This is a genomic window from Pedobacter sp. FW305-3-2-15-E-R2A2 (assembly GCF_038446955.1).
GTDB lineage: Bacteria > Bacteroidota > Bacteroidia > Sphingobacteriales > Sphingobacteriaceae > Pedobacter.
The window spans coordinates 7,092,819-7,208,161 of sequence record NZ_CP151803.1 but is presented as its reverse complement, the minus strand read 5'-3'; the positions used below and the strand labels follow the sequence as shown (position 1 = coordinate 7,208,161).

Sequence of the window (115,343 nt, the reverse complement as noted above, 5' to 3'; positions counted from 1 at the left end):
CTGCAAATTTCAAATCCTGGGGCACGCCTGAGATTACTGATCCAGGGAAAACCCGACAGTTTTTCCCAATTCTGGCGCCATCCATGATGACCACATTCGACCCGATCCAGGTCCCTTCACCAATTTCTACATCCTTGTGTATCACTGCAAAAGGCTCAATTACTACATTATCGGCAATTTTTGCCTGCGGATGTATATACGCTAAGGGTTGTATCATGATACGGTTTCGCTTTCTTTAACTTTTACAATTTGGGCCATCATTTCTGCTTCCACAACAACTTTTCCTCCTACCATTCCCACACCTTTCATTTGTGCAATGCCTCTTCTGATTGGCTCCATCAAGTCACATCTGAAAACGATGGTGTCACCAGGTAATACCTGCGCTCTAAAGCGTACGTTATCTATTTTTAAGAATAAGGTTAGGTAATTTCTCGGATCAGAAACGGTACTTAAAACTAAGATACCACCGGTCTGAGCCATGGCTTCGATCTGAATCACTCCAGGAAAAACCGGGGCACCAGGAAAATGCCCCTTGAAGAATTCCTCATTCATAGTTACATTTTTAACCCCTACAACATGCGTTTTAGACAGTTCCAGGATCTTATCAATGAACAGGAATGGTTGTCGGTGTGGCAGGATATCCATAATCTGTACCACATCATAAAGTGGTTTTACAGATGGGTCATAAACATGCTGCACCTTTTTATTTTTTTCTTTTTTTATCGCTGCTTTAATCTTTTTAGCAAAAGCAACGTTTGCGGCATGTCCCGGACGGGCAGCCATAATATGTCCTTTTAAGTGAACCCCTACCAAGGCAAGGTCACCTATCATATCTAATAATTTATGTCTTGCAGGCTCATTTTGATACCGCAGCTCCATATTATTTAAAATTCCCTGAGGAGCAACTTCCATAGCCGTCCTGTTAAAGATTTTTGCCAGGTGATCTAGTTCTTCCTTAGTTACTTCTTTATCCACGATCACAATGGCGTTATTCAAATCACCACCTTTAATCAGGTTATTTTGAAGCTGGTATTCCAATTCATGAAGGAAACAGAACGTTCTGCAGGAAGCAATTTCCTTTTTAAACTCCGCAATGCTTGAAATTCCCGCATGCTGGCTTCCCAATACCGGTGAGTTATAGTCGATCATACAGGTAAACCTGTAATCATCTAAAGGCATGGCTACAATTTCCACTTTTCTGTCCGGCTCAGTATAGGTGATATTGTGAGGAATCTGAAAATATTCCCTGTCTACCTCCTGCGCCTGAACACCAACGCTTTCAAGTGCCTCCAGAAACAACATGGCACTACCGTCCATAATTGGCGTTTCCGGCCCATCAAGCTTCATCAATACATTGTCCAGATCCATTCCCACCAAGGAAGCCATTACATGCTCCACAGTACTGATACTGGCTCCGTTCTGAGAAATCGTTGTTCCTCTTGCGGTATCTGTAACATTGTCACAATCAGCGTCAACAATCGGACTTCCCGGTAAATCGGTTCTTTGAAATTTAAATCCGTGATTTTCTGGTGCCGGACAAAAAGTAAGCGTCACATTCGCCCCGGTATGAAGGCCTACACCCTGTACTGAAACTTCGCTCTTTATAGTTTTTTGCTTAACATTCATTATTTTGCTATTGTGCTGTTTTGTTCTATTATTGCTTTTAGTTCTGATATCGTCTGCTCTAATGAGGCAATCCGTTTTTCAACAGTTGGCAATTGTTTAAATATTACTGAGGCTCGCATCCAGTCTCTTAAAGGCTGAGCCGGGCTGCCATGCCATTGTTTATTCTCGATCGTTGTATTAAAATTTATTCCTGCCTGAGCACCAATTTGCGTACCTTTTGCAAGACTAAGGTGACCGGCAATACCAACCTGTCCACCTACTACGGAGTTTTCTCCAAGTCTCGTACTACCAGAGATTCCGGTCTGTGCAGCAACAACCGTGTGCGCGCCAACATCCACATTGTGGGCAATCTGAATCAGATTATCCAGCTTAACGCCTTTTCTGATAAAAGTAGAACCCATTGTGGCCCTGTCAATTGTCGTATTCGCTCCGATTTCCACATCATCTTCAATCACCACGTTTCCAATTTGTGCGATTTTTGAATAAGTACCGTCTGGTTGTGGTGCAAAACCAAAGCCATCGCTTCCAATTACGGTATTGGAATGGATGTTTACATTGTCGCCCATCATCGTTCTGTTGTAAATTTTTACACCAGGAAAAACAAGGCAGTTGTTTCCAATCTGACTATCGGCGCCAATAAATACCTGCGACTGGATCTTAGTTCCGTCGCCAATTACCACATTTTCACAAATATAGCTAAAGGCACCTATAAATACATTTTTACCGATTTTTGCCGAAGGATGGATAAAACTGGGTTCCTCCACTCCGGATTGAATATTCATCTGATTCACCACCTCATTGTACTTTTCCAATAAAACGGAAAATGCACTGTACGGATCTGCGACTTTAATTAGGGTGCTTTCAACAGCTTGTGCAGGGAAAAAGTCGTTCCCTACAATAACTATTGAAGCTTTTGTTGAATATAAATAGCTTTCATATTTTCGATTAGACAGAAAACATAAAGACCCAGCAGTACCGTTTTCTATCTTAGAAAGTTCTGTTACTTTAGCGTTTTCATCGCCTTCAATGGTGCCATCTATAAATTCGCTTATCTGCTTGGCAGTAAATTGCATCGTACAAAGTTAAGTGTTAAATTGATATGAACAAATAAACCTATTTAGGTTATCATCCAATCATTAGATCTAAGTAAAATCTAAAAACGGGATTAAAAGTTAATTATTTTGTTAAAAAATGCTAAATTATTCGGGGATAGCATAGTATGTGCTTGGTTACGGTCTTATCTAAGGATTCTAAGTTAGATAAATCTGATGCTTTTGCAATATCAATGATGGTATTGTTTTTCAGTAAAATATTGATATTTCCACTTCCGGCATTGTATGCTCTGTTTTCAATGATATCAGTAAAAACAAAATAAGAGACCTCATGGGCATTTAGTTTCATCATATCAGCGGTATTCTCTTTTATCCTTTGAAGTCTGTCCAAATCGGGTGCTGTTGAGCTGATCTCTACTTTATAAAGACTTCGACGGATAAACATCTGGCAAAGCTGCGCCAATATCCGATCAGAATGATCCGCCCAAACCTTAACTGAGGCAAAAATATCCTGGTCATCGAGCTTGGAAAACTGTGCCAAATGAATTTCGAAACTAAAGAACTCCTCTTCCCTGACTTCATTTCTTAGAAAATGCTGCAATGCCGGGGTCGCAAAAAGAACTTCACCATGTCCGGAAAGTTCTTTCGCACGTTCCAGGATTTTAACCAGCAGGTATTCTCCGGCAACAACCGTTTTATGCAGGTAAACCTGCCAGTACATGAGTCTTCTGGCAATCAGGAAGTTTTCAATAGAATAAATGCCCTTTTCTTCGATCACCAGCTGATCGTCCAGAACGTTAAACATTTTAATAATTCTGTCGAAACTGATCACTCCCTCGCTGACACCGGTAAAGAAACTATCCCTGTTCAGATAGTCCATTCGGTCCAGGTCGAGTTGTCCCGAAACCAATTGCGGAAGGAACTTTTTAGGATAATCTCCCTTAAAAATATTAATTGCTTCGGTTAGCCGTCCGCCAAATTCTACATTGAGCTTCTGCATCATCAGCATAGAAATATCCTCATGCTTGATTCCGTTAACCAACGTATGCTCCAACGCATGCGAAAAAGGACCATGTCCGATGTCATGTAAAAGAATGGCAATAGTGGCAGCCTCTTCTTCCTCTTTGCTGATCGGATGACCTTTACTTCTAAGGACTTCAATGGCCAGACTCATTAAATGCATTGCACCTAAGGCATGATGAAACCTGGTGTGTAACGCCCCCGGATACACCAAATGCGTCATCCCCAATTGCTTTATATACCTTAACCTCTGAAAATAAGGATGTGAAATCAGGTCAAATACTAATTCAGAGGGGATATTAATGAAGCCATATACCGGATCATTTATGATTTTCTTTTTGTTCAATCCTTAAAAATAAATTATACGGTACAAAAATTGCTATTTTTATCCATACTAAGAAAGGGAACTTTCTTTTTTGAAAGATTAATTTATTTTATACAAATAACATAATGCAGGAAACCAAAATTTTATGGGCCGACGATGAGATTAACTTATTAAAACCACATATATTACTACTAAACGAAAAAGGCTACCATGTGACGACCTTCACAAATGGTAATGACGCGCTAGAAGCCTTTGGTAAAGAGCATTTTGACCTGGTATTTCTAGACGAGAACATGCCTGGTTTAACCGGACTGGAAACCCTTACTGCGATCAAAAATATCCGAAATGATGTCCCCGTAGTACTCATCACTAAAAGTGAAGAAGAAAACTTAATGGAGGACGCAATTGGCTCTAAAATTGACGATTATCTGATTAAACCGGTGAACCCAAAACAGGTTTTACTGACCATTAAAAAGATCATTGATAATAAACGTTTAGTCAGCGAAAAGACATCTATGGCCTATCAGCAAGATTTTCGACGCTTAGGAATGACCTTAAATGACAAACTAAGCTATGGGGAATGGGTGGAAGTCTACAAAAAACTTGTTTTCTGGGAGTTAGAACTGGAAAAATTGGATGATCCGCAAATGCACGAGATTCTTACGATGCAGAAATCGGAAGCCAATACACAGTTTTCAAAGTTCATTGAAGACAATTATCTCGGCTGGGTTAATGGGAAAGAAAAAGCCCCGCTCCTTTCTAATGAGCTCCTGAAGACAAAAGCATTTCCGCTTATCAATGGGAACAATACTCCGGTATTCTTTATTCTGATCGATAATTTACGATATGACCAGTGGCGGATCATAAATCCGTTGATCACAGAACATTTCCGTCTGGACGAAGAAGACACCTATTCCAGTATTCTTCCTACAGCTACCCAATATGCAAGAAATGCCATATTTTCAGGCTTAATGCCTTTAGAAATGGAAAAACGCTTCCCGGGACTATGGCAGAATGACGACGATGAGGGCGGAAAAAACATGCATGAAGGAGCATTCCTGGCAGACCAGATTAAAAGAAGTCTGCGTAAGGACTGCAAGTTCAGCTACAATAAGATCCTGACCTATGATGATGGAAAAGCGCTGAATGATCAAATTAACAACTTGCTTCAAAACGATTTTAATGCGATTGTATACAACTTTGTCGACATGCTTTCTCACGCAAGGACAGATATGCAGATGATTCGTGAGCTGGCCAATGACGATGCGGCTTACCGTTCCTTAACGCTTTCCTGGTTTGAACACTCTCCGCTAATGGAATTGCTGAAAAAGATTTCCCAGAAGAAAGTTAAACTTGTGATTACAACAGACCACGGAACGATTAGGGTAAAACATCCAAGCAAAGTGATTGGCGACAGGAATACCAATACCAACCTACGCTATAAACAGGGCAGAAATCTAAATTATAATGCTAAAGAGGTATTCTTAATCAAGAATCCTCATGAAGCGCAATTGCCTAAGATCAATATCAGTTCGAATTATATCTTTGCAAAAGAAGACCGTTATTTTGTGTATCAAAACAACTATAATCAGTTCGTAAATTATTATAATGAGACTTTCCAGCATGGAGGCATCTCCCTGGAAGAAATGATCATTCCTGTAGCGACCTATAGCTCCAGATAAATAGATGACATCAGATGGAATCCAAGTTTGCAAACTCGGATTCCATTTTTTTTAAATAAATTATAAAATAACTATTACTCTCTGATGAAACTTGAGGTTAATCATTTAGCGGACCTGGATCAGGCTGCTATAGAGGTGCTGGCATTTGCCCCGGACGAGCGCATCTTTATCTTTGAAGGTGAGATGGGCGCTGGGAAAACCACCTTCATTAAGGCGCTAGCCAAGGCCCTTGGCGTAAAAGAAGTGGTATCCAGTCCAACCTTTTCTATTGTAAATGAATATGAAGGAAGGGAAAAGAACATTTATCATTTTGACTTTTACAGAATAAAGAATCTTCAGGAAGCCTATGACATTGGCTATGAGGAATACTTTTATTCGGACCATATTTGCCTGATCGAATGGCCGGAAAAAGTTCAGGAACTCCTGCCGGATCATTACCTTAAAATAGAAATTACAGCTTCCGGAGAAAATGAAAGAGTACTGTCAATTTCTAAAATATAAATTCCAAATGCACTTATTTTCAGGTATTTTGCTTAATTTCAATCCAAATATTGATAAATAAAATGGCTACAGGATTACGTGAAGGAATGGCCTCAATTGCTCAAAAAGGGCTGATACAGCCTAAAGAGACTTTGTCTGAAACCAATAAGAAAAACAACAGTCTGTACATTGGCATTCCGAAAGAGATTTCCTTTCAGGAGAATAGAATTGCATTGACCCCTTTATCTGTGGCCTTGTTGATCAACAACGGCCATCGGGTGATTATTGAAAGCGGGGCCGGTGTTGGCGCTAATTTTTCCGATAATGACTACAGCGAGCAGGGAGCAACAATTTCATTCCATAAGAAAGATGTTTTTGAAGCAGACATCCTTGTAAAGATTGCCCCTCCAACATTGGAAGAGATTGCGATGATGCACAAAGGGCAAACACTCATTTCTGCTCTTCAAATGGGAGGCCTCAAAGAAAATTATCTTAAAGCACTCCTGAATAAAAAAATTAATGCACTATGTTTTGAGAACCTTCGTGACGAAGGAGGAATTTTGAGCGTTGTCCGAGCGATGAGTGAAATTGTCGGCGCAACGTCAATTTTTATTGCTGCCGAATATTTAAGCACCGCCACCGGAGGGAAGGGACTGATGCTTGGTGGCTTCACCGGAGTACCTCCAACAGAAATTGTCATTTTAGGGGCCGGAACGGTCGGAGAATACGCCGCGCGTACGGCATTATCTCTGGGTGCGGAAGTAAAAGTGTTCGATAGCTCTATCTATCGCCTTAGAAGGCTTCAAAATAACTTAGGGAGCAGGGTGTTCACTTCGGTGATGCAACCTATCGTTTTAGGCAAGGCAATTACCACCTGCGACGTCGTGATCGGTGCGATTCGTGCAACTCATGGCAGAAGCCCCTGTATTGTCATGGAAGAGACCGTCACCAGAATGAAACCCAACTCGGTGGTCATTGATGTCAGCATTGACCAGGGTGGCTGCTTCGAAACTTCGGAAGTGACCAACCACAGCAACCCCGTTTTCAGAAAACATGAGGTGATCCATTATTGTGTACCAAACATTGCTTCGAGGGTTCCCCGAACAGCGTCTTATGCACTGACCAATATTTTTGCGCCCATCTTACTGGACATCGGAGATATGGGTGGACTAATGGGCGTAGTCTGGAGTAAGCCCGGAATCAGGGAAGCGCTATACATCTATCAGGGACACCTCACGAATAAGGACCTCGCCAACATGTTTAGTCTTCCTTACAAGGATATAGAGTTGCTGGTCGTTTCTAATCAATAATAAGAATGATAAAAGTCCTTTTCCTTCTTTTTTTTGGTCTTCCTTTTTTTACGCTTTCCGCACAGGATAAAAAGAACACTTCGGCTCCAATCAAAGTAATCAGCAATTATGAAACTTACCTGAAGTCTTGTCAGGACAATCCGAAGAACAGGCTGGTAGAACTTAAAAAAGAGATTCCAGATCTTGTTTTGGACATTCGATATGCCGGCACCAATAATTTCATGAAACTGGCGGTTTATAAACAAGCGAGGGCTTTTGCGAGAAAGCCCGTCAGCGATCAGTTAAAACGCATCCAAAAGAAACTTCGCAAAAAGGGCTATGGCCTAAAAATTTACGATAGCTACCGCCCCTATACAGCAACGAAGACCTTATATATTAAAGCTTCGAACAAAAACTTCGTCGCCAACCCCAAACAAGGCTCCAGACACAACAGAGGCTGCGCAGTTGACCTTAGTCTCATTTACCTGAAGACAGGGAAAGATGTACCCATGCCAACTCCATACGATAGTTTTTCAGCGAAAGCTGCTGCTGCCTATACTGACCTGCCTGAGCCTGTTAAGAAAAACAGAGACTTGTTAATCCAGGTCATGGAAGCGCATGGATTTAAGGTCCTCCACAACGAATGGTGGCACTTTGACTTCAAGACCTGGCAAAATTATGCCCTAATGGACATTCCATTCGAGCAACTATAGCTTTCCGTAATGCTTATGCTTCAGTTTCACATGGCCTCCCTTAATTTCCAGGAGAAAGATATGACTATACTCCTGCTCAGTGATCTCCTTTAATGGCGATCTAGCACCGAAAGCGGCAATAATACCCGGTATTCGATTAGAATGACTGCAAATCACCACGTTTTTTCCCTTGTAGTAATTTAAGACCGTATCAACCAGGGTTTTATTGTCCTTTGAATTATAGAATTTTAAACTCAGGTTTCTTTGTGATGCCAGCGGGGTTAGCGTTCCCCTGGTTCTTTTGTAATCTGTGCTGAATAATGCGTCAATTTTCTTTCCTTTAAGGTATTTAACCAGCGTCTCTGCCCTTTCTTTCCCTTCAACACTTAGTTCCGGATCTTTTTCTTTCGGATCTGTAAGGTCCTTTTCCCCATGTCTTACAATCCAGATCCGGGTAGTTTCTTGTGCCTGGAGACCTTGTCCTGCCATTAAAATCAGGAAAACAAATAGAATACGTTTCATAATGCCAAAATTAACTGGTTAATATTTTCTTTAGTATGCCAACTGCTCAACACCACCCGATCGATGGGCTGACTCTGCGAATCCGGATAAGGAAAGGAAGAAATCAGGATCTTCTGCTCCAAAAGCCTTTCAAAGGTCTTTTTTCCGGCATGATAAAAAACCGGAAATCCAGGCACGTGCTGCCAGTCCGAAGTAATCCGGGAGGCAAACCAAGCGGATAATTCCACTAATTTTTCCTGCTCCTGCCGATAGATATTCGCTGCCTGCATAAAAGCATATAACCCAGCTGCCGCAGGAGGTGAGGCCCCTAAAAATTCGTTGCTGGTTTTTAGCTGTCTGATGATCTTGTCTGATCCCAGTATAATCCCAGCGTCCAGGCCAAGTGCCTTTGCCATAGAAGCAACGACAATAACTTCCACTTCAGCAGTTTTCGGAATCTGGTTAAAAATTCCCTTTCCACCATCTAAAATGCCTATGCCGTGAGAATCATCTACGATCAAAATGACTCTTTTCCCCGGAAGAATCTCTTTAACAAATGAAAAGTCATAGCATTCCGGAAAGAGATTATTCAAAGAATTGCTGATCAGCACCCAATCTTTCCGATCGCTGGTATTGATGCTTTCCAGGCTTTTCCTGGCCCACTGAGTGAAGTTACCTTCAGTTAACGGCTTCTGCCCGGCCCAAAGTGCCGGGTGTGTTTGTGGCGCATATAACACCCCTTCTGTGCCAGAAAAGAATTTGACCGTTAGCTGGGCTGCAAGATAGCCACTGGAAGTAACGAGTGCAGCATCCGCCCCAAATTGTGCTGCGGCATAACACTCGGCCTCATTATACAGCCCCAGCTGAATGTTATTGTTCCTGCTCGTCCCATTATTCAACCCAAATTTGGCGATCCCTTCGAGGTAAAGTTCTAAAAATCCAGAATGTTGCGGAATCCCAAGATAAGCCGTCCCTCCAAAATATAAATATTGCTGCTCTTCCAGTATAATACTGGAAGAGAAAGGCATTTTCAGGTTAAAATTTTTCATGCACCTCCGTTATAATCCTTCCTATTTCATTTCTAACCATGCTGACCGGAGCCACAAAATTATTATTCATGAAAGCATAAATATATACTTTACCCTTCTTAGTCATCACATATCCGCTTTGATTATGAACGTTAGACAGCGTGCCTGTCTTGCCAAAAACATAGGGCGTTTCCGTTCTGGGGTAAGCGTTCTTTAAAGTTCCTGATTTTCCACCTGCAGGCAACAAATTAAAAAGCAGATTTTGATCCTTTACCTCTTTATAAATCAAATTCAAAACCATTGCCATATCTCTGGGCGTAACTAAGTTCATCCTTGACAATCCAGAACCATCCACCCATACTGCGGAATCCGGCAAAGCAGCCAGGTAAGTCTTCAATACATGTTTAATGGTTTTTTCCGTGCTGAGTTCATTCCCGAGTTGATTGGAGCAAACGAGTAACAGTTGCTCTGCAATAAAGTTATCACTGGGCTGTAACATCTCTTTTAACAAGGCCTTGGTACTTACATTATAATAGGTTTTAGCATCCTCCGGCATTGTCATATGAACCAGACCGACAGGTTTATGTAAGGTATCAGAGAGTAACGCGAGGGTGGTTGCTGTGCTTAACCGATAAGGAATCTCCTGAGAAAAGCCTTCAGGAGCTTTTCCCATAGGGTGAATAAAGAGGTTCTCTGTCAGGTTTCTTTGGATTTTAAAGGCCTGGTTTAAACTGCTGCTATCTGTGATAACACAGTCCTTAAATCCTTTTGGCTGGATTTGCAGTGTCCCATTACGCATCTTAACACTCAGCAGATTGTCCATGATAGGAAATTCATTGATCTCTGCTTGGTAATAATCGTTATAATCATCCCAGGACCATCCTTTTCCATAAAAAAGTCCGGTATACCTTCCCGGAGCGAAGAAAATCTTCCGGTTTGTTGCTTTCAAAAAATCTAATGCATGGCTGGACTTCAGCCTGCTCTGCAAAAAGGAGGGATCGCCCGTTCCCCAGAAGATCAAAGAATCACTCCGTTCCACATAACGAAGTGAGGGAATGGAGTCTCCAAGCATTTTTAAGACCGCATAAAAAGTAAAAAGTTTTGTATTTGACGCGGGAATGAAATATCTATTCCCGTCTTTTTCAAAGATCTGCTTTCCATTATCCGGATCATATAAAACAAACCCAACAGCATTCCCCTTCAGAATTTTTGACTGCTTAAAATTGCGCTTGAGGTTGGAGGAAAGTCGTTTTTCGGTAGAGCAGGCAGCCAATAAGAGGCCGCTGAGCAGCAAAGAAACAAGAACAGCCCCTTTATTAAAAATATAAATTTTGTTTTTATCCTTAACCATATCCATACTGAGCACTAATTTATTAAATTAGTTCAATGAAACTGCCGACAACCGCTATTAAATTGACCAGCCTAAAGACATTTTTGATCTTAATGGCTTTGATCTTTATGATGGAGGCTGGTTATGCCCAGGTTTTCGAGTTTAGCGGCACCCGTAAAAAAGATGTAATTAACTTTTCGTTGATCAAGAATCTGATCATCATTCCGGTGTACATTAATGAAAAGGGACCATTTAATTTCATTCTGGACACTGGGGTTGGCCCGATGATCATTTCCGATCCGGGACTCGCGGATAGTCTGAAGATTAAAGACCTTCGTACCATAAAAATAGCCGGTCTGGGAAAAGGCAATGAAATTGAAGCTTTTGTTTCCAGATCCATTTCCGCAAGAGTGGGTAAAGCGTTTATTGATCAGATTCCCACGGCCATCCTCAAGGAAGACCTCTTCAGGTTATCGAGCTATGTTGGAATGCCCATTCACGGTTTATTGGGGTATCACTTTTTTAAAAGCTTTATTGTAGATGTAAAATATTCCTCCAAAAGACTGATTTTCTTTACCCCGGGCCTGAACAGAAAAATCAAAGGGGAACGGGTTCCTTTAGAGCTCATCAACGACAAGCCCTATGCCATGATCAATATTGAGTCCTCAGAGTTGGGAAGTCTCCCTATTAAAGTACTCATAGATAATGGCGCCAGTCATGCGATCTCTCTGGAAATTCTGAATGAAAAACCATTTCCGGTGCCTTCTACGTCCATTCCGGCAAACCTGGGAATGGGCCTTGGTGGCCCTATCAGTGGAAATATCGGAAGGATAGCCTCCTTAAAGATCGGAGAATTCAGTCTGAAGAAGGTCCTCAGTTCTTTTCCAAAATATGATGAAGTGGCGGGAAAAATTCTAATGAAGGACAGGAATGGAAATCTTGGGGCAGATGTCCTGAGTCGCTTCGACATTGTCTTTGACTATGCCGACAACGGCATGTACTTAAAGCGCAACAGCAATTTTAAGCGTCCCTTTGAGCATGACATGGCTGGAATGGAAGTTTACGCAGATGGTCCTGGCATTGATCACTATTTTATCAGCAGAATTGAACCAGACTCTCCGGCAGAAAGCAGTGGTTTTGAGCCGGAAGACGAAATTGTTTATATCAATTTTGTTCCCGCAACCAGCTATACCCTTACCGAAATCAACAGAATTTTAAGAGCCGGAGATGGAAAAACGGTCATCGTCACCGTATTGAGAAAGGAGAAACTCTACATTAAACTGTTAAAACTTAAACAAAGAATATAAACTCTTCCGATTCTTATAACTTTGCCTTCCAGTAGCTAATCCGATACCATTATTTTTTTTGCATGCCTAAAAAATTCATTTTTATTCTGGCAATTGCTTTCAGCTTTTGCCTCAGTTGTAATTCCATATCTAGGGAAGAGCAACGAAAAAGCACCCGAACACTGTCTTTTGAGCCCATTAAAGGCATAAAATATTATGAAGTAAAGCGTCGTTTCAGTACCGGCTTGTCCTTTAATGAAATGGGCTTTCAGCAGGAACCATCCTGGATTATCCAATTTCATTCCAGTGACTCCATTCTCGCTTACAGTCCGCAGAAACTAAAAATGCAGGGCTTCCATCTGCATTATGACCATGGGGATGTTTATAATTTCGCCAAAGAATGGTTCCGGATCAAAAAGATCAGCAAAGATAGTCTACTCATGCAGCGCCTCCAGGTTACAAAAAAAGAAATTGCTAAAGACATTCGTTCAGATGTAAACATCACTTACTATTCGAAGGATTACATTGAAAAGACCCTTAAAACTACAGCAGAGCAGTTGCAAAAACCAACCCCTGCAGACAGCATTTATATCCGCCAGCTCTCGGAGCGTTCTAACCGAAACCCTGCCAACCGCGACAGCGCATTTGCCGGCCGCCAGCCAGTCTCTTTGATCTCACTGAGCGATATGATCAGCGTAGAAAAATTAAATATGGTAGATAAGCTAAACGGAAAGACAGAAGCCTATGATTACCTCTTCCCCAGATACAGGATCGATATCACAAAGGCCTACGAGGATTTTGGCTATGATTTTTCCGTGGTCGTTGATGCGAGAGGAAAAATGCACCTGGGAACTTTCCGATCTCCCCTTCCGGAGAACTACGAACCCCGCAAAAAAACACTCGAAGCCATCATCAATGTCTATCTCCAAAATCTTTTAAAAATTAGTCCCGGAAAGACGCTTGGGATACCACATTCCAGTGAAATTAACCTCTCAGTTTCAGGCAGAAAGGCTGCAAAATAACCGCTCAAAAATTTATATTTACCAAAAAATGAAGCATTTGTATATTATTAAAAATATTCCGTATCTTGCACACTTAATTTATTAATAAATAATACAATGCAAGAAGGAACAGTAAAATTTTTTAATGTAACTAAAGGTTTCGGATTCATCATTCCAGCTAACGGAGATAGCGAAATTTTTGTACATTCAACAGGCCTTATCGATGAAATTCGTGAAAACGACAAAGTTGAATACGATGTTGAAAGCGGTAAAAAAGGGTTGAATGCGATTAATGTTAAAGTAATCTAGATTATTAAAAACATAATTGTACAGCATCGCGGACAACCGCGATGCTTTTTTGTTGAAAAAGGTTTTATTTTCTGGATTTAATGGTCTCAAATAACAACTCAGGCTCATTGGTTGTGATAAATTCCACCTGATTGTCCAAGAGCCAGTTCATGTCTTCGACAGTATTTACCGTCCAGGCATTGAGCGTCAGTCCCATTTCTTTTGACTTGACAAACCAATCTCCTTTCTTGTATACCGAAAAATGGTAGTCTGCACCATAAAAACCATCTTGCTTCATTTTTTCAAGAGAAGCATCCCCATTCAGGTAAGCCACATTGGCCTTTGGCTGTAATGCCAGAACCTCTTTCAGGATGTCATAGCTGAAGCTGATATAATCGACCCAACGATCTGCTTTCAATGTTCTCACCAGTTCGACACTGCGTTTTGTCATTTGCAAATCGCGTTCCGCACTGATTTTCGAAGGCTTTAGTTCCAGGATCAATTTGGTATGTTTTTGCTTCATGCCCTCTCTTAAATAGGCCTCCAATGTAGGTATTTGCTCCCCGTTAGTCATCTTTTTTTCGAGTAGCTGACTATAGGTCGAGCCCGCAATGGACATCCCCAGAAAATCCGGATCATGATTGACCACCAAAATGCTATCAGAAGTCATGTGTACATCAAATTCAGATCCGTAACAACCCAATCTTACCGCTTCTTTCAGCGAGGCGATGGAATTCTCAGGCAAGCCCTTCTTCTTCCAGGCTCCCCGGTGTGCGATCACTTTGTTTTTATTCCAGGTTTCCATAGTCTGATTTGTTAATTTGCTGGTAGAAAGTATGGCGATCATTGCAATGGCCAAAATGGAGTTTGTCATGAAGTAATTTTTTAGATTTCGTACAAAAAACGCCATATCAGCGTTAATTTAATGCTATTATATCATTAATTTTATCAAAACCCGTATTCATTCTTTACCTTTAAGATCCAGTTGGCTTTTAAATGAACAACAATTACGAGCTTTTAATTTCAAAAGTGAATGAATTTACGCAAAAGTTTTACCTCAATAAACTCTTGCGTGGAAGCATTTATGCTGCGGCAGTACTGCTGGCCTTGTATCTCTTTATTTTTCTGTTTGTTTATTATACCCACCCAGGAATCACCGTTAAAACGGTTCTTTTCTTTTCCTCTCTGGCCGCCTCACTGTATATCATTGGATTCTGGATCATTATTCCTGCGCTTTCCTACTTTAAGCTTGGAAAGAACCTTAGCATTGAACAAGCGGCGACCCTGATTGGGAATCACTTTTTTAATGTCAAAGATAAGCTATTGAATACCCTTCAGCTAAAGGCGCTTGCAGACAAAAGTCCGGAAAGCAATATGCTTATCATGGCTGGAATAGACCAGAAGATCCAGGAATTAAAACCAATTCCTTTTACCAATGCCATCCGTCTGGATGAAAACAAAAAGTACCTGAAATATTTTCTGGCGCCTTTGTCTGTCATTATCCTTATTGCCATCATTGCCCCTGCCATTTTAAAGGAAGGCACCAATGGCTTTGTGCAGTACAACAAGGAAATTCTCCCAAAGGCCCCCTTCAATTTTGAGCTGTTAAACAACTCTTTACTTCGTTCGCAGGGGGACGACCTGACTTTAAAGCTTAAAATCACCGGAAATGAAATTCCTCAGGAGGTGTATATTTCTGATGGACCGAATACTTACAAATTAGAAAAAGAAAACAACAACCGGTTTCAATATACTTTTAAGAACCTTCAGAAAAATAAAGAAATCCGATTTTCTGCAGGAGGATTTAGTTCTTCTCCCTATTTGATTGAAGTGAAACCGCGTCCATCTGTTATCGGAATGAGTGCCAGTTTACGTTACCCGGCATATCTTGGAAAGAAAACAGAATTGATTGCAAATGCGGGCGACCTCCTGTTACCGCAAGGAACTGTGGTAACCTGGTCCTTAAACACAGAAAACAGTGATCAACTGATCTTCATTTTAGGTCAGCAGTCACACCTCCTCTCTGCTCAAAATAATACTTTTCAATTTAGCAGTACGATCCTTAAAAATACGGATTACAGTGTTACTCCAAAAAACAAATACATCAGCAGCAGGGACTCCCTGATTCATCAGATCGGTGTGATTGCAGACGAATATCCCAATATTTCCCTTACTGAAGCTGCCGACTCCCTGAGCAGCAAAGCACTTTATTTCTCAGGAAACATCTCAGATGACCATGGCTTTACCGCTTTAAAATTCATTTATACTGTTTCTGATAATGGCAAAGTCACGAGTAGGGTTAGTAAATCCATTCCGGTAAAAAAGGCACAACAGGAGAATGCCTTTTTCTTCTTCTGGGACCTTAGTCTGGCTGGCATAAAACCGGGTCAGCAATTGGAGTATTACTTTGAGGTTTCAGATAATGATGGTGTGAATGGTCCAAAAACGACGAAATCTGCCATTAAAACCTATGAACTTCCTTCTCCTCAACAAATAGCAGAGAAGATCAATCAGGGCAGTCAGGCTTTAAAACAAAAAATGGAAAAGGCCATTAAACTGGCCGGCAACGTGGAAAAGGAAAGCAAAAAACTTGGCGAAACCTTACTGGATAAAAAACAGCTGAATTTTGACGATAAGAAACAAATCCAACAGTTGCTGGACAAGCAGAAACAGCTGGAAGATGCCGTTAAAGAGATTAAACAACTGAATGAAAAAAACAGCTTTGAGAAAGAGGAGAATAACACCCTCAAAGAAGAGCTGATGGAAAAGCAGAAAAAAATAGACGAACTGTTTAACAATGTCCTGGACGAAAAAACAAAGGCTTTGCTGGAAAAACTGCAGAACTTAATGGACCAGAATAACAAAGATCAGACACAGAATGAGCTCTCCAAGATGCAGATGGACAACAAATCGCTGAAAAATGAGCTTGACCGCATTCTGGAACTCTATAAACAGCTGGAGTTTGAGCAAAATCTTCAAAACAATATCGACCGCCTAAATGAGCTTTCTAAAGCACAGAAAGACCTTGCAAAACAAAGCAAGGACAAGAACAGTCCCATAAATGAGTTAAAAAAACAACAGGAAGAGCAACGCTCCGCATTTGAAGAGATCAGGAAAGAGCTGGAGAAAATAAAGGAAAAAAACGAGCAACTGGAACGGCCTAATCCTTTCCAAAGCCCGGAAAAGGAAGCTAAAGATATCCAGCAACAGCAAAAAGACAGCAAAGAAAACCTGGATAAGAACAATCGCCAGAAAGCTGCAGAAAACCAGCAAAAAGCAGCCGAGCAGATGGAGGAAATGGCAAAAAAGATGAGCGACATGCAGCAGGAATCAGAGGAAATGGAAAACAACCTTAATGCACAGGAATTGCGTCAATTACTCGAAAACCTTTTAAAAACCTCTTTTGATCAGGAAAAAGTAATGCTAGACCTGAGAAAGATCAACAGCAATGACCCACTTTACACCTCCAATGTGCAGCAACAAAGAAGCATAAAAGACAATATGAAAACCATTGCTGACAGCTTGTTTTCACTCAGCAAAAGAGTGCCACAGATTGAAAGTACGGTAAGTGAAGAGGTTCAGAAAATCAATTTCAATATGGATAAAAGCCTGGAAAACCTTGGAGAAAGGAATACTTCGGCTGCCAATAAGAACCAGCAATACACTATGACTTCCATCAATAACCTATCGCTGATGCTAAATGAAGCACTGGAACAACTGCAGAAGATGAAGAAAAATTCCAGCGGAAGCGGAAAAGGAAAAAAACAAAGCATGAAGCAATTGCAGCAAATGCAGCAGCAATTGAACAACAACATGCAAAAAGCCCGGGATCAAATGCAAAAAAGTGGAAACAAGGGTGCGGTTCCAAAAGGGCAAATGAGTGAAGAATTTGCTAAAATGGCCCAACAGCAGCAAATGATCAGAGAGGCTTTACAGAAAATCAACAGAGAAGAAAATAAAGATGGAAAAGGCGGACTGGGAAACCTCAATCAAATGATAAAAGACATGCAGTCGACAGAGACGGAGTTGGTAAATAAGCGTCTGGAACAGGAGACCATGAACCGGCAAAAAGAGCTGTTAACGAAATTACTGGACGCAGATCAAGCTCAAAGGGAGCAGGATCAGGATTCCAAAAGAGAAAGTAAAGCCGGAAAGGACCTGACTCCATCCTATCAGCAAATGCTGGATAAGTTCAAAAAACTCCAGCAAAACGAGACGGAATGGATCCAGAAATTACCGCCAAGCCTGAACTACTATTACAAAAATAAAATTGCAGAATATTTTAAATTGCTAAATTCGGCCCAATAATTTCAGAAACATGAGTAAACCTGCAATCCACTTTTTCACCGAAGACCTTAGTTATACCCTTAAAAAGAAAACACTTCTTAAGGCCTGGATCAAGTCTGTGATAGAAGAAGAAGGATATGCATTACAGGAGTTGAACTTTATTTTATGCTCAGACGAATATTTACTGCGTATAAACCAACAATACCTGAATCATGACACTTATACCGACGTCATTACTTTTGATAACTCAGAAGCGCTTAAAATGATTGTTGGTGATATTTTCATCAGTCTGGAGCGGATTCAGGAAAATGCCAAAGAATTCAAGCATACCGTTGCCGACGAATTGTGCCGCGTAATGGCGCATGGGACCCTGCACCTGCTGGGCTATAAAGACAAAGGCAAAGCGGCAAAAACACTGATGACGGAGAAAGAAGATTATTATCTGGCAACCTTAAAAATCCAGCAGGGATAGCCGCTCCTCCTGCTGTTACTACTATTGCGCAGAGTCCTCCATCTTTTTTAGGCGTTGATAGAACGATAAGGCCAGTTTGTCTAAATTAAATACCTGATGGTCTAATGAATGAGATAATTTGAAACGTTTTTCTAAAAATGACGTCTTATGGTTAAATCTTTCATCTAAAACCGGATATCATGAAAACTGCGCTAAAAAAATTTATGATTGCCGCTGTAGCGGTGGTCATCCTTACAGGAACAAAATTCGGAAAAAAATCTGCCGAGAGAATAGCGACTATAGTACATGCCATTAAATAATGTGCTTTGTATATCCCCTATTGATCAATTATTTCTCTCCAAATCCTTTGGTAAAAAATCACCGCATATTACCTTAAGTTTCTTCCTTTAATCTTCCTTCGACTACAACAGTTACCTGAAACATCCTAAAGACAGGGCTGAAGCGTACCAGGAACGTCTTTCAGGTCGAAAAGACGTTCCTGGTACGTTCATGGTACGTTCCAGACCCGCTCCAGATAACTGTTGTAGTCGAAGGAGGGTACTGCCGTGGTAGTGTTATGGTTGAGTTGTATCGTTCTATAGGTTCTGGCCAAATATGGTGCGAAGTCTTTGCAGGTCTTCTTCGACTCCGACTCAAAGAAGAGTCGATCAAAACATGAAGAAGAGTCGACCAGCTTCACAACACTACCACAGCAATGCCCCTTTAGTTTCCTCAACAAAATACCTACATGTTCAATAGGCTCAACTATATACCAAAGAATTATTGCTTACTTTTGCAATAATTTCTTATCTAAAATATCGTTAAACACAGACTTTGAGCACACTAATTGCAGCGGAAAACTTAGGCCATGCCTACCATGACGAATGGCTATTTAAAAATTTAACCCTGGGGATTCAACCCGGACAACGCGTAGCGTTGGTTGGTATAAATGGTGCAGGAAAAAGCACCTTATTGAAATTACTTGCAGAAAGGTTTTCTCCATTAGAAGGCAAAATCGTAAAGAACAAATCCGTTAAGATTGGCTTCCTGGATCAGGAGCCTTCATTTCCGGATGGTTATTCGATAAGCGATTTCATCTTTTCTCTTGAAAATAAGCAGCAACAGCTGATCAAAGAGTATGAAGAGCTGATTGAAGATCCGAATCCGGATGAGAAAACATTAAATCGTTTATATGAAGAACTCAGCGAGCACAATGCCTGGGAATATGAGCACGAAATAAAAACGATTTTAAGCCGCATGGGGATCAATCATCTTCAGCAAAAGATCTCTACCCTCTCCGGTGGGCAGAAGAAGCGCCTGGCGCTCGCTAAATTGCTTATAGAGGATCCTGAAATCTATGTATTAGATGAGCCAACCAATCACCTGGACATTGATACCATCGAATGGCTGGAAAAACTCCTTACTTCGGGCAATAAAACTATATTATTAGTTACACACGATCGCTATTTCCTTGACAATGTCTGCAACACCATCGTCGAGCTGGACAGGGGAAAGATTTACAACTATAATGGCAATTATGCTTACTTCCTGGAAAAGAAATCTGAGCGTGAAGCAGCAGATGAAAGTACCTTTCAGAAGAATAAAAATCTCCTGAAAAAGGAATTGGAATGGATGAGAAGAATGCCGGCTGCCCGGACGACGAAATCTCAGTCTAGAATTGATGCTTTCTATGACTTAGAGAGCAAAACAAAACAACGGTCTGACAACCAGAGTGTTACGTTGAATGTTAAAATGTCCCGTCAGGGAAATAAAATATTAGAGCTGGACCATATCGGACAATCTTTTGATGATAAAAATATCATTAATGACTTCTCTTATACTTTTAAACGTGCAGATAGAATAGGACTAGCCGGTAAAAACGGAACAGGAAAGTCTACTTTACTCAATATCATTACCGGTTTCTTAACTCCGGAAAAAGGAAAAGTAAGCACGGGCGAAACGACTGTTTATGGTTATTATAAACAAGGCGGTCTGGCATTCAATGAAAAAGAAAGAGTAATTGATATTGTGAAGTCTGATGCCGAATATATTAAAATGGCAGACGGTCAAACCATTTCTGCATCTCAATTATTAACCTTATTCCTCTTCCCTCCCAAGAAGCAACATGGCATGGTAGAGAAATTAAGTGGAGGCGAAAAAAAGAGATTGCACCTCATGAAAGTTTTGATGCAAAATCCTAATTTTTTAATTCTGGATGAGCCAACAAATGATCTTGATATTGATACGCTAAATGTTCTGGAAGAATTCCTGGAAAACTTCCCGGGTGTATTAATCCTGGTTTCTCACGATAGGTATTTACTCGATAAAATGAGCGAGCAATTATTCATCATGGAAGGAAATGGTGATGTTGCAATTTATAATGGAAACTATTCCGAGTACCGCATTAGCTTAGAAACACAAAAAGAAAAAAGTGCTGTAAAAGCTAAAGAAGTTCCGGTTCAAAATACACAGAGCACGACTAAGAAATTAAGCTTTAAAGAGCAGAAAGAATTAGAAGATTCAGAAGCAAAGATTTCCGAATTAGAATCAGAAATCCAGGATCTGTCTACTTCTTTGTTAACCATTGATAGCGCAAACTATTTAGGCATTCAGGAAGTATCAAAAAAGATCGAGGTACTAAATGAAGAATTAGAAAAGGTAACCGAACGTTGGTTGGAATTATCTGAAAAATAACACCACCTTTTTAAAGCTGCCAGAGCATATAATTCATAAAAAATGAAAGACTCCCTGGCAGCTTTTAATAAAAGAAAATCAATATTCAAAACGCTGGCCTGGTCTCCGCTTTCAAAACTAAAAGCATCCCCCCTCTTCTCTTTTCTAAAGTACAGAAAATAAAAAATTAACGAAGATGAAGGAATGAAATTTAATATCCATCATTCCTGCGCTGATCAATTCAGAAAACAAAACATCTTTAATAAAAGAAAGACAATGGTAAAATGCAAGAACAGGATAAAAGCTGATGTCATTTAAAGCCCAGCAGCCTGGCTGTTCAAAAACAATACTTAATTACAATTCGCTTTCGAGATATGCTATAGCTGAATAAAACGCGCAGAAGAAATTAACTGTGTTAAATAAAAGATTAAAAAGAATTGATGATTTATCCCGATGCAGGAAAGTTTAATTATTCAACGTTTCAGTGATAGAATAGAAAAAGTTAAGCACTCCATTTGCATCCCGCTTAAAGTAGCGGTATTTAAATCAAGGGAAAGAGAAAAACAAAAGATAGTTCAAGGAATTTTGGAACATCATGATCAAAGAATAACAGAACGTTTTTTTAAACGTTCAATTGAAATAAAACAACAAATTAAAAGGGATTGAAATTAGCGCTTCTCCCCTATTAATTGATTAAATTTGACTATTGTTCCACGTGAAACAATCGAGTTTAACAGAGTCGACGTATTGCGTTCCACGTGGAACATAGATGTAAGAGATATAAAAAACACAGGTAATGTTTAAAGAATATGATGTTATAGTTGTAGGTGCAGGGCATGCCGGATGTGAAGCTGCTGCTGCTGCTGCAAATCTGGGATCCTCGGTTTTGTTGATCACCATGAATATGGAAACCATTGCACAGATGAGTTGCAACCCTGCCATGGGCGGTGTAGCAAAAGGTCAGATTGTAAGAGAAATTGACGCGATGGGCGGATACTCCGGAATCATCAGCGACAAAACCACCTTACAATTCAGGATGCTCAACCTGTCTAAGGGTCCGGCGATGTGGAGCCCAAGAGCACAGAACGACAGAAAAAGATTTGCCGAAGAATGGAGACTTGCATTGGAGCGTACTCCAAATGTAGACTTTTGGCAAGATATGGTGAGTAGCCTTGTGATCAAAAACAATACTGTCGTTGGTGTAAAAACCTCCCTGGGAATTGAGATCAAAGGCAAGTCCGTTGTCCTGACCAATGGCACCTTCTTAAACGGTTTGATCCATATCGGAGAGAAGAAGTTTGGAGGAGGCAGAACTGCAGAAAGAGCTGCCACAGGAATTACAGAACAATTAACCGAACTGGGATTTGAAGCCGGCAGAATGAAAACGGGCACCCCACCCCGCGTAGACGGAAGGTCTCTAAATTATTCTTTAATGGAAGAACAATGGGGTGATGAAAATCCTGGCCGTTTCTCTTATACCAATGTAACCCGGCCAACAGAACAACGGTGTTGCTGGATTACCTATACCAATGCAGAAGTTCACGAAACACTGAAGGAAGGATTTGAAAAATCTCCCATGTTCACTGGAAGGATCAAAGGACTGGGACCAAGATATTGCCCTTCTATTGAAGATAAAATCAATCGCTTTGCAGAACGGGAAAGACACCAGATTTTCGTAGAACCTGAAGGATGGAATACCTGTGAGATCTATGTAAATGGTTTCTCTACCTCACTTCCGGAAGATGTTCAATACAGGGCCTTAACTCAGATCCCCGGATTTGAAAATGCAAAAATGTTCCGTCCTGGATATGCCATAGAATACGATTATTTTCCACCTACCCAGCTTGGATTAACCCTGGAAACAAAATTAATCAGCAATCTGTTCTTTGCTGGGCAAATCAATGGAACAACGGGATACGAAGAGGCTGCTAGTCAGGGCTTTATAGCCGGAATCAATGCCCATCAGAAGGTAAATGAACTCCATGAGCTGATTATGAAACGCTCCGAGTCTTATATTGGGGTATTAATAGATGATCTGGTAACTAAAGGAACAGAAGAGCCTTATCGCATGTTTACTTCAAGAGCAGAGCACAGGCTATTGCTCCGTCAGGATAATGCAGACATCCGTCTCTCCCCTATCGGCCACGAGTTAGGTCTGATCAGTGATGAACGCTTAGACATTGTAAAACAAAAGGTAGCCAACTCAGATGCCATTGTGGCCTTTGCAAAGAAACAAGGCATTGAAATGACAGAGGCAAATCAGAAGCTGGAAGAATTGGGTACAAGTACCCTGAATCAAAATGTAAAAATATTCAGCCTGTTAAGCCGCCCTCAGGTGGGTATTGAAGACATCAGAGAAATCAGTCAAAGCTTCAGAGAATACCTCAGCCCTTTTGATCAGGAAACAGTAGAACAGGCAGAGATCAAAATCAAATACGAAAGCTATTTTGAGAAAGAACAAGAGATTGTAAATAAAATGCAGAAGATGGAAGATAAAGACATCAATCCAAATTTTGATTATTCCCAATTGGTATCTTTATCAAAGGAAGCCAGAGAGAAGTTGCTGAAGATCAAGCCAAGAACTTTAGGGCAGGCATCGAGAATTTCAGGTGTTTCTCCTTCTGATATCTCCGTTTTAATGGTTCATATCAGTAAGTAAAGCATAATATATTGAAAATGAGTCAGTTAATTCGTAATCTTTATCGTTTTAACCTGACTCATTTAAATGAGATATAAGAGAGTTTTAAAAAATTTTAATGCTATCCATTAAAAACAGTAATAAATTAAACACAACGCATATAAATGGCCAAAAATAGCAATGTATCCAACTTCCGGCTTTTTGCATCCCTCCTGCTGCTAACTTCGCTGATTTATAGCTGTGCAAGCATCCAACAACCCCAGGGCGGACCTCGTGATACGACTCCACCGAAGGTTTTAAAAATGGAGCCAAAAAATTTAACGACAAATTTTAAGGCGAAAAAAATTACTATAGAATTCGACGAGTACTTTAAGCTTCAGAATGAGTTCAAAGAGTTTTCAATTTCTCCGGAATTGAAAATTGCGCCAACGCTGAAAACCAAAAAGAAAATACTGGAAATATCCTTCACAGACAGTCTGGAAAAAAATACAACTTATACGCTGAACTTTGGTAAAGCCATTGCCGACATCAATGAAAGCAATGTCCTCAAAAATTTCTCCTATGTGTTTTCAACCGGACCTAAATTAGACTCCCTCAGCATCAAAGGTAAAATTACCAATTCCGCCACCGGCGAACCTGAAATTGAAGCGGTCGCATTTATTCTTCCTATAGAAAGAGATACCATCTTCGGAAAAGCTAAACCTTCTATCTATACGCTTACAGATAGTAGTGGTAATTATAGCCTCAATAATTTAAGAGAAGGCACTTACAGAATCTATGCTTTGAAAGAAAAAGGAGGCGATAAAATCTACCAGCAAAGTACAGATGAAATTGGATTTATAAAAGATTCAATCGTATTAAAGCACAATCTAGACACGGTAAATATGCGGGTTTTCAAGGAAGATGCTAAGGTCTTCAGAATCCTTGACCGACGCATAAATGCAGATGGAAGCATCAGTTTTGCACTCAATCAGAAGCTAAAAAAACCAGAAGTAACCATCGTTGAACCGGCGGCATTGGACGCCACAAAGTTTGCAAAATTCAGTAAAAATAATGACTCCCTGAAAATCTGGCTAACGGATCTCTCTTTTGATTCTACTAAAGTCAGCCTCAAATCAGAGGGCAAATTACTCCAGTCATCAACACTGACAAGAGGAAAAAAGGAAACCTATAACAGGGTATTATCTGCTTCCGACAACCTGGAAGATCGGACTTTAAATCCAAACAAATCTTTGAAACTTACTTTTAATTTTCCTGTCCTAAGTGTCGATGCCAGCAAAATAACATTACTGGAAGACTCTGTAGAAAGAACAAATTTTACAGTCGTTAAAGACAGTTTAGACTTTTTATCCTACCATATAAAATATCCATGGCGCATAAAAAAACCTTACCAAATGAAGTTTGGAGCTGGTGCATTTACCGCCATATTTAATACAAAAAACAAGGAATTTTCAAAAGACTTTAAGCTTGGAAGCAAGGATGATTATGGCAGTCTGATCGTAAAGATCATTCCTCCGGAAAAGGACAAAAGCTATATTGTTGAAATCATTGATGGCAATAAAAACCCAGTAAATACAATGGTGATTACCAAAGATACAACTGCAAAATTTGCAAATTATAAAGCAGGAAAATACTTTATAAGGATCACTTATGACAACAACAAAAATGGAAAATGGGATACCGGAAATGTGTCAGAGGGCCGTCAACCGGAGAAAATTTGGAATGAACCAAAGGAACTCTCGATAAGAGCCCTTTGGGAAAGAAACGAAACAATTACTATTCCTAAAGAATAGCAATACTTATCTGAACCAGTCAGCATACATGATATAATTGTCTGGTAATTTATTTAATAAAGCCCGTTGCTCCTCAGTAATGGGCTTTATTTTTTTAGCAGGAGTTCCCGCATAAATATAGCCGCTTTCGCATTCGGTATTCTCCAATACCACTGCACCGGCAGCGATGATACAATACGGCTCTACAACTGCATTATCCATAATAATAGCCCCCATTCCAACTAAAATATGGTCTTTAAGGGTACAGCCATGAACGATCGCATTATGCCCTACAGAGACCCTATTTCCAATCACAGTGGCTGCTTTTAAATAGGTTGCATGAATCACTGCACCATCCTGAATATTGCTGTCGTCACCAATAGTAATGCTATTTACATCACCTCTGATCACAGCATTAAACCAAACGGAGCAATTTTTTCCCATCACAACATCGCCAACAATAGTGGCATTTGGGGCAATAAAACAATTTTCATCCCATTTGGGATGTTTATCTTTAACTGGTAATATAACTGGCATGATTTAAAAAATTGTATCTGTTAACTGTTCTGAATGCTTAGGATAATCGGTAGTGAAATGCAATCCCCTACTCTCTTTTCTCGCTTTGGCCGACTTAATTACGATGTAAGCAACCTGGATTACATTGCGCAATTCACAGAGTTTTACAGAAACTTTATTGGCTTTATAGAAATCTTCTGTCTCTTCATGCAGCAAAAATAAACGTCTCATAGCACGGTCTAATCTAAAATCGGAACGTACAATTCCAACATAATCACTCATCAATTTTTGCGTTTCTCTCAAATTATGTGTCACCAAAATATCCTCATCTGTCTGTGTTACCCCGTTGGCATCCCAGTCCGGAATGTGATCAGGAATGATGCTATTTTTAAAAGCAACGATTGCATCTTCATAAATACGGTGTGCAAAAACAGGAGCTTCAAGCAGAGAATTTGAAGCCAAACGATTGGCGCCATGCAAACCTGTTGAGGAACATTCCCCGCAAGCGTATAAATTTTTTATGGAAGATCTTCCGTATTCATCTACCAAAATTCCACCACACATATAGTGAGCTGCAGGCGTAACCGGTATTAAATCCTTGGTCATGTCTATACCTATAGATAGACACTTGGCATAAATGTTCGGGAAATGGGCTAAAATATCGCTCTTTTTTCGATTGGTAATGTCCAGATAAACGAAGTCTTCACCTGATTTTTTCATCTCAGAATCGATCGCTCTTGCTACAATATCCCGAGGTGCAAGCGAGCCACGCTTGTCATATTCGTACATAAATTCATCTCCGTTTTTCCTTCTCAATACCCCTCCAAAACCTCGGACTGCTTCCGAAATCAGAAAGGCTGGATACTCTCCAGGGTTGTATAAAGCGGTTGGATGAAACTGAATAAATTCCATATTCCTCACTTTTCCTTTGGCGCGATACACCATCGCCATTCCATCGCCTGTTGCAATTATAGGGTTTGTTGTACTACTATATACATGTCCTGCTCCACCCGAGGCCATGATAGTCACATTAGCTAAGATCTTTTCCACATCGTTAAGCTCTGTGTTAAAGGCATATATACCGTAACAGTGGATATCTTCAGAACTCTTATCCACATGCTCCCCCAAATGATGCTGAGTAATCAACTCCAAACAGAAGTAATGTGTTAATATCTCTATGTTTTCATTCTCATGAATCTGCTTCAATAACACACTCTCTATCTCATAACCTGTGACATCTTTATAGTGTAAAACGCGGTGTTCTGAGTGCCCTCCCTCCTTCGCCAGGTCATAAACGCCGGTCTGATCTTTGTCAAAATTAATCCCGTAATCAATGATTTCCTGGATCCTTTGAGGCCCTTCTTTTACCACAATTTCTACTATCTCTCTGTCACACAGCCCATCTCCTGCAATTAATGTATCTTCGATATGTTTTTCAAACGAATCATCTTTATCCACAACGACAGCTACACCGCCTTGCGCATATTTTGTATTTGACTCATCCTCGTTTGATTTTGTAACAATTAATACCTTACCATGCTGAGCTGCTTTTAATGCAAAGCTTAAACCCGCTATACCCGACCCTATTACTAAAAAATCTACTTTTCTCATTGAATTAAAGCTATTTCCGTTACTTTGTTAACAACGTTGATATAATTGTTAATTTCTTGTCTAAACATTTAGAACAAATAATTTTGAATGTTTAAATCTAAGCTAAAAAGGCAATTTGCCACAATATTTTAAGTTATTTTTGAGCAACTTTGCATAGTTTATTAACTTTTTACACACACATTAAGAATAAACATATTCGTATGGATAAGTTTTGGACTGAAAAAATATAATGCTGTAAATCAGTAGCTTTTTATCAAAAAAAAGTCACCTAAATGTGGATAACTTATGAATAACTCAAATAATCGACTAAAAAAAAGTTTTTTACAAACGTTATTAACACACTAATAAACAATAGAAATCTATTTATATTAAATAATTATAATTTATTGAACTGTTGAAAATGGATACCTTAGAGGAATTAAATCGAAAAGGTTTTGTGGATGAAAAGATCGATCCGACACTTGATCTTTTCCTGGAAATCGAAAAATTAAAAAAGGAAAAAAACGCAATTGTACTTGCGCATTACTATCAAGACCCTGATATTCAGGATATTGCAGATTATATTGGGGATAGTTTGGGCCTATCACAAGAAGCTGCAAGAACTGACGCTGAGGTGATTGTGTTTGCTGGAGTACATTTTATGGCAGAGACGGCGAAAATTCTTTCTCCTGATAAAAAAGTGTTGCTTCCGGACTTGAAAGCCGGGTGTTCTCTGGCAGATAGTTGTCCGCCACATTTGTTCAGGAAATTTAAAGAAAAATATCCTGATCATGTAGTGATCACCTATGTGAATTGTACTGCTGAACTGAAGGCTTTGAGCGACATTGTTTGTACCTCTACGAATGCGGTACAGATTGTAGAAAGTCTTCCAAAGGACACCAAGATTATTTTTGGTCCTGATAAAAATTTAGGTGCCTGGGTGGCCAAAAAAACAGGTAGAGATTTGGTGCTTTGGAATGGTGCCTGTATGGTTCACGAGATTTTTTCAAGAGAAAAGATTACAAAATTGAAAGAACGTCATCCAAATGCGAAGTTTATTGCCCATCCGGAATGTGAAGAAGCAGTACTGCAAATGGCAGATTATATTGGATCAACGACTGGATTACTGAAATATAGCATCAATAGCGACGCACAAGAGTTTATTGTGGCTACTGAAAGTGGGATCATTCACCAGATGGAGAAGGCAAATCCTACGAAAACCTTTATTCCAGCACCACCGAATAATAGTTGTGCCTGTAATGAGTGCCCATATATGAAAAGAAATACACTGGAGAAATTGTATTTATGTTTAAAAAATGGTTCTCCTGAAGTGACAGTTCCTGCTGACATTATTGTTCAGGCAAGAAAACCAATTGAAAGAATGCTGGAAATTTCAGCTGCATTGGGTTTGTAATCTTTCTCTATTGATGCCAGCTCCTCCTGGCAGTAAAAATGAGAGAGAAAAATATAAAATAATTAAAAGGTAAGAAGAGACAAGATTATGTTTGAGAATAAAGAGCGTACCGATATTGCGGAACTTGGAGAATTTGGTCTGATAAAACATCTGACAGAGGGTTTCAAAATCAGGCATGAAAGTAGTATAAAAGGGGTTGGAGACGATGCTGCAGTCTTGAATTTTAAAGATAAAGAGGTATTAATTTCTACAGATTTATTATTGGAAGGCATCCATTTTGACTTGGCTTATGTGCCTTTAATGCATTTGGGTTTTAAGGCAGTCCAGGTAAATTTGAGTGACATCTATGCCATGAACGGTATTGCTACTCAAATCACAGTTTCTATAGGTATTTCAAGTAAATTTCCCCTGGAAGCTGTGGAAGAAATTTATAAAGGAATTGATCTGGCCTGCAACAAATTTAATATCGATCTGATTGGAGGAGATACTTCTTCAAGTAAACAGGGATTAGTGATTAGCGTGACCAGTATTGGTTATGCCGAAAAGAAAGATGTTGTTTACAGAAATGGTGCTCAGGAAGGTGATCTTTTATGTGTTTCCGGTGATTTAGGTGGTGCTTATGTGGGATTACAGATTTTAGAAAGAGAAAAACAGATCTTTTTGGAAAACCCTAATATTCAGCCAGATCTGGAAGGTAAGGATTATATTATCGAGCGTCAGCTGAAGCCGGAAGGCAGAAGAGATATCGTTGATTTGCTTGCTCAGATGGAAATTGTTCCGACTTCGATGATTGACGTTTCAGATGGTTTGGCTTCTGAAATTATGCACATTTGTCAGCAGTCAGAAAAAGGATGTACCATTTATGAGGAGAAAATTCCAATTGACCCAATGACTTACGAGACTGCTCGTGAGCTGGGCTTAGATCCGACAGTTTGCGCCTTAAACGGTGGTGAAGATTATGAATTGCTGTTTACCATTAAACAAGACGATTATACTAAATTGAAAAATGATGTGGACATTAGCATTATAGGACACATTACTGATAAGAATTCCGGTTGTAAAATGATTTCAAAATCCAGTGTTGTTCACGAACTGAAAGCACAGGGATGGAATGCTTTTAAACTATAGGTTGTCTTCTTCAGCCAATAAAGGATCTAAAAATTTGGTGTCAATTTGCTTAGTTGCTTTGGCACCTAATTTTTTGATCTTTTCAGAAGTACTGGAAAGATTTCCTGTTCCGGTAGAAAGCTTGTTTAACGCTTTATCATAAGCATCCTGGCTTTGTCTGATGTTTCTTCCAATGCTCTCCATATCGGTTAAAAAGCCAACAAACTTATCATACATACTTCCGCTTAAACGCGCAATTTCCAATACGTTTCTATTTTGTCTTTCCTGTTTCCAGATGCTGGCAATGGTTCTTAAAGTAGCCAGTAAGGTAGAAGGACTTACGATGACTACTTTTCTATCCCAGGCATAATTGAAAAGTTCTGCATCCTGCTGAACAGCAATGCCAAAAGAAGATTCAATAGGAATGAAAAGCAATACAAAATCAGGAGAATTTATTTCGTTCAGCTCGTGATAATTTTTTCCGGAAAGACCTTGAATGTGATTTTTAATAGAGATGATGTGTTGTTTTATATAAGTATCTCTGTCCTCGTCAGTCTCTGCGGCAACAAGTCTTTCGTAAGCAACCAAAGAGACCTTAGCATCAACGATCACATGTTTATCATCCGGAAGGTCAATAATCACATCCGGCTGCATCCTGCCCCCGTCTGAAGAGCTCAGACTAGTTTGTATCCGATACTCCCTGTCTTTAATTAATCCGGAGCGTTCGAGTACACGTTCCAAAATTACTTCGCCCCAGTTTCCTTGTTTTTTTGAATCCCCTTTAAGTGCTTTAGTCAGGTTGTTTGCATCTTCCTGAATCTGCTTGCTTTGGTTCATTAACTGGGAAATTACGCCTTTCAGTACATTTCGTTCGTCTGATTCTGACTTATAAACTTTGTCTACTTTTTCTTCAAAAGCTTTAATATTTTCTTTTAACGGATTTAAGATCATGTCCAGGTTGGTCCGGTTTTGTTCCGTAAACCTTGCCGTTTTTTCATCCAGGACTTTATTGGCAATGTTCTCAAATTCCAGCTTGAAACGTTGTTGTAATTCAGCAATATATTTTTCCTGTTCGGCTTGTTTTTCCCGCTGTGCGGTCAGGGTTTCTTCTGATTTAATGACTTTACTTCTTTCCAGCAGAAAACTATTGCGGAGATCGTTCAGCTCATCTTCCAATCTTAATTTTTCTTCCTTCAGCCAGTTTAAAGATTTCTGGTGTTCTTCCTCTTTTAAATCCAACAGGGCAATGTGGTTGTCATTTGCTACCGGCTTTTTTAAAAATAGAATAATTAGTGTTACTAAAATTATGATCAATAATATGACTATTGCTACTTCCATACTAATATTTTTATCAAAAGTCTAAAAATAAAAATGATCTTGCAAGAAGACATCGTAAATAATCTGGATTTTATAGAAAAGGTAGAATCAGGTTGGCTGCATCTTCACCTGTTTGTGTTCCCATGGCGATGCCCATACCATTGCATCTTACTGCACAAAAAACACCCGGACGAACGGATTTTACGATCGGATAGAGGTCATGACCGAAAGCCATGATGCCGCTCCAGGTTTGTTCAATTTCAAATGGGGTATCCGGTAAAATTACTTCTTTTAGTAATGTTTTTAATGCGTTCTGGATCAATTGAGTACTTCCAAAAACGGCCGTTTCTTCTCCTTTAATATCGAGGTTGCGACCACCACCAAGTAGGATTCTGTGGTCTATATTTCTAAAATAATAGTAACCTTTATCGTAGTGGAAAGTCCCCTTTATTTTTAAATCCGGGATCGGTTGTGTCAGGATGACCTGGCCGCGGCCGGGAACAACATCCAAATCAGGAATGAGGTCTTTTATAAAAGCATTTGTACTTAGCAGCACCTGTCTGGCTTTAAAATTTCCATGGTTGCTGACTAATACCTGGTAATTCTTCTCCTCCTGAAGCTGCCCTACTTCACAGTTGTTGTAGATCATTATACCTTCAGCCGCTGCCTTTTGGATTAATACTTTCATCATTTTTCCGGTATCTATCTGAGCTTCCAATTTGTTTTCGATCAACAGCGCAGTATCACGGAAACCAAAAGCAGCGATTTTTGTACTTGAGGTTTTGAAAGCATCTTCCTGACCAACAATGTCTTTAATGAGTTCATTAAAGTGGCTGATTTTGGCTACACAAAGTTCGGCTAGCTGATGATCTGCTTTCTTAAATAATTCATATCCGCCATAATTATGATAAGAAATTGACTCATCTCCGAGTAATTTTCGAAGTTTTAAAAGTCCTTTCCATCGTCTTTCTATCAGTTGATAAAGTAAGGCTGTACCTCCGCCTTTTTCCTGCTCCATCAATTCCGAGATACTGCCAAAACAAGCAAATCCTGCATTCTTTGTACTGGCACCAGATGGGAGGAATCCCCTTTCAAGGATGGCTACACTTGCTTTTGGATTTTTAGATTTTATTGCAATTGCGGCATTTAAGCCAACAATTCCACTGCCTACTATGATGACATCATAAGTAAAAAAATGCTGTTTTTCCCAATAAGATATAGCTGTTTTCATCATCTAAATTTATCATTATTTTTTTTGGTCAGGCAAATTAGGCGCGCTTTTTGATTTGAATAGTTTGAAAAACATACACTACGGAAATGGGAACTTATTTATTTTTAATAGTCCCGATATTACTTATTAGCATGTTCGTGCAATGGAAGTTTAGAAATAAGTTTTCAAAGTATACTGAAATGCACTTGAGTTCGGGATTTTCAGGGAAAGAAGTGGCGGAAAAAATGCTGCATGATAGCGGTATCTATGATGTGAGGGTGATGAGTACTGATGGTCAACTCTCTGATCATTACAACCCGGAAGATAAAACAGTAAACTTAAGTACAGATGTTTACCATGGGAGAAGTGTTGCCGCTGCTGCTGTGGCTGCACATGAATGTGGACATGCGGTTCAGCAGTCGAAATCTTACCATTGGTTGCAACTGCGAACAAATATGGTTCCTGTGGTTAGCATTTCTTCTACTTTATTACAATGGGTATTGATTATAGGCGTATTGCTGATTGGATTCACAGGAAATCCTGTCGTATTGAGCATTGGCGTAGCTGGTCTGGCCTTACTTACCTTATTTAGTGTAATTGCCTTGCCTGTAGAATTTGATGCCAGCAGAAGGGCGCTAATCTGGTTAAGAAACAATAATGCAGTGATGCATACTGTAGAAGAAAACAAACAGGCCAAGGATGCGCTATGGTGGGCAGCAATGACCTATGTAGTTGCTGCTTTAGGTTCGTTGGCCAATCTGATCTATTATGCTTCGATGTTGTTCGGAAGAAATAAATATTAATTGAGCCTGTAAGGCACAATCAGGTTAAATTCAGGAATATCTACCGTGAAATCAGTACTGTCTATCATACGGTGCATCAGGTAATTTCCGCTCATTGCTCCCATATCTGTACTCAAATGACATCCGGAAACATAAGTATGACTTCCTCCGGGTTCCATTACAGGTTGAAGACCTACCACACCCTCTCCTTCTACTTCTCTCTCTGTACCGTTAGAATCAAAAATAAACCATTGACGTCTCATCAGCTGTATAGAATAGTCTGATAGATTTTCAATCGTAATGCGGTAAGCAAACATAAAATGCTCATTAGCAGGATTGGAATATTCATCCTGATACATGGTTTCTACTGATATTTTGATCCCTTGTGTGATTGCTGTTACCATTTTTAACTTTATTTAGGAAATGTTTTTCAAAAATCAAGCCATTTCCCCATCGGGATAAATGTGCTGATATTTATCTGCCACTTCGTCTAATATACTGTGAATAATTTCAATGTTATCTTCTTTTACTAATAACATTCTATAATGCTTAAAATCAGGAAGTCCTTTAAAGTAATTTGCATAATGACGTCTCATTTCAAATACACCTACTTTAGGTCCTTTCCAGGCAATTGATTTCTCAAAATGTGTCCGGCATACCGTAACACGTTCTTCTACAGTTGGTCCTGCCAGGATTTCACCGGTATTGAAAAAGTGTCTGATCTCCCTAAATATCCATGGATAACCAATGGCAGCTCTTCCGATCATAATTCCATCTACTTCATATTCTAAGCGCCAATCTGCTGCCTTTTGAATGCTGTCGACATCTCCATTTCCGAAAATAGGAATTTTTATCCTTGGATTTCTTTTGATTTCGCGAATCAAAGTCCAGTCCGCTGCTCCTTTATACAATTGTGCCCGGGTTCTGCCATGAATGGTCAATGCCTGAATTCCGATATCCTGTAAACGTTCTGCTACTTCTTCGACATTTTTAGTGGTATCATCCCAGCCCAGGCGGGTTTTAACGGTAACAGGTAAATGTGTTGCTTTAACCACCGCTTCGGTCATTTTTACCATTTTATCGATGTCCTGTAGCAGTGCTGATCCTGCACCCCGACAAGCAACATTCTTAACAGGACAACCGTAATTGATGTCCATGAGGTCAGGACCAGCCATCGTAGCGATTTCTGTCGCTTCGCGCATATGATCAATCTCACTCCCAAAGATCTGAATACCTATCGGGCGTTCATACTCAAAAATATCCAGTTTAGCCCTGCTTTTTGCCGCATCCCGGATTAATCCCTCAGAAGAGATAAACTCAGTATACATCATATCTACCCCGCTTTGTTTACAAACAAAACGGAACGGTGGATCACTTACATCTTCCATCGGTGCAAGCAATAAAGGGAAAGCTCCCAGATCAATATTTCCTATCTTTACAGACATTTTTCTATCTTCAAACCAAAATTCAAAGGACAAAGGTACAAATATTACAAATAATGAATTTGAAAGAAAGCGAAAGCGCCGAAAAAAGTCCTTACTTACAATTACTTAGCCTGTGTATATATGCGATTGCAGGAGTATTTATTACTTTAATACTTAGCTTGCTGGCTTTTTATTTTATGTATGGTGAATTTATGAATTACAATTGGTTGGAGGTTGATAATCCAAACTTTGTAATGGTCAATAGGGTCCTGATCTCCCTACAGCAAATGGGATTATTCCTGGTTCCTGCTCTATTTTTAGCCTTGGGAGAGAGGAAAAAAATGACTGTTTTCTATAATTTCAGATCCCCAAAATTGACATTATTATTGCTAACCATAGCGTTGATGGCAGCCTCTATGCCATTAATGGAGTTTAGTATGCAGTTAAACCAGAAAATGGCATTGCCAGAATTCCTGAAATCTATAGAAGAATGGATGAAAAGCAAGGAAGATGGGGCAATGGCGACTACTGAAGCGCTTTTAAAGATGGATCACATCGGCACCTACCTGCTTAATATCATTTTGATTGGTATTTTGCCTGCTGTCTGTGAAGAGCTGATGTTCAGAGGGGCAATACAAAGATCATTGGGAAGAATATTTAGTAATCCCCATGTTGCCATCTGGCTTTCTGCATTTGTTTTTAGTGCCATACATCTTCAGTTTTATGGATTTTTACCCCGCTTTTTATTGGGTGCGGGCTTTGGATACATTTATTTATGGACCAGAAGCCTTTGGTATTCCATTTTTGCTCATTTTTTAAATAATGCTTATGCTGTAACCGCAGCATGGTATATGCAAAAAAACAATATACCTTTGTCGGAGTCAGATAAAACAGCCCATTTTCAATGGTATGGTTATGTCATTAGTGTGGTTTTAACCGTTCTGCTATTTAAATTTTTAAAAAATAAAACATTAAAAGCCGATGGAGAGCAATTGGATAAAGGTATTTAGCACCGAAGATGCTTATACTGCAGAAATACTGAAACAAGGATTAATTGAGAGTGATATTGCAGCGGTAGTGATGAACCAGCGGGACTCTTCTTACCAAACTTTTGGAATAGTTCATATTTTAGTACATCCTGATAATTTGGAAAAAGCGGAAGCTTATATCAAGGAAAATAATATCGCATAAAAATACCTTACCTCCATGAAGACCAGAGCAATTACCGCTTTCTTTTTTACTATTGTGATGTTAGGCTCTATGTTTCTGGGACCTTATGTCTTTTCTATATTTTATCTGCTGCTGAGCCTGGGTGCTTTGCTGGAGTTCTTTAAACTGATTAAAACGGCAGGAATCCGGCCACACAGAAACATTGCATTGATTGCGGCAACATTGATCTTTCTAATGACTGCAGGATATCATTTTTTGCAGTTTGAAACTAAATTTCTACTGCTTTTAGTGCCGCTGATCTTTTCCGTATTTATCAGTGAATTGTATAAGAAAGAGACGATCCCATTTGCAAATATCTCCTATACTTTTGTAGGGTTTATGTATGTGACAGTGCCCTTTTGTTTCTTTTATTCCCTGGGATTTATAGGACATAGTGCCGAATATAGTTTTCATTTGCCGCTCTCTTTTATGCTGATGCTTTGGGCTAATGATACCGGAGCTTATCTTTTTGGCTCTAAGTTTGGAAAAACACGCTTATTTGAACGCCATTCTCCTAAAAAATCATGGGAAGGCTTTTTTGGAGGGATGTTTACCAGCCTGGTCGTTGCTTATGTATTGTCTTTGTTTTTTACGGAACTTCCTGTATGGGCATGGGGAGGAATGGCCATCTTGATTTCCAGTTTTGGAACATTAGGGGATTTGGTAGAATCTATGCTTAAACGCAGCCTTAATGCAAAAGATTCGGGAAATATATTGCCAGGGCATGGAGGTTTTCTTGACCGATTTGACGGTCTGCTAATTGCTGCACCTGTGGTGTATGCTTATCTGTATCTGATTTTGTACTAAGAATAAAAGCACTAATTTTTATTGAAGAGCAGCTAAAAAACAATAAAAATGGGCAGGGATTTTATGTCTTTAATGAGATTTTTTTCTTAGCGGTTGGAGCAGGTATTCCAGCCCATTTAGCTTAATTTCATATAAAGTAGCGATCATTTCTCCCAATTTGCCTGGAGGAAAGCCTTTATTATGAAACCAAACCAGGTAGGACTCGGGAAGGTCGCAAATGATCCTGCCTTTATACTTGCCAAATGGCATTTGCATGGTGACAAGATCATTTAATATTTGAGGATTCATCATCTTTAATTGTTTATTTTAGCCACCATACCCAACATCTCCACTGCTTCATCTACGGTGTTCAGATTTTCAAAAGCAATACGCAGAGAGTTTTTTACCTCTTTTAAATTGCAGATCCTGGGATGCATTTGCGCAAAGTGCAAAATTTGATTGAACATCGTAGAATCAAAAAATGCGGATTGTTTATCGGCAATAAAGTACCCCCTCAATACCCCTTTCTTGAAGCTTAGTTTTTCAAAAGCTAATTTCCTGGCAACCCATTGTAAGCGAAGGACGTTTAACATGGTTTTTACAGGTTTGGGAACAGGTCCAAAACGGTCTTTTAAAGCACTTTCAAAGGTTTTTAACTGTTCTTCATTTTCCAGCTTGGAGAGTTCTGTATAGAGGTTGTATCGCTCAGTAATGTTCGTGACATAATCATCAGGTATAAACAATTCAAGATCGGTGTCTACCTGAGTGAAAGTAACAAAAGGGCGGATGGGTTCATTTTTGAATAAATCCTTGAATTCATCTTCTTTCAGCTCCTGAATGGCTTCGTCAAGTATTTTATGATACATCTCGAAACCTATTTCGGCAATGAAGCCACTTTGCTCAGCTCCTAAGAGGTTTCCACTCCCCCGGATGTCTAAGTCCCTCATCGCAATGTTAAAGCCGCTCCCAAGGTCTGAAAACTCTTCTATCGCACTAAGCCTTTTTCTGGCCTCAGAAGTAAGGGTGGATAGTGGAGGGCTTAACAGATAACAGAAAGCCTTTTTGTTGGAGCGTCCTACCCTACCACGCATCTGGTGCAGGTCACTCAGTCCAAACATATGGGCATGGTTGATGATGATAGTATTGGCATTGGGAATGTCCAGCCCTGCCTCAATAATGGTTGTGGCTACAAGAACATCTTTTTCTCCATTGATAAAGTCCAGCATGACATCTTCGAGCGCATCTCCATCAAGTTGGCCGTGGGCAATGCCTATGCGTGCTTTGGGAACTAATCGTTGTATCAGTCCGCCGAGCTGCGGTAAATCATTTACCCGGTTGTGGATAAAAAATACCTGTCCACCTCTATCCAGCTCAAATTGTACCGCTTCCTGGATTAGTTTGTCATTAAAGACATGAAGTTCGGTATTTACTGCCTGCCTGTTGGGAGGTGGTGTGCTCATGATGGAAAGATCCCTTGCGCCCATCAGGGAGAAGTGCAACGTTCTTGGAATCGGAGTTGCTGTTAAGGTCAGTGTATCGACATTTGCCCTCAATACCCTCAGCTTCTCTTTGGAGGTTACACCAAATTTTTGTTCTTCATCAATGATCATAATACCAAGATCCTTGAATTTGACATCTTTGCTCAGGAGGCGATGGGTGCCAATGATAATGTCAACCTTTCCTTCTGCAAGTAAAGCGAGCGTATCTTTGATCTGTTTATTGGTTTTGAACCTGTTGATGTAATCGACATTGCAGGGAAACTCTTTTAAACGGCCTGAAAAGGTCTTAAAATGTTGTAGGGCAAGAATGGTGGTGGGAACAAGAATCGCAGCTTGTTTTCCGTTGGCAACAGCTTTAAATGCAGCCCGGATAGCAATCTCTGTTTTTCCAAACCCAACGTCTCCGCAAACGAGTCTGTCCATTGGATGAGGTGCCTCCATGTCCCTTTTAACATCCATGGTTGCTTTTTCCTGATCCGGGGTATCTTCGTAAATGAAGGAGGCTTCCAGTTCTGTTTCCAGGTAACCATCCGGATCAAATGCCGTTCCTACCTGAGTTTTCCGTAAAGCATAGAGCTTAATCAGGTCCCGGGCGATGTCTTTAACTTTTTTTTTAGTGGTTTTCTTTAGCTTATCCCAGGCTTCAGTACCCAGCTTATTCATTTTGGGTGGAGTTCCCTCCTTTCCACTATATTTTGCAATGCGGTTCAGAGAGTTGATATTTACGTATAAAAGGTCATTATCTGCATAAACCAGACGGATCATTTCCTGAGTTTTTCCATTCACTTCTACCTTTTCCAGACCCGCATATTTTCCGATTCCATGGTCAATATGGGTCACAAAATCTCCGGGTTTAAGGTCTCTTAGTTCCTTTAAAGTAATGGCTTGACTTCGTTGGTATCCTCTTTTTAGTTTGTACTTATAAAAACGGTCGAAAATCTGATGATCCGTATAAAAAGCTGCTTGTTGCTGTGCGTCTAGAAAACCTTCTCTCAGCGGAATGTTAACCGGAGTAAATTTTGCTGTTTTATCGATATCTTCCAGAATGGCGTACAGTCGCTCAGTTTGTTTTGCTGAGGAGCTGAAAATATAATTGTGGATGCCCTGTTTCTCGTTTTCTTTTAAATTATGAATGAGCAGGCTGAAATCCTTGTTAAAGGATGGCTGAGGTTTGGTTTCGAAAGAAAAAACATAATCCGTTTTATAGAAAAACTGTTTTCCAAATTCTACAAGTGCAAAATCGTGGACCATATCTGCCAACATTTTCTCATCTGTAAAGGCAAATTTAGGATCTATCCAATCCTGGTTTTCCTGTTTTTCTTTTGCCGGAAGTGCCCTCCAAAGTTCTATCGCTTTTTTATAACCGGCTTTGACGATGTCGAAGCAGGATTCTACATCTTTAAACCAAAGCTGGGTATCTTTTTCAATATAATCCAGCAGATTGATATTGCTTTCTGTCAGGTATTTTGATTGCACATTAGGGATGATGGTCAGGTTTTTTACATCTTCAACAGAAAGCTGGCTTTCAATTTCGAAGGTTCGGATACTTTCTACAATGTCTCCGAAAAACTCTATCCGGTATGGGAGGTCGTGGGAGAAAGAGAAAATGTCGACAATTCCCCCTCTGATAGAAAACTGACCAGGTTCGTAAACAAATTCCGTACGCTCAAAGGCATAATCGATCAGAAATTCATTGATGAAGTCAATTCCTAGTTTTGCATTAATGCCAATTTCCAGGGTGTTTTTTTCCAACATGCTCCTGTTGATGACCTTCTCTGCCAGGGCTTCAGGATAGGTGACCACAATCTTTCCATATTCTGAATTGTGGTTCAGCTCATTTAGTACTTCAGCTCTTGCAAGCACATTAGCCGTGTCTACCTGCGTAAATTCAAAGGCTTTCCGGAAGGAAGAAGGGAAAAGTAAGACCTCTTTATCGAGGATACTTTCCAGATCAGCCATAAAATAGGAGGCCTCTTCCCGATCCGGGAGAATAAATAATTGAGGTTTGTGCAACAGGAAATAAGTAGCTATGGCAATTGTTGCATCAGCAGAACCAACTAAACCTTTTAGTTGAAGTTTGTTACCTTTGCCCGCATTAAGGGCTTTTGCTAATGCGACAATGCGCTCATCTGTTTTGTAGTTGTTAATCAGGTCGCGGATGTTCACTATGCAAAGGTAAGATTTATGATGAGCATAAATGTAACAAAGTACCTATTAATCAATCTAAAATAAAAAAGGATATTGGAACCGGGGTGGTTCAGGATAGAACAAAGCCTATAGATGAAAATGCTAAACCGTATACCTGTTGAATTGATCTTTTGGATCACGGCCCTGGTATTGCTGGCAGCTGCAGCACCGGTAAAACATGGGTATATTCATCACTTTACGCTTTGCCCGTTGGCAAATATGGGTTTTGACTGGTGTCCGGGATGTGGAATTGGAAGAGCGATCACACAGCTGTTTCATGGAAACATCAGAGAAAGCCTGGAACAGCATTGGTTCGGAATTCCGGCGCTGATGATCATTGGTCATCGGATAATAGAACTGGTTAACAGAAGAATAATTAATAATAGAAAATTAAAATATAAGGAGAAAAGATATGTTTGATTCACCATTTATGTCATTGCCGGGTATCACACCCCAGGAATATTCGTACTTGCAGACTGCAACTACTGGATTTAGTGAACAACAGTTGAGAGGATTTTTAATGATTTATGGAAGTAAAAGAAGAAATCCGGATGATATGGTATTGTACTGTATATTAGGTTTTTTCGTTCCTGGATTGCCTCGTTTCCTTGTCAACCAAATTGGAATGGGTGTTTTGTATTTCTTTACTGTAGGTTTATGTTTTATAGGAACGATCATCGATTTGATCAACCACAAAACCCTGGCTTTCGAATACAATCAGCGAATGGTTTTTGAAAGTCTGCAAATGGTAAAAATGGGAAATCTTCAATAGAAATATTTTTAAAGAAAAGCCGGTGCATTCTTTGTACCGGCTTTTTTTTGAATCCAGGGCCGATTTATTATAATTTTAATTTCTGTCATTCAAATTGTAAATTTACAGCTTATGAGGTTATCCGTTTTAATAAAACATCTGGAAGCATTTGCTCCGCTGAACTATCAGGAAGACTATGATAATTCAGGTTTGCTAATCGGCGAGCCGGAAATGGATGTTCATGCTGCGTTGGTTGCATTGGATTGCACAGAGGCCATTGTAGATGAAGCCATTGAGCAAAATTGCAATTTGATCATCACGCATCATCCTATCGTCTTTAAAGGGCTTAAAAAGATTACCGGAAAGACCTATGTAGAACGGGTAGTGCTTAAAGCCATTAAAAATAACATTGCTTTGTATGCGATTCATACGAATCTGGATCATGTGAAGCATGGAGTGAATGGGGTAATTGCAAAAAGACTTGGCCTAAAAAACGCGAAAATACTTAGCCCAAAGCGCGCTTTACTAAAGAAATTGGTTACTTTTTGTCCTGTTGCCCAGGCGGCGGAGCTTAGAAATGCATTGTTTGCTGCGGGAGCGGGTGAAATTGGTAACTATAGTGAGTGCAGTTTTAATGCCAACGGAACAGGTACCTTTAATGGAAATGAAGATACTGATCCCTATGTAGGCGAACAAGGTTTGCGTCATCATGAGCAGGAAATCAGGATCGAAACGATATTTACCGTTCAGGATGAAAGAAAGATTTTGCTGGCCTTACTGGAAAATCATCCTTATGAAGAGGTGGCTTATGATATCTATCCTCTGGAAAATAAACTGGATACAGTTGGCGCAGGAATGATTGGCTGGCTGGAAGAAGGAATAGAAGGGCGTGCATTTCTTAACCTGGTGAAAGACAGAATGGATGCGGTGGTCATCAGACATACCGGGTTGCTGCCAAAAAAAATCCGTAAGGTTGCTGTTTGTGGAGGATCCGGAAGCTTTTTGCTGAAAGAAGCAATTGCTGCGGGAGCGGATGCATTTGTTACCGCGGATTTTAAATACCATGAGTTTTTTGATGCAGATGAAAAATTAGTCATTGCAGATATCGGACACTTTGAAAGTGAACAATTTACATCTGATTTGTTGATAGATATTATTCAAGAAAAATTTCCTAACTTTGCAATCCGTTTAACGGAGCATAACACAAACCCCATAAATTATTTCATTTAATGGAACAAACTGTAGAGCAAAAGCTAAAAGCTTTATACGAATTACAAACCCTGCATACTAAGATCGATAAAATACGTCAAATACGTGGTGAATTACCAATGGAAGTTGCCGATTTAGAGGACGAAGTTGCTGGCCTGGAAACACGTATACAAAAATTCAAAGGCGAATTGGATGATACTGAAGATGCCATTGTAACACGTAAAAATATGATCAAAGAAGCTCAGAACTTGATCAAAAAATATGAGACCCAGTTAAAAGATGTTAAAAACAACCGTGAGTATGATGCCTTAACTAAAGAGGTCGAGATACAAACGCTTGAAATCCAGGTTTGCGAGAAAAAAATCAGAGAGTTTGGTTTTGATATTGTGACTAAAAATGAGGTTTATGAAAAAGCACTTGCCGATTTAGAGTCAAGAAGAAAAGATCTTGATATCAAAAGAGGAGAGTTACAAACCATTACTTCTGAAACGGAAAAAGAAGAGCAGGCATTAGCTAAAAAATCTGAAAAAGCAGAAACACTAATCGAAGAAAGGCTTTTAACAGCTTACAATAGATTAAGAGGAAACGCAAATAACGGATTGGCAGTCGTAACGATTGACCGTGATTCATGTTCTGGATGTTTCAACCAGATCCCACCTCAACGTCAGCTTGACATTCGTCAACGTAAAAAAATCATTGTTTGTGAGCACTGTGGAAGAATCCTTGTTGATGAAGCCCTTACACTTGAAGTTGTTCCTGCATAAAAAAATGATCTTATATACAAAAGAGGCCGGAATTTTTATCCGGCCTTTTTTATGCCTGTTTTTTTTATTCTTTAAAACATACTTAGGTAACTTGCGTTATGTTTTTTTAATCATTGATCAGACCGATTTGATACCCTATGTCTAAAAGAAAATTTTCTTATGCCAAATATGTTTTTCTAACGCTCTTTTTAACCTGTCCCTTTTCGCTTTTTGCCAATTTTGACTTCAATGCGAATTGTCTAAGGGCTTATCAGAATATTTTCGAGTTAAAATTGACTACAGCAAAGGCGCTGATCGCAAATGAAAAGAAAATAAATCCCAATAATTCTATTATTCCTTTGCTGGAGAATTACATCGATTATTTTCATTTGCTGACCACGGAAAGCAAAGCTGATTTTGATAAATTAAAAGAAAATAAGTCAAAACGGCTGGATCAGGTTGAAGGAGACGATAGAAATTCCCCTTACTACTTGTACGCGCAGGCTGAAATCAATCTGCAATGGGCATTGATCAGAGGACGTTATGGAGAGTATTTTACCGCTGCAAGAGAGATAAAAAAGGCAAATGGTCTGTTACAGGACAACGTAAAAAAATTCCCGGGTTTCCATCTGAATGCTAAAGGCCTGGGGGTAATCAATGCTTTCCTGGGTAATTTACCTGATGGAATGCTTAAAAGCACACTGGCTACATTTGGGATCCGGGGCAATTTGCAAACGGGTATGAATATGCTGGATAATCTGGCAGAGAACCTTCCCAAGTCGACCTACGAACCTTTTTATGAAGAGGTTATCTTTTACTATGTGTTTGTGTTGAATGATATCGCTCATAGTCCAAGTGCATACCAGAAAACCATGAAGTATACCGGGCGAATTGCAGATAGCAGTTTGCTAAAAGCATACCTGAAAGCCTCAGTTTGTGCAAAGACCGGACATAATGCCGAAGCCATCCAGATTTTATTGAACAGACCTTCCGGAAATTACTATGAACCCTTTCCTTATCTGGACCTTTTACTGGGGAAAGCAATGCTCAATAAATTGGATTACTCGGCAACTACTTATTTTAATCTGTTTTTACTGCATAATAAGGGCGTGAATTACATTAAAGATGCAAACTTGCACTTAGCTTGGTCTTCCTTGTTAAAAGGCGATACAGGGGCTTATTCTGCGTTTATAACCAAAGTGAAAACTGCAGGTTATACCTATCAGGAAAAAGATAAGCAGGCTCTAAACGAGGCCAATTCTCCTGTGCCAGATGTGCCGTTGTTAAAGGCCCGGCTTTTATTTGATGGCGGTTATTATAGTAAAGGGTTGGAAATCTTATCAGGCAAGAAAGAATCCGATTATACTGTTAGGCGAGACCGGGCAGAGTATTATTATCGTTTGGGCAGGATCAATGATGAATTGGGAAAAGATGGGGTTGCTTTATCCAATTACCAGCTTGCCATAGATGCTGGAAGAATGCTGAAATATTATTTTGCAGCAAATTCTGCTTTACAAATGGGGAAGATTTATGAACGACAGAAAAACTATTCCAAAGCTAAAGCGAGTTTCAATACTGCCATCCAAATGAAAAATCATGAGTATGAAAGCAGTATTGAGACGCAGGCTAAAGCAGGATTAAATCGTATAAAGTAGTTTAATTACCTTTTCTTTCCTCTTTATTGAGGCTTGCATCTGCAGCGGCAACACCTACGGCAAGGGCGCCGATTCCAACTCCGGTCATTGCTTTTCCATATCCGGTTGTTTCCGAGTAATAGAAAATATTACCAGGCTTACTTTCCAGAGCCGTCATCACTTTTGGATTTGCAGCTGTTTTAATTAGATTAGAAATATAGAAATCTTGGCGTAAAGAGAAATTATTCTGGTCATTTCCCTTTTGCGTATAAAGCGTTAAATAACTTTTGAAATTTAATGGGCTGTTTTGTGAATTAAAGCTTGCCTCTTTCCCCCATACTCCTGGTCGGCCGGTTAGGGAAATATAAGAACGCTGGTATAAGGTGTCGGAAATGGCCTTATAATCGATTTGAGCCAATTTTAATGGGATCTTTGTAATGCGGGATTTCGGAGGAATGAAGCTAATTTCTTCTGGTAAAGTTGCGGCTCCCGAAATTTTCGCGTCATAATCGGTGGTCTTCAGATTATTAATGTACTCAAGGCCTTCCAGGGAGCTTCCAGACAATTTAGCATTAAATGTGAGTTGTCTTCCTGAATAGCTGGTTGCCCTATCCCCCTTTATCAAGGCGGACTTTTGCCAGTTAATATATAAAGGTTCATTGAGCTTGTTGTAAATTTCAATGCTGATTGGGGCATTAACGCCATGAAAATTGTAGGTAATGGCAAGGGTATCATTCTCAAATTTGAACTCTCCCGTAGTCTCATTTTTGAGAGTGTTTGAACTTTCTAAGGTGCTGACATAATATCTGGAGCAAGAGTTAAGCGATATTATTGCAATTAAAAAAGGAAATATTTTTCTCATGGCGTCATTGATTTGATTTTTAGGCTAATCAAATTTAATGAAAAAGAAGGATGTTTCTGATTTTTTCTAAAAATTATTTGCGTTAAAAGCGGTAAACAAAAGCGTTTATGTGCATTCCTGCCCCTACTGATGCAAATACAGCATAATCTCCTTTATTAATCTGGTATCCGTTTACATTTCCCTTCCAAACCAGGTCAAGTAAGGTCGGTACGGTTGCCACAGAGCTGTTTCCAAGCCAGCAAATAGACATTGGCACCAGATTATCAGGAACAGTGTCTATATCGTATAGTTTGAAGAGACGCTTCATGATGGCATGGTCCATTTTACCGTTTGCCTGGTGAATAAATACGATTTTGATGTCTTTTATGTCTATTTCTGCTTTATCAATTGCTTTTTTGACAACCTGTGGAACATTTGTAACTGCAAATTCATAGAGTTTACGGCCATTCATTTTCAGATACATATTTCCATTGGTTTCAGCAGGGTTATTGCTTTTCCCCATCGTTAACAATGAGCCAAAATTAACCGCATAAGTTTGCGTTTTATGGGCAATAATTCCCAAGTCTTCTGCTGAGGATTTAGCTTCAAAAATCACTGCGGCGGCACCATCTGAAAAGATCATCGTATCTCTATCGTGAGCGTCTGTGATTCTTGAAAGGGTTTCCGCTCCTATAACCATCACCCTTGACGCATCTCCGCTTTGAATCAGATAATTGGCCTGAATGGCTCCTTGTACCCAGCCCGGGCATCCAAATATCAGATCGTATGCAACACAGTCCGGATTTTCTATCTGAAGCATTTGTTTTACTTTGGCGGCAAGCGCAGGCAGGATATCCATTCTATTACTGCCAAGTTTGACATCTCCAAAGTTGTGGCAAAATATGATGTGATCGAGGCTTTCTTTGTCTATTCCTGCATGATCAACCGCGCGTTGTGCAGCGATAACTGCCATGTCGCTGCTGGTTAAATTATCATCAATATACCGCCTTTCTTTGATCTCTGTGATCTCCGTAAATTTATTGATGATTTCGTGGATATCCTTATCGAGAGCGACTCCGTTATCGTAAAATGTAGAATTTAAAAAGGCGTCACCTGAGATGATATTTTCTGGAATATAACTACCAGTACCTATAATAACTGAATGTATGTTTCTTTTTTCGCCCATTTTGAACCGTATACTGATTTGGTGTACAGTATAAAATTAGGATTAATTAATTGAAAAATAAAACGATTAAGAAAAATCGTCAATTAAAAATACAAATAATTCTTTAGGTCCATGCGCTCCGAGTACCAATGTTTTTTCAATATCGGCGGTTCTGCTTGGTCCTGTGATCGTACTGATCATGGAGGGGAGTTGATCTCCGTATTTGTTTTTAATGAGTTTAAAAGCATCCTTTAGATCGAGGACGAGTTGTCCTGTTCTCGCAATTACAATGTGATGATGTGGGAAGATACTAAGTCTTCTTCCGGCTGCATTTTCGTTAGAAACCATTATGGAGCCATTACGGGCAATCAAAGCTTCACAAAGGGTGATTCCTACTTCTGCAAGTTCAAAGTCCTTGTCTGTCTGATAAAAAGGGAATTCGTACTCGGATAAAAGCCGTTGTAATTCTGGCTCCCAGCAGTAGATTTTTCTCCAGTTGAATTTTTCTGCCAGTTGTAATATGTTTTCGATGAATTCCAGTCCATTTTCGCAGTAAATAAAATTACCGGAAACAGCAGTCAGCTCTTCCGCGAACATAATTTCTGGCATTTCATCGCTTTTTGGATATAGCGGTGTATCTTCCAGATTCGGATAGGGATTGTCGCGCTTTTCTAAAAGGGCTTTCCTTATCTTTTTTAGCATTAATTCTTTAGAAGATCTGTTTTCTTGCATAAAAAAAAGGATGAGCAGTCCACCTATTCGTAAGTAGTGGGCTGCTCATCGAAAATGAGTTTAAGATTCTGTTTGAGCAGGGCTGGTTGGAGCAGCAATATCAGTTGCTTCACCAATACCATTGTGTAATAGCCCTTCGGCAGCAGGTTTTTGATCACCGGTTCCATTTACAAATTCGTCGTAAGTGGTACGGTTATCAAAAGGACGTTTGCCTAAAATCTCTTCCAGATCAGCCTGGAATAAGATCTCTTTTTCCAATAGTTTCTGAGCTAATTTCTCCAAACCATCTCTTTTATCGGTTAAAAGCTGTTTGGTTCTGATGTAAACTTCTTCTACCAGTTTACGAACTTCTATATCAATCAGTTCTGATGTTTTTTCAGAATAAGGCTTGTTGAAATTATATTCATTCTGAGGATCATGAAAAGACACATTGCCAATAGTACTGTTCATTCCATAAATCGTTACCATTGCATAAGAAAGCTTGGTAATACGCTCTAAATCATTTTGAGCACCAGTCGAGATTTTGCCAAAAACGATGTCTTCTGCAACTCTTCCTCCCATGGTCATACACATACCGTCTGTTAACTGCTCGGTAGTATATAAGAATTGTTCCTTAGGAAGGTACTGAGCATATCCCAATGCAGCAACGCCACGAGGAACAATGGATACTTTTACCAAAGGATCTGCATGTTCAAGGAACCAGCCTGCGATGGCATGGCCTGCTTCATGGTAGGCAACTATTCTTTTCTCTTCCGGAGAGATGATTTTATTTTTCTTTTCTAATCCACCGATTACACGGTCAATTGCATCCTGGAAGTCCTGCATATCTACAGATTCCTTATTGCGTCTGGCGGCAATTAAAGCAGCTTCGTTACAAACGTTGGCGATTTCAGCACCAGCAAACCCAGGAGTTTGTGCAGACAGCTTTTTGGCGTCTACTACTTCATCCGTTTTGATTGGTTTCAAATGGACTTTGAAGATCTGTTCACGACCTACCAGGTCTGGCTTGTCGATAGAAATCTGTCTGTCGAAACGACCCGGTCTAAGCAATGCTGAGTCTAATACATCAGGTCGGTTTGTTGCAGCAAGAATGATAATTCCTGAATCTGTACCAAATCCATCCATCTCCACCAATAGCTGATTCAGGGTGTTTTCGCGTTCGTCATTTCCACCCATCATGCTGTTTTTTCCTCTGGCACGACCAATGGCATCCACCTCATCGATGAAGATGATACATGGCGCTTTATCTTTGGCTTGTTTAAACAAATCACGCACACGTGATGCACCTACCCCAACAAACATCTCTACGAAGTCTGAACCTGATAGAGAGAAAAAAGGAACCTGAGCTTCACCAGCAACAGCTTTTGCCAATAAGGTTTTACCTGTACCTGGTGAACCAACCAATAATGCTCCTTTAGGAATTTTACCTCCCAGATTGGTGTATTTTTTTGGGTTTTTAAGGAAATCGACGATTTCCATTACCTCTTGTTTGGCTTCTTCGAGTCCTGCAACATCATTAAAGGTTACATTTACCTGACTCTCTTTGTCAAAAAGTGTTGCTTTAGATTTTCCAATATTGAAGATCTGGCCACCACCACCGCCGGCGCCACCACCCATGCGACGCATGATGAAGATCCAGAATCCGATAAATAGCAATACCGGAATAATTACGGTAAAGAACCAGGAGTTGAATGTGCTTTGTCTGGTTTCTTTTTCTGCAAGAATCTGTTGATCCGGGGGTAGATTTTTCTGAGACTCCCTCAATTGAGTATCTAAGGCATCCATGGAACCAGAAGTAAAATATACGGCAGGCCCATTAGCTGTCCCAAAGTTATTCTTGCTGATGTATTTTTTGTATTTCTCTGTGTTAAGTCTGTCTTTTTTAATGTAGACTTCCACCTTTACCAAGTCTTCATGCTTATAGGCAACTAGTTTTTCAACATCGCCGGGTAACAGCATTTGAGTTTCGAAAGTGCGGTAAGTAACGTCTTTAGTCGTATCTGCGCTAAATAAGAATTGCAATAAAATCAAACCTAAGATAATAGCCGCATAAACCCAAAAGATATTGAATTTAGACCCTTTTTGAGGTTTTTTTGGGATATTCGGGATTCTCTTAATTAATTTAGGCTTTGTATTTGGGTTCTCTTTCATCTTGAGTCAAAAATGTTTTGTGTAAATGATTAGGCGCTTCTATAGCTTGTCGACTGGGCATCCCCCCATAAGTCTTCAATCCCATAAAAGTCTCGCTTTTCAGTTTTAAATATGTGAACTACAATATCGAAATAATCCAGGATGATCCACTCTGCGCTTTCGAGCCCTTCTTTTCTCCATGGATTGGTTTGGGTGCTTTTATAGATTTCGTCTTCTACACTATCGGCAATAGCCTTTACCTGTGTAGCTGAATCTGCGTTGCAGATGATAAAGAAATCAGAAACAGAACTGTTAAGTTCCCTTAGGTCTAAACGCACAATATCATTCCCTTTTTTTTCCTGTATGCCATGAACGGCTATCTCTGAGAGGTATGTAGAAAGGTTTACAATTTTCTTTTTTACCATTAAAATGTTTTAGTTTTGATAAACAAATATACAATCAACACTTGCAAAATAACACTTTTTCAACATTATTTGTTGGTCAAAATCTTATCAAATTATTAGAGGTTGATTCTACCAATAACTTTTTAAAAGTGTTGGTGTCAAATTCCGAGCCATTAACCGAAGGAACTGTTATTATGGCAGATAAACAATTCGCAGGCAGAGGTCAGCAGAACAATGTATGGCATGCTGAACCTGGATTGAACCTGACTTTTAGCATTTATCTGAAGCCATCTTTTTTGCCGGTGGCGAAGCAATTCCTCCTTAATATAGCTCTGAGCATTGGTATTCGAAATGCATTGGGACGTTTTGTAAAGAATGGGATCAGGATAAAATGGCCAAATGATATTTATTATGGGGATCAAAAGTTGGGCGGAGTATTGATTGAAAATATCCTGTCGGGGGCCACTTACAAGGCGAGTATTATCGGTATTGGCATCAATGTTAATCAGGTTCATTTTGATCCTAAACAGCTAAAAAGGGCGACTTCATTAGGCGAAATTTTACAACAGGATGTTAATTTAATTGAGCTATTAGCAGAAATTTGCAGTCATATTGAAAAACAATACCTCAAGTTGAAGGCAGGAAACTATAGTCAATTGATGGAAGACTATGTCAATGGACTGTATAAATTTAACGAACCTGCGGCGTACCGACAAAATGGCGAGGTTATTGAAGGAAGGATCATTGAAGTTACAGAATCCGGTTTACTGGGCGTCTTGACAAACGGAGCATTGAAGCATTATAATTTTAAAGAAATAGAGTTTTTAAACAATACACCATGAAAAAAATCAGTCTGATATTGGCATTCGTATTATTTGCGGTAATCGGGGCTTCTGCCCAGATCGAAAAACCCGTAACCTGGTCTTATGCTGCTAAGAAAATAAGTAAAACAGAAGCTGTGGTTTATTTGAAGGCGAATATGGAAGAGGGATGGCACATCTATTCTCAGAATTTGAAGCCCGGAGGACCAAATAAAACTGTCTTTTCTTTTGCGTCATCAAAAGATTACAGCCCTGTAGGAAAAACGACAGAGCCAAAAGCAACAACTTATTTTGATGAGAACTTTAAAATGAACGTAAGCTATTTCGGAAATCAGGTGGTCTTTCAGCAAAAAGTGAAGCTGAATAAAGCGACGGCAACAGTGAAAGGAACGGTAGAGTTTATGGTTTGTAATGACAAGCAATGTTTGCCTCCTGATGAAGTTAGCTTTAACATTCCTGTAAAGTAGAAACCAGGCATTTAGCCTGAAAAAGAGCGATAGGGGTTTCCTGCCGCTCTTTTTTTATGGGTAATAAATGAAAGAGTTATCGGGTAAGCGTAAAAATATCCTGCCGGGGCCTGTATTCAAGGGCTTAAATAAAAAATAATAACTAATTTCACGCCCTTATCATAAAAGCGATTGGTCATCTGCAGCAGCACTCGATTGAAAAAAACAGAAAATACTGCAGTATCATCACCTTTTAAAACACAATGTACACACAGATGAAAAAAGGACTTTTAATGTTGGGATTCTTGTTGCTGTTTACAGCAGTTTTTTTCTCACATAGCTTTGCGTCAGTGCAAAAGCCGGATTCGGCAGCAACTGAAGAAGAACTGGTTTTTACAGAAGTCGGTTCTGCTCAGGATAGTGCCGCGAACAATATGGTAAAGGATACCGTAAAGAAGGTAGCTGCAGTCGATAAAACGATAGAAAAGCAGCAACCTCTGGCGGCTTCGGGAACATCAGAAAAAGAAAAAACGCTTTGGGAAACATTTATCGCGGGTCTTTTGGGCGGATTTATTGCTTTTCTGATGCCATGTATCTTTCCAATGGTTCCGCTGACGGTCAGTTATTTTACTAAGAGGGCAGGTAGCCGGCAGAAGGGAATCGGGCAGGCCTTTATTTATGGTCTTTCCATCATTGTAATCTATGTGGCTTTGGGCCTTTTAATAACAGCGGTTTTTGGCTCTGCCAAATTAAATGAACTCAGTGCCAGTGGTTGGTTTAACTTCTTCTTTTTTCTGTTACTGGTCATTTTTGCAATTTCGTTTTTTGGGGCTTTTGAGATCACTTTACCAAGTTCCTTTGTAAATAGGATCGATCAAAAGGCGGATGATAGTAAAGGGCTTGGAGGCATCTTTTTTATGGCAGCTTCTTTGGCTTTGGTTTCTTTCTCTTGCACGGGTCCCATTATTGGGACTTTATTGGTTCAGGCGAGCGCTAAGGGAGAGTATCTTGCTCCGGCGATCGGGATGTTTGGCTTTGCTTTGGCCCTGGCACTGCCTTTTACCTTATCGGCGATATTTCCTGGCTTTTTAAGTGCAATGCCAAAATCAGGTGGATGGTTAAATAGTGTAAAGGTTTGTTTGGGCTTCCTGGAGCTTGCATTAGCTTTAAAATTTCTCTCTGCTGCCGACCTGGTTTGGCATTGGGAGTGGTTCGATAGAGAAATTTTCCTTGCGCTATGGATCATTATTTTCATCCTGATGGGGGTTTACATCCTTGGGAAGATTAAATTCTCTCATGATAGTGACGTTCCATTTGTTTCTGTTCCCAGACTATTTTTTGCGATCTTGTCTCTGTCTTTCGCCGTTTATCTCGTTCCGGGACTATGGGGCGCTCCGGTAAATATTCTTAGTGGAATTGCACCGCCAATGAATACTCAAGATTTTATTTTAAATGGGAATGGAGCTTCAGCTTCGGCCAGTCCTTCAGGATTTCCTGCAACGGTAAAGTATAGTGAAACACTAAAACCACCTGTTGGATTCCATTCATTCTTTGATCTGGATGAGGGGCTTGCTTATGCTAAGCAGGTAAACAAACCGGTGCTGATTGATTTTACAGGACATGCCTGTGTAAATTGTCGTAAAATGGAGGATAAGGTCTGGATTGATAAAGAGGTTGGAAGATTGATTAAAGAGGAATATGTGTTGATTCAGCTTTATGTGGATGAACGGAATATAAAAATGCCAAAAGAAAAAGTGCATTATTCAGAAGTACTAAGGACAACTACAGACGACCTGGGAAGATGGAATGGTGATTTTCAGGCAACAAAATATGTGTCAAACTCTCAACCTTTTTACGTATTGGCAGGACATGACCTGAATCCGCTTGTGAAACCACAAGGGGCAATTTTTGATGCAAAGGAATATGCTGCATATTTACAAACTGGTTTAGATAAATTTAAAAATGCTGGAAAACCAAATGAATAAGATTAAAAATATAGGAGTACTAACTTCTGGAGGTGACGCTCCGGGAATGAATGCTGCCATTAGGGCAGTGGTTAGAGCGGGAATCTATTATGATTTGAAAGTTACGGGAATATTGAGAGGATATGAAGGCCTGATTCATGGCGATTTCATTGAAATGGACCGAAAATCTGTCGCCAATATTATTCAGCGTGGCGGTACGATCTTAAAAACTGCCAGAAGTGATGCTTTCCGAACAAAGGAAGGCAGGACAGAAGCACACCGTCAGTTGGTAAATCAGGGGATAGACGCACTAATTGTGATTGGTGGGGATGGCACTTTTACCGGAGCTCATTTGCTGACTACAGAATTTGATTTTCCTGTAGTCGGATTGCCTGGAACAATTGACAATGACCTTGAAGGAACGGACTTTACAATAGGTTACGATACGGCTATTAATACCGTAATCAATGCCGTAGACAAGATCCGGGATACGGCAGAGTCACATGATCGTTTATTTATTGTAGAAGTGATGGGGCGTGACTCCGGGCTGATTGCTTTGAGAAGTGGAATTGGTGTTGGAGCGGAAGCCATTATGATCCCTGAAGCAAATATGGGAGTAGATGGACTGGTGACAAGACTAGAATCAGGACGTAAAGATAAATCATCAAAAATTATCATTGTAGCAGAGGGAGATGAAGTAGGTGGTGCATTTAATGTAGGAGAGGTTTTGAAAGAGAAATTCCCTCATTATGACATTAGGGTCTCTGTATTAGGGCATATCCAGCGTGGAGGAAAGCCAAGCTGTATGGACCGGGTATTGGCTAGCCGTCTGGGTGTTACTGCAGTGGAGGGGCTGATCGCGGGTCAGTCAGGCGTAATGGTTGGACAAAAAAACCGTGAAATTCTTTTCACTCCTTTTGATCATGCCATCAAACATATTGATGCGAAAGAAATTACACCGGCCTGGTTAAAGCTGGTAGAGATACTTTCCTTATAAACCTATAAAAAGAAAGGTCCTGAATTTTCAGGGCCTTTCTTTTTATTATTCAATGATCACTGCGGTTCCTGTTGCTGCAACCATAAGCATGCTACCACCACTTCCTACGGTTTCATAGTCTAAGTCTACCCCAATGATCGCATTTGCGCCCATTGCGGCCGCGTACTGCTGCATTTCATTTATTGCTGTATTTTTTCCTTCTCTTAATACTTGTTCGTAAGAACCAGATCTTCCACCCACGATATCTCTGATACCAGCGAAAAGATCTTTAAAAATATTGGCGCCAATTATGGTTTCGCCGCTTACAAGGCCGATGTATTTGATTACTTTTTTGCCTTCTATAGAGTTTGTTGTTGTAATTAGCATGTCGTTATTATTTTTTTATTTGATGCTCATTACGTGTAAATGTTACAATTCCGGACCTACTAATTTGTCCAGAACCTGCTGCCAGTTGTCTACGCGTTCGTAATCCGTCAGTAAGAGGTTGTGTGGAGAGCTGAACAATAGTTTTCTGCCTTTAAAGCCAATAAAATTCTTTGCCCTGTCGTCTATCATTACGTCAACATCTACGATTTTATCCCCGCAAAACATGATGTTCTGCCAGGTAATGAAAGGGAAGTGATCGGCAAGCCAATCCATTTTATCCTCGAGTGAATTTCGAAATTCTGTTGCCGCAGAAACGATGTAAACGTCGTGGTGCTGTTGTAATTTACGGACGGCTTCGACGCTTCCTTCGATCAATGGGAGATCCCGAAAAAATCCTTTTTCACTGATATAATCGAACCATTTATGGTTGGCGTGTTCAGGAACATGGTGATAAATTTCGTTTCCTGGCTCTGGAACCAGGTCCAGGGGAACTCCGTAATCCCGGTGGTATAATTTGATAAATTTGCTGAGGGGATCGGCCAGGACTTCGTCCATATCTATTGCTATTCTCATAATGGTATCGGTTTTAGCCAAATATCTTCAATTGGCCCAAGACTTATGTTAATTGAATTTAAAATTATTGCATCTTGCTAATCATTAGTATTTTACTTACTTTTGCAACCCCGCAAGCATAAAGCTCCGGGAACTATGTTGAATACATAAACTATAAAAAGAAATGGCAACTAAAATCAGATTGCAAAGATTCGGTAAAAAAGGGAAACCTTTTTTCCACGTAGTGGTAGCGGATTCCCGTTCACCAAGAGATGGTAAATTCATTGAGCGTTTAGGTTCTTATAACCCAAATACCAATCCAGCGACCATCGAAATCAATTTCGAAAAAACATTAGACTGGGTTAACAAAGGTGCTGAGCCTACGGATACTTGTCGTGCTATCCTTTCTTACAAAGGTGTTTTATACAAAAAACACTTAGAAGGTGGTGTTAAAAAAGGTGCTTTGACAGCAGAACAGGCAGATGCTAAATTTGCAGAGTGGTTAGGTGCTAAAGATGGTCAGATCGAAGGTAAAAAAGACGGTTTAACTAAGTCTAAAGATGAAGTTAGAAAAGCGGCATTAGCTGCTGAAACCAAGAAAAATGCAGACCGTGCAGCTGCTTTAGCAATCAAAAATGCTCCTGTAGCAGAAGAGGTTGTTGAAGAAGAAGTAGTAGCGGAAGAAGTAGCTGAGGAAACTCCTGCAACTGAAGAAGCTCCTGCAACTGAAGAAAACAAAGAAGAGCAAGCATAATATTTTTGTTATTCTGAATAATAGCGAAGAATCTTTCCTGGGAATGTATTCTTCGCTATTTTCATTTAATAGAAATTGGTTTTGAAGGATTGAGATATTAAGGAATACGATTATGAAGATTGAAGAAGCATTTTACATTGGTTATATCACCAAGACTAAGGGGTTAAAGGGAGAGGTTCAGCTGTTTTTTGAATATGATGAGCCTGAGTTGTTGGAACTGGATGTCATTTTTGCTGATTTTAACGGAAAAATGGTGCCCTACTTCGTCTCGACTTATAAGCTACATACCAACAATACCGGAAATTTTTATTTTGATGATGTAGATCATATTGATAAAGCACAACCTTTATTGAGAAAAAAGATCTATTTGCCGTTGACAAAAATGCCGGACCGTTCAAATGATGAATTTCACTATGAGGACTTGAAGGGATATTTGGTTTCGGATGAAAACCATGGAGAACTTGGCGAGATTCTGGAAGTGAATGAATATCCTCAGCAGTTCGTGGCTACAGTATCTTATCGGGATAAAGAGATCATGTTTCCTTTGAATGATGACATGATCGTTGAGATCGATGAAGAGGAGAGTATCTTAAGGGTTCATCTTCCTGATGGTTTGATCGATCTTTACCTCGAAAATTAAATTATCTTTGCCCTATGCGTTTTGACATCATATCCGTTTTACCTGATTTACTTGAAAGTCCATTTGCCCATTCTATTTTGCAGCGTGCTCAGAAAAAGGGAATTGCAGAAATTGTAGTGCACAACCTTCGGGATTATTCAACAAACAAACAAAAAAGCGTTGATGATTATCCCTATGGTGGGGGTAGTGGAATGGTGATGTCAATTCCTCCTTTTGCCCGTTGTATTGAGCAGTTGAAAAGCGAGCGGGAATATGATGAGGTGATTTTTATGAGCCCTGATGGAGTTACCTTTAACCAGACCATTGCAAATGAATTGTCGGGAAAAGGAAATGTAATCATTCTATGTGGTCATTATAAGGGTATAGACCAACGTATAAGAGATTTGTTCGTAACGAGAGAGATTTCTATTGGAGATTATGTTTTGTCTGGAGGAGAGCTTCCTGCGGCTGTTCTCGTTGACGCTATTGTACGGCTGATTCCTGGAGTGTTGAATGATGAAACCTCGGCGCTATCCGATAGTTTTCAGGGAGAGCTGTTAGATGCGCCCGTGTACACCCGTCCAGCCGACTGGAACGGGCATAAAGTTCCAGATGTGCTACTAAGTGGTCATGAGTTGAAAATAAATGAATGGCGTCATGAGCAGGCTTTATTAAGAACCCAACAACGGAGGCCTGACTTACTTGAAGATTAAGCTTTTTTGCTAAGTAAATCAATAATCCTATCCTTATCTTTTATTTGTTCCTTTAGCGCTACAGACATTTCTTTGCAGTTTTTGAGACTATTCTTTAAATCGCTGTATTCATTCCTCGATTCTGCAGTAACACTCTTGCCTGTGTCTGTTTTATAAGATCTCGCCTCCGTTTCAAAGAATGTGGAAGGCGGAACTTCTAAAATTTTAGCCATCTTCTTAATGTCTCTGTATTTGATCGATTCATTAGTCAGACTGAGCTTCAATCCATCAAAAGTTTTATCCATTTGATTAACAAGCCAGGTAAAAGGTCTTTTCTTTTCAACCAGGATTTCATCAACAACGGCTTTTATATCCATAAAAATTTAGGTATATTTTTTATTTTCACTAAAATAATCTGTATATTAGTTCTAAAAAATTATGTACTATTTGTCATAATTTTGATAAACATACACATTTAATAATATTTTTCATAAAAGGTTATGACTGAAGACCCTAAAAAGTACAAAATCAATGATTATTTAAATCAGCTCAATGTTAAAGAGTACCGATTAGCAGTACAAATTATTCCCAAAATTTTGGGAGTTTCACTAAATACTTTTCATAATTATCGTAATATTTTATGGAATAGCACTCAGGATATTCCATATGAAAAAGTCGTGATGTTTGAGCAGCTTTTTGACATGCGGTCAGGTGAGCTAATTAACAATGTGATTTCCGTAAAAAAACTAAAGGATTTATTTCAATCTGAGGCCTCGGTTCTGGGAGAAGGGAGGTCGTCAGCTTGTTAAGACCCGATTTCAGGTTAATAATATTCCTAAAGCGGCATAAAATGTATTAATTGGAAATAAATTATGTATATATGGCGCTTATGTATATAATTGTATTATGAATATTATTTTGTAAGAAATATTTTGTATTGTATGTCAACAAAAGACCATTTGTAAACGAAAATTGCAAAACCAGTTAAAAATTATGGAAGAACCAAGGAAGTACAAGATTGAAGAAGAGATGAATAAATTGAACCTTAAAAACTATAAGGCCGCCAGTAGAGTGATTCCGAAGCATCTAAAGATCGCTTTTAATACTTTTCACAACTACCGTAAGCTTCCGGTTAATGGAAAAGCGGATATTCCGTATGCAACGGTAAGGTTATTGGAGGGTGTGTTTGGAATGAAGGCTGGTGAGCTGGCAAACTACCCCATAGAATTGAAAAGTCTTGATACCTTAATCAGGGAAGAGGCTTGCCGTCAGGAAGAAGACCAAAAATAAAACACAAAACGACAGACCCTCAATCCGAAGATAAAATAAATTTTAGCTCGAAAAGGCCTTTTCCGAGCTCCTGATTGTGGAAATGTTAAAGAATGTGGAAAAAAATCAAAAACGCTTTTATTTATAAAATAATTTTCCTAATATTGCAGTCCGATTTTAAACAACAAAAAGTCGGCTTAATAGCTTAAAATCATGGATTTAGTAAAATTTGTTGAAGAGCAGGTAATCGCAAAAAATGAGTTTCCTGCATTCAAATCAGGAGATACAGTGAGTGTTCACTATAAAATTCGCGAAGGTAATAAAGAACGTATTCAAATTTACCAAGGTGTAGTATTACAACGTAATAGTGTAGGTGCTAATGAAACGTTTACTGTTCGTAAAATGTCTAATGGTATTGGTGTGGAACGTATATTCCCTATCAATTCGCCTAATATCGCTAAAATAGAGGTTAATAGCCACGGTAAAGTTCGCAGAGCGAAACTATTCTACCTACGTGAATTGACTGGTAAAGCAGCTCGTATCAAATCTAAAAGAGTTTAATCTCTTTAGAAAAAGCATAATGGCCTTCCCGATGTTATCGGGGAGGTTTTTTTGTTTGTATATTTTCGTAGCATTAAGGGCGAAAAATTGTCGGTATGGTGGATGTTAAATGTTCTCAGGCTTGAGTACCTTTGGGAATCTGTAAGAAATAAAAAACCATATATTCAATGAAAGACCTGTTAAAAAAATTCGAAGAGAAGAGACCCGAAATTGTTTTTGAGTGGAAAGATAAAGAATCAGAAGCCGAAGGCTGGGTCGTGATCAACTCTCTCCGTGGCGGGGCAGCGGGTGGTGGAACCCGGATGCGTAAAGGGCTAGATAAAAGAGAAGTCGAATCTTTGGCAAAAACAATGGAAGTGAAATTTACTGTTTCAGGCCCTCCTATAGGAGGTGCTAAATCGGGAATTAACTTTGATCCTGCAGATCCAAGAAAAAAAGAAGTCCTGGATAGATGGTATAAAGCGGTAATACCTTTGTTAAAAAGCTATTATGGTACAGGAGGAGATTTGAATATTGATGAAATCCATGAGGTGATCCCAATCACCGAAAATTATGGACTTTGGCACCCTCAGGAAGGTGTAATCAACGGGCACTATCAGGCTAGAGAAAATGAAAGGATTCATCAAATTGGTCAATTACGCTACGGCGTTTCTAAGGTTTTAGAGGACCTGAATTATACGCCTGATATCAAAAGAAAATATAAAGTAGCTGATATGATCACCGGATATGGTGTAGCAGAATCTATCAGGCATTTCTATCACATCTGGGGTGGTGAAATTGCCGGAAAAAAGGCGATTATTCAAGGTTGGGGTAATGTTGCCGCCGCGGCAGGCTATTATCTTGCTCAGCACGGTGTAAAAGTTGTAGGAATTATTGACCGTGTGGGTGGATTAATAAAGAAAGAAGGATTTACACTGGACGAAATCGTTGATTTGTTTAATAAAAGAGAGAAAAATACATTGGTCTCTCCAGATCTTATCCCATTTGAACAAGCCAGTAAAGAAATTTGGAACATTGGAGCTGAAATTTTTGTTCCAGCTGCGGCTTCCCGTCTTGTTCAGCAGTCGGAAGTGGATCAGATGATCTCTGGTGGCCTGGAAGTAATTGCCTGCGGTGCAAACGTTCCTTTTGCAGACAAAGAGATCTTCTTTGGAAGTATAATGGAGCATGCTGATAGCCATGTTGCAGTAATCCCTGATTTTATTTCCAACTGTGGAATGGCGAGGGTTTTTGCCTATCTGATGCAAAGAAATGTAGAAATGAGTGATGATGCGATTTTTACTGATGCCTCTAATATCATTTACAATGCGATGGTAAACATTCATAAACAATCTGCAGCAAAGAAAGAATTGTCTAAAACTGCCTTTGAAATCGCATTAAAACAATTGATATAAGATGGATAGTCCGTTTTTTGAACAGATATTCTGGGGAAACACCATTAAAGATTATTGTCTTTTTGCGGGAATCCTTCTATTTGGTGCATTATTTAAGAAAATCATATCACGTCTGCTGAGTCTGCTGTTATTTCGCTTGTTTAAGAAATTTGCCTCCGCAGTTAAGGATGATACTTTTGTTGCGCTGTTGCTGCAGCCGATCGCTTTCTTCATTAGTCTGTGTTCCTACTATCTGGCCATTAACCAACTAAAGCACCCCTTAAATCTGGTGTTATTTGGATATGCTAAGCAGATAGAAAAAACGAAAGAAACAGTACATGTCACCCTTGGGCAGGCTATAGATAAGGTCTTTCTCTTTCTTATTATTCTTTCTGTTTTTTGGATCATACTGAGAATTATTGATTTTATTGCTCATGTACTGAAGTTTAAAGCCTCTCTTACAGCGGATCGTGCAGATGATCAGCTCGTACCTTTTTTGAAGGAACTCGCCAAGACCATTATCTGTTTCTTTGGCTTTTTTGTATTGCTCGGTTATGTTTTCGAAATCAATGTCTTAACGTTAATTACAGGTTTAGGGATTGGTGGTATTGCGATCGCCCTGGCTGCAAAAGAAAGTCTCGAAAATCTGATTGGTTCTTTTACTATTTTCCTTGACAAACCTTTTACGGTTGGGGATGTGGTAAAGGTTGATGGAGTAGAAGGGACTATTGATAAGGTTGGTTTTAGAAGTACCAGGCTAATTAGCCCCGATAAAACAACGATTGTTATACCCAATAGGGCAATGATCGATGGCGTACTGGAAAATGTAACCAAAAGAGATTTCAGAAGGGTAAACTTCTTCATTGGAATCACTTATGAAACCCCTACTACAGCCATAAAAGAGATCGTAACCGCTATTAATACTTTATTAACGGAACATCCTAAAACAACGGATGGTTTTGCTGTTTTTGATAATTTTGGCGATTCGGCTTTAAATATCCAGGTGGTGTATCTGGTGGTACAAATGCCACATAGTGAGTATATCAGGGTTAAAGAAGAGATTAATTTTCAGTTGATCAGCATTGTTCAGGAGCATGGCTCTGACTTTGCCTATCCAACACAACGTGTCGTAGGAGAGGAACCTTCTGTTGCTGCTGCTACAAGTGCAGGTTAAATGAAATTCTGAATTAAAAAAGACCGCAATTCTTTTCATCCCCGAATCTTTGCTGAAGGGCAAATCTTCGAATGTCTTCAAAGAACAGCGGTCTTTTTTTAATATTGCTCTATTCCTGTAAATCGCCCTGTATAGCCTGCTAAGGGCTTGATAACCAATTGCAAAGCGTGCTATATGTCGGGACCTAATTCATCATTTGTTAAGTCTAAGCTACTGGAATGGTTTTGTCCGATGGGTCGTGGAACTTAATTTCCTCAAAAAAGAGGCGTTCTATGAAAAGGCCTGGAAAATTTTGCGCCTTTCAGCGCAAAAGATTTCAGCCTTTGAGCAGCAATGCTCTTTTTTAGGAGAGTTTAACCCTTAATTTCCAATGTCAGCCAATCAATAAAGCATAAAAAAGCCGGGGTCCCTTAGAAACACCGGCTTTTAAATATGATCTTGCTTAGCTTAATTCCGCCAAGACGGTAATTCCGCCTTTTACGACCTGATCTAGTTCTAAGTTAACCTTAGTGCCCAATGGCAAAAAGATATCTACTCTGGAGCCAAATTTAATGAAGCCAAACTCTTTGTTTTGTTGCACTACATCACCTTCTTTTACATACCATACAATACGTCTGGCAAGCGCACCTGCAATTTGTCTGAACAACACAGGTGTTCCGTTAGCATGCTCTACAACTACTGTTGTCCTTTCGTTCTCAGTAGAGGATTTTGGGTTCCATGCTGCAAGGTATTTACCAGGATGGTATTTGAAAAACTTTACCACTCCTGAAATCGGATTTCTATTGATGTGTACATTAACGGGCGACATGAATATCGAAACCTGAATTCTTTTGTCTTTAAAATACTCTCCTTCTTCAGTTTCTTCAATTACCACAACTTTACCATCTGCAGGGCAAATTACTTTATTGTCTGCCATCGTGAACTGTCTGCTTGGGTTTCTGAAAAACTGTAAAACGATGAGAAATAAAACAGCTGAGAAAATATAAACAAACCATCTTAACCATGTTATATCTGCAAATCTATAGTCAATAATAGCATTCAATATAAAGATGAAAAGTAATGATATTGCGATGGTGGTGTAACCTTCTTTATGTATCGTCATTGTTGATTAGGGTATTTGTTTCTTTTCTGCAAAAGTGAGAAAAAATTATAACATTAAGGTAAAGGGGATGCAACAGTTTTAGCCTTATAGATATGGTTGAGATTTCTGCCCAGTCCGTTATAATCCAAACCATAGCCAACAACAAACTCATTTGCAACTTCAAAGCCAACATATTCCAACTCCTCTATGGGTGCTTTTAATGCTTCTGGCTTTAGCAGGAGCGAACAAACCTTCACGGATGCCGGTTGTTGTTTATAAACTTCCTTCAGGATATATCCTAGTGTAAAACCAGTATCAACAATATCTTCAACAAGAATGATATCTCTGTCTTTCAGATTGGCAGGGAGACCAAATACTTCTTTAATTTCTCCGGTACTTTGGGTATCCTGATAAGAGGAAACCCGGATAAAGGCCATTTCGCAAGGTACTGTAATCTCTTTTACCAGGTCTGCCATAAATAGGAAACTCCCATTTAAGACTCCGATAAAAATAGGGCATCTATCTTCGTAATCCACATTGATCTGAATTCCAATCAATCGGGTTCGTTTTGCAATGTTGTCGTTTTCGAGTAGTATTTCGAATTCCTTGTCTTCTATTTTAATCGTGTTCATATTCGTTTATACTAACAACTAAGGATTCTCTTTTGATTGTTCCAGCTGCTTTTCTAATTCTTTTTCTTTCCTTCGCTGCTCTCTTCGCTCCTGTCTGAGTTGCTTTTTTGTTTTTTGAAGGCTATCTGTTTTTACAGCAGGTCTGGAAGCGGTATCTTTTTTAGCCCCTCCACCAAAGATGCGATCGAACAGACTTTTTGACTCGTCATGTGTTTCTATCGCTGGCAAGGGATCTTCGTTGTCAAATGCCGTTGTATCAACGGTAGTTGAGTCTGGTAACAGGTATTGTCTAAGACCTGCTCTCAATTGGACATTGTAAAAACCATAGCCGCTACTGTCGGGAGGCGTCAGGCCACGCTTAGCCATAATGTTTCCAATGTACTTGAAATAAGGGTACAGATAGTCTTTTAGACCCCCGTCCCCTCTAAATTTATAAAGTGCAATTTTTGGTCGGGGAACAATATTTGCGAGAAAAATTCCCTCACCGATGTTGAGGTCTGAAGGTCTTTTTCCAAAATAATACCTTGTGGCTTCACCGATTCCATAAATATTTTGTCCCATCTCTATGATGTTGAAATAAACTTCCAACATTCTGTTTTTACTGATCAGGCGATTGTTTTCAATCAGCCATACTATAAGAATTTCTTCTGCCTTTCTGGCCAGTGTTTTCTGTCTGCTGAGGAAGATGTTTTTTACCAGTTGCATGGAGATGGTACTTCCTCCCCTGACAAATTTCTTCTCCTTGAAATTTACAGCAAAAGATTTACGGATAGATTCCTGTACGAATCCTTTATGGGTAAAGAAGGATGGATCCTCAGAGGTTAATATCGCATTTTTGAAATTACTGGATACACCCGATAGCGGGGTGAAGTTTGGATTGGAAGGGCCGATAAGGATATCACGCATTGGCTTTCCTCTCTCGTAAGGGGTATAGACAAAGTCTTTATTGATCTTTTGAAGGTTTGTTTTCCCCCATTTAAGGATCTTGAAATTACTTGGGGTTAGTCCGGAATTGAAGCGAACGCTATCCGGAATAGAACTGTCCAGGTAAAAGTTAAGGTCGTATTTTACTTTTCCGCTTACCTTTAAGCCGTCCAATGATTCAAATAATCCTTGTGGGAAAGCATTCAGAACTTCCTGGGCGTCTTGTTCCGGAGCCTGAATTTTCAGTTCATAAATCTTGTTCGGGGATAAGGTATATTTTACATATGGATGAAGGGTTGCTTTTTTAAGAAAGACAGTAGATGAGCTATCCAAGGCTACATAATTAGGCCCGATAAGCATATCTGCATCAATTTTTGCATCTGAAATGACAATGTCATTGGACGCTATTTTTGGATGGTTGACCATCAGATTTTTAACAGACCATGATCCCTTTATTTTGAAATCATCCCCACTGTAGTCTGCGCTTTTCATTTCTGTCCTGACGGTGTCAAAGCTGAATTTCGCTTTGAGTTTATGTTCCAGGTAGGGCAGCTCTACTTTTTTATGATCCGCAAAGAGCATGACATCAAGTTGTCTTCTTCCCGGTTTTACCGTTCCATTTACATGCCATGTTGCAGCATTGTCGTTCACTACGATATTGGATTGCAGTTCGCCATCATTTATCGTAGCTGTTGTAGTTAAGAACTTCAGCTTTGCGGTATCATTATCATTGACCTGAAGCATAAGGTCTTTTATTTCCATATTGTCAGGGATTTTATATAAAACCTGATTCAGAAGGTTGTGTGCAATATCGGCAAGGTCTGATTTGGTTTTCTTTTCTGTGTTTTTCTTTTTCCGTTTCAGAAAAAAGTCCAGATTGCTTAAAGAATCTTTGAATACGACATTCAGTGTTCCCTTATTCAGGATGATCTCGGAGAGTTTAACGTTTCCGAAGATCAGGGGAAAAAGCTTTACGCCAACAGTAAAATCATCAATGGTAGAAAGGGTATCGCGGTCTTTTGGGACTACAGAAATGTTTTTCATGTGGACGGTGCTCAATCCACTGAATCCGGATTCTCCGATTTTAATGTCCAGACCATAGTCTTTGTCGGCTTTCGCAATTGCTTTGGCCATCATTGTTTTTAATAACGCCTCTCTTTTGCTATAGGCTATAGAGCCAAGAACAACAGAAAGCAATAGAAAAACCCCTAACACCCACGCGCCAATTTTCAGGTATTTTTTAGGGATGTTAATTTTTGGAAGATGCATGCTGTAAAATAGATAATAATTGCTAAACGTTAAACGCAAATGTTTATTTCGTGTTAAAATTACACTTAAAAAGCCTAAAGTCAATTAATTGTGGCCGTCTTTTGTTATTTTTGGCTAATGATAATTAGTCCAGAACAAGTTCTAGCCGCTCTGAGAAATGTTGAAGACCCTGATCTTAAAAAAGATCTGGTGACTTTGAACATGATCAAGGATTTGAAAATAGAAGATAAGAACGTGAGTTTCACCTTAGAACTCACCACTCCAGCCTGCCCGATGAAAGATATGCTGAAAAATGCATGTTTTAATGCCGTAAAGCATTTCGTAAGTCAGGAGGCCGAAATAGAAATCAATATTACTTCCAGGGTAACCAAACCTATGGACATTAACCAATTGAAAGATATTCGCAATATTTTGCTGGTTTCTTCAGGAAAAGGTGGTGTAGGAAAGTCAACAGTAGCAAGTAACCTTGCCATTGCCCTGGCTGCCGATGGCGCAAAGGTGGGGCTGATCGACGCAGATATTTATGGGCCTTCAGTTCCTACGATGTTTGATCTTGTAGGTGCTAAGCCAAGTGCAAGAGAGACTGCGGATGGGAAAACGCTAATCCTTCCTATTGAAAAATACGGCATTAAGCTTTTGTCTTTAGGCTTTTTTGCAGATCCGGACCAGCCAGTACCATGGCGCGGACCAATGGCTTCTAACGCGGTTAAACAATTGTTCAATGATGCCGACTGGGGAGAATTGGATTACCTGATTGTAGATCTTCCTCCGGGAACAGGAGACATTCACATCACCATCACCCAGAGTTTCCCGATCGCAGGGGCTGTAATTGTAACGACACCCCAACAGGTAGCCCTTGCGGATACCAGAAAAGGACTGGCGATGTTTAAAATGCCAAGTATTAATATTCCTGTATTAGGAGTGATCGAGAATATGGCTTATTTTACTCCAGAAGAATTACCTGAAAATAAATATTATATTTTTGGAAAAGATGGTGGGAAGGAACTGGCAAAGTCATTTGAGGTACCTTTCTTAGGGGAAATTCCAATCGTTCAGGGAATTACCGAAGCTGGTGATAAAGGTGCGCCAATTGCATTGAATAAAGAAAGCAGGATATCCGCTTCTTTTACGGAGATTGCGGGCAAGGTCGCACAACAAGTCGCAATTAATAACTCGCTGAGTGTTAATTGCTAAAAAATTACTATTTTTATACTTTAAAAAATTACCAAAATGGATTTAACACAACAAGTAGAGCAGGCATTGGAAACGATCAGACCATATTTAATCGCTGATGGTGGAGATGTTGCAATAGAAGAGATTACGGCGGATAATGTAGTTAAATTGAAATTATTAGGAAACTGCGGGTCTTGCAAAATGAGCTTTATGACGATGAAAGCGGGCATTGAGCAGGCGATTATGAAGGCTGTTCCACAGATTACTTCGGTCGTTGCGATTAACCTCGCAGAGCCGGTATAATTGTTTTAACACTATTTAACTAGCCGGTTTAATTAATACCGCTATTTTTGTATATGAAGTATTCACTCACCTTATTATTGCTTCTTTTCATTTCTTCTGCGTTTGCACAGCAAACTACGGGAAGTAAGAAGTTGATTCAGTTTACCGGAATAATCACCGATGTAGACAGTAATACTGTGGTGCCTTATGTAACGGTAACCAACTTGACGAATAAAGGGCAACGGTATGCCGCCAACTATAAAGGATATTTTTCCTTTATTGCCCATCCTGGCGATACCATCCTTTATACGGCTGTCGGATACCGGGACTTACTTCTGCCTATCCCTACTCAAATCGATGATAGTAAATATACCGCAATGGTGAAATTGAAATCAGAGATAGTAAACCTACCTACCGTCAGGGTATATCCCTGGGCTACTGTAGAGGAGTTTACGCGGGACTTTATGGCGATGAAAATTGCTGATGATGATTTTTCTATCGCCATCAGAAACGTATCTCAGGAGAGTATTTCAGGATTGATTCAAACCCTTCCGAGGGATGCAGGGGAGATTTCCGGGATTAATTTCAGACTAAATCATGATCGGGCCTTAAACAAGAATATGGTGCAAACCAACCCGCTTTTAAACCCATTTGCATGGGGTAAGTTGATGCAATCCATATTCAAAGGAGATAAAAGCAGGAGCGAAGGGAATTAACGCCTTCTGCTCTGCTGTGGGAAACGCATTTTATAATCTACCTTTACATTTCCTTTAGAAATCGCGTCCAGCTTGCTTTTCAACATTCTTTTACGCAATAAGCTTAAAGTTTCTGTAAACAGTTTACCCTGAATATGATCGTATTCATGTTGGATCACGCGGGCCAATATGCCGTTAATTTTTTCTTCATGCAGCTCCCAGTTTTCGTCATAATACCTGATGAGGATATTGGGTTTACGAAATACGTCTTCTCTGATATCGGGAATGCTGAGGCATCCTTCATTGAAAGCCCAGGGTTCGCCTGTTTCTTCCAGGATTTCCGCATTGATGAAAGCACTTTTAAAGCCTTTCTTCTCCTCTTCATCCACGCCGGTATCCACAATGAATAATCGGATCGGCAATCCAATCTGAGGAGCGGCTAAACCAATTCCATGAGCATTATACATGGTTTCGAACATGTTACTGATTAATTGTTTTAAATCCGGATAGTCCTGCTCAATAGGAGCACAAACCTTTTTCAATACCGGATCACCGTATGCTACAATGGGTAATTTCATAGTGCAAAAATACAAATATTACCCTAAAGGGTAAAAAGTTAAGGAAGTAAGATTACTTTCATCTAATATTTCATTGGCAATATTAGCCATATCAGTGGTCGTTACTGCCTGAATTTTATTAAATACAGTTTTGAGGTCGTCAATTTTGTTATAGTCTATCAGGCTTTTAGCCATGGATATGATCAGTCCGATTCTATTTTCTTCACCCAGAGCGATCTGTCCGATAAATTTATTCTTCGATTTTTGAAGCTGAACCTCTGTTAGGGGATGATCTTTAATCTTTTTAAACTCTTTGAAGATCAAAGAAAGCGCTTTATCTACTTTTTCCTGATCTGTACCGAAATATAAAGTAAAAATGCCTGTATCACTCAGGGGGCTATAGCCGGTTTCAATCGTATAAGCGATTCCATGCTTCTCCCGGATCTGCAGATTCAAAATAGAGCTCATTCCGGTGCCGCCCAACAGATTATTGAGCAATAGCAATCCTGTCTTATAGGGATGGTGCAAAGAATAAGCCTGAGCGCCTAACATGGCATGCGCCTGCATGATCGGTTTCTGGAAAGAATGGGTTACTACAGGAGCCTTTTCCGGTGCAATCCTTGAATTTTTGTGTAGGTTCTCTGGTATTTCAGAATAATATTTAGCCCCGATCTTAATGACTTTATTCAAGGAATAGTTCCCTAAAACGGCGATAATGATTTTGTCTGTATGGTAATTTTCCGCGATGAAATCATGAATGTCTTTCTTATCGATTTTATTGACGCTTTCTGCGCTTCCAAGTATATTTCTGCCGAGTGGATGACCCGCAAAAACAAGATCTTCAAAATCATCATATATCGCTTCTTCCGGTTGGTCGAGGTAGGACGTAATCTCATCAAGAATTACACTCTTTTCCTTCTCCATTTCGTCCTCAGGAAAGGTCGAATGAAAGACAATATCATGAAACAATTCCAATGTCCTGTCCAGATAAGGGTTCAGGAAAGAAGCGTGAATGCAGGTATACTCCTTAGTCGTATAGGCATTAAGGTCTGCGCCAACACTTTCCAGTCTGTTTAAGATCTGGTTAGTATTTCTTTTTTCTGTGCGTTTAAAGATCAGGTGCTCAATAAAATGAGCCAGACCGGATTTCTCTTCCTGTTCATCTCTGGACCCGCTATTTACAATAATGCAGGCATGAGAGATCGCGGATGCAGAAGGGACATGAAGTAATCGAATGCCATTCGGCAAGGTGTGAACATTGTATTCCATCAAGGAGCAAAGATACGCAAGAAATAAGCTTCTGTAAGATAATATTTGGTATCAATAAGTTGGTTTTAGAAGCTTATTTAACTGCTGCATATTTAAATGTATAAAAACCGGTCTCATTATAATCTTCTTCATCAAAATAATAACTTAGAATTTCCAGTTTAATATGTTTTCCTGAAGCAGTTTTGACGATAATAACCCTGCCTGGAATAGGACTGAGTGCATGGGTCGCCATATCATAATTGTACCATCCGTTGCCCGATCCTGTTGGGATGGCGCTGCTGCTTTGGCTGTCCTTTTTATAGCCGTTTTCCGGGGCTTTAGTCACCTTCTCAAAGGTCGTATTACTTAAAATCTGTGCAGAAACGTTTTGTTTACTGTTGATTTTAATCGCCGTATTGTTAAAAGCCAGGTCCCATTTTTCTGTCTCTTTGACAATTTTTCCGGACTCTAAGCTATAGAAAGTAGTTTTTGACTTGGCATCAAGATTTTTTTCTGTCTTTGGATTCTGAGCTATAGCGTGGAAGCCGACAAAAAGAAATGCAGATATTAAGGATAGGGTATAAAAAGGTTGTTTCATGTAAGTTTTTTTTACAAAGAAACAAACTATTTGGAACTATTCTAAATAACTAAGGAGATTTATTTTCCTGCTAGAAGTCAGCACTTGATCCTCCGCCTCCAAAACTTCCTCCACCCATTCGGCTCCCCTCAGGCGCCGAAGCAGGGCCAGAAAAGGTTTCGCCGACAATAAGAGACTCTACTTTAATCTTATCCAGTAGCTGATCATCATCAAGTTCTTCATAGGTGAAGCCTTTCTTTGGCGTTTTTAGGTAATGAATTACTCCATAAGAGATCGCCAGCAATGCTGCTCCAACAATGGATAAAGCGCCCTCAATTGGCATAATATGGTAATAATTTCTAAAGGTAAACGCTGCTGCGGCAACCAGAATCAGGCCTGAACGTAATAAAATCACCTCTTTTCGTTTAAGGCCCAGGGCGATATATACAAAAGGAAGGGCAATTGTCCAGGTCCAGAAGAACCAGCCGAGAGGAAGTCCCTCTCCTTCCTGCAAAGGTTGGTTGATCATACCTCCCATTTCTTTGACTACAAAGTAATTGCCTGCCGCATACCCGATGAGAAGGCAGAAGACCCGCAGCGCTGTAAGACAGTTTTCATAGTCTTTATACTTTTTCCAGTAAATACAAAGAAAATAAACTCCGGCAGAGACCAGGATGATCAGAAAAGGAAGAATCGCTGCAGCATAGACTCCAAAGAGTTCGCGGCTAAAGAATAGGAAGAAAATTAAAGAAAGGAAGGATACGACAGCCATTAGCATATCTGCGAAACGGAGGGTAAAATAGCCAGCTAATACCAACGTGAAGCCAAAAAGGTAACTTTCAAATGGGGCAGAAAGGCCGTTTCGCTGAGCTATCGTGAGGTAACCAATAAAAGCAGAAAGGATTAATCCGGCGGCCGTCCACATTAATGCATCGTCTACGCCGGATCTGAAATGATGCATCCGTCGAACGATTAACTCCAGCGCGATATAACTGATGAGACCTAAAAATAACCAGTAGCCCGGTGAAGTAATCAGCTCATCCATACTGCTCAGAATCAGGCTGAGCAGTCCTCCCGCAAAACTGGTAATGATTTGGGTTAGGATAAAAAGACCGGCCCTGACGAAAATATTGGGTGTGTAAAAGCCGACCGGATACTTTTCCTCCATGTGTTTTAGTTCCTCAGCAGTAATGTCTCCTAAACGCTGTGCTCTTTTTAACTGGTTCTGCAAATCTAAATTCTTTAGCCAGGTTTTGTTATAAATGATCATGAGGCTTTAATTTGCTTGTTTAAATAGATTAACAGACGGATCAGCGCAATGGCAGAACCAATAAAATACAGGCAGCACAAGTATATTGCTCCAATATCATTAATTGCAATGAAGCCCCTCACCATAATGATGCTAAAGGCGATATAGCTATAAAGAACTACGAGTAACAAAAAGTAGAATGATTTATGTTTCCTCGCATCTGTATACAGGTAAAAGGCTAAGACAAAGAGCACCAGAAGCCATATAAATGATAATGACGATGAATAATGGTTAAAGTAGCCAAACAATAAAGAGACGAACGAAATATGGATTCCGAAATGCAGATAACTAAATCTAAAATGTTTTTTGAAATTGAAATATTCTGACAACTGTCCTGCCAGCAAAAGGATTAAACCCAGAATCAGGTAAGTATAAATCACCGTTTCATTGTCAAAGTTCCCACTGGAAAGTAGTTGAGCGGGAGTAACCGATACCCCCATCCATATCGCGAGGTTGGCAATTCCCATACTGAGAATTCCAAGGTGGTCAAACTCATAGGCGACAAAAAATAAAAGCAACATCGGAATAAAAGTTGCCATTCCATAGTTGGTGCCGAAAACGGTATACTGAAACTGTAGATAGCCTACAAAAGTTAAAAAGCTAAGGCAACCAAGGAGCAGCAGGTAATCAAAAAGTGAATTTGGAGATTTTACCCTTTCCCTGCTAAATGGGGCACGATGCTTAAGGCAATAAGCGAAACAACCAATGCTGATCGCTGCGATGATGGCCAGAATCACCTGATGGCCAATGGTATCAATATTCTTATAGATAAGAATGCCTAATCCGGTGCTCAATAACATAACGCCCAGATACAATAAGGTTTTTAGTTCCCAATGTAAAGAAAACAAGGGGTTTTGCTCCCTTATTCGTATATTTTCAATAGATGCGTCTGAAATAAAGTCCTCTTCTTTTAGTTTATCGTAATGTGTTGCATTCATAAGGTAGATAATGTTTAATCATAGGATATTCAAGTATACGCAAAGATTTTGTTTAGTCGACATCAAGGCTGAAATTGGAAGCCGAACTGTCAATTTGACAACAATGTTGAATTGGAATAGGCATTGATAGGATCGTTATGTACTTAAAAATGAGTTAACATATGAGCATAGAAGAAAAAGGAACCATTTCCATTCACACGGAGAATATTTTCCCGATCATCAAAAAATTCCTGTATTCAGACAATGAAATTTTCCTGCGCGAGCTGGTTTCAAATGCCGTTGATGCGGTACAAAAGATTAAACGTCTTGCCGCATTGGGACAATACAACGGAGAGCTGGGTAACCCATTGGTAGAAGTTGCTGTTGATGCAGAGAAAAAGACCATTACCATTACAGATAATGGTTTGGGGATGACTGCTGAGGAGATCAAAAAATACATCAATCAGGTGGCTTTCTCGGGAGCAAGTGAGTTTGTAGAGAAATTTAAGGATGCTAAAGACGCCAATGAAATCATTGGTAAATTTGGTTTAGGCTTCTATTCTGCCTTTATGGTAGCAGACCTGGTAGAAATCCAGACCCTTTCTTATCAGGAAGGCGCGGAGCCTGCCCGTTGGGTATGCGATGGCAGTACTGAATTTGAAATCAGCACGGGTAACAGAACCACCAGAGGTACTGAAATTACCCTTCACATCAATGCAGAATCAGAAGAGTTTCTAAGTAAAAATAAACTGGAAGAGATTCTGGATAAATATGGTAAGTTCTTACCGGTACCAATTAAATTTGGGACGAAGACAGAACAAATTGCAGATGGTGAAGACGAAGAAGGAAAACCAAAAACAGTAGCTGTTGAGGTCGACAATATCATCAACACCACCAACCCGATCTGGACGAAAGCACCTGCAGATTTGTCAGACGAAGATTACCTTGCCTTTTATAAACAACTGTATCCTTTCTCGGAAGATCCTTTATTCTGGATTCACCTGAATGTCGATTATCCTTTCAACTTAACAGGAGTATTGTATTTCCCTAAAGTGAAGAACGATTTTGACATGCAACGCAATAAAATCAAGTTGTTCTCCCGTCAGGTATTTATTACTGATGAAGTAAAAGACATCGTTCCGGAATTCCTGATGTTGTTGCATGGTGTAATTGACTCACCGGATATCCCATTGAACGTTTCCAGAAGTTTTCTTCAGGCAGATAGTAACGTTAAAAAAATCAATAGTTACATCACTAAGAAAGTCGCGGATAAATTACAGGAGCTCTTTAACAAAGACCGTAAGGCTTATGAAGAGAAATGGAGTGACATCGGTTTATTCGTGAAATATGGTCTGGTAAGCGAAGAGAAGTTTTATGATAAAGCGAAAGACTTTGCCTTATTAACCAATACAAAAAACGAACACTTTACTTTAGAGGAGTATCACGATAAAGTAAAAGACTTCCAGACCGATAAAAATGGACAGGTGGTTTATATTTACTCGAATGATCCTGCAAAACAAGATAGTTTTATTCAGTCGGCCAATAAAAAAGATTATGATGTCTTATTAATGAACTCGCCTATTGACAACCATTTTATCAATCAATTAGAGAACAAACTGGAAAAAACACAATTGAAACGTGTAGACTCCAGTGTGGCGGATAAATTGATTGAAAAAGATGAGGCAATAGAATCTGTGCTTACAGAGGAGCAGTCAAAAAAGGTTACAGAAATCTTTACCAAGGCGATTACTAAACCTGGCATGCAGGTAGAAGTTGTTGGGTTAAACCCGGAAGAATTACCGGTTACAGTAACCATGGATGAATTTATGCGACGCATGAAAGATATGGCTCAGATGGGTGGTGGTATGGGCTTCTATGGTAGTATGCCTGATAATTATAAGGTGGCCATCAATGGAAACCATAAGCTGATTGGAAAGATTCTTTTAACAGACAATGAAGAAGAGCAAAGCCTGCTTGCAAAACAAGCCGTGGATTTGGCTTTATTGGCGCAAGGAATGCTGACAGGAGCAGAACTAACAGCTTTTGTGAGTAGAAGTGTAAATCTTATTTAAGTATTTCCTTTTTCCTGAAAACCCCGTTGCATTTTTATGTAACGGGGTTTTTTATGAAATTTTAATTCTTAAATCTGCGATCCTAAAAAATATTTCATGTGAACTGTAGCGTTTTTAGCGAGTGCTGCGTTTTAGGAGGAAAATGGTTAACGGCCAATAACTAAACGATTTATACATCTTAATAATTTTAATTATGGAAATTTCAAACAAACTAAAAAATATATCTAAAGCTTTTATTGCTGCAGTGACGATTTCGGTAGCATTATCGGCCTGCTCTAAAAGAGATGATTCCAAACCAATTGCAGCTACGGTGTTGTCTGTTGTAAATGCAAGTCCAACCATTAAAGAATTCGATTTTATTATTGGAGGTCAGAGATGGAGTGCAGATGCTTTCAAGTTCGGGACAAAGTTTGACTATGTTGCTTTCTATCCGGGTTTAGCGAGGATTGGTATCGTGGAAAGAGGGAAGACAAACTATCTGTTGACAAAAGATCAGGTTTATCAGTCAGATAAATACTATACTACTTTTTTAATAGATACAGGAGCTAACAGAGCTTTTTTAACGGTTGTTGATCAGTTGGATAGCCCTGCAACAACGACAAAAGCAAAGGTTCGGTTCCTTAACCTAAGCCCTGATGCTGCTCCATTAATTCTGTCGGTTAAAGGAGAAACAACAGATTTGTTTGTCAACAAAGCATACAAAGAATCTACAGCATTTGCAGCTATAGAAGCAGGAGATAACGTTGCTTTCGAGATTAAGGATAATGCTACAAAAACTGTATTGGCAACGGTACCTGGAAGTAAGCTCGAGAAAGGAAAGCTTTACACCATTTATGCCAAAGGATATAAAGGTAAGTTAGATGCGGATCCATTGAAATTTGGAGCCAACATCTACATGGCGAAATAGATACCCCCCCAGGTCGGTTTCTTAGGAAACCGGCTTTTTTTAATCTTTGAATAATGGAAATGATTAAATTTACATTTCCTCTGTTAAACAGTGTGTTGGAAGATGCTGAGGTTGATGTTCTTTTTCAATCTCTTCGTTTTTAGTCGTACAGAGACGGTAAACTTAAATAATCCTTAATGGTGTTAGAAAAGAATGCTCAAATTTGAGGACGTTTTAGCGGGGTGTTTGAAAAATGACAACAAATGTAAAGAGGTGGTTTATAAATCATTTTACGGCTATTTAATGGGCGTTATTTTGAGATACGTTAATGATAAAAATGATGCTCAGGAGTTGATTAACGATAGCTTTATTAAGGTTTTTAAAAGTATAGGACAATTTGGTTTCCCAAAGGATAAGGCGGATTTACAAAAAGCCTTTAAAGGGTGGATTGCAAGAATCTCTTCGCGTACAGCGATCGATTTCCTAAGAAGCAAACGGACTTATCTATATGTGGAAGATATAGAAGATTTGCAGCAGCCACTTACAGAACTAAACGCCATTTCTCAACTCAATGTGCAGGATATTATGAAACTGTTGAGTCAATTGCCGGAAACTCACAAGTTGATTTTTAATATGTATGAAATTGAAGGTTTCTCGCATGATGAAATCTCCAAACTATTGAATATTCCGGAGAGCTCAAGTCGGGTCTATCTGACCAGAGCAAAGAATAAATTGAGAACGCTTTATTCGAAATCATTGATTAGTTCTTATGAGTCCAACTAGATTAAATAATATAGAAACGCATTGAATAAATACCTGATCCAGATAAATATAAAGAAACGAGGATGAAACCTAATGAACATATGAAATTGCCTGAAGACGAGTTAATTACTCACATCAGGGAGAGTTTGATGGCTCATGAGGAGGAGTATGCCCCGGGGGCATGGGAAGACTTTATAAAAGAAGAACCGAAGAAAAGAGGTTTGTTTTTCTGGTTGGGCGGGCTAAGTAGTGCTGCGGCAGTCCTGTTAATTGGATTTGGGTTGTTCTTTGTGCTCGATAAAAAAGATTTGCCAAAAAATCAGGAGATCACCGGAACTAAGCCGGAGAAAGATGGATCAGTATTGCCTCAGGTATCGGATGTAACCTCTGCTGTTCCTTTCGGACAAAACGAAGAAACACCAAGTTCAGTTACAGAAAATAACCATACTTCGCGTGCTGGTGATATCATAGAGCGCAGACAGGCGGCAATAGATTTGAACACAAATGAGCCGCGTTCTGCAATGGCCGAAATAGAACCGAAACAGCCTATTATAACCCCTGGTGCTAAAACGGAGCAGGTTGTTCCTCATGAACAGGTTGTTGCTCAGGTGCCTGCTTTAGAAAAAAAACAGAGTTTCGAGGATTTCTTAATTGGCGAAACCAAACAAAACCGAATCGCCAGTACGGATAAATCCACTACTAAAAGGGAAAGTAAATGGGAAATGGGACTTGTTGTTGCCCCTTCATTTGGAAACAGTAAAAAGTTAAATATGGGGTATGGCGTAAGTATGGGCTACGCCCTGTCGGATAAAGTATCCCTTAACTCAGGTATTTCTTATAATGAAATGGGTGCATCCAGAACCATTGAAAATCCGCCTAATATGGCAATGATGAGTATGAGTGTGGGGGGGGAGGTTGCCAATGAGAGCAAAGAGCTGAAAGCGGTCAATGCGCAGTTACGTGGGATCGATATTCCCCTGGAGCTGAAGTATCATTTGAGTAAAAGATTGTATGCGAATGTAGGTGTCTCGGCTTTCGCTGTTATTGATCAGAAGCAGCAGAATACTTTTATTGAAAGCAAGGTTGCACCACAGGCATATGATGGGGAGAGCGGAGTTGCGAAAGCGATGGTGTTGAACAGAACGGTTTCTGAGGAAGCACCCAAAAAAGAAATTAAAAATGACCCTTACTTAGGGTTTTATAACTTCTCTGTGGGGTATAAACAAAAGATCTCAAAAGGTAAGTCATTTTCCGTTGAACCATTTGTAAAGCTACCAATGAAGGAACTTAAACAGGAAAACCTGTACCTTATTGGCACAGGTGTGAGGTTAAAATTTGATTTTTAGGATGAATACCAGCGTTAATCCTCTTGTTCCTCTTTCAGCTCAGCGATGAGCGATTCTATTTCCTTTGCATATTTGCCATAATATTGATTTAGCCAGATGATGGCAAAGAAATGAATCATGATATAGATACTCAGTACTGTCAACCCAAATACGAGATAGAAATAACCGGGCTCGTTGACAATTACTTTCATAAAATAATCATAGTTGAAATTAACGAGAATTATAGCTCCAAAGACCAGAAAGACAGGTAGGAGCATGTAATTAAACATTTTATAAAGTTCCAAGTTTGACTTCAGATCATAATTTAATTCATACAAGCTGTCTTTCGTGGTTAAAGAAGATTGTCCGATTTTTTTATAAAGTCTGTAAAACCGGAGCAGGAAATATACGGTCGTGATGACAAAAATAATGTAAGTGCAATTAAAGGAAACTCTTAATGCCGGGATGAGATTAAAATAACCCGGTATAAAGACACTCGCTAATAAAGCCACAACCTGGAACATCGCTTCTCCCCTCATGTTTTTCCTGAATTTGTCCAGTGGCATCTGTGCTTTTTTCAGGCTTTCAATTGTTTTTGGTACTTCAATCGGTTGTTCCGATTCTTTGTTCCATGCTGATTTTATATCGTCAAAATTCATAACCTTGTTTTTTTATAAGTTCTTTTAGTTTATTCTTTGCTCTGTTGAGCTTTACTCGCGCATTTCCTTCCGTAATCCCCAGGTTCTCTCCAATCTCTTTGTGGGAATAGTTCTCCAGGAAATAAAACATCAATGCCTTCTCAATTTTGTCTAGTTTTTGAAGTGCTTTATAAAAGTGCGCCAGTTGTATTTCTTTTGTTTCCGCTTCGTCTGATGGGATTTCTATTTCTTCAGCGAGGATATTGGCGTAGACATCCTGTTTGCGTTTGTCTTTCTTAAAAAATACAATTGCCGTATTTAAAGCAACTCTGTACATCCAGCTGGAAAACTTACTTTGATGATTAAAGGAATCATAAGATTTCCACAGCTGACAGATGATTTCCTGAAAAAGATCTTTCTGGTCATCTTCATTGTCCATGTACATCCTGGAGATCTTATGAATAATTCCTTTATGGGTTTCTATTTCCCCAAGAAACGCTTTCTCCTTTGCTTTCAAAGCTTAATTCATTACGGGTTTAACGGTATATCCCAGCGCTTTTAACAGCTCCAATACGCCTTTTTTACCAGGTAAGTGTGCTGCGCCTACCGCAAAGAAGGAAGCTTGTTTTTTCATCATTTCCGGCATTTGTTTCACCCAGTTTGTGTTTCTTGCTTCCAGAACCCATCTGTTAATTTCTTCGCTGCTGAATTTCTTATCGTTCATTTTTTCTGCTACCGCTGTGATGTTTTCCTCCTTATAGGCCTTTATAGCAGCTGTAAACATCGTTTTGTAATCATCAAATAAGACAATGTGTTTAACCATTACGGAGTCTGGATAGGCTTTTTTCAGGTATTCCATTTGAGCTTCTGTAGTTTCCAATGCACCTGTTGTTATCTTTTTCTGTTTGGCTAATTTAGTAAATTCAGTTTCATATGATTTGGTTGTTGCACAGGGTAGTGTTTTTGAAATTGCGACGGAATAAACGGTGAGAAGGCCGTATTGGTCCAGTGCTTTTAATGGGATTTTTGTTTTTAATTTCAGAATAGAGTCTACCTGGGCGTATTGGCTTGCATTAAGGGTCTTACTCAATAATGTTCCCGGTACAGCAGCTTTTTGCATATCCGCCATTTCATTAGGATCATTGTAATCAATTTCGAAAATAAGCTTTTCTGTTTTAGCAAAAGCATGGGTTACTTTTTCAGGAATTCTGAAATCATTTTCACAGATCATATGAATTGTTCCGTAGATGTACGAGGGCTTTGTTAGTCCTTTTCCAGTTACTTCCCATAATAAAGAGTTTTCCAGAGGTTTGTTTTGTGCGGTCGCTTTTGTTGTAAAGATGCTGCTTAATGCAAGGGCAGTGATGGTGAATATTGTTTTCATGTCTTGTTGGTTTTAATTTTTATACTCAATTAGTCGCCGCTTTCTGAATTCGTTACAAGTTTTTTGGTTTTTTATTAAAAGGTTCTGATGTTCATTTTTTCTTGCATTTAGGCGGGCTTTTCTTAATATTGTTGCAACAATGATACTTTTAAAGACGGCCAGGCCTGATCTAAAGAATTATATTTGCCAAACCCCAGCTTAGCTGAGGTTTTTGTGATTAATCAATATAGCTGATCTGAAAAATGAAATTAAAAAACGGAATCCCATCAATGATCTTAATTTGCGGAATGCTGCTGGTTACTGATAAAACGGTAATGGGCCAGAATACGAATCCATTTATGGAAACGTACAATACTCCATATGGAGTTCCTCCATTTGACAAAATAACAATCCCTGATTTTATTCCCGCCTTTCAGGAAGGAATGAAGCAACAGCAGCAGGCTGTTACCGCAATTTACAGACAACGTTCTGTCCCTACTTTTCAGAACACTATCGTTGCACTGGAAGAAAGCGGAAAACTACTGAACAAAGTCAGTACGGTATTTTTCAACCTAAGTTCCGCGAATACTTCTCCTGAACTTGAGGCCATATCCAAACAAATGGCACCTGAACTGTCCAAACATAGTGACGACATTTACCTGAATGCAGATTTATTCAAAAGAGTGAAGGTGGTATACGACAAGCGGGAGGGACAAAAGCTGAACGTAGAACAAAAGCGTTTGCTGGATAAAACCTATAAAGGCTTTGTTCGTAGCGGAGCAAACCTCAACGCAGCACAACAGGTAAAAATGAGAGCAATCAATAAAGAATTTTCTCTGCTTACCTTAAATTTTGGACAACACCTTTTGGCGGAGGTTAACAGTTTTGAGTTGCTGATTGATCAGCAAGCTGACCTTGCCGGACTTCCGGAATAGGTAAAAGCGGCCGCAGCTCAGTCTGCCAAACAAGCTGGAAAAGACGGAAAATGGCGATTCACTTTACATACACCGAGCGTAATGCCATTTTTACAGTATTCGGAGAATCGTGCATTAAGAGAAAAGATGTATCATGCCTATATCAACAGAGGCAATAACAACGATGCAAATGATAATAAAAAGATCATTTCAAGGATGGTTGCTTTACGTGCCGAAAAGGCCGGATTATTGGGCTATAACAGCCACGCAGATTTTGTCTTGGAAGAAAGTATGGCAAAATCTCCTAAGGAGGCTTACGACTTGTTAAATGGCCTTTGGGATGCCGCTTTGCCGGTGGCTAAGCAAGAAGCCGCAGACATGCAGAAAATGATGGACAAAGAGGGGCGGAATGAAACATTAGAAGCTTGGGATTGGTCTCATTATGCAGATAAAGTCCGGAAGGAGAGATACAACTACGATGCCGAAGAATTAAGACCATATTTCCAGCTCGAAAATGTGAAGGCAGGATTTTTCAAAGTAGCGAATAAGTTATATGGAATTACTTTTACCGCGCTGACTGACGTTCCTGTTTATCATAAGGACGTAACAGCTTATCAGGTAAAAGAAGCTGACGGAACACATATTGGGGTTATTTATATGGATTTCTTTACCCGTAGTTCTAAGCGCGGTGGGGCATGGATGACTTCTTATGCCACCCAATCTTATAAAGATGGTAAACGCGTTGCTCCTGTTGTTTCTATTGTTTGCAACTTTTCAGGCCCGAATGGGGATGAACCTGCTTTGTTTACAGCAGATGAAGTAACCACATTTTACCATGAAATGGGACATGCCCTTCATGGCTTATTGTCTAATGTAAAATACAGAAGCCTTGCCGGTACTTCCGTTCCCCGTGATTTTGTGGAATTACCATCGCAGGTGATGGAGCACTTTGCTTTTGAGCCAGAGGTGCTTCAGTTCTATGCAAAACACTATAAAACCGGAGCAATTGTACCGCAGGAGTTGATTACAAAAATGAAAAATGCAGGGAAGTTCAATCAGGGCTTTGAAACTGTGGAATATCTTGCTGCTTCCTTACTGGATATGGGCTTTCATACGATCCCGGTTGGAAAAGAAATAGGTGCTATAAAGTTCGAAACGGCAGAAATGAACAAGTACGGATTGATCAGGCAAATCGCTCCCCGTTATAGAAGTACTTATTTTCAACACATCTTTGCTTCCGGTTATTCGGCCGGATATTATAGCTATATCTGGTCTGCCGTATTGGATAGTGATGCTTTTGCTGCCTTCAAAGAAAGCGGAAATATCTTTAATCCCGAGGTTGCTAAATCCTTCCGTAAGAATGTACTTGAAAAAGGAGGCACTATTGAGCCGATGGACCTTTACAAAGCTTTTAGAGGTAAAGAACCCGATATGAAACATTTATTGAAAGACAGAGGCCTAAATAAAGCACTTTAACCAAAGATTTAATTTTTTACGCTACAGGCAGCGTTGTCCTCGTCGTTTCAAACCATTAAGGCGCAAAAAAGGATTCTACCCGATCTTTTTTTGCGCCTTTTTTTATCCCGTTTTTTATCAAAAACAATACGAATTACTAGTCTGACTTACTTCAATTCGTGTATTTAAATGCAACCTTTACCTGTGATGCTAATCGCTTCTCACTTATCTGTTTAACAGCTTATTTATTTACTAAAACCACCCAGTATTTTATTGTGGGGCAAACTTTATTTTTTAGCTTTGCTACCTGGTAAATTTTTTACATAAAATGGTATTAAAAAAGAGTGATTATGAGAATTTTATTCATTTCTGTAAATGCCAAATTATTAACTTAATTTTCTTTCAAAGAGAGAAACAAAATAAACTTTTTTGCCTGATTACAGTAAACCCCAATTTTTTCAAGAAAAAATCCTCCAATACACATTATGCGCACTTTCCTTTTTAAGGCCTTTGCTTTTCTATTCTTTTTTTTCTATTCCTTTAACGTTTCAGCTCAAACTAAAATCTACGTAAACAGTGCCGCGGCAGGTGCTAATTCAGGACTGAATTGGGCCAATGCTTATATCGACCTTCAAACCGCGATCACCAAATCGGTTGCAGGTAATGAAATCTGGGTCGCCCGGGGAAATTACAGTCCTGGGGCATTGGCAGCATCAACTTTTACCTTAAAAGGAGGAGTCAAGATTTATGGTGGTTTTGCAGGAACAGAAACCGCAATTACCCAGCGTATCGCTGATGTGAATGATCTTTTTACTGTAAATGAGAGTATTCTTGATGGAAGATATGTCAATAATCATGTACTGAGTAACGCTGCGGCTTTGAACAACCAAACGGTGCTGGATGGATTTACCATTACCGGAGGACGTACTCCCAATGCCAATAGCAATGCCGCAACACATCGGGGTGCCGGGATTTACAATACTGCCGGCAGTCCTGTTTTTCAAAACCTTTGGATAAAAGATAACATCTCCAGCGGTTATGGGGGCGGAATTTATAACAATGGAACCGCCTCTTTTAAGAACCTCATTGTTGAAAATAACGGCTTCTATCCCGGTCTGACGTCCTATACTCAGGGAGCAGGTATGTACAATTCTGCGGCCGTTGTTTTTGACCGGATTTTATTTAATAACAATACTGGCGCAAATTCAGGAGGAGGACTATACAATACTGCGACGACAACGCTTAGCGATGCGACATTTAAAAACCATTCGGTGACCATTAACGGGGGAGGAATTTTTAACAACGGAGATATGACGCTCGACCGGGCTGCTTTCCTACAGAATACAGCAGTACAAAGGGGAGGAGGAATTTATTCTTCGGCAGCAATTTCTCTCCGAAATTCGGCACTGAGCCGGAATGCGGTTACCGGAACAGCCGCTGGTTATTACGGAGGAGGAATGTATGTTGCCGGAGGATTAACGAATATCCTAAATTGTACATTCAGCAATAATACGATCGCATATCCAAATGCGACAACCGCCTATTTTGGCGGGGGATTGCATGCTGCAACAACCTTGAGCGCCTATAACAGCATTTTTTGGGGAAATAAAAGAGGAAACGATGTAGAAGACCAGATCGGTGGGACTACGATCACAATGGGAGGAAGCCTCGTTCAGAATAATTATCCTTTTGGTACGAATAACCTGATTGGTAATCCTGATTTCGAAAATGCAGGACAGGATGATTTGCGATTAAAAAATGGCTCTATAGCCATTGATGCCGGCGATAATGCGAAACAAACCGGATCAAAGGACCTTGCTGGAAATGCAAGGCTCGCCGGGCTGAAGCTGGATCTTGGTGCATTGGAAAATCCGGACGGAATGTCTGCCTCATTAACAATTGCTCCCGAAAATATTACCCCCCAGCCGCGTGGACTGCTTTATAGACAGGAACTTAGCGCTACCGGAGGAACAGGGCCGGTAAGCTGGGCCTTAACTTTTGGGAACCTGCCTCCGGGAATTACCTTAAATAACCAGTCAGGGGTGCTTGCCGGAATTCCTATGATTGCAGGGACCTATATTTTTGTGGTTCAGGCAAAGAGTGGAGCCTTGATCGGAAACAGACAATATACCATCGTGGTGACTGCGGCTGCTGCGAGATTACATGTAAACGGGCTTGCACAAGGACTTAATAACGGAGCGGATTGGGCAAATTCCTATACCAGATTGCAAACTGCTTTGGCGCTCGCGAAAGATGGGGATGAAATCTGGGTAGCAAAAGGGGTATATAGTCCGGCTCTCCATCTTGATTCCGCCTTTTCTATGGTTTCAGGAGTGAAGATGTATGGCGGGTTTAAAGGTATAGAGACGACTTTAGCGGAGCGTGCAGCGGATGCTTCGGAACGATTTACCGTTCATGAAACCATATTACATGGAAATGGGACCAATCGCCACCTGATTCTGAACACTACGGCACTTGCGGCTACGACTTTACTGGATGGATTTACCATTACTGAGGGCTATGCCAATGGTTCAGGGCAGAACGGTCATGGTGCAGGAATCTATATCGGAACTGCGGTTGTAAATGGAACATACAATAACCTTGTCATTAAAAGCAATAAAGCAAGCATATACGGTGGTGGAATGTTCAATGGAGCAGCCGCCACAAAACTGAACAATATCCTTTTTGAAGGTAACCAGGTCATCACAACAACCCGATATGGCGGAGGACTGTACAATTCGGGGGCAAATGCCAGCCTGAACAAAATAACCTTCAGGAATAATGATGCAGTGCAGGGAGCTGGGATGTTTAACAGCGGAACTGCGCTAACGATGAATAAGATCGCATTTGAAGGCAACACCGCCACCTCCATCGGAGGAGGAATGAGCCATTCCGGAACCGCTGTACTGACGGATGCCGTCTTTAAGAACAATACTTCCAAAACCAATGGTGCAGGACTTTACAGTTCAGGAGATATTACCATTGACCGGGCCTCATTTCTGGAGAATGTTGCCGATCAGAAAGGTGGGGGTATTTATGCCTTAAACTTAATTACTCTTCGTAATGTAGTGCTCAGTAAGAATAGCGTAACCGGGACTGTGGCCGGATATAATGGAGGTGGAATGTTTATCGAGAGTGGTACTGCGCACATTCAAAATAGTACGTTCAGTAACAATACCATCGCTGTTGTCGGCGCACAGGGAAGCGCTTTGGGCGCAGGGTTATTTAATACTCCCGGCACCGTAAATATTCACAACAGTATTTTCTGGGGAAATAAAAGAGGGAACAATGTGGACGATCAGATCGGAGGAGCAGCCATTGCACAGATGGGCAACAACATTGTTCAAAACAACTACACTTCGGGAGTAAATAACATCATCGGCAATCCGGATTTTCAGGATGCTGCTATACATGATTTCAGACTTAAAAATGGGTCAATAGCGATTGATGCGGGAAATAATTTAAAGGTAAATACCGCTACAGATTTGGCGGGAAACACCCGTGTGGTTAACGGAACTGTTGATTTGGGGGCATTGGAGAATCCAATTGGAGCGCCAGGATCTCTTACGATGATGCCCGAATCCATTGCTCCGCTACCAAGAGGAACTGCTTATCATCAGCCGTTTACGTTAACGGGAGGTTCAGGTGCGGTAAGTTGGGAATTGTCACACGGGACTTTGCCCCTGGGACTGAATTTTAATACCCAAACCGGAATTCTGAGTGGAATCCCAGTGATTTTAGGAACCTATGTATTTGTAATCCGTGCGACACAGGGAAGTATGGTGGGGAGTCGCCAATATACATTGGTGGTCAACCCGGGGGCAGTGAGATTATATGTTCGCGGAAACGCAACAGGAGTTAACAATGGAATAGATTGGACAAATGCCTATACCAGATTACAGACGGCCCTGACGCTCGCGAAAGATGGGGACGAAATCTGGGTTGCAAAAGGGCGATACCTTCCTTTTGCACATGTCGACTCTTCATTTTACATGGTCTCCGGAGTGAAGATGTATGGAGGATTTGCAGGTACAGAAAATCAGCTCACTGAACGTATCGCTGATGCTTCAGGAAGGTTTACGGTTCATGAAACGGAGTTAAGTGGAAATGACCTGAACCGCCACGTGATCAATAACCCCACGCTGTTATCCGTAGAAACGATGATGGATGGGTTTACCATTTCCGGTGGAAATTCAAACAACTATGGAGGTGGAATTTATCACTTTGCTGCTGCAGTAAATGGCACATTTAGAAACCTGGTCCTAAAAAATAATAAAGCATATCATTACGGTGGCGGGATATATAACGTTGCCACTGCCTTGAAAATGGACAATATCCTTTTCGAAGAAAATGTGCTGATCGGAGGAAATAAATATGGCGGAGGTATGCATAATTCAGGGGCAAATGCCATTTTGAATAAGGTAACCTTCAGAGGGAATCAGGCGGTATTAGGAGCTGGTCTATATAACATTTCTGCCAATGTTTCCGTCACCAACTCAGTTTTTGAGGCCAATGCTGCAACCAGTTACGGTGGAGGATTAGTAAACACGGCATTGGGATTCTCCCTTAGCGGAGCAGAATTCATCAGTAACCGTGCGGACGGTTACGGGGGAGGAATGGCCAATTCGGGAACAGCAGTCGTTACAGATGTTGTCTTTAAAAATAATTCTGCCCTAACTTATGGCGGTGGTCTTTCGAACTCCAGCGTCATCAATCTGGACAGGGTCTCGTTCCTGGGCAATACGGCAGTGCAGAATGGTGCTGGTTTCTATGGAACGGTAACCAATACGCTATCAAATGTGGTCTTTAGCCGAAATAAAGTGACCAATGCCAGTTATTTCGGGGGAGGATTATTCCTTCAAAGCGGAACGTTAAGTATGAGTAATGCCACATTCAGCAACAATACAGTCGCAAGAGTTGCGGTAAACAGTGGCGCCGGACTGTATAAAAACTCAGGAACGGCCAACATCTTTAACAGTATTTTTTGGGGCAATACCAGGGCCGGAGGCATTCCCGATCAGGTCAATACCGGAATTAATACTTTAGCCAACAGTACCGTACAGGACGATTATGCTACCGGAACGGCAATTATAGTAGGGGATCCCCTGTTCACTGATGCCGACATGGATAACTTAAGCCTGAAAAGTGGATCATTGGCCATAGATAAAGGAAATAACACCTATACAGAAAGCTCAAAAGACATCGAAGGAAATCCACGCTTTTACAATACCATCGTAGATCAGGGGGCCTATGAGAACCAGGGAGGAGCATCTTTAAAAATCAGCCCGGCTACTTTAAGCGCATTAACGAGGGGCCTTGACGTAAACATTCAGCTCCATGCTACGGGTGGAACGGCCCCATATACCTGGAGTCTTTTGTCTGGAGATCTTCCTACCGGGCTTCAATTGTCTGCTGATGGAAGGATTTATGGACGTGCCATGGTTTCCCTGATCGGAGGTTATACTTTTGCTGTCTCTGTCGCAGATGGAACACTACTCGGAACAAAGCAATATACCTTAGAGGTATTACAGGCTCCGGCGAGGATTTACGTACGCGAAGGCGCAACTGCAGGAGCTAAAAATGGGAACAGCTGGAATGATGCATTTACCGATTTACAGCTGGCTCTGGCACAAACAAATGCCGGTGATGAAGTTTGGGTAGCTAAAGGGAATTACCTGCCTGGAACGGATGTTAACGCCACTTTCACGTTGAGAGAAGGGGTTAAATTATATGGTGGTTTCGCAGGTACAGAGGATGTCCTATCTGCAAGGGTTGCTGATGCCAATCAATTGTATGGGGTGAATGAGTCTATTCTGAACGGGAATGGAAAGAGTTATCATGTCCTCAGCAATATTACTGCATTAAGTAATGCTACAATCATTGATGGTTTCAGCATCACTGGCGGAAGAACGGCGGTAGGAAATACATCGATTGCTTATAGTGCGGCAGGAATTTATAACAATGCAGGCGCTGCGGTATTCAGGAACCTCTGGGTGAAGAATAACTATGCTTATTATTTTGCAGGTGGTATTTATAACAACGGTCCGGCAACCTTCGAAAATATCCGCATGGAGAAGAACACCGTTCTGGGTGGAGCTGGTTATGGGGGAGGGCTCTATAATCTTAATGCATTGGCTTCTTTTAAAAAACTGGTTTTCATAGAGAATGAAGCCGTTATTGGAGGAGGAATGTATAATAGCATTGCAGAGGTAAGGATGGAAGATCTCAGCTTTTTACGCAATAAGACAGGTACGAGCGGAGGGGCCGGTCTATACCACAGGACTGGCTTGCTCACGATAAAAAAGGCGTTTTTCGAAGGGAATAATTCTTCCGGTACAGGAGGAGGAATTCTAAATAACGGCGTTCTGGATGGAGAAGACCTTACTTTCAAAGGGAATACCACTACGACGTCTGGTGCCGGAGTTTACAGTTCAGGAACATTTACCCTGAACAGGGGTTCTTTTATCGCGAACAGCTCATTACAGCATGGTGCCGGAGTCTATAATACCGGCATCGCCAGACTGGACAATATCATCTTTAGCCGGAATACAATACCTACAAATTCGGCAAGTGGTTATGGCGCCGGAATGTTTCATTATTCCGGATCATCGGTCTTGTCGAACGTTTCTTTTAGCAATAACACTACCGCTTATATTCATGCCACCACCACCTCTGGTGCCGGATTCTTTTACAGGGCTGTAGGAACCGCAGCAGTGTACAACAGCATCTTCTGGGGAAACAAAAGAGGTGGAAATGTTCCCGACCAGTTAAGTGGCGTAGGCCTGACGGTTGCCAATAGCATTGTAGAAACTGGTTATGCCGCAGGAACGAATATTTCTATTGGAAATCCATTGTTCACTGATGCAGCAAATGACAACCTGCGGATCAAAGGGGGATCACCGGCAATTGATGCCGGTGACAATGCCGCAACCGGCACCTCCAGGGATCTCGACGTCAATGAACGTATCGTGAATGATAAAGTGGATCTGGGCGCTTATGAAAATCAGGGCGGAAGTAGTCTTTCCATTCTTCCTGCAACACTCCCTGCTGTGCTCAGAGGAAAACCTTTCAGTCAGCAGTTTACCGCCACAGGCGGAACAGAGCAACTCAGTTGGTCTGTTTCTTCAGGCAATTTACCGACTGGTCTGAGCTTAAGCCCTTCGGGATTATTGGCGGGCAGGCCGACGACGGCAGGGAGTTTCACCTTTGTCCTTTCTGTTACCGATGGCGCCTTTATTGGAAGTAAACAATATTCTTTTGTTATCAGTCCGGCAGCAACACACTTCTTTACCAGCGAAACTGCTACAGGGAAAAAGGACGGGAGCGATTGGGCCAATGCCTTTACTGATTTGCAATCTGCTATTGCGCTGGCAACGGCAGGCGATGAAATCTGGGTAGCAAAAGGAAATTATAGCCCGGGACCACTTGCAGCCTCTTCCTTTACTTTAAAAGAAGGATTGCGGATTTATGGTGGCTTTTCAGGAACAGAAGAGAACCTTGCCGCACGAAACCTGGAATCGGTAAATACAATAAACAAAAGTCTGCTGGATGGTAGTCAGGGGGTAGCCAGTTACCATGTTGTTTCGAATGTTCTGGCGTTGACTAATGCGACAATATTAGATGGCTTTGTCATTAGTGGAGGGAAAACATTAACCACGAACAGCAGCAGCGGTTATACCGCCAATTATTATGGAGCTGGAATTTATACCGCGCTTGGAAACCCAATATTCAATAACCTGATCATTACCGGCAACAGTGCATTATATGGAGGAGGTGTTTTTGTAGGCGGAGGGGCACCAACATTTACCAATACGCAGTTTGTCAGCAATACAACCATAGGAAGTTATGGCCGCGGTGCGGGATTATTTAACAATACTGGTGCAAATACGATCCTTGACAAGGCAATTTTCGATAGCAATGTCGTTACTGTTGGAAGCAATACCTATGGTGGGGCGCTGATCAATTACGGAACGCTGACGATTACCAGCAGCAGCTTCAAAAACAACAATGTAGGAGGTACCGCTTACGCACAAGGTGGAGCAATTTACAACAACACCAACGCACCATTGAAAGTCGCTAATACCACTTTTACCGCAAATACCGCAATGACCGGAGGGGCAATATATCTTGCCGGAGGGGCCAGCGAATTTAAAGACGTTATTTTTAAAGAGAATAAAGCTGCCGGTAGTGGAGGGGCGGTCAACAGTATTGGCGCTCCGATATTTGACCGGGTTTCTTTCATTGCCAATGAATCTGTACTTCATGGAGGCGCGCTTTATTCTGGTGGCGTACCCAAACTGGACAACGTCATTTTTAGCCGAAACAAAGTCACCTCAACGGCTGCAAATTATGGTGGGGCTATGTATGCCGCAACCAATGCCAGCCTGATCAATGTCACTTTTAGCAACAACAGCATCGCCAGAGCATCAGCAGGTGGCGGAGGCCTATATCGGGCAGCAGGCACGGTAACAGTCAACAACAGCATTTTCTGGGGAAATACCTATGGTGCAAATCTTCCCGATCAAATTTCAGGAGTGGTAACCATTGATAAAAGTATTGTTCAGGGAGGATATGCCGCCGGAACGAACATCAGCATTGGAAATCCTCTTTTTGTAAATGCAGATGCAGATAACCTGCGGTTAAAAGGAGGCTCTCCGGCCATCGATATGGGAAATAATGCAAAAATCTCTACTGCAACAGATCTCGATGGCAATCCCCGTCTGATCAATGAAACTGTGGATATGGGCGCCTATGAGAATCAGGGAGCAGCGAGCTTGGCCATTTCTCCTTTAAGCTTAGCGGCGTACAATCGTGGAGATGACATCGAGGTTCCCTTAACTGTTGCAGGAGCTCAGAATCCTTTAACATGGAGCTTCAGCTCGGGGACCGTTCCGGTTGGACTAATCCTTAAGCCTGAGGGCGTACTTTCCGGTAGACCTATGATCGCGGGGCTTTATACTTTCGTAATCGCCGTAACGGATGGAGAACTGGTTGGAAGTCGTCAATACACCTTGCAGGTTAATCCGGCGAATGCTGTTTTATATACCAACATCGCTGCATCCGGTGGAAAGAACGATGGAAGCAATTGGGAAAATGGATTCACAGATCTTAAAAACGCATTGAATAAAGCCATTCCGGGCGATCAGATCTGGGTGGCAAAAGGAAATTATAGCCCTGGACTTTTAGCAACAGATTGGTTTACGCTTAAAGAAGGAGTAAAAGTATTTGGTGGCTTTGGCGGAACAGAGAAAAACCTGGAAGAACGAGATTCAAAACTCATTCATACAGACCATAAGACCATTTTGGATGGTAGTCAGGGCGTGGCAAGCAGACACGTTGTATTTAACAACCTCAATTTAAGCAATACAACCTTACTGGATGGTTTTACCATTAACGGCGGACAAGCGTTACCAGGTGGAGATACCGATAACAACCGTGGTGGAGGAATTTATAACTACGCAGGTGTTAAGGCTGTATTTAACAACTTGCAAATCGTTAACAACAAGGCTGACCGTGGTGCGGGGGTATACAATGCCGGACCGGCAACCTTTAGCAATATCCTTTTCGAAAAGAACGAAGCCTCAGCTTATGGAGGAGGAATGTATAACCTGAATGCGGCAATTGGTTTAACCAATGCAGTGTTTAAGGAAAATACCGCCCGACTTTATGCCGGAGGTCTGGCGCATAATGGCGGACTGATCACGATAAACAACAGCGCCTTTACCGGAAATTCTGCCGGACAACAGGCAGGTGGTATGTATCACCTTGCCGGAACAGCCAACCTGGAAAATGTAATATTCAGCCGAAACAGCGTCAGCACTACAGGTGCTTATTATGGAGGAGGGATGTTTGTTGCGGCAGCAGCAACCCTGAACAATGTTACTTTTAGTGCCAACCGCATCGCCTTTACCCAGGCAACTACAATGGGAGGTGCAGGCTTATATCGTTCTACAGGAGTTCTGAACGTTAACAACAGTATCTTCTGGGGCAATAAACGGGGGAATGAAATCCCTGACCAGCTGAATGCAGGAATCGTCCTGACGCAATCGCTTGTGCAGGGAGGTTATGCTGCGGGTACAAACGTCTTAATCGGAGATCCTTTATTTAATAACGCCGCAGGCGATGACCTTCAGCTAAAAGCAGGATCTCCTGCCATTGATGCCGGAGATAACAGTAAAAACAGCAGTTCAACCGATCTCCTGGGAAATGCCAGGGTGATGAATGACCTGATCGACCTCGGGGCCTATGAAAATCAGGGTGGAGCAGGACTGAAGATTCTGCCGGGAACATTCAATCCCTTCCCAAGAGGCATCGATCCGGTAATTCAGATGACCGCAACCGGTGGAACCGGAACCTATACCTGGACTTTACAATCAGGAAGTTTACCCACAGGACTGATCTTAACTCAGCAAGGACTAATTACTGGAATGCCTGTGCTTGCTGGGACCTATACCTTTGTTGCTGCGGCAACAGATGGACAACTAAGCGGAAGCAGACAATATACCGTCTCCGTATCAAACGGACCAACACGGTTATATGTTAATCAATCCGCAACAGGTGGTAACAACGGAAGCAACTGGGCCAATGCCCTGACCGATTTACAAACGGCCTTAACCCAAGCCTCTGCAGGAGATGAGATCTGGGTGGCAAAAGGGAATTATAGTCCGGGTGCAACGGCCAGCTCTTTTTTCACACTCAAAGAAGGGGTAAAGATGTATGGTGGTTTTGCGGGTACGGAAATATTACTGACAGACCGCAACAAGGAAGCCATTCGTGGAGCGAATGAAACGATCCTCGATGGCGCTAAAGGTATTGCCAGTTACCATGTCGTTTATAATACCGCGGCCTTAACAGCAGCAACTGTTCTGGACGGATTCAGCATCCAGGGAGGAAAGGCACTGACGACTTACAGCTCCGGGTCTAATGCCAATTATTATGGTGGAGGAATTTACAATACTGCAGGAGCAGCAGTATTTCGCCAGCTCTGGATTAAAAACAATATCGCCACTTATGGTGCTGGATTATACCATAGTGGCGAAGCAGAATATACAGATCTTATTTTTAGCAATAACGAAACGAAAGGATCGTATGCAAGGGGGGCAGCAGTTTACAATGCCAAAGGGTTCAATTTAACCAAAGGACTTTTTGAGCAAAACAAAATTGCTGAATCGGCCAGTTATACCGGATATGGAGGAGCGATTTTTAATGCTTCTTCTTCGGAACTTAAGGACGTAAAGTTTGTCAGCAACACCATCAACAGCGGACAGGGAGGGGCAATTTATTCCACTTCCGGCGCGATCATAAAGATAACGGATGTGGAGTTCTCGGGGAATAAAGCCACTACCGGAGGAGCATTGTTCCTCTACAATGGAAGCTTGAACTTAACTGCCGGAGCCTTTAAAGATAATGCGGCAACAGGAACAGGCGGGGCCATTTATTCCAGTGGCAGTGCCTTCCTGAACCAGACTTCATTTGTCAACAATACAGCTGTTCAGCAAGGTGCTGCAGTCTGGACAAACGGAATTTTTAAAGCAGACAATACCATTTTTAGCAGAAACCGGGTCAGCTCCCTTTCTGGGTATTTTGGAGCCGGAATATATGTAAGTTCAGGTACGGCAACGATCAATAATGCCAGTTTCAGCGGAAATAGTATCGGTTATACCAATGCCAGTACCACGTTAAGTTATGGAGCTGCTATATACCGGAATTCAGGAACAGTAACGGTTCACAACAGCATTCTTTGGGGAAATAAGCGGGGCAATAATGTCGCCGATCAACTCAATGCAGGAATCGTGATTGGCAGTTCTATTGTTCAGAATAACTATGCTTCGGGAACTGACATCAAGATCGGGGATCCGATGTTTGAGAATCCATTGGCAGATGATTTACGCTTAAAGGGAGGATCCCTGGCGATTAATGTTGGGGATAACAGCTGGCAGACTTATGATAAAGACCTGGCGGGAAATCCAAGGATCGTAAATGAAGTGGTCGATCTGGGTGCTTATGAAAATGATGGGGCAGGGCAGTTAACCATCAGTCCCGGAGTAATTGCAGCGATTACACGGGGAACTTATCTGGATTTGCAAATGACATATACCGGAACATCTTCTCCGGTAACCTGGAGCTTCCAGGGAGGAAAGCTACCAACAGGACTGGTATTTCTTCCGGATGGAAAGCTGCGTGGAACACCAACACTTGCAGGCACCTATACCTTCGTGATTGGCGCCGGCGATGGAACGATCGCAGGAAACAGACAATATACGGTTGAAGTAAAGGAAGGAGCAGTACGGTTATTTGTTCATCAGGCAGCAACAGGAGACAACAATGGCAGCAGCTGGATCCATGCTTTTAATGATTTACAGCCAGCCATGGCACAGGTTAAAGCCGGAGATGAAATCTGGGTGGCTAAAGGGACGTATAGTCCCGGACCGACCGCCAGTTCTTTTTTCACGCTAAAAGAAGGAGTAAAACTCTACGGCGGTTTTGCCGGCACCGAAATAGCACTTACCGACCGGAATAAAGAAGCCATCAGCGGAGTAAACGAAACGATTTTGGATGGAAGCCAGGGGCAGTCAAGTTATCATGTGGTTTACAATGTTATTGCTTTAACGAATGCAACGATATTGGATGGATTCAGCATCCAGGGAGGAAAGGCACTGACGACCTACAGTTCGGGATCTAATGCCAACTATTATGGAGCAGGAATTTACAATACCGCGGGAGCCGCACTATTTAGAAACTTATGGATAAAAAATAATATCGCCACTTATGGGGCGGGTTTATACCACACGGGTGATGCAACCTACAGCAATATCCGGTTTAGCAATAACCAGGCTGTAGGATCTTACGGACGTGGAGCCGCAGTGTACAATGTGAAAGGTTTTGCCCTGACTTCCGGTTTGCTGGAAGGCAATAAAATTATGGAATCTGCAAGTTATACCGGATATGGTGCGGGAATATTCAGTACCGGACTGATGGAGCTGGATAGCGTAAAATTCATCAATAATACGATCTCTAACGGACAGGGGGGAGCGATTTATACTACTTCTTCTGCTGTATTAAAACTAAGCAGGTCGGAATTTACAGGAAATAAAGCAAGCACAGGTGGGGCACTATTCATCGCCAATGGTGCACCTGATTTAAGTGATGTGATCTTCCATGGCAATATTTCCACCTGGACGGGGGGAGCAATTTATGCTGCGGGAACTCCGGTGCTGAACCGGGTTTCTTTCCTGGAGAATACTTCTGGTCAGCATGGTGCAGCCATCTGGTCCAATGGAAACATCAGAGTTGATAACAGCATTTTTAGTCGCAACAAAATAAATGCAACTGCCGGATACTTTGGTGGGGCATGGTATGTCAGTTCAGGAGATGCACTGATCAACAACGTGAGCTTTAGTAACAACAGTATCGGTTATACCAATGCCAGCACCACATTAAGTTATGGTGGCGCATTATACCGCAACTCAGGAACGGTAACGGTCCACAACAGCATCCTTTGGGGAAACAAAAGAGGTAATAATGTTGCCGATCAACTCAATGCAGGAATTGTAGTGGGCAGCACCGTGGTGCAGAACGGTTATGCTACAGGGGAAGATGTGAAGATTGGCGACCCGATGTTTGAAAATGCAGCGGTAGATGAGCTTCACCTGAAAGGCGGATCGCTCGCCATCGATGCCGGAAAAAACAGCTGGCAGGCATTTGACAAAGATCTTGCCGGGAATCCAAGGGTAAAGAACGGTGTGATTGACCTTGGTGCCTTTGAAAATGAAGGCGGACAAAGCCTGATCATCAATCCGGCAACAATAGGGCCTTTAAAAAGAGGATTATATCTTGACCAGCAACTTACTGCTACCGGAAGTAGTTTCCCATTGACATGGGCCTTGCAGGGTGGAAAACTTCCTGTTGGACTCGTCTTCGGTCCCGATGGAAAGCTAAGGGGAACACCAACGATGATAGGGAGCTATACCTTTGTAATCGGGGCTACCGACGGTACCATGGCAGGAAACAAACAATATACGATAGACATTTCAACCGGATCCGGCAGACTTTATGTTCATCAGTCTGCAACAGGAGACAATAACGGAAGCAACTGGGCCAACGCTTTTACCGATCTGCAAACCGCTTTTGGGCAGAGCAGCGGAGGGGATGAAATCTGGGTGGCTAAAGGGACTTACAGTCCTGGCCTGCTCGTTAGTTCCTTTTTTACTTTAAAAGAAGGCGTAAAAGTTTACGGTGGTTTTGCCGGAACGGAAACCTTACTCTCGGAAAGAGATAGCCTTGCGATCCGTGGAACGAACGAAACGATCCTTGATGGTAGTCAGGGTAAACCGAGCTACCATGTGGTGTACAATGCTGCTGCCTTGACCAATGCAACCATCCTTGACGGATTTACCATTCAGGGAGGAAATGCCCTGGCCGGTTATGGCGGATATTACAACAATGCAAATTATAACGGTGCGGGAATTTACAACACCGCAGGAGCGGCTGTATTCAATCATTTATGGATTAAAAACAATGTCGCGAGTTATGGGGCCGGCCTTTACCACAGTGGAAATGCGAGCTATACCAATATCATTTTCAGTAACAACAGAACGATGGGTCAGTATTCCCGTGGTTCTGCCGTATATAATGCCGGCGGGTTTAAGCTCAACAATGGGGTATTTGAAAACAACAAAATCATCGAATCGGCAAGTTATCCCGGATATGGTGCTGCCCTGTTCAATGCAGGGCTTGCAGAGCTGAACAATGTGAAGTTTAACAACAATACCATTACCAACGGACAGGGAGGCGCGATTTACAGCAACTCCGGAGCTTCATTGACCATTACAAATGCCAGTTTTACAGGAAACAAATCAACTACAGGGGGTGCCGTATTCATCGCCAACGGAACACCTGTTTTTAACGATGTGGTATTTAAAGACAATGCAGCCACTGGAATGGGTGGGGCAATTTATGCAAGTGGAACCCTTAGCCTGAACAGAACTGCTTTCAGTGGAAATACAGCGGTACAACATGGTGGGGCGATCTGGTCTAACAGCGTGTTTAAACTGGACAATAGTACTTTCAGCAGGAACAGCGTCACTTCAACTGCAGGCTATTTTGGCGGAGCGGTTTACATTTATTCCGGAACCGCCCTGCTGACAAATAATACTTTCAGCAATAACAGCATTAACTATTCCAAGGTAGGGCTGCTTAACTATGGTGGGGCAATTTACCGCAACGCAGGTACCGTAACGATCAATAACAGCATCTTATGGGGAAATACCAGAGGTGCAGGCCTTGCCGATCAACTGAACTTAAATATCAAAGTCAACAATTCCCTGATTCAGGGAGGGCTTGCAACAGGCATAAATATCATCGATCGCGATCCTTTGTTTAAAAACACAACAACGGATGATCTTAGCCTTACCGGATGCTCGCCTGCGATAAATACAGGAGACAACAGCCTTGTGCTGGCAGGAAACAAAGACCTGGGCGCTCAGGAAAGAACATCATCAGGAATCGTCGACTTGGGAGCCTTTGAATACCAGGAACCAGTGATTTCCCTTAGTCCCGCGAGTATGCCACAGGCAACACGCGGAGATGTCTTTAGCCTCCAGTTGCAAGGACTTGGCGGAGCAGGAAATTATAGCTATGAACTGGTTTCTGGAAAATTTCCTGACGGGCTTTCGATGACCGCCGGAGGATTGATCAGTGGAAATCCCATCGTGATTGGCAAATATACTTTTGTGGTAAAATCCACTGACGGAGCCTTATGCGGGCATCGGGTTTACAATATGGAAATTATTGCGGGAACAGGTGTTGTACGTATCCTGGTCAACCAGGCTGCGGCATCCGGACAAAACAACGGGAGTACCTGGGATAACGCGTATCTGGATCTTCAGAGTGCATTGAAGGTCGCTTTGCCTGGCGATCAGATCTGGGTGGCAAAAGGAACTTACAGTCCGGGGCCATTGGTTACTTCGACTTATCAGCTTAAAGAAGGCGTCCGGATCTATGGTGGTTTTGCCGCTACAGAAAGCTCGCTCTCAGAAAGGGATACCCTGCAAACAAGAACTGCCAATCAAACGATTCTGGATGGAAAAAATACCAACAGGCATGTGGTTTTTAACTCGGCAATCCTTACCACAGCCACAGTCCTGGATGGTTTTACCATCACCGGAGGAAAAACAGCCTCGGGAAGTACCAGCGAACCTTATATTGGCGCAGGGATTTACAATAGCCGGGGTGCGGTCATCTTCAACGATTTATGGATTAAGAACAACAATGCCAATAGCCACGGTGGAGGAATGTACAATGCCGCCGCCGCAGTGCTGAATAAAATTACGTTTGAGAACAATACTGTCACTACCGGCTCTTATCAATATGGAGGCGGATTGTACAATGCCGGAGCGGCAAAGATGAGCAATCTGGAGTTCCTCAATAATACCGCAGCCTATGGAGCAGGGATGTACCAGGCTACCGCAACAGTAACCATCAATGGTGCCATTTTTAAAGAAAATAAGGCGACTGCTCAGGGAGGCGGATTTTATGCTTACTCGGGGAAAATTACTTTAAACGGAGCGTCCTTTATTGGAAATACTTCCGTACAACAGGGAGCAGGACTGTTCCAATGGGCCTCGACACTAACCTTAAGCAATGCCATGTTTAGCCGGAATAAAGTGAGCAATCCCGGGGGCTATTTTGGAGGAGCACTTTACCAGTATACCGGAACCTCTACACTCAGCAACATTACGGTAAGCAACAACAGCATCAGTTATGTCAATGCCTCTGTAAATAAATATGGTGGCGGAATCTACCGTAATGCCGGAGTCATGAATTTACAGAACAGCATCCTCTGGGGAAATAAAAGAGGGAACAATGTTTCTGATGAGCTAAACCTGAATGTTAAGGTCAGCAATGCTTTGATTCAGGGAGGTTACCCGGCAGGAAAAATCGTGATAGACACCAACCCGATGTTTAACCTGACGACACCGGATGATCTTTCGTTATCAGACTGCTCGGCGGCAATCAATATGGGAGATAATGTTTTCGCTTCCGGACTGAATCAGGATGTCCTGGCAAAGCCCAGAATTAAAGCGGAGACCGTTGACCTTGGTGCTTATGAAAATCAGCAAAACAGAACCATCGTCGGTCCGGCAGCCATACCCGAAGGCATCAGAGGGCAACGTTACGACCAGCAGCTGACTGCTACCGGAGGAAGCGGAAACTATACCTACACGGTCAGTTATGGCAAGCTTCCCGACGGACTGCTGCTCAGCACCTCAGGAAGGATCACAGGAAGACCAATCAATGCAGGAATTTATACTTTTAATGTCAATGCAAACGATGGTACCTTATGTGGAAACAGACTTTATACGGTAGAGGTGAAGCTTGGAGGAGGAGGTGTCCGGATTTATGTAAACCAGGCTGCAACGGGAATGGACAACGGTGCAGATTGGACAAACGGATTTCTGGATCTCCAAAAAGGACTCAGCTCCGCATTGGCTGGTGATACCATCTGGGTGGCCAAGGGAAAATATATCCCCGGCCTTAAAGTAAATTCCTACTTCACGTTGAAAGAAAATGTCAAAATGTTCGGTGGTTTTGCCGGAACAGAGCAGGAACTCGCAGAGCGTGATGAAGAAGCCATTGCAACAACAAATGAAACCGTATTAAGCGGAGAAAACAGAAGCTATCACGTCATTTATAACCGCTTGCCTTTAACAGCGGCAACGGTTCTGGACGGATTCAGCATTTCTGGCGGACGTACCGCCACAGGCTCCAATTCCAGTACAGACATTTACTATGGTGCCGGAATTTATAACGCTACGGGAAAAATAGTTTTCAGAAATCTCTGGATCAAAAACAATGCCGCTTACAATTATGGAGGCGGGGTTTTTAACAGCGGGCAGGCTGCATTTGCCAATATCATCTTTGAGAATAACAATGTCAGTGCCGGAAGCTATGGTTACGGCGGAGGGATCTATAACTCCGCGGCTGCAACATTCGACAACCTTAAATTTATCAATAACAAAGCCAGGCATGGAGGCGGAATGTTCAATGCTTCTGCTGCAATTAACTTGAGCAAAGTGGTGTTTAAAGACAATGGAGCAACCATAAACGGAGGCGCTTTTTATAATTACACCAATGGAAAGCCAGTGATCAGAGAGGCCCGGTTTATAGGGAATATTGCCCAGCAGCAGGGTGGCGCAATCTACCAGCAGTCGGGAACCCTTGACATTAGCAACACCGTCTTCAGCAGAAATAAAGTAACCGGTACGGCTGCTTATTATGGCGGAGCAATTTATCATTACAACGGCATAACCAATCTGGTGAATGTAAGCATGGCCAATAATTCGATTGCCTATTCAAATACTTCTGCAACGACGCAGTTGGGAGGGGCACTGTACCGTTACACCGGAACAGTTAACGTTTACAATACCATCATCTGGGGGAATAAACGTGGAAATAATGTTCCCGATCAACTCAGTACGGGAATTATCGTAGCCAACAGTACCATAGAAAACGGATACAAAACAGGTGTTCAAATCCTGACTAAAGATCCGCAGTTTAACAATCCTTCCGGAGATGAACTTTCCCTGGCCTCTTGTTCACCGTCTATAAATATGGGCGACAATACGAAGAGTGCCGGAATAGCTACAGATTTAGCAGGAGCAACGCGGATTAAACACGGAACAGTAGACATTGGCGCTTATGAATTCCAGGGTCTTTATCTGGAGAATGCAGAACAACAACTTCCAGCTGCAAACCAGTGGAGTCCTTACAGTCATCAGATCGTGCTGGCCGAAAACGGAACTTATACGTATGCGATTTCTCAGGGTTTACTGCCTGATGGGATGAGTTTAAGTCCGCAGGGGCTGATTTCAGGAGAGTCAGCAGTAGCCGGAGATTTCGAATTTACGCTATCTGTAAGTGGAACGAACGTTTGTGGTTCCCTGAAAATTAAACTCAAAGTGAACCCACGTGAGCCTTACATTATCGAAGTTCTGAAACCCTACCCGGTACCGGTGAAAAAAGATACAGGAACACCATTTGAACAGCTGAACCTGGTGACTCAGGTAGAAGTGGTACTGAGCGATCAGAGCCACGCCAAATTTCCGGTAACCTGGCTTCCTGGAAATTACGATGGCAATACCGAAGGCATTTATACCCTTACCGGAACACTGAGCGTTCCACAACCGGAAATGAACAGAAACAACCTGACGGCAATTGCAAAGGTTGCAGTATTAGACCCTGTTTATCCCTATATCATTGCTATGGAAGAGCTGAGTCCTGTATATGTTTTGTCGGGCACACCTTTCTCTGAAGTTCTTCCGGTGCTGCCTAAACAGGTCAGAGTAACCTATGATGACCGGGTCACAACAGATATGTTAAACTTAGTATGGAAGCCGGGGATTTACGACCTCAAGTCTGGTGTATACCGGGTTTATGCGGATCTGGTCCTGAAAGAAGAACATGCCAACCCGGCAGGTTTTGAGGCCAGCGTTGACATTTACGCACAGCATGACGTCATTGCAATAGAACCTTTGGCAGAAGTTACCGTGCCTTTAAATACGCCGGCAGCAAATCTGCCACTGCAGTCGTCAATAAGGGTAACCTACCATGATCAGACCACAGGATTCCTGACGGTGATCTGGGACAAATCTGTCTATAAATCGGATAAAGGAGCGGAATATGATCTGAAAGGTGCTTTACAACTGAAACCCTTAATTGTAAACAGCAAACGTCTGTTTGCAGAGCAGAAAGTAATCATCCGGAAAAACATCATTTCAGTACTTCCATTAACCCGGTTAACGACACCATACGCCACACTTTTCGATGATGTAGACCTGCCACAAACCATAAAAGTGAAGTTCGATGATGGAACCACTGATACGGTTGGGGTAGAATGGAAAGTGGGATCGTACAACCGCATGCTGGCCGGAGATTATATGTTGTCTGGTAAGCTGTTGCACGACGAAAGTATTGACAACAACAGCAATCTCGAAGCCAGTTTAATTTTAACCGTCTTACCTAAACCCAAAAACATCGTATCCATCGCCCAACCAGATAGCATAAGGGTGGCTTACGGCACAAAGCTAACGGCAATTGAAGCACTAAAAACGGCCCTTGCTGTAACTTATGATGATGGAAGTACAGGAAGCTTAAATATAACCTGGGACACGGAGGATTATGATCCGCTTATCCCGGGAATCTACACCTTTAGCGGAGATCCAATCCTGATCGAAGGAGTCGTGAATAAAGAGCTGCGCAGTACTTCAATAACCATTACGCTTGGGAAAAAGGAAATCAAAATGGTTACAAATCCGGCCTTAGTGGATGTTAAATATGGAACTGAACGCAGTGATATCAATCTGCCCGAAACGGTAAAGGTTACTTATAATGACCTGTCCTCCGGAACTGAAGGGGTCCTGTGGACTTCAGAAACGTATAACCCATTACTGGAGGGAGTCTATAATTTTAGAGGAGAGCTGGTCATTAACGACGAGATAGAAAATCCAGACAACCGTTACGCAGAGATCCAGGTGAGGGTTGGACCAAAGCCATTGAAGGTAATTGCTGCGCTGGCTGATTCGGTTAATATCCCTTTCGGAAAACCATTTAATGAAGCCGTATTACTATTCCCGAAAAAGGTGAATGTAAACTACGACAACGGAAGCTCCGGCAGTTTGAATGTGAGCTGGACGATGGGAGATTATACTGCTGATGAACCAGGTTCTTATGAGCTGAAAGGAGAAATTGAGATTCCTGAGGGCATCATTAATCCGGATAGCATAAAAGCAGATCTGAAAGTTAAAGTAGGAAAGCGCCTCATTAAAACCTACCAGGCTCCCGAAGCATTAACTGTGTTTTTTGGAACACAGGCCTCGGAACTGATCTTGCCGGATGCTTTAATGACACAGCTGGAAGATGGTGGTGTTGTGGAGCTTGGGTTAACCTGGGACCTTTCTGGTTACAATGGAAACCTGGCTGGGAAATACCTGATCAACGGAAGCTTTATCCTGCCGGATGACATTGAAAACCCACAAGGAATTGTCCCGCAGATGGAGTTGAATGTATTGGCGAAAGCAAAAGCAATCCTGGAATTGAGAACGGATACGATATTTGTCGCCTATGGTACGAACCTGACGGAGATTCCTTTCCCTGCTTTAAGTCATGCGAAATTGGATGAAGGTGCTGATTTGGACATTCCTGTACTGAGCAACTCTTTTGAATCTACAGATTACAATCACCAGCAGGCAGGAACCTACCTTTTTGAAGGAGATTTAGTATTGCCTCAGGGGATTCAGAATCCAAATAACTTCCCTGCTAAGGTCTGCGTGGTGGTCGGGAAAAAAGCAATTGAATCGATCGCCGCGATAGAAAATCTGAATGTAAGCTACGGAACTGAATTTGATGCGTTAACCTTACCAGAATCCGTAAAAGTGAGATATAATGACAATTCTGAAGATCTGTTGTCGGTAAGCTGGGCCAAAGGAAATTACAATGGTCAGCTTCCGGGGATTTATGTATTGCAAGGAACATTGGTTGTTCCGGACGACATTGACAACCCGAAAGCCCTGCAACCAGTGATGACTGTAGTCCTGGCAGAAAAAATCCGGATGCTGATGGCGATGACCATGGATTCCGTATCTGTTCCAAATGGTACGGCTTTGACGGCAATCGGTTTCCCTGTCTCCGTAACTGGTACTTTTGATGATGGTTCTACCGCAGCACTGATCGTTAAAACATGGGGCAATGCAGCATATAATCCATTGGAATCGGATGACTATATTTTTAATGGCCTGCCGGAAATGCCTTTGAATACCCAGAACCCGGACAACCTTAGCGCAGCTTTTAAAGTGAAGGTGGCAAGGAGATACATTGTTTCGGTAGCTTCTTTACCAGGCTTGCTGGTGCCTAATGGTACGTTGTATGTAAACCTGGCACTGCCAACAACTGTAAATGTAACCTATAATAACAACCAGACCGAACCGTTATCCCTGATTTGGGAGGAAGGAACTTTTGATGGAACAACAGCGGGAGATTACCTGCTTACCGGAACATTGATGCCTGATGCACCGGAAGAGAACAAGGACAATAAGACAGCGGCTATAAAAGTAACCGTGCAGCCTGCCCTGCTCATCATCAATACCGTTACGGTAAGTTCTCCTGTTCACTTTCCTTTGGGAACTTCGCTGAGTCAGGTCATCACCCAATTGGGACTACAACTGCCGGTGGCATATACCAACGGATCTTCAGGTCTGGCTGGCGTCAACTGGGAATCTGCTGATTTTGTAGACAACCAGGTGGGCAGCTTTAATTTTACAGGACTACTGGATCCGGAAGAAAAAGCATCAAATCCGAATGACATTACCGCAAAAGTTGTCGTGATCATCGATAAGAAAAACATTGTTTCTGTAGAAGAGCCTGCAGCATTGACCGATGTATATGGAAAACTGTTCTCAGCCCTGGATTTACCTTCTACAGTCAAAGTAACCTATGACGATGGAACGAAGGAAGATCTTCCTGTACTGTGGGACGAAACGGGATACCAGAGCAATGTGCTTCAACCGCAACTGATCAAGGGAGAGATCCAGCTGACAGATGAGGTAAGCAATACTTCCGATCTCAGGGCTTCGATAAAAGTAACCCTGATGAAAGATATTGTTTCCCTGGCAACCATTGCGCCGATAGCGGTAAATTACGGTACGCCATTCTCCGGATTGGGGCTGCCATTATTAATCGAAGCGACTTATAATGATGGAAGCAAAGAAAACCTGAGTGTAACCTGGGATCCGGCAGTGTATGCAGCTGCTCCGGTTGGAGAACTGATCATGACCGGAGATTTAACGTTGGCGCCAAATACATTCAATACCACCTTACAAGCAGCGGCAGCAACTGTTAATATCCGGAAAGCGCCACAGGTGATCAGCTTTAGCCCAATTGTCGATAAAGTATATGGAGATGATCCGTTTAAACTGCTGGCCACTGTCGCTTCAGGATTGCCCATCACTTTTGAGCTGATCGAAGGACATGTGGACATCAACGCCGATATTGTCCATATTGAGGGTGCCGGAGAGGTATTGATTAAAGCCGTTCAATTAGGGAACGCCTATTTTGAAAAGGCGGAAGCACAGCAAAACTTCAAAATCAGTAAAGCCTTGCTTACCGTGTACGGTGATAGCCTGAAACGCTTTTTTGGTCAGGAGAACCCAACTTTCAGTCATGAGATGAAAGGCTTTAAATATGGCGAAACGGAAACAGGTTTAAGGGCAGTCGCAAAGATTCAGGGAATGCCAGCCTATAACACAACCGCAACCATCAGCAGTTTACCGGGAACCTATCCGGTGGTGTTGAGCCTCGCTGAGCTGCAGGCAGACAATTATGACTTTAGCTTTGAACCAGGACTGCTAACGATCGTCCGCCAGTTCCATACCCTGACCTGGGATACACGTGGAGGGACGTTGATTGCGCCAATGGAAGTCGAAGATCAGGCAATCGTAACACCTCAGCTAAGTACCAAAGAAGGGACCGTTTTTTATGCCTGGTATAGTGATCAAAGTATGGAAACAGTTTTTAATTTTGGCCTCCCGGTTACAGAAAGTGTAACACTGTATGCCGATTGGAAAAAAAGTCCTTTGCCGGCCTCAGGACCGATCAGCATGAAGACAGTCGCAGACTATATGCTGGCTATAGGAGAGATCAGAACTGAAGAACGAAATGCGCCTTTTGGAATTTCCTTCCTGAATCAGAAAAGTCACCTGGAAGACAAAATGCCGCCATTTAAATTAACGGAATGGTATGGCTATGGAGAACAGAAAAAACCTTTGCTGAAAACAGTGGCGGTAACACAAAAGAGCACAACATCAGTATTCACAGGCATTGACCTGCTGGACGATGGAGGACCGGCTATTTTGGAATCCGGCGTATGTTGGAGCACAAGCCCGGGCCCTACAATTGCGGATCAGAAACTGACCAGTGGAACTGGGTCATCGGTGTTGAGCCCGGAAGGGTTGAACACAGGAGTTCCATATTATTTAAAAGCTTATGCGACAAACAGACTTGGGACCGCCTACGGAAACGAGCTGGTTTTTATAATAAAAGAAGATGGTTTAATAGAAATTGTAAAGAAATAAGGATATGCAAATCAAACAAAACAAGATCAGCTATTTGATCAAATTTGCCTTGGTGACACTGGGCTCTATGTTTTTTGCTCCCGCAGCAGCGGATGCTCAATTCGTAGGAAATCCCCTGATTCCACAACCGGGAAAGGTGATCATTTATAGCAATGATGCCAAAGGCGGGCATCACCAGGTGGCCACAATTGCCGATAGGAATAACATCAGCTCTCCGAGGCGTCAGCCGGGAATGCTGTGTACGGTGATGGATGATGGTACAGGGAAAACAAGAACCTTCCAATTGGTTTGTGCAGATGTTCCCGCAGAGCTGGATAATAATGCCAACTGGCTTTTGTTTTCGCCAGCAGCTGCTACTGGAAACAACCTGATTTATGGCCAGGGAATTCCGGTTGCCACGACGGGAAAAAAGGGGGACTTTTATGTGAATACTGCGGATCAAACCCTTTTTGGTCCAAAAAATGAAGATGATACCTGGCCTGCATTGTTGTTACAAGGGATTCCTTCAGGGCCTGCAGGAGGGGATTTAACGGGTACCTATCCTAATCCGCAGATTGCAGAAAAGGCAGTGACCCCCGCACACATTAAAGGAGGAACAGCAGATCAGGTCATGGTAACCAATGCCGAAGGGCTTGTTTCCTGGGTGGATAAATCGACTCTAGGTGGCGGAGGAACAATAGGGGCATTTAATGGAAACAGGCCAATTACGGGCGACTATTATAAAAACGTAAACCCGGGAACGAATGACCTGGCTAAATGGATAGAAGCTGTTTTTTACCCTTCGCTGGGGCCATCGGCTTCCTTAACGGCAACGCCTTCCGGAGTTAAAGAAATGGGACCTGCAGGAAGTACGGCAATTACCCTGAACTGGCTTGCCGGAAGGGCTGCCGAAACGGCGGAAATTACCAGCATTATTGTTCATGGGCAGGAGGTCTTTACCGCCAGCCCCGCTGCAGGAGCAACAGTAGGAGGAACACTCAGTGCAAATGCAAACAACAACCAGCCGACAACCTTTAGCATGACGGTAAAGACTAAAGACAATAAAACGCAACAGGCCTCAGCCTCCATCAGTTTCCAGTGGAAAAGGTATTGGGGATTTGCAAACGGAGGTGAAGACGGACAAAGCTTTGCCCCTACGGATGCGGAGATCCTAAGCCTTTCGGGTGCAGAATTGGGAACTTCGGCGGCGGTAACGAATAAATCGGCCAGCCCTTCAGGCAGACAAAAGCTCGTGATCGCCTATCCTTCAAGCTGGGGTGGAACGAAAATCATTGTAGGGGTGAACGATTCTACAGGAGCATTTGAAAGAACCACAAGGTCCTTCCGAAATGCCAGTGGAGGCGTTACAGATTATGTGATCTATGTTCAAAGAGACAATACTGCAGCAGGTTTAACCTTTGCTGTTCAATAACCGGGAAAGAGATGAAGACTTTAGAAAATTATATCCCAATGAAAGCGATTTATACATTTTGTTTGATCCTTTGCATGGCCTCCTATTCGGCCAGCGCACAAGTGAAAGTAATCGGCGCAGTGGAGCCAAATGACCTTAGCGATAAATATCCTACCCACAATGAGATTTATGGAAAGGGGGGCTTCAGGTCTGTGACCAGCAATACCGAAAGAGACAACATTACCCCTGCCAGAAGAAGTGTAGGAATGTTGGTCTACTCCATTCTGGAAGAGAAATTCTATCAATTGAAGGGTGGCCTGCTCAATACCAACTGGGTGGAGACACAAATGGGTGGAGGTGGCAGTACCGGAACACTGGCGATAGAAAAAGGTGGTACTGGTGCGATCACGGCCGAATCGGCGAGAACTAATCTGGGGCTGGGTACTTTAGCAGTTCAGAATAAAGATGCAGTGGAAATTACCAAAGGGGCTATTGATGGTACCCTGATCGGAAATTCGAGTCCGGCGCAAGGGAAGTTTACCACGCTGGATGTAAACTCAGAACTGACAGTAACAGGCCAGGTGATCGTTAACGGAGACATTAAGGCTTCAGGAGATGTGACGGCGAATTCGGATGTCCGGTTGAAGAAAAACATTGTCACCATTCCCCCGGTTTCTGAGAGCCTGAGAAGGCTGCATGCAGTATCTTACGATCGTAACGATATGGAATTACACCAGATTGGCTTCATAGCCCAGAATGTTCAGGAGTTTTTTCCTTCCCTGATCAAAACAGATAACGACCAGCGGAAAACACTTTCCCTGAACTACCAATCGATGACGGTGCCTTTATTGAAAGGCTGGCAGGAACACGATGAAGAGATTGTGAGCCAGCAAAGGGAACTGAAGACCCTGAAAGCTGAACTGGAAGAGTTGAAGAAAACAGTAGCAGAACTGAAAGCTCTTTTAAAGGACAAGAAGTAACGGAAATAAAAAAGGGGATGCCAACACAGGCATCCCCTTTTTTATGAACTTACTATTTGCTGATACCTTCCAGCGCAAAAAGGAAGGAATAATTTAAAGCAACATCTTTCAGGTAATCAAAACGACCCGAAGCTCCGCCGTGGCCAAAGTCCATGTTTGTTTTTAGCAACAGGATATTCTTATCCGTCTTGGTTGCCCTCAGTTTAGCTACCCATTTAGCCGGCTCGAAATACTGAACCTGACTATCATGAAGGCCTGTTGTAACCAACATATTCGGATAAGCTTTCTTTTCGATGTTCTCATACGGAGAATAGCTCTTCATATAATCATAAGCCGCTTTTTGTTTAGGATTTCCCCATTCATCAAATTCATTTGTCGTAAGTGGAATGCTTTCATCCAGCATGGTATTGATCACGTCCACAAATGGAACCTGTGCAATAACACCATGCCACATGTCAGGAGCAAGATTGATAATTGCACCCATCAGCAGTCCGCCTGCGCTTCCACCCTGAGCATATAGATGTTCTTTTCCTGTAAATTTCTCGTCGATCAGGTATTTCCCACAATCAATAAAATCAGTAAAAGTATTCATCTTCTTCATGAGCTTTCCGTCTTCATACCATTGGCGGCCCATTTCCTGTCCGCCGCGGATATGTGCAATCGCATAAACAAAACCACGGTCTAAAAGACTTAACCTGCTGCTGTTGAACGTTGGATCAGTACTGGAGCCATAAGAACCGTATGCGTAAAGCAATAGTGGTGCTTTTCCATCCTTTTTAAGCCCTTTTTTATAGACCAATGAAATCGGAACCTTCGTTCCGTCTTTTGCGGTCGCATAAAGCCTTTCTGAGGTATAATCGTCCTTATTGTATCCTCCAACAACTTCCTGTTGTTTCATCAGTTTTTTTGCCTTCGTATCCATGTTATAGTCGTAGGTTGAGGAAGGGGTGGTCAATGAAGTATAAATATAACGAAGTGTCTTGCTGTCATAATCTGGATTTGCACCGACCATAGCCGTGTAAGTCGGTTCTTCAAAGGCAATGTTATGTTCCGGGCCACCGATTGCACGAACGCGAAGCTGAGTAAGTCCATTTTTACGCTCGGTAACCACAATATGAGTTTTGAACTCATCTACTTCTTCCAGCAAAACGTCTTTACGGTGAGGAATCACTTCTTTCCAGTTTTCTCTACCGGTTTTATCCAAAGGACATTCCATCAGACGGAAATTTTTGGCATTCCAATTGGTCAGAATCAGGAACTTATCATCCAAAGGAATCGCTTCATATAACATGTCCTTTTGTCTTGGCTGAAAAGATTTGAACGGTTGATCAGGTGTGCTGGCATCCAGCATTTTAATCTCATTAGAAAGTGTCGCCTGAGAATAGATGAAAATGTATTTTCCGGATTTTGATTTCCCAACACCAATATAATTAGACTTGTCTTTCTCCTCATACACCGTTACATCCTGTTTCGCATCACTATTTAATTGGTGTTTCTTTATTTTTTCACTCAATAGCGTTACTTCATTCTTGGAGGTATAGAAGATTGTTTTATTGTCCATTGCCCAAACGGGATCGCCCTGAGTATTGGAAATCGCATCTTTAACCACTTCTCCGGTTTCCAGATTTTTAATGTGAATTACATATTGGCGTCTGGAAACTTTATCCACCGCAAAAGCCATCATCTTATTGTCCGGACTAATGGAGAAGCCTGTGGCCTGATAATAAGGCAGGCCTTTTGCCTCTTCGTCCATATCTAATAATATTTCTTCTTTGGCATCCAGTGTACCCTTTTTCCGGCAGTATTTGGCGTATTGTTTTCCTTCTTCATTTCGGGTATAGTAATAATATCCGTTTTTGAAAACCGGAACAGATTCATCTTTTTCCTTGATCCTGCCTTTAAGTTCTTTGAACAAATCTGCCTGAAGCGTTTTTGTTCCGCTCATCATTGTGTCCAGGTATTTGTTTTCTGCGGTCAGATAGTCTACGACTTTGGTACTGTCTTTTCCTTTTTTAAAATAGTCAATCATCCAGTAGTAGTTGTCTGTTACTGTATCCCCGTGCAGGGTTCTGACGAAAGGTTTTATCTCCGCGACAGGCGCTGCGGCATCCGGCCATTTATAGGTTTCCATTTTATTGTCTTTGTTTGTACAGGACAAAGCTACACCTAGTAGCAGTAATCCGGGGATAGTTTTTTTTATCATGCGCTGGTCAAGGTAATAAGTTGTTATTCTGCAAATTAGAATTTATTCTTTAATTTGCATTGGCCCCTGTGTAAAAATTTTATCGAAATGAGAAAGATATTCAAAAAGAGTAATGTGGTTAACGGAGTGTTCGTAATTTTGATGTTGGTCGTTCTTTTTGTTCCATCAGCGAAAGCAATCATGATTCAGGGCTTAATGGAAATAGGCCTTTTTAGACCGGATACCACTGCAGCACCAAGAGCGTTGCTGCCTGCGAATGGCTTAGCTGGAATTCGTTTTAAGAATGCTTCCGGAACAGTACTCGACCTGGGAGATTTAAAAGGTAAAGTGGTTTTCCTGAATTTTTGGGCAACCTGGTGTCCTCCCTGCCTGGCCGAAATGCCTTCCGTAAACAAATTGTACCAGCAATTTAAGGACGATAAAGAAGTCGTTTTTATTCTCGTAGATGCCGATAGTGATTTTGGGAAGGCTCAAAAATACATGGACAGGAAAGGGTATCAGCTCCCTATTTTCGCCGCTGCAAGCAGTATCCCTGAAAGTCTTTTTTCCGGAGCATTGCCTACAACCATCGTTTTTGATAAGGAAGGGCGCGTTTCTTACCATGAATCCGGAGCAGCGAACTATGCAAATACCAAATTCATCGAATTTATTAAGAAATTAAAGGGGAATTGATTTAACATTTTTTAACTTTAAAATGGCAGAGATCAACCCGCTACGTCATATCTTTGCATTAGAAATTGAGTAATTTTGCTTTTAGTTAATTACTTAGAAATGAACCGAGCATAATCTGCACTAAATATGGCATAGATTATGTAAGATCCATCTGACAAATAAAATAAAAATATATACAGATGAAACGGAATTTGATTATTGTCGCAAGTTGCATCGCAGGTCTGGTTTACTCGACGATTGGTTATGCACAAAATCCAGGACTGGCAGAAGACCAGAATCCAAGATATCAGGAAAGCAGGGCTAAATATATAGAGTTAGCTGATTCTTTGAACCGTAATCAGGGCAGCACTGTCCAGAATACCTATAAAGCGTACGACTGGTACACCGCAAGGGAAGAACGCAGAGCTTTGCGCAGACAAAGAAACTATGAAAATAGCTGGTATAACCCTTACTATTATGGTAATTCTTATTATTCTCCGATAGGTCTCTCCCTGGGCTTTGGCTATAGCAATTATGGCTGGGGTAATCACTACGGTTATGGCAATTGGGGGCATCACGGACGTTGGAACCGCTGGTAAACAAGAACATTAGAAATTTATATTTAGAAATATGCAGTTTAAAAAAATAATAGCAATTGCAGCTATTGCAGTTTCTGGGATGATGGTCATCAGCTCATGCTCCAGACAAGTGACACGTGTAAATACAGACGAATCGATCGACATAAGTGGAAACTGGAACAATACAGATTCAAGACTGGTTGCACAGGAAATGACGCAAACGATTCTTGGCGGAAAATGGTTGCCTAACCATTTGGAAGGCAAACAAGGAAAGAAACCAGTGGTAGTGGTTGGTGCAGTAAACAATAAAAGCCATGAGCACATCGATGCGGAGACTTTTGTTAAAGACGTAGAACAATCTTTTATCCAAAGTGATCGCGTGAGATTGGTGCAAGGGGGTAAAAAAAGAGAAGAATTACGCGCGGAAAAAGCAGATCAGCAAGACAATTCTTCTGTATCTACCATGAAGAAATTCGGATTGGAAAACGGCGCTGATTACATCCTTCAGGGATCTATCAACTCTATTGTAGATTCACACAAAAGGAAAAAGGTCGTTTATTATCAGGTAAACCTGGAACTGACCAATATTCAAACCAATGAAGTGGTTTGGATAGGAGACAAAAAAATTGCTAAATACGTTAAAAATTAGTCTGGTTTTACAGACTAAATGTAATATGGTTAATATTAGTAAGCATACTTTTAGAGCATCACTTCTTTTGGGGTTGATGCTCTTTCTTTTTAGCTGTTCCAGCTATAATGACATGATTGGACCATATTACAAACAGGTTTCCAATGGCAATTATCCGGAAGCAATTAAAGAGCTGGATAAAAACAGTCTGCTGAAAAAGCCGAGAAACAAATTGCTTTTCCTCATGGAAAAAGGGAAAACGAGTCACCTGGTAGGGGATTACGAAAATAGTAACCGTTACTTTAATGAGGCAGATCAGCTCCTGGAAAATGGAATGGGAGGCACAATGGATGCAGTAGTGGGGACCCTCGTAAATCCAATGACCCAGGTTTATAAAGGAGAAGACTTTGAAAAGTTCATGATCCATTATTATAAAGCTTTAAACTACGTTTACTTAAACCGGACGGAAGATGCAATCGTAGAAGCAAGAAGGATTACATTGCAGTCGCAGGAACAGGGGGATAAGTTTGACAATAAGGAGAGCCGTTATTCGAAAGATGCCTTCTCATTAATGCTTCAGGGATTAATCTATGAACACGATGGCGATGTAAACAATGCTTTTATCGCTTACCGGAATGCTGCGGAAGTTTACCTGAATAGCAAAGACCATACTTATTACGGGACAGTGATGCCGGAAGGTTTAAAGAGAGATGTGCTGAGAACAGCCGATGGAATGGGATTTGTCTCAGAACTTCAGCGGTTTGAAGGCTTGTTTAACCTTAAATATACCAGAGAAAAAGCACCCGAAGGCGGAGAACTGATCTTTTTCTGGGAAAATGGATTGGCACCTGTTAAACAACAGGAAGAGTTTTTCTTTTCCCTGGTAAGAGGGGGTGACGGCGGTTTGTTCTTTACGAATGTAGGAGGGACGATTATCGTTCCGTTTAACAACAGCTATGGCAATGACAAGGATTTTAATGCGAGTTCGATTCAGAGCTTGCGGGCTACCTATCCAAAATATGTAGCGCGTTCTCCTTTCTATAGCAATGCCACATTGAGCAATGGAACAAATACGATAAATTTTGAGAAAGCAGAAGACATCAATGAACTGGCTTTTAAGACGCTCGATCAGCGTTTTCTGAAAGAGATGAGTAAAGTATTGACACGTCTGGCAGTAAAGAAAGCCGCGGAGTATGTACTGAGAGAAAGTGCTAAAGGAACCGGGAAAAATGGAAAAGACAACTCTCTTTTAGAAGGTCTTGGTTTAGGTATGCAATTATATAGCCTGATCTCTGAAAAGGCGGATACCAGAAACTGGCAGTCTTTACCTGCAAATATCAGCTATACCCGGATTCCACTCCAAAAAGGGAACAATACCATCACGCTTAACCTAAAGGGAGCGAATGGCAGCAATGAAACGAAAACAATAGAAGTGATGGGCACAGGAAAATTACAGTTTTATAATTATTCGACCTTACGGTAGCCCTCCACTCAAATCAATAAACCATACAATAAATAGATATGCAAGAGCCTTTTGACATTCAAATAGGAAATATTAGTTATGCTGTTTTTCCGGAAGGAGACGATACTTACGTAATTTTTAAAGAGGGTAAGGAATATGTCCACATTCAAAAAGATACGGAACTTCAATGGTTGAAACTTGACGATGAAACCGGTCTTCCCTTGTTCGAAGCGGATGATGAGATCAATAACATTGGCCGCGAGATCTTAGCCTTCCAGCCTGAAGAAGAAGAAGAGGAAGAGGATGGCGAAGAGGGGGAAGGAGAATAGACATCAGGATGCCCAGCTATCGCGGTCCAGACTGCGGTAGTGAATGGCTTCCGCCAGGTGCTCCGGCTCAATGTCTTCACATTTTGCCAGGTCGGCAATTGTTCTGGCCACCTTTAAGATCCGGTCATAAGCCCTTGCTGACAGGCCCAGTTTCTCCATGGCTTTTTTGATCAGTTCCTGTCCTTCCTCATTGATATTACAAATCTTGCGAACCATCTTAGGGCTCATCTGAGCATTGCAGTATAGATCTGCTTTCCCCAGAAAACGAAGTCCCTGAATGGCCCGGGCTGCAATCACCCGCTCTCTGATCAACGCACTTTTTTCTGCAACAAAAGGAGAAGAGAGGTCTCTGAAGTGTACCGGGGTGACTTCTACATGCAGGTCTATCCTGTCGAGCAATGGACCGGAAACTTTACTCAGGTATTTCTGCACCATCCCGGGCCCGCAGATACATGCTTTTTCCGGATGATTGTAAAAACCACAAGGACAAGGGTTCATAGAAGCGATAAGCATAAAACTCGCCGGATAAGCCACACTGAATCTCGCTCTGGAAATGACGATATTCCGGTCTTCCAGCGGTTGACGCATTACCTCAAGCACACTTCTTTTAAACTCAGGCAGTTCATCCAGAAAAAGCACTCCATTGTGTGCCAGTGAGATTTCTCCCGGTTGGGGATGGGCACCGCCTCCCACCAATGCCATGTCGGTGGCCTTGTGGAATTTGGGGGTGATGCATCTTTACTTAATGGTGTTTGGTCTTTTTTGCTCATGTAATCTTTTATACTTGCATAACAAGCCCGTAAATAGGAATCATCTATAATTTCATGTTGATTGTTATCGGTCAAGTATTCAGGTAATCCACATGTGAACATTCCGCTTGTCGATCCTTTTTCTATTATGTCGTGTTTTTGTTTACTTATATAGAATGTGTGTTGATCTATAAAATCAAACACTTTTAGCTTTACGTCAATAGTGTAGACTTCATCATGTTCACAATAGTTTATCAATATATTGTCTACGAATGACCTAACCAATGTAGATTTTAAATTATAATCTATTGTGTTCGCTACACTTTGCAATTGATTTTGAAATTCATCCATCTCATTAAAAATCCCCTTAAAAGTATCGTGCTCTACTAATTGACTTTCAACTAAAGATAAATCTTCACGGTGCTTTAATATTGATTCTTTTATCTTTTTAAGGTCTTTATCTACTTCTTCTTCTGAAAGAAGGTCTTTTTTGAATAAACTGATAATTTT

At 41.1% G+C, this 115,343-nt stretch carries 89 protein-coding genes and 1 pseudogene (1 of these 90 only partly in view); 53 read left to right on the top strand and 37 right to left on the bottom strand.

What is annotated here, in order from left to right:
* From lpxA to AAFF35_RS29335, 4 genes are all read right to left on the bottom strand, one after another.
* Nucleotides 1–217, bottom strand: the beginning of a protein-coding gene (lpxA, locus tag AAFF35_RS29350) for an acyl-ACP--UDP-N-acetylglucosamine O-acyltransferase (RefSeq protein WP_074611404.1). Its footprint begins 569 nt before the window's first position; the window shows 217 of its 786 coding nt (coding positions 1–217); it begins with the start codon at nt 215–217; its stop codon lies off the left edge, out of view.
* Nucleotides 214–1,626, bottom strand: a complete 1,413-nt coding sequence (locus AAFF35_RS29345; protein ID WP_342329992.1) for a bifunctional UDP-3-O-[3-hydroxymyristoyl] N-acetylglucosamine deacetylase/3-hydroxyacyl-ACP dehydratase — start codon at nt 1,624–1,626, stop codon at nt 214–216. The genes lpxA and AAFF35_RS29345 overlap by 4 nt, the downstream gene beginning before the upstream one ends.
* Nucleotides 1,626–2,699: a UDP-3-O-(3-hydroxymyristoyl)glucosamine N-acyltransferase gene (lpxD, locus tag AAFF35_RS29340; RefSeq protein ID WP_342329991.1), complete on the bottom strand. Its 1,074-nt coding sequence runs from the start codon at nt 2,697–2,699 to the stop codon at nt 1,626–1,628. The genes AAFF35_RS29345 and lpxD overlap by 1 nt, the downstream gene beginning before the upstream one ends.
* Before the next feature lie 121 nt (nt 2,700–2,820).
* A complete protein-coding gene (locus AAFF35_RS29335; protein WP_342329990.1) occupies nt 2,821–4,044 on the bottom strand; it encodes an HD domain-containing protein in 1,224 nt (407 codons plus the stop codon).
* Between the two features lie 104 nt (nt 4,045–4,148).
* On the opposite strand from AAFF35_RS29335, the gene AAFF35_RS29330 reads away from it, so the two are divergent.
* The 4 genes from AAFF35_RS29330 to AAFF35_RS29315 all read left to right on the top strand — a co-directional run bounded on the left by AAFF35_RS29330 (nt 4,149) and on the right by AAFF35_RS29315 (nt 8,187).
* Nucleotides 4,149–5,705, top strand: a complete 1,557-nt coding sequence (locus AAFF35_RS29330) for a bifunctional response regulator/alkaline phosphatase family protein (RefSeq protein ID WP_342329989.1) — start codon at nt 4,149–4,151, stop codon at nt 5,703–5,705.
* An 84-nt stretch (nt 5,706–5,789) separates the two neighbouring features.
* The gene (gene tsaE / locus AAFF35_RS29325) at nt 5,790–6,206 is read left to right on the top strand and encodes a tRNA (adenosine(37)-N6)-threonylcarbamoyltransferase complex ATPase subunit type 1 TsaE (protein ID WP_342329988.1); all 417 of its coding nucleotides are present in this window, start codon (nt 5,790–5,792) and stop codon (nt 6,204–6,206) included.
* Nucleotides 6,207–6,268: 62 nt separating this feature from the next.
* Entirely contained in the window at nt 6,269–7,495 is a 1,227-nt protein-coding gene (locus AAFF35_RS29320) for an alanine dehydrogenase (protein WP_342329987.1), read from the top strand.
* Nucleotides 7,496–7,500: 5 nt separating this feature from the next.
* Nucleotides 7,501–8,187, top strand: coding sequence for a M15 family metallopeptidase (locus tag AAFF35_RS29315; RefSeq protein ID WP_342329986.1), 687 nt, complete (start codon nt 7,501–7,503; stop codon nt 8,185–8,187).
* On the opposite strand, the gene AAFF35_RS29310 is transcribed toward AAFF35_RS29315, so the two are convergent.
* Genes AAFF35_RS29310 through AAFF35_RS29300 form a run of 3 tightly spaced genes read right to left on the bottom strand, consistent with a single transcriptional unit; the run spans nt 8,182 to nt 11,052 of the window.
* On the bottom strand, nt 8,182–8,688 hold the full coding sequence (locus AAFF35_RS29310) for a phosphoglycerate mutase family protein (RefSeq protein ID WP_342329985.1): 507 nt from the start codon (nt 8,686–8,688) through the stop codon (nt 8,182–8,184). The genes AAFF35_RS29315 and AAFF35_RS29310 overlap by 6 nt on opposite strands.
* The gene (locus tag AAFF35_RS29305) at nt 8,685–9,716 is read right to left on the bottom strand and encodes an aminotransferase class I/II-fold pyridoxal phosphate-dependent enzyme (RefSeq protein ID WP_342329984.1); all 1,032 of its coding nucleotides are present in this window, start codon (nt 9,714–9,716) and stop codon (nt 8,685–8,687) included. Before AAFF35_RS29305 ends, AAFF35_RS29310 begins: the two co-directional genes overlap by 4 nt.
* The gene (locus AAFF35_RS29300; RefSeq protein WP_342329983.1) at nt 9,703–11,052 is read right to left on the bottom strand and encodes a D-alanyl-D-alanine carboxypeptidase; all 1,350 of its coding nucleotides are present in this window, start codon (nt 11,050–11,052) and stop codon (nt 9,703–9,705) included. The genes AAFF35_RS29305 and AAFF35_RS29300 overlap by 14 nt, the downstream gene beginning before the upstream one ends.
* 29 nt (nt 11,053–11,081) lie before the next feature.
* On the opposite strand from AAFF35_RS29300, the gene AAFF35_RS29295 reads away from it, so the two are divergent.
* From AAFF35_RS29295 to AAFF35_RS29285, 3 genes are all read left to right on the top strand, one after another.
* Nucleotides 11,082–12,332: an aspartyl protease family protein gene (locus tag AAFF35_RS29295; protein ID WP_342329982.1), complete on the top strand. Its 1,251-nt coding sequence runs from the start codon at nt 11,082–11,084 to the stop codon at nt 12,330–12,332.
* 62 nt (nt 12,333–12,394) lie between these two features.
* Entirely contained in the window at nt 12,395–13,333 is a 939-nt protein-coding gene (locus AAFF35_RS29290; RefSeq protein ID WP_342329981.1) for a hypothetical protein, read from the top strand.
* A gap of 96 nt (nt 13,334–13,429) precedes the next feature.
* Nucleotides 13,430–13,621: a cold-shock protein gene (locus AAFF35_RS29285; RefSeq protein WP_008241764.1), complete on the top strand. Its 192-nt coding sequence runs from the start codon at nt 13,430–13,432 to the stop codon at nt 13,619–13,621.
* 64 nt (nt 13,622–13,685) lie between these two features.
* Here the strand turns inward: AAFF35_RS29285 and AAFF35_RS29280 are convergent, their stop codons facing one another.
* The gene (locus tag AAFF35_RS29280) at nt 13,686–14,474 is read right to left on the bottom strand and encodes a glycerophosphodiester phosphodiesterase family protein (protein ID WP_342329980.1); all 789 of its coding nucleotides are present in this window, start codon (nt 14,472–14,474) and stop codon (nt 13,686–13,688) included.
* Between the two features lie 122 nt (nt 14,475–14,596).
* On the opposite strand from AAFF35_RS29280, the gene AAFF35_RS29275 reads away from it, so the two are divergent.
* The 6 genes from AAFF35_RS29275 (at nt 14,597) to AAFF35_RS29250 (ending at nt 25,442) form a co-directional block, all read left to right on the top strand.
* Nucleotides 14,597–17,908 carry a hypothetical protein gene (locus AAFF35_RS29275; protein WP_342329979.1) on the top strand — a complete coding sequence of 1,104 codons (3,312 nt, stop codon included), beginning with the start codon at nt 14,597–14,599 and terminating at the stop codon, nt 17,906–17,908.
* Nucleotides 17,909–17,918: 10 nt separating this feature from the next.
* Nucleotides 17,919–18,359, top strand: coding sequence for an rRNA maturation RNase YbeY (ybeY, locus tag AAFF35_RS29270; protein ID WP_342329978.1), 441 nt, complete (start codon nt 17,919–17,921; stop codon nt 18,357–18,359).
* An 813-nt stretch (nt 18,360–19,172) separates the two neighbouring features.
* Nucleotides 19,173–21,032: an ABC-F family ATP-binding cassette domain-containing protein gene (locus tag AAFF35_RS29265; RefSeq protein WP_342329977.1), complete on the top strand. Its 1,860-nt coding sequence runs from the start codon at nt 19,173–19,175 to the stop codon at nt 21,030–21,032.
* Between the two features lie 432 nt (nt 21,033–21,464).
* Nucleotides 21,465–21,677: a hypothetical protein gene (locus AAFF35_RS29260; protein ID WP_342329976.1), complete on the top strand. Its 213-nt coding sequence runs from the start codon at nt 21,465–21,467 to the stop codon at nt 21,675–21,677.
* 130 nt (nt 21,678–21,807) lie between these two features.
* Entirely contained in the window at nt 21,808–23,670 is a 1,863-nt protein-coding gene (mnmG, locus tag AAFF35_RS29255) for a tRNA uridine-5-carboxymethylaminomethyl(34) synthesis enzyme MnmG (RefSeq protein WP_342329975.1), read from the top strand.
* 143 nt (nt 23,671–23,813) lie between these two features.
* Complete coding sequence (locus tag AAFF35_RS29250; protein ID WP_342329974.1) at nt 23,814–25,442, top strand: Ig-like domain-containing domain; 1,629 nt, start codon at nt 23,814–23,816, stop codon at nt 25,440–25,442.
* Between the two features lie 6 nt (nt 25,443–25,448).
* Here the strand turns inward: AAFF35_RS29250 and AAFF35_RS29245 are convergent, their stop codons facing one another.
* Nucleotides 25,449–25,958 (bottom strand): gamma carbonic anhydrase family protein, encoded by a 510-nt coding sequence (locus AAFF35_RS29245; RefSeq protein ID WP_342329973.1) that lies wholly within the window; start codon nt 25,956–25,958, stop codon nt 25,449–25,451.
* A 3-nt stretch (nt 25,959–25,961) separates the two neighbouring features.
* A complete protein-coding gene (gene nadB, locus AAFF35_RS29240) occupies nt 25,962–27,548 on the bottom strand; it encodes an L-aspartate oxidase (RefSeq protein ID WP_342329972.1) in 1,587 nt (528 codons plus the stop codon).
* 400 nt (nt 27,549–27,948) lie between these two features.
* On the opposite strand from nadB, the gene nadA reads away from it, so the two are divergent.
* Nucleotides 27,949–28,941 carry a quinolinate synthase NadA gene (gene nadA / locus AAFF35_RS29235; protein WP_342329971.1) on the top strand — a complete coding sequence of 331 codons (993 nt, stop codon included), beginning with the start codon at nt 27,949–27,951 and terminating at the stop codon, nt 28,939–28,941.
* An 87-nt stretch (nt 28,942–29,028) separates the two neighbouring features.
* Nucleotides 29,029–30,069, top strand: coding sequence for a thiamine-phosphate kinase (gene thiL / locus AAFF35_RS29230; RefSeq protein ID WP_342329970.1), 1,041 nt, complete (start codon nt 29,029–29,031; stop codon nt 30,067–30,069).
* Here thiL and AAFF35_RS29225 read toward each other — a convergent pair.
* Entirely contained in the window at nt 30,064–31,386 is a 1,323-nt protein-coding gene (locus tag AAFF35_RS29225) for a DNA recombination protein RmuC (RefSeq protein ID WP_342329969.1), read from the bottom strand. The two genes, thiL and AAFF35_RS29225, sit on opposite strands and share 6 nt — an antisense overlap.
* A gap of 70 nt (nt 31,387–31,456) precedes the next feature.
* On the bottom strand, nt 31,457–32,596 hold the full coding sequence (locus tag AAFF35_RS29220) for an FAD-binding oxidoreductase (RefSeq protein WP_342329968.1): 1,140 nt from the start codon (nt 32,594–32,596) through the stop codon (nt 31,457–31,459).
* Nucleotides 32,597–32,682: 86 nt separating this feature from the next.
* Between AAFF35_RS29220 and AAFF35_RS29215 the strand changes: the two genes are divergently transcribed.
* Nucleotides 32,683–33,378, top strand: a complete 696-nt coding sequence (locus AAFF35_RS29215; RefSeq protein WP_342329967.1) for a zinc metallopeptidase — start codon at nt 32,683–32,685, stop codon at nt 33,376–33,378.
* On the opposite strand, the gene apaG is transcribed toward AAFF35_RS29215, so the two are convergent.
* Both apaG and dusB read right to left on the bottom strand, forming a co-directional pair.
* The gene (gene apaG / locus AAFF35_RS29210) at nt 33,375–33,761 is read right to left on the bottom strand and encodes a Co2+/Mg2+ efflux protein ApaG (protein WP_074611427.1); all 387 of its coding nucleotides are present in this window, start codon (nt 33,759–33,761) and stop codon (nt 33,375–33,377) included. The genes AAFF35_RS29215 and apaG overlap by 4 nt on opposite strands.
* A 33-nt stretch (nt 33,762–33,794) precedes the next feature.
* Nucleotides 33,795–34,802 (bottom strand): tRNA dihydrouridine synthase DusB, encoded by a 1,008-nt coding sequence (gene dusB, locus AAFF35_RS29205; protein ID WP_074611428.1) that lies wholly within the window; start codon nt 34,800–34,802, stop codon nt 33,795–33,797.
* Nucleotides 34,803–34,855: 53 nt separating this feature from the next.
* Here dusB and AAFF35_RS29200 point away from each other — a divergent pair, with 53 nt between their 5' ends.
* From AAFF35_RS29200 to AAFF35_RS29190, 3 genes are read left to right on the top strand one after another with little or no spacing between them, the layout of a single operon-like run.
* On the top strand, nt 34,856–35,791 hold the full coding sequence (locus AAFF35_RS29200; protein WP_342329966.1) for a CPBP family intramembrane glutamic endopeptidase: 936 nt from the start codon (nt 34,856–34,858) through the stop codon (nt 35,789–35,791).
* Entirely contained in the window at nt 35,763–35,972 is a 210-nt protein-coding gene (locus tag AAFF35_RS29195) for a DUF2007 domain-containing protein (protein WP_342329964.1), read from the top strand. Before AAFF35_RS29200 ends, AAFF35_RS29195 begins: the two co-directional genes overlap by 29 nt.
* A gap of 15 nt (nt 35,973–35,987) precedes the next feature.
* The gene (locus tag AAFF35_RS29190; protein ID WP_342329963.1) at nt 35,988–36,797 is read left to right on the top strand and encodes a phosphatidate cytidylyltransferase; all 810 of its coding nucleotides are present in this window, start codon (nt 35,988–35,990) and stop codon (nt 36,795–36,797) included.
* A gap of 69 nt (nt 36,798–36,866) precedes the next feature.
* Here the strand turns inward: AAFF35_RS29190 and AAFF35_RS29185 are convergent, their stop codons facing one another.
* Together AAFF35_RS29185 and mfd are read right to left on the bottom strand one after the other, a co-directional pair.
* Nucleotides 36,867–37,085: a DUF3820 family protein gene (locus AAFF35_RS29185; protein ID WP_342333387.1), complete on the bottom strand. Its 219-nt coding sequence runs from the start codon at nt 37,083–37,085 to the stop codon at nt 36,867–36,869.
* A 5-nt stretch (nt 37,086–37,090) separates the two neighbouring features.
* On the bottom strand, nt 37,091–40,441 hold the full coding sequence (gene mfd / locus AAFF35_RS29180; RefSeq protein ID WP_342329962.1) for a transcription-repair coupling factor: 3,351 nt from the start codon (nt 40,439–40,441) through the stop codon (nt 37,091–37,093).
* A 114-nt stretch (nt 40,442–40,555) separates the two neighbouring features.
* Here mfd and AAFF35_RS29175 point away from each other — a divergent pair, with 114 nt between their 5' ends.
* From AAFF35_RS29175 to AAFF35_RS29155, 5 genes are all read left to right on the top strand, one after another.
* On the top strand, nt 40,556–40,882 hold the full coding sequence (locus AAFF35_RS29175) for a DUF2752 domain-containing protein (RefSeq protein WP_342329961.1): 327 nt from the start codon (nt 40,556–40,558) through the stop codon (nt 40,880–40,882).
* Nucleotides 40,875–41,234 (top strand): TM2 domain-containing protein, encoded by a 360-nt coding sequence (locus AAFF35_RS29170; protein WP_083362030.1) that lies wholly within the window; start codon nt 40,875–40,877, stop codon nt 41,232–41,234. Before AAFF35_RS29175 ends, AAFF35_RS29170 begins: the two co-directional genes overlap by 8 nt.
* Before the next feature lie 111 nt (nt 41,235–41,345).
* The gene (locus AAFF35_RS29165; RefSeq protein WP_342329960.1) at nt 41,346–42,443 is read left to right on the top strand and encodes a Nif3-like dinuclear metal center hexameric protein; all 1,098 of its coding nucleotides are present in this window, start codon (nt 41,346–41,348) and stop codon (nt 42,441–42,443) included.
* Nucleotides 42,443–43,186 carry a C4-type zinc ribbon domain-containing protein gene (locus AAFF35_RS29160; RefSeq protein ID WP_074611442.1) on the top strand — a complete coding sequence of 248 codons (744 nt, stop codon included), beginning with the start codon at nt 42,443–42,445 and terminating at the stop codon, nt 43,184–43,186. Before AAFF35_RS29165 ends, AAFF35_RS29160 begins: the two co-directional genes overlap by 1 nt.
* Before the next feature lie 137 nt (nt 43,187–43,323).
* A complete protein-coding gene (locus tag AAFF35_RS29155) occupies nt 43,324–44,820 on the top strand; it encodes a tetratricopeptide repeat protein (RefSeq protein WP_342329959.1) in 1,497 nt (498 codons plus the stop codon).
* A gap of 1 nt (nt 44,821) precedes the next feature.
* Here AAFF35_RS29155 and AAFF35_RS29150 read toward each other — a convergent pair whose 3' ends face one another.
* The 5 genes from AAFF35_RS29150 to rsfS all read right to left on the bottom strand — a co-directional run bounded on the left by AAFF35_RS29150 (nt 44,822) and on the right by rsfS (nt 50,092).
* Nucleotides 44,822–45,661 carry a hypothetical protein gene (locus tag AAFF35_RS29150; protein WP_342329958.1) on the bottom strand — a complete coding sequence of 280 codons (840 nt, stop codon included), beginning with the start codon at nt 45,659–45,661 and terminating at the stop codon, nt 44,822–44,824.
* A gap of 82 nt (nt 45,662–45,743) precedes the next feature.
* Entirely contained in the window at nt 45,744–46,826 is a 1,083-nt protein-coding gene (locus AAFF35_RS29145) for a ketoacyl-ACP synthase III (RefSeq protein ID WP_342329957.1), read from the bottom strand.
* Between the two features lie 66 nt (nt 46,827–46,892).
* Nucleotides 46,893–47,537 carry an LUD domain-containing protein gene (locus AAFF35_RS29140; protein WP_124586186.1) on the bottom strand — a complete coding sequence of 215 codons (645 nt, stop codon included), beginning with the start codon at nt 47,535–47,537 and terminating at the stop codon, nt 46,893–46,895.
* A gap of 60 nt (nt 47,538–47,597) precedes the next feature.
* Complete coding sequence (gene ftsH / locus AAFF35_RS29135; RefSeq protein WP_073237314.1) at nt 47,598–49,688, bottom strand: ATP-dependent zinc metalloprotease FtsH; 2,091 nt, start codon at nt 49,686–49,688, stop codon at nt 47,598–47,600.
* 29 nt (nt 49,689–49,717) lie between these two features.
* Nucleotides 49,718–50,092 carry a ribosome silencing factor gene (gene rsfS, locus AAFF35_RS29130; protein WP_342329955.1) on the bottom strand — a complete coding sequence of 125 codons (375 nt, stop codon included), beginning with the start codon at nt 50,090–50,092 and terminating at the stop codon, nt 49,718–49,720.
* 41 nt (nt 50,093–50,133) lie between these two features.
* Here rsfS and AAFF35_RS29125 point away from each other — a divergent pair, with 41 nt between their 5' ends.
* From AAFF35_RS29125 to pfkA, 4 genes are all read left to right on the top strand, one after another.
* Nucleotides 50,134–50,913 (top strand): biotin--[acetyl-CoA-carboxylase] ligase, encoded by a 780-nt coding sequence (locus AAFF35_RS29125; RefSeq protein WP_342329953.1) that lies wholly within the window; start codon nt 50,134–50,136, stop codon nt 50,911–50,913.
* A complete protein-coding gene (locus AAFF35_RS29120) occupies nt 50,910–51,359 on the top strand; it encodes a protein-disulfide reductase DsbD N-terminal domain-containing protein (protein ID WP_342329952.1) in 450 nt (149 codons plus the stop codon). The genes AAFF35_RS29125 and AAFF35_RS29120 overlap by 4 nt, the downstream gene beginning before the upstream one ends.
* 254 nt (nt 51,360–51,613) lie before the next feature.
* Complete coding sequence (locus tag AAFF35_RS29115; protein WP_342329951.1) at nt 51,614–53,323, top strand: cytochrome c biogenesis protein CcdA; 1,710 nt, start codon at nt 51,614–51,616, stop codon at nt 53,321–53,323.
* Nucleotides 53,316–54,299, top strand: coding sequence for a 6-phosphofructokinase (gene pfkA, locus AAFF35_RS29110; RefSeq protein WP_342329950.1), 984 nt, complete (start codon nt 53,316–53,318; stop codon nt 54,297–54,299). The genes AAFF35_RS29115 and pfkA overlap by 8 nt, the downstream gene beginning before the upstream one ends.
* Nucleotides 54,300–54,344: 45 nt before the next feature.
* Here pfkA and AAFF35_RS29105 read toward each other — a convergent pair whose 3' ends face one another.
* Together AAFF35_RS29105 and AAFF35_RS29100 are read right to left on the bottom strand one after the other, a co-directional pair.
* The gene (locus tag AAFF35_RS29105) at nt 54,345–54,665 is read right to left on the bottom strand and encodes a heavy metal-binding domain-containing protein (protein ID WP_008241670.1); all 321 of its coding nucleotides are present in this window, start codon (nt 54,663–54,665) and stop codon (nt 54,345–54,347) included.
* A gap of 42 nt (nt 54,666–54,707) precedes the next feature.
* Nucleotides 54,708–55,238, bottom strand: coding sequence for a 5'(3')-deoxyribonucleotidase (locus AAFF35_RS29100; protein WP_342329947.1), 531 nt, complete (start codon nt 55,236–55,238; stop codon nt 54,708–54,710).
* Nucleotides 55,239–55,401: 163 nt separating this feature from the next.
* Between AAFF35_RS29100 and AAFF35_RS29095 the strand changes: the two genes are divergently transcribed.
* The 3 genes from AAFF35_RS29095 to trmD all read left to right on the top strand — a co-directional run bounded on the left by AAFF35_RS29095 (nt 55,402) and on the right by trmD (nt 57,303).
* Nucleotides 55,402–55,971: a 30S ribosomal protein S16 gene (locus tag AAFF35_RS29095; protein ID WP_342329945.1), complete on the top strand. Its 570-nt coding sequence runs from the start codon at nt 55,402–55,404 to the stop codon at nt 55,969–55,971.
* Nucleotides 55,972–56,083: 112 nt separating this feature from the next.
* Nucleotides 56,084–56,611: a ribosome maturation factor RimM gene (rimM, locus tag AAFF35_RS29090; RefSeq protein WP_342329944.1), complete on the top strand. Its 528-nt coding sequence runs from the start codon at nt 56,084–56,086 to the stop codon at nt 56,609–56,611.
* Nucleotides 56,612–56,625: 14 nt separating this feature from the next.
* Nucleotides 56,626–57,303, top strand: coding sequence for a tRNA (guanosine(37)-N1)-methyltransferase TrmD (gene trmD, locus AAFF35_RS29085; protein WP_342329943.1), 678 nt, complete (start codon nt 56,626–56,628; stop codon nt 57,301–57,303).
* Here trmD and AAFF35_RS29080 read toward each other — a convergent pair.
* A complete protein-coding gene (locus AAFF35_RS29080) occupies nt 57,300–57,659 on the bottom strand; it encodes a hypothetical protein (protein ID WP_342329942.1) in 360 nt (119 codons plus the stop codon). The two genes, trmD and AAFF35_RS29080, sit on opposite strands and share 4 nt — an antisense overlap.
* A gap of 123 nt (nt 57,660–57,782) precedes the next feature.
* Between AAFF35_RS29080 and AAFF35_RS29075 the strand changes: the two genes are divergently transcribed.
* The 5 genes from AAFF35_RS29075 (at nt 57,783) to AAFF35_RS29055 (ending at nt 61,659) form a co-directional block, all read left to right on the top strand.
* Nucleotides 57,783–58,091, top strand: coding sequence for a hypothetical protein (locus AAFF35_RS29075; protein WP_342329941.1), 309 nt, complete (start codon nt 57,783–57,785; stop codon nt 58,089–58,091).
* Between the two features lie 184 nt (nt 58,092–58,275).
* A complete protein-coding gene (locus tag AAFF35_RS29070) occupies nt 58,276–58,572 on the top strand; it encodes a hypothetical protein (RefSeq protein WP_342329940.1) in 297 nt (98 codons plus the stop codon).
* Nucleotides 58,573–58,764: 192 nt separating this feature from the next.
* Nucleotides 58,765–59,112, top strand: a complete 348-nt coding sequence (gene rplS, locus AAFF35_RS29065; protein ID WP_342329938.1) for a 50S ribosomal protein L19 — start codon at nt 58,765–58,767, stop codon at nt 59,110–59,112.
* Between the two features lie 167 nt (nt 59,113–59,279).
* A complete protein-coding gene (locus AAFF35_RS29060; protein ID WP_342329937.1) occupies nt 59,280–60,506 on the top strand; it encodes a Glu/Leu/Phe/Val dehydrogenase dimerization domain-containing protein in 1,227 nt (408 codons plus the stop codon).
* A 1-nt stretch (nt 60,507) separates the two neighbouring features.
* Nucleotides 60,508–61,659 (top strand): mechanosensitive ion channel family protein, encoded by a 1,152-nt coding sequence (locus AAFF35_RS29055; RefSeq protein WP_342329936.1) that lies wholly within the window; start codon nt 60,508–60,510, stop codon nt 61,657–61,659.
* 442 nt (nt 61,660–62,101) lie between these two features.
* On the opposite strand, the gene AAFF35_RS29050 is transcribed toward AAFF35_RS29055, so the two are convergent.
* From AAFF35_RS29050 to AAFF35_RS29040, 3 genes are read right to left on the bottom strand one after another with little or no spacing between them, the layout of a single operon-like run.
* Nucleotides 62,102–62,761: a phosphatidylserine decarboxylase family protein gene (locus AAFF35_RS29050; RefSeq protein ID WP_342329935.1), complete on the bottom strand. Its 660-nt coding sequence runs from the start codon at nt 62,759–62,761 to the stop codon at nt 62,102–62,104.
* Nucleotides 62,762–62,814: 53 nt separating this feature from the next.
* Nucleotides 62,815–63,372, bottom strand: a complete 558-nt coding sequence (gene hpt / locus AAFF35_RS29045) for a hypoxanthine phosphoribosyltransferase (protein WP_342329934.1) — start codon at nt 63,370–63,372, stop codon at nt 62,815–62,817.
* Nucleotides 63,373–63,390: 18 nt separating this feature from the next.
* Nucleotides 63,391–65,565: a biosynthetic peptidoglycan transglycosylase gene (locus AAFF35_RS29040; RefSeq protein WP_342329933.1), complete on the bottom strand. Its 2,175-nt coding sequence runs from the start codon at nt 65,563–65,565 to the stop codon at nt 63,391–63,393.
* Nucleotides 65,566–65,682: 117 nt separating this feature from the next.
* On the opposite strand from AAFF35_RS29040, the gene AAFF35_RS29035 reads away from it, so the two are divergent.
* The 3 genes from AAFF35_RS29035 to AAFF35_RS29025 are packed head-to-tail and all read left to right on the top strand — an operon-like array spanning nt 65,683 to nt 67,736.
* Nucleotides 65,683–66,759 (top strand): Mrp/NBP35 family ATP-binding protein, encoded by a 1,077-nt coding sequence (locus tag AAFF35_RS29035; RefSeq protein WP_342329932.1) that lies wholly within the window; start codon nt 65,683–65,685, stop codon nt 66,757–66,759.
* Nucleotides 66,760–66,795: 36 nt separating this feature from the next.
* Complete coding sequence (locus AAFF35_RS29030; RefSeq protein WP_069378271.1) at nt 66,796–67,041, top strand: NifU family protein; 246 nt, start codon at nt 66,796–66,798, stop codon at nt 67,039–67,041.
* A 53-nt stretch (nt 67,042–67,094) separates the two neighbouring features.
* Nucleotides 67,095–67,736 (top strand): hypothetical protein, encoded by a 642-nt coding sequence (locus tag AAFF35_RS29025; RefSeq protein WP_124586204.1) that lies wholly within the window; start codon nt 67,095–67,097, stop codon nt 67,734–67,736.
* On the opposite strand, the gene def is transcribed toward AAFF35_RS29025, so the two are convergent.
* From def to AAFF35_RS29000, 5 genes are all read right to left on the bottom strand, one after another.
* Nucleotides 67,733–68,293 carry a peptide deformylase gene (gene def, locus AAFF35_RS29020; protein ID WP_342329931.1) on the bottom strand — a complete coding sequence of 187 codons (561 nt, stop codon included), beginning with the start codon at nt 68,291–68,293 and terminating at the stop codon, nt 67,733–67,735. The two genes, AAFF35_RS29025 and def, sit on opposite strands and share 4 nt — an antisense overlap.
* Nucleotides 68,294–68,311: 18 nt before the next feature.
* A complete protein-coding gene (locus AAFF35_RS29015) occupies nt 68,312–69,541 on the bottom strand; it encodes a pitrilysin family protein (protein WP_342329930.1) in 1,230 nt (409 codons plus the stop codon).
* 73 nt (nt 69,542–69,614) lie between these two features.
* A complete protein-coding gene (locus AAFF35_RS29010; RefSeq protein WP_342329929.1) occupies nt 69,615–70,118 on the bottom strand; it encodes an HmuY family protein in 504 nt (167 codons plus the stop codon).
* A gap of 70 nt (nt 70,119–70,188) precedes the next feature.
* A complete protein-coding gene (locus AAFF35_RS29005) occupies nt 70,189–71,367 on the bottom strand; it encodes a hypothetical protein (protein ID WP_342329928.1) in 1,179 nt (392 codons plus the stop codon).
* Complete coding sequence (locus tag AAFF35_RS29000; protein ID WP_342329927.1) at nt 71,364–72,344, bottom strand: DUF2157 domain-containing protein; 981 nt, start codon at nt 72,342–72,344, stop codon at nt 71,364–71,366. Before AAFF35_RS29000 ends, AAFF35_RS29005 begins: the two co-directional genes overlap by 4 nt.
* A 161-nt stretch (nt 72,345–72,505) precedes the next feature.
* On the opposite strand from AAFF35_RS29000, the gene htpG reads away from it, so the two are divergent.
* The 4 genes from htpG to AAFF35_RS28980 all read left to right on the top strand — a co-directional run bounded on the left by htpG (nt 72,506) and on the right by AAFF35_RS28980 (nt 77,389).
* Nucleotides 72,506–74,395 carry a molecular chaperone HtpG gene (gene htpG / locus AAFF35_RS28995; protein ID WP_342329926.1) on the top strand — a complete coding sequence of 630 codons (1,890 nt, stop codon included), beginning with the start codon at nt 72,506–72,508 and terminating at the stop codon, nt 74,393–74,395.
* 193 nt (nt 74,396–74,588) lie between these two features.
* The gene (locus AAFF35_RS28990) at nt 74,589–75,302 is read left to right on the top strand and encodes a DUF4397 domain-containing protein (protein ID WP_342329925.1); all 714 of its coding nucleotides are present in this window, start codon (nt 74,589–74,591) and stop codon (nt 75,300–75,302) included.
* 192 nt (nt 75,303–75,494) lie between these two features.
* Nucleotides 75,495–76,064, top strand: a complete 570-nt coding sequence (locus AAFF35_RS28985) for an RNA polymerase sigma factor (protein ID WP_342329924.1) — start codon at nt 75,495–75,497, stop codon at nt 76,062–76,064.
* Between the two features lie 62 nt (nt 76,065–76,126).
* A complete protein-coding gene (locus AAFF35_RS28980; protein WP_342329923.1) occupies nt 76,127–77,389 on the top strand; it encodes a hypothetical protein in 1,263 nt (420 codons plus the stop codon).
* A 14-nt stretch (nt 77,390–77,403) separates the two neighbouring features.
* Here AAFF35_RS28980 and AAFF35_RS28975 read toward each other — a convergent pair whose 3' ends face one another.
* Genes AAFF35_RS28975 through AAFF35_RS28965 form a run of 3 tightly spaced genes read right to left on the bottom strand, consistent with a single transcriptional unit; the run spans nt 77,404 to nt 79,390 of the window.
* Entirely contained in the window at nt 77,404–78,027 is a 624-nt protein-coding gene (locus AAFF35_RS28975) for a hypothetical protein (RefSeq protein WP_342329922.1), read from the bottom strand.
* Nucleotides 78,017–78,523 carry a sigma-70 family RNA polymerase sigma factor gene (locus AAFF35_RS28970; RefSeq protein WP_342329921.1) on the bottom strand — a complete coding sequence of 169 codons (507 nt, stop codon included), beginning with the start codon at nt 78,521–78,523 and terminating at the stop codon, nt 78,017–78,019. The genes AAFF35_RS28975 and AAFF35_RS28970 overlap by 11 nt, the downstream gene beginning before the upstream one ends.
* Before the next feature lie 3 nt (nt 78,524–78,526).
* Nucleotides 78,527–79,390, bottom strand: a complete 864-nt coding sequence (locus tag AAFF35_RS28965; RefSeq protein WP_342329920.1) for a TraB/GumN family protein — start codon at nt 79,388–79,390, stop codon at nt 78,527–78,529.
* Nucleotides 79,391–79,632: 242 nt separating this feature from the next.
* Between AAFF35_RS28965 and AAFF35_RS28960 the strand changes: the two genes are divergently transcribed.
* The 5 genes from AAFF35_RS28960 (at nt 79,633) to AAFF35_RS28940 (ending at nt 108,233) form a co-directional block, all read left to right on the top strand.
* Nucleotides 79,633–80,304 (top strand): hypothetical protein, encoded by a 672-nt coding sequence (locus AAFF35_RS28960; RefSeq protein WP_342329919.1) that lies wholly within the window; start codon nt 79,633–79,635, stop codon nt 80,302–80,304.
* 81 nt (nt 80,305–80,385) lie between these two features.
* Nucleotides 80,386–81,759: a M3 family metallopeptidase gene (locus tag AAFF35_RS28955; protein ID WP_342329918.1), complete on the top strand. Its 1,374-nt coding sequence runs from the start codon at nt 80,386–80,388 to the stop codon at nt 81,757–81,759.
* Nucleotides 81,760–82,223: 464 nt separating this feature from the next.
* Nucleotides 82,224–105,863, top strand: a complete 23,640-nt coding sequence (locus tag AAFF35_RS28950) for a putative Ig domain-containing protein (protein WP_342329917.1) — start codon at nt 82,224–82,226, stop codon at nt 105,861–105,863.
* 4 nt (nt 105,864–105,867) lie between these two features.
* Nucleotides 105,868–107,274 (top strand): hypothetical protein, encoded by a 1,407-nt coding sequence (locus AAFF35_RS28945; RefSeq protein ID WP_342329916.1) that lies wholly within the window; start codon nt 105,868–105,870, stop codon nt 107,272–107,274.
* Nucleotides 107,275–107,285: 11 nt separating this feature from the next.
* Entirely contained in the window at nt 107,286–108,233 is a 948-nt protein-coding gene (locus tag AAFF35_RS28940; RefSeq protein WP_342329915.1) for a tail fiber domain-containing protein, read from the top strand.
* 52 nt (nt 108,234–108,285) lie between these two features.
* Here AAFF35_RS28940 and AAFF35_RS28935 read toward each other — a convergent pair whose 3' ends face one another.
* Nucleotides 108,286–110,436 (bottom strand): S9 family peptidase, encoded by a 2,151-nt coding sequence (locus tag AAFF35_RS28935; protein WP_342329914.1) that lies wholly within the window; start codon nt 110,434–110,436, stop codon nt 108,286–108,288.
* Between the two features lie 87 nt (nt 110,437–110,523).
* Between AAFF35_RS28935 and AAFF35_RS28930 the strand changes: the two genes are divergently transcribed.
* The 5 genes from AAFF35_RS28930 to AAFF35_RS28910 all read left to right on the top strand — a co-directional run bounded on the left by AAFF35_RS28930 (nt 110,524) and on the right by AAFF35_RS28910 (nt 114,084).
* Nucleotides 110,524–111,108: a TlpA disulfide reductase family protein gene (locus AAFF35_RS28930; protein WP_342329913.1), complete on the top strand. Its 585-nt coding sequence runs from the start codon at nt 110,524–110,526 to the stop codon at nt 111,106–111,108.
* Nucleotides 111,109–111,287: 179 nt separating this feature from the next.
* A complete protein-coding gene (locus AAFF35_RS28925; RefSeq protein ID WP_342329912.1) occupies nt 111,288–111,686 on the top strand; it encodes a hypothetical protein in 399 nt (132 codons plus the stop codon).
* 31 nt (nt 111,687–111,717) lie between these two features.
* Nucleotides 111,718–112,314 (top strand): penicillin-binding protein activator LpoB, encoded by a 597-nt coding sequence (locus tag AAFF35_RS28920; protein ID WP_074611477.1) that lies wholly within the window; start codon nt 111,718–111,720, stop codon nt 112,312–112,314.
* 25 nt (nt 112,315–112,339) lie between these two features.
* Nucleotides 112,340–113,776, top strand: a complete 1,437-nt coding sequence (locus AAFF35_RS28915) for a hypothetical protein (protein WP_342329911.1) — start codon at nt 112,340–112,342, stop codon at nt 113,774–113,776.
* A gap of 38 nt (nt 113,777–113,814) precedes the next feature.
* The gene (locus AAFF35_RS28910) at nt 113,815–114,084 is read left to right on the top strand and encodes a hypothetical protein (protein ID WP_342329910.1); all 270 of its coding nucleotides are present in this window, start codon (nt 113,815–113,817) and stop codon (nt 114,082–114,084) included.
* Nucleotides 114,085–114,087: 3 nt separating this feature from the next.
* Here AAFF35_RS28910 and AAFF35_RS28905 read toward each other — a convergent pair.
* Nucleotides 114,088–114,792, bottom strand: a pseudogene (locus AAFF35_RS28905) (ATP-binding protein); the annotation flags it as partial.
* Between the last annotated feature and the right edge of the window lie 551 nt (nt 114,793–115,343).

Excerpts from the sequence above, each read along its gene's own strand:
- AAFF35_RS29345 (WP_342329992.1), bottom strand. The coding sequence starts at position 1,626 with ATGAATGTTAAGCAAAAAACTATAAAGAGCGAAGTTTCAGTACAGGGT.
- lpxD (WP_342329991.1), bottom strand. The coding sequence starts at position 2,699 with ATGCAATTTACTGCCAAGCAGATAAGCGAATTTATAGATGGCACCATT.
- AAFF35_RS29330 (WP_342329989.1), top strand. The coding sequence starts at position 4,149 with ATGCAGGAAACCAAAATTTTATGGGCCGACGATGAGATTAACTTATTA.
- tsaE (WP_342329988.1), top strand. The coding sequence starts at position 5,790 with ATGAAACTTGAGGTTAATCATTTAGCGGACCTGGATCAGGCTGCTATA.
- AAFF35_RS29320 (WP_342329987.1), top strand. The coding sequence starts at position 6,269 with ATGGCTACAGGATTACGTGAAGGAATGGCCTCAATTGCTCAAAAAGGG.
- AAFF35_RS29315 (WP_342329986.1), top strand. The coding sequence starts at position 7,501 with ATGATAAAAGTCCTTTTCCTTCTTTTTTTTGGTCTTCCTTTTTTTACG.
- AAFF35_RS29310 (WP_342329985.1), bottom strand. The coding sequence starts at position 8,688 with ATGAAACGTATTCTATTTGTTTTCCTGATTTTAATGGCAGGACAAGGT.
- AAFF35_RS29305 (WP_342329984.1), bottom strand. The coding sequence starts at position 9,716 with ATGAAAAATTTTAACCTGAAAATGCCTTTCTCTTCCAGTATTATACTG.
- AAFF35_RS29300 (WP_342329983.1), bottom strand. The coding sequence starts at position 11,052 with ATGGATATGGTTAAGGATAAAAACAAAATTTATATTTTTAATAAAGGG.
- AAFF35_RS29295 (WP_342329982.1), top strand. The coding sequence starts at position 11,082 with ATGAAACTGCCGACAACCGCTATTAAATTGACCAGCCTAAAGACATTT.
- AAFF35_RS29290 (WP_342329981.1), top strand. The coding sequence starts at position 12,395 with ATGCCTAAAAAATTCATTTTTATTCTGGCAATTGCTTTCAGCTTTTGC.
- AAFF35_RS29285 (WP_008241764.1), top strand. The coding sequence starts at position 13,430 with ATGCAAGAAGGAACAGTAAAATTTTTTAATGTAACTAAAGGTTTCGGA.
- AAFF35_RS29280 (WP_342329980.1), bottom strand. The coding sequence starts at position 14,474 with ATGACAAACTCCATTTTGGCCATTGCAATGATCGCCATACTTTCTACC.
- AAFF35_RS29275 (WP_342329979.1), top strand. The coding sequence starts at position 14,597 with ATGAACAACAATTACGAGCTTTTAATTTCAAAAGTGAATGAATTTACG.
- ybeY (WP_342329978.1), top strand. The coding sequence starts at position 17,919 with ATGAGTAAACCTGCAATCCACTTTTTCACCGAAGACCTTAGTTATACC.
- AAFF35_RS29260 (WP_342329976.1), top strand. The coding sequence starts at position 21,465 with ATGCAGGAAAGTTTAATTATTCAACGTTTCAGTGATAGAATAGAAAAA.
- mnmG (WP_342329975.1), top strand. The coding sequence starts at position 21,808 with ATGTTTAAAGAATATGATGTTATAGTTGTAGGTGCAGGGCATGCCGGA.
- AAFF35_RS29250 (WP_342329974.1), top strand. The coding sequence starts at position 23,814 with ATGGCCAAAAATAGCAATGTATCCAACTTCCGGCTTTTTGCATCCCTC.
- AAFF35_RS29245 (WP_342329973.1), bottom strand. The coding sequence starts at position 25,958 with ATGCCAGTTATATTACCAGTTAAAGATAAACATCCCAAATGGGATGAA.
- nadB (WP_342329972.1), bottom strand. The coding sequence starts at position 27,548 with ATGAGAAAAGTAGATTTTTTAGTAATAGGGTCGGGTATAGCGGGTTTA.
- nadA (WP_342329971.1), top strand. The coding sequence starts at position 27,949 with ATGGATACCTTAGAGGAATTAAATCGAAAAGGTTTTGTGGATGAAAAG.
- thiL (WP_342329970.1), top strand. The coding sequence starts at position 29,029 with ATGTTTGAGAATAAAGAGCGTACCGATATTGCGGAACTTGGAGAATTT.
- AAFF35_RS29225 (WP_342329969.1), bottom strand. The coding sequence starts at position 31,386 with ATGGAAGTAGCAATAGTCATATTATTGATCATAATTTTAGTAACACTA.
- AAFF35_RS29220 (WP_342329968.1), bottom strand. The coding sequence starts at position 32,596 with ATGAAAACAGCTATATCTTATTGGGAAAAACAGCATTTTTTTACTTAT.
- AAFF35_RS29215 (WP_342329967.1), top strand. The coding sequence starts at position 32,683 with ATGGGAACTTATTTATTTTTAATAGTCCCGATATTACTTATTAGCATG.
- apaG (WP_074611427.1), bottom strand. The coding sequence starts at position 33,761 with ATGGTAACAGCAATCACACAAGGGATCAAAATATCAGTAGAAACCATG.
- dusB (WP_074611428.1), bottom strand. The coding sequence starts at position 34,802 with ATGTCTGTAAAGATAGGAAATATTGATCTGGGAGCTTTCCCTTTATTG.
- AAFF35_RS29200 (WP_342329966.1), top strand. The coding sequence starts at position 34,856 with ATGAATTTGAAAGAAAGCGAAAGCGCCGAAAAAAGTCCTTACTTACAA.
- AAFF35_RS29195 (WP_342329964.1), top strand. The coding sequence starts at position 35,763 with ATGGAGAGCAATTGGATAAAGGTATTTAGCACCGAAGATGCTTATACT.
- AAFF35_RS29190 (WP_342329963.1), top strand. The coding sequence starts at position 35,988 with ATGAAGACCAGAGCAATTACCGCTTTCTTTTTTACTATTGTGATGTTA.
- AAFF35_RS29185 (WP_342333387.1), bottom strand. The coding sequence starts at position 37,085 with ATGAATCCTCAAATATTAAATGATCTTGTCACCATGCAAATGCCATTT.
- AAFF35_RS29175 (WP_342329961.1), top strand. The coding sequence starts at position 40,556 with ATGAAAATGCTAAACCGTATACCTGTTGAATTGATCTTTTGGATCACG.
- AAFF35_RS29170 (WP_083362030.1), top strand. The coding sequence starts at position 40,875 with ATGTTTGATTCACCATTTATGTCATTGCCGGGTATCACACCCCAGGAA.
- AAFF35_RS29165 (WP_342329960.1), top strand. The coding sequence starts at position 41,346 with ATGAGGTTATCCGTTTTAATAAAACATCTGGAAGCATTTGCTCCGCTG.
- AAFF35_RS29160 (WP_074611442.1), top strand. The coding sequence starts at position 42,443 with ATGGAACAAACTGTAGAGCAAAAGCTAAAAGCTTTATACGAATTACAA.
- AAFF35_RS29155 (WP_342329959.1), top strand. The coding sequence starts at position 43,324 with ATGTCTAAAAGAAAATTTTCTTATGCCAAATATGTTTTTCTAACGCTC.
- AAFF35_RS29150 (WP_342329958.1), bottom strand. The coding sequence starts at position 45,661 with ATGAGAAAAATATTTCCTTTTTTAATTGCAATAATATCGCTTAACTCT.
- AAFF35_RS29145 (WP_342329957.1), bottom strand. The coding sequence starts at position 46,826 with ATGGGCGAAAAAAGAAACATACATTCAGTTATTATAGGTACTGGTAGT.
- AAFF35_RS29140 (WP_124586186.1), bottom strand. The coding sequence starts at position 47,537 with ATGCAAGAAAACAGATCTTCTAAAGAATTAATGCTAAAAAAGATAAGG.
- ftsH (WP_073237314.1), bottom strand. The coding sequence starts at position 49,688 with ATGAAAGAGAACCCAAATACAAAGCCTAAATTAATTAAGAGAATCCCG.
- rsfS (WP_342329955.1), bottom strand. The coding sequence starts at position 50,092 with ATGGTAAAAAAGAAAATTGTAAACCTTTCTACATACCTCTCAGAGATA.
- AAFF35_RS29120 (WP_342329952.1), top strand. The coding sequence starts at position 50,910 with ATGAAAAAAATCAGTCTGATATTGGCATTCGTATTATTTGCGGTAATC.
- AAFF35_RS29115 (WP_342329951.1), top strand. The coding sequence starts at position 51,614 with ATGAAAAAAGGACTTTTAATGTTGGGATTCTTGTTGCTGTTTACAGCA.
- pfkA (WP_342329950.1), top strand. The coding sequence starts at position 53,316 with ATGAATAAGATTAAAAATATAGGAGTACTAACTTCTGGAGGTGACGCT.
- AAFF35_RS29105 (WP_008241670.1), bottom strand. The coding sequence starts at position 54,665 with ATGCTAATTACAACAACAAACTCTATAGAAGGCAAAAAAGTAATCAAA.
- AAFF35_RS29100 (WP_342329947.1), bottom strand. The coding sequence starts at position 55,238 with ATGAGAATAGCAATAGATATGGACGAAGTCCTGGCCGATCCCCTCAGC.
- AAFF35_RS29095 (WP_342329945.1), top strand. The coding sequence starts at position 55,402 with ATGGCAACTAAAATCAGATTGCAAAGATTCGGTAAAAAAGGGAAACCT.
- rimM (WP_342329944.1), top strand. The coding sequence starts at position 56,084 with ATGAAGATTGAAGAAGCATTTTACATTGGTTATATCACCAAGACTAAG.
- trmD (WP_342329943.1), top strand. The coding sequence starts at position 56,626 with ATGCGTTTTGACATCATATCCGTTTTACCTGATTTACTTGAAAGTCCA.
- AAFF35_RS29080 (WP_342329942.1), bottom strand. The coding sequence starts at position 57,659 with ATGGATATAAAAGCCGTTGTTGATGAAATCCTGGTTGAAAAGAAAAGA.
- AAFF35_RS29075 (WP_342329941.1), top strand. The coding sequence starts at position 57,783 with ATGACTGAAGACCCTAAAAAGTACAAAATCAATGATTATTTAAATCAG.
- AAFF35_RS29070 (WP_342329940.1), top strand. The coding sequence starts at position 58,276 with ATGGAAGAACCAAGGAAGTACAAGATTGAAGAAGAGATGAATAAATTG.
- rplS (WP_342329938.1), top strand. The coding sequence starts at position 58,765 with ATGGATTTAGTAAAATTTGTTGAAGAGCAGGTAATCGCAAAAAATGAG.
- AAFF35_RS29060 (WP_342329937.1), top strand. The coding sequence starts at position 59,280 with ATGAAAGACCTGTTAAAAAAATTCGAAGAGAAGAGACCCGAAATTGTT.
- AAFF35_RS29055 (WP_342329936.1), top strand. The coding sequence starts at position 60,508 with ATGGATAGTCCGTTTTTTGAACAGATATTCTGGGGAAACACCATTAAA.
- AAFF35_RS29050 (WP_342329935.1), bottom strand. The coding sequence starts at position 62,761 with ATGACGATACATAAAGAAGGTTACACCACCATCGCAATATCATTACTT.
- hpt (WP_342329934.1), bottom strand. The coding sequence starts at position 63,372 with ATGAACACGATTAAAATAGAAGACAAGGAATTCGAAATACTACTCGAA.
- AAFF35_RS29040 (WP_342329933.1), bottom strand. The coding sequence starts at position 65,565 with ATGCATCTTCCAAAAATTAACATCCCTAAAAAATACCTGAAAATTGGC.
- AAFF35_RS29035 (WP_342329932.1), top strand. The coding sequence starts at position 65,683 with ATGATAATTAGTCCAGAACAAGTTCTAGCCGCTCTGAGAAATGTTGAA.
- AAFF35_RS29030 (WP_069378271.1), top strand. The coding sequence starts at position 66,796 with ATGGATTTAACACAACAAGTAGAGCAGGCATTGGAAACGATCAGACCA.
- AAFF35_RS29025 (WP_124586204.1), top strand. The coding sequence starts at position 67,095 with ATGAAGTATTCACTCACCTTATTATTGCTTCTTTTCATTTCTTCTGCG.
- def (WP_342329931.1), bottom strand. The coding sequence starts at position 68,293 with ATGAAATTACCCATTGTAGCATACGGTGATCCGGTATTGAAAAAGGTT.
- AAFF35_RS29015 (WP_342329930.1), bottom strand. The coding sequence starts at position 69,541 with ATGGAATACAATGTTCACACCTTGCCGAATGGCATTCGATTACTTCAT.
- AAFF35_RS29010 (WP_342329929.1), bottom strand. The coding sequence starts at position 70,118 with ATGAAACAACCTTTTTATACCCTATCCTTAATATCTGCATTTCTTTTT.
- AAFF35_RS29005 (WP_342329928.1), bottom strand. The coding sequence starts at position 71,367 with ATGATCATTTATAACAAAACCTGGCTAAAGAATTTAGATTTGCAGAAC.
- AAFF35_RS29000 (WP_342329927.1), bottom strand. The coding sequence starts at position 72,344 with ATGAATGCAACACATTACGATAAACTAAAAGAAGAGGACTTTATTTCA.
- htpG (WP_342329926.1), top strand. The coding sequence starts at position 72,506 with ATGAGCATAGAAGAAAAAGGAACCATTTCCATTCACACGGAGAATATT.
- AAFF35_RS28990 (WP_342329925.1), top strand. The coding sequence starts at position 74,589 with ATGGAAATTTCAAACAAACTAAAAAATATATCTAAAGCTTTTATTGCT.
- AAFF35_RS28985 (WP_342329924.1), top strand. The coding sequence starts at position 75,495 with ATGCTCAAATTTGAGGACGTTTTAGCGGGGTGTTTGAAAAATGACAAC.
- AAFF35_RS28980 (WP_342329923.1), top strand. The coding sequence starts at position 76,127 with ATGAAACCTAATGAACATATGAAATTGCCTGAAGACGAGTTAATTACT.
- AAFF35_RS28975 (WP_342329922.1), bottom strand. The coding sequence starts at position 78,027 with ATGAATTTTGACGATATAAAATCAGCATGGAACAAAGAATCGGAACAA.
- AAFF35_RS28965 (WP_342329920.1), bottom strand. The coding sequence starts at position 79,390 with ATGAAAACAATATTCACCATCACTGCCCTTGCATTAAGCAGCATCTTT.
- AAFF35_RS28960 (WP_342329919.1), top strand. The coding sequence starts at position 79,633 with ATGAAATTAAAAAACGGAATCCCATCAATGATCTTAATTTGCGGAATG.
- AAFF35_RS28955 (WP_342329918.1), top strand. The coding sequence starts at position 80,386 with ATGCCATTTTTACAGTATTCGGAGAATCGTGCATTAAGAGAAAAGATG.
- AAFF35_RS28950 (WP_342329917.1), top strand. The coding sequence starts at position 82,224 with ATGCGCACTTTCCTTTTTAAGGCCTTTGCTTTTCTATTCTTTTTTTTC.
- AAFF35_RS28945 (WP_342329916.1), top strand. The coding sequence starts at position 105,868 with ATGCAAATCAAACAAAACAAGATCAGCTATTTGATCAAATTTGCCTTG.
- AAFF35_RS28940 (WP_342329915.1), top strand. The coding sequence starts at position 107,286 with ATGAAGACTTTAGAAAATTATATCCCAATGAAAGCGATTTATACATTT.
- AAFF35_RS28935 (WP_342329914.1), bottom strand. The coding sequence starts at position 110,436 with ATGATAAAAAAAACTATCCCCGGATTACTGCTACTAGGTGTAGCTTTG.
- AAFF35_RS28930 (WP_342329913.1), top strand. The coding sequence starts at position 110,524 with ATGAGAAAGATATTCAAAAAGAGTAATGTGGTTAACGGAGTGTTCGTA.
- AAFF35_RS28925 (WP_342329912.1), top strand. The coding sequence starts at position 111,288 with ATGAAACGGAATTTGATTATTGTCGCAAGTTGCATCGCAGGTCTGGTT.
- AAFF35_RS28920 (WP_074611477.1), top strand. The coding sequence starts at position 111,718 with ATGCAGTTTAAAAAAATAATAGCAATTGCAGCTATTGCAGTTTCTGGG.
- AAFF35_RS28915 (WP_342329911.1), top strand. The coding sequence starts at position 112,340 with ATGGTTAATATTAGTAAGCATACTTTTAGAGCATCACTTCTTTTGGGG.
- AAFF35_RS28910 (WP_342329910.1), top strand. The coding sequence starts at position 113,815 with ATGCAAGAGCCTTTTGACATTCAAATAGGAAATATTAGTTATGCTGTT.